Here is a 115,343-nt window from a genome sequence, read left to right on the forward strand (position 1 = left end):
AGGCGTTACTACAAAAAGAGCATTTCAAAAATTCCCCGAACTGCGAAATAAAGAATTTTGGGGAAAGCATTTGTGGTCTCCAAGTTACTACATAGGAACACAAGGTCAAGTATCTGCTGAAACGATCAAGAAATACATAGATGGTAACAACAATAGAGGGTGTAATTCATCCACCGTTTGAAAACGGTGGTATTCTTACTCTATCATGATAAATGTATAAATTCAAAGAAACTAAAAGTAAATAATATTTGGATTGAATAGAATACAAAACTAAAAGAACTTAAGAAACAATAAAATACAATTTCCGAAATGAATATATTATAGGTTGGCCAGTTGTACTAAAGTTTACTTGCTTAATCATAAAAAATAATTTTTGATAAGTGTTATATATGATGCAGTTGCAACTTTTAGATACACAATAAAAAGGTGGTTAATACATGCCTTGCTGGGAATATGATATAAAACCAATAAGAACTGATGACTGGAGTAAAACAAAAGACGAATTAAATGAAATGGGCAATGAAGGTTGGGAATTAATCAAGTTCTGTGGACCTCTGGACGGACAGGGAGCTTCTGATGCTTTCTTCAAAAGGCTTGTTGATGAAGCAAATATCTGAGTGATCTTCACTCTCCCATTTCATCCATATCTTTGCATATGCAAAATTTGCATAATGCAATTTCCACATCTTTTTGTTTGTTTTTCGCGGGACAATAATATTCATTATCATTTTTTGCAATTTTGCGACCTCCGGGGAATTCCATGTTTAAAGGATGGAGGGATTTACCCGCAACAAATATGAGATATATCGAAGTTAATTTGGCCAGATCTGCGAACAACCTGTTTTTTTCATTATCTTCTTCCTGCATTAAATCTATACGCTGAATTAGTTCCAGGCAATCTTCCCTGTCAAAAGTTGAGAGTTGAGGGGTTGCATTGTATCTTTTTATCTCCTCTATGGTTTCATAAAGATGCCTGAATAAATCCTCACCATATATCTGCCTGTATTTTGGAGGGAGGTTTTCAGTACTTTGCAACATCAGGGATCTTATTTTCATAAAATCTGAAGGAGTAAACCGGTTTGCCTTCTTCTTTAGATTGGTGATTAATTCTTGTTCATTGTCTAAATGGTCGCAGATCATACTTATTTCCAGCCACATTTTCCGGAACTACATATCCCCATTTTTTCGAAATATTGCTGATGATAATCTTCTGCAGGATAAAATTCAGAAACAGGCTCGATTTCTGTAACTATAGTCTTGAATTTGCCTGATTCCTGTAACTTATGAAAGCAACTCAGAGCAGTTTCCTTTTGTTTTTTGTCATGATAGAATATAGCAGAGCGATATTGTGTTCCAATATCCGACCCCTGCCGATTAGATGTTGTAGGATCATGAATATTCCAGAAAATCTTCAGCATTTCTTCATAACTTATAATTTGTGGATCATAAGTAATCTCAACAGCTTCAGCGTGGCCTGTACGCCCGGTACAAACTTCCTTATAAGAGGGATTGGGTGTACTCCCACCTGTGTACCCGACCCGTGTGCTAATAACGCCTTCAACTTCCCTAAATGCTGCCTCAACTCCCCAGAAGCATCCGGCAGCAAATGTCGCTTTTTCCATAGATTTCAAACTCATTTATAGTCCCCATAATCTCATTGGTTTTCTGCCAGATATAATTATTCAATCGTTCTAGGGAATGGTTTATATACTATGTTCGCATATGTTCGAACAATCTTTTTTTACTACAACGGGGAGGTAGAGAACATGAATGATCGCAAAAATGATGACAACAATAGAGATGAAAATAATTCTTTCGAAGACATCGAAGACCTTCTTCAGTATGTTTTTGAAAAGATGAGGGAAGCTAATGACAATAAGCCTTTCGTATATGGTTTTTCCATTGCTCATAACCCCATGAATAATGATCAATTCAATGAACAATCACCGCCAGCAGAGGAAACACCAGAGGATGTTTTTGTAAAAGACCAAAGTCCTATGGTTGAGACTTTTAAGACTGACGATGAAGTGTACGTAACAGTAGACGTTAAAGTTGACGAAGACCTTGTTTCAATTGCTTCACGCCACAATGAAGTGGACATTGCCATCCATTTCCCGGAGGCCGGCCGCACTGAGACACAACACGTAACTCTGCCTGCAAGTGTTGATCCAGATAGTGAGTCGATCAGTTGCAGCCATGGAGTAATGGATATCAGGTATAAACGAAAAGTGGCTTCCACTTTGAATTGATTTCTATTTTAACTTTATTTCTTCTGCTTTCATTGCCAATTTAAAAGACCTGCCTCGGGAGAAGTATGGATCGACGGGGAGTTAATTACTGCCCCCTCAACTGATATAAATAGCATTCGTGAGGAAGTAGGAATGGTATTCCAGCACTTTAATTTATTTCCTCATATGACAGTGCTGAAAAATGTCTCACTTTCTCCTATTATTGTGAGAGGGATGAATGAAGAGAAAGCAAATATCCGTGCGATGGAACTCCTCACGAAAGTTGGATTAAAGGACAAAGCAGATGCCTATCCAGCCTCCCTTTCAGGCGGCCAGAAACAGAGAGTTGCAATTGCAAGAGCTCTTGCCATGCATCCGAAAGTGATGCTATTTGATGAACCCACTTCTGCACTGGATCCTGAAATGGTAGGGGAAGTACTGGCTGTCATCCGGGAACTTGCAAGGGAAGGGATGACCATGGTTGTCGTCACACACGAAATGGGATTTGCAAGAGAGGTAGCTGACCGGGTCTTCTTCATGGACGACGGCCTGATAGTGGAAGAAGGCAGCCCTGAAGATCTTTTCACAAATACCCGCCATGAAAGGACAAAATCTTTCCTCAGTAAGGTTTTGTAACTTTTTTTTATTGGTTATTTAGTAAGATGCTTTGGGACAAAGTATCTTATAAGTAATCCATCCCATTAAGTACATTTTTTAAAATATATTTTTAGAAACAAACTTAGTTTATTATACTAAATAAAGTAGATAATAAGATATCTATATATTAAAATATAACAACAATTCACCATATAATAGATAAAATTACATATATACAAAAATATATACAATTATTATATTAGATGGAAATACTGTAAATACTAGAACCTGCAATTCTCACTTTGAAAACAGTATTTGCGATGCATTCTGAAAAGTGAGAGAATATACGGTTAGATAAATATTATAGTAGTATATTTATATATGCTTTATTGAGTCACCACTCCTATAAGTAGAGAATCGAAAAATACATAAAAAACATAGCGCATCCTCCACTTCCAATCCCACCTTGGAATAAAGAAGTGCAGAATGCAGACAAAAAATAGTAAATAATTAAATTATAAGGCTGTTTGAATATATAGTTTTATCACTCGCCACCTATATACACCCAACATGCAGAAAATGCACTATAAAGCATAGTCGCTTTTCCACAATACCCGACTAAGTGCACAAATCCCAAAATAGAACTATTCAAGTGTTCGATTCAAGAAAGATCCATCAGGCGTAAGCACACAAATTTAACAAATTCATATATGCTATGTGAATGGAGTTGGCTGCCTAATATTATACAGTGATTCAGTAAGCTCAGGTATTACATATACTATGTGAATATTGCAAGTACACTCTACTACCGCCCCATGTAGTGCGCAAAAAAATAGAAGAAACGCATATTTATCAAAAAACAATGTTCCATTCATATATTGTATGTAATATATCCGGAACTATCTATACAGCATTTAATATGCCAAACTCACTAAATCACAACTCACTTTACAAGACATACATAATGATAAAATTGATATTCACTCAAAAGAAAACATATTAAACATAGTAACTGAATTTGTAATAAATATATTGAGTGTACATAGTTCAAAATTCATGTATGTAACTGACAATTATTACTCGCGGAAGTGATATTTTGGTCATTTGAATATGTTACATAGTATAAAATTAAGTACATTTTAGTTACCAGACAGTCTTAGAATAATTTTAATGTAGATCAACCCAACATTCGCATAAATTTATCAACTAACTAAAAAGAAAAATGTTTTGTCAAGAACGAGTCAACAAAAAGTGAGATTTAAATCTCCAGAGAATAACCAAACAATTCATTGAATAGTGAATATTTTTTCCTTGCATTATAGAGATACTGGCGAACATATTTTTCACCTTTTGATTTTTGAATCATAGCTTCAATTTCCCTGGGCGAAAACACAGTTTCCAGTTTTACTGCTGCAATGTTCCCTATATCTGACATAGATTTCTTTTCAGTTAAATTGACACTGTTTTGTAAGGCATCATCGATAATTGACACCGGGTACTCTCCAACCCATTCCCATGCAGGATCAAAAAGAATTATCCTTAAAAGAGAACAATCCCCACAGCGACATACTACTGCCGTATAATCCTGAAAATTGTGATAAGTGAAGGAAAACAACGGACCTTCACATTCACTGCATACACCCATTTCATTTTCCTCTTCTTCAAAAGGAGGAATTAATCTATTATCATCTATGCACAATAGCTTATTTGGTAGTGAATAGCGCAAGGTTGATTTATCAAAAGATACTTTCATTATATTAGGCCTCTATTAAGGTTGCAGAAACAACATTACTTTACAAACATATAAATAGTTTGATTGTATATATATGAATTAATACATAGATAGGGGTAATTCTATGAAAGCTATTAGATCTAAAATAAAAAACCGTCTCAAAAAGTTCGTCGAACTTGACGTGAGCGGACTGCGTACCCATATACTATCTATTCTTCTCAACGTAAAACAGTTTACAGTTGATGATCTTCACGAAAAGATCAACAAGCAGTTCGACGCATCCAGAAGTGTAGTGGCCTCCATGGTTGGTTATATACATTCAAAGTTGGGTATTCTGAGATCCCATAAGGAGTCATATAAGACACCCACAACATACTCACTAAAAGAAGAGTATGTAGACTTGATACAGAATGCCATTACCGCGCGAGAAAAACCATCTACATGAATGAGTATTCATGGTAGCAATAAAGGATGCTCCACGTACATCCACCACCCTAATAATACGTTCTGATTCCGGATCCAGAATCACACATTCCAGAGATCCTTACTATAGCCTCATGCGCAGGCTTTTTCAGGAAGATGCTACCGCACGGCGTGGACAGCAGTTTCTGACTATAATTGAAGAGCGCCAAAAGAGTGGCAATGCGGTTAAAACAAGTGAATGGGAATCAATAATGAAAGAGCTGGACGTTGGCCGCGCATCTTTCTATGCCATGCGCAACAAATTACTTGGTGCGGGACTCATATCCAACAAGAATAAGGAATACCGTTTATCGAGCCAGTTCAGCAAAGATCTTATAGATATGGCCAACTGGTGGTCTACTGCTATATTAAATAAAGACCCGGATGAGATATAAATCCCGATAATTTTATATACTAAATATCCAATGTAGGATACGTTTTCGTAGCAGCCCGGTAGTGTAGTGGTCAATCATGTGGGACTCTGGATCCTGCAACCTCGGTTCGAATCCGTGCCGGGCTACTAAAATTTTTTACGCATTCCTAATATTCCAATTATACAATTCTCTTTATTTCTCAATTTTCAGATTTACGGGCAACCCACATAATTGGAAGAAGTGGTGGATATTCTTGGAAATACATTTGGACCGATGATATCGTCTGCATTCAGTAAAAAGAACATTATCATCTGTAATATGAATGGTTAAGAGAAAAGATCAGAGATATTCTGCTGAACATTTCGATTAACGTTAATCTTCTAAAATATCTGTAAATTTTGCCCTTCTGTTTCTCCAGTCAACGCATACAAAATCTCACATGGCATTCTCTGTAAACTAACCCTGTCATTGTACAGTTATTTGCCTGATATCCAGCGGCTTTCCTCTTACTGCTCTTTGAATCGTTGTTGCAAATCCTTTTGCAGCTACTTTAAAATACTCCCTTATCCCGATACACCACTCCTCCCCCTCTTCTTACAGATCAATCCTTGAATCATTTCCCATAATACGGTAGGTCAATTCCACGATGGTACGAAATGGTTACAGTCAATCAGTTTGTCACCTACAGTTATAAAGAGAGCCATATTCCTGTTTCAGAGTGAAATTACTGAAAGTACTCATATAAATAAATCTATCTTACTTCAATACAAATCTTAATGTTTAGTTTGAGTGAGAAAAAGAGTTAATTAGAAATTTCTTTCAGATACAAACTTATTAAAATGAATAATTAGCAAAATAAATATAAAAAACAGTAATAAGTTATTTATATTTTCAGCAATCAGTTTCTTTCATGGTGGAGGAAAATTGGTGCAGCATCTCTTCAGAAGATGTGTTTAATTTATTCAATAGTCATCCTGATGGTTTGAGTGAAGAAGAAGCAGAAGTAAGACTTGCAAGAGACGGTTACAATGAAGTAGCTACCAAGAAAGAGCACGGGAATATATACCGTTTCCTCAAACAATTTTCAAGCCCTTTGATATATTTGCTAATCGCTGCGGCAATTACCGTTTTTTTTCTGGATAAATACATAGATACCATTGTTATCCTGTTAGTAATTCTTGCAAATGCCATAATAGGGTTTATACAGGAAGGAAAAGCAAGGGATGCTCTTGCATCCTTAGCAAAGCTGCTTGTGCCTGAAGCAAGAGTCATGAGAAACAGAGTTAGTAAAATGATTCAGAGCAGGGAACTGGTTGTAGGTGATGTGGTACTGCTGGAATCAGGAGACAAAGTCCCAGCTGACATGAGAATGTTCTACACAAAGAACCTCCGAGCCGATGAATCTATACTTACGGGCGAGTCAATACCTGTGGAAAAAAAATCGGATGCAATCGATACAAAATGCGATTCTTTAAGTGACCAGAATAACGTATGCTTTGCAGGAACTTTGATAAATCAGGGACAAGGTAGGGGAATCGTAGTCGCCACTGGGAATAAGAGCCAAATTGGCCGCATATCTGAATTCATCAGGGAAAGTAAGGAAATTTCCACACCCCTTCTGCGTAAGCTGGAACATATGAGTGTCATACTGTCTGTGGCCATACTTATCATAGCCGCCCTGACATTCGTTTTTGGCCTGTTCAGAGGATTTGAAACTGTTGAAATTTTCATGGCTTCAGTAAGCCTTGCTGTAGCTGCAATACCTGAAGGGTTGCCGGCTGTTATTACCATATCCATGGCCATAGGAATTAACAGGATGGCATCAATGAATACCATCATCCGAACGATGCCTTCTGTCGAGACGCTTGGTAGTGCAACTGTGATCTGTACAGACAAAACTGGTACACTTACTAAAAATCAAATGACTGTAACCCAAATTTATTCTTCGGGTAAATTATATGAACTTACGGGTACGGGTTATGTTCCAGAAGGAGATTTCCTGCTGGATGGAACAAAAATTGATCCTTTGAAAAATAAAGCCCTTGTGGAAACACTAAGATCAGGGGTGCTGTGTAATGATGCTTCCTTCAAGGAAGTTGATAATATCGATGGTGACCCTACAGAAGGAGCACTGTTAATCTCGGGTATGAAGGCTGGAAATTTTTATCTATCCAGAAAGGACGTAATACCATTCGAGCCGGGAAAAAATATCATGGCAACCCTGCATGAGAAGGAGGATGGCTCAAAGATCGTTTACGTAAAAGGTTCTCCAGAAAAGATATTGAGTCTGTGTGAGTTGCAATTTAATGGTGAAGATGTAGAGCCATTAGATAAAAAAAGCATCAATCATGTTTCTGAACAAATGGCTTCAGGCGCTTTAAGGGTGCTTGGAATGGCATACAAGGAAATGCCTGAAGATATGGAAAATATAGAAACAGAAGATATAAAAGATCTTGTATTCACCGGTCTTCAGGGTATGATGGATCCCCCCAGAGAGGGAGTCGCCGAAGCAATCGAAAAGTGCAAAACTGCAGGCATCCGAGTAACGATGATCACAGGAGACCACCTAAAGACTGCTTATGCTATAGCCAGAAAAATAGGTATTGAAACAGAAGGACCCCTTTCTGGAAAAGATATCGAATCCATGTCAGATGAGCATCTAAAAGAAAAGCTCAAATCAGTTTCTGTTTTTGCACGGACATCCCCAGAGGATAAACTGAGAATTGTCAAAGTTCTTAAAAAGATGGGGGAGATTGTCGCAGTAACCGGGGACGGTATAAATGATGCTCCGGCCCTGAAGACTGCTGATATAGGTATCTCAATGGGTATTACTGGCACCGAAGCCGCTAAAGAGGCTTCCAATATGGTGTTGGCAGATGACAATTTCTCCTCCATTGTAGCTGCTATTGAAGAAGGCAGGGATGTCTATAGCAAGATACAGAAGATTCTTATTTGGACACTACCCACAAACGGAGGACAGGCCCTGTCCATAGTGTTTGCTGTGATTCTGGGAATTACACTGCCTTTGGTGCCTCTACAGATTCTGTGGCTTAACACTGTCACAGCTATCGGTCTGGGTGTTCCCATAACAATTGAGCCAAAAGAAAAAGGTCTCCTAAAAAAACCACCAAGACCACCAAAAGAACCAATACTAACTCAGCTAATTAAAAATAGAGTACTATTTGTCTCACTACTCATCGTTGCAGGAGCTTATTTCAACTTCTTTATGAAACTGGAAAACGGTGGAAACCTTGATGCTGCACGCACTGTTGCTTTGAACACCATAGTGTTCTTCCAGATATTCTACCTTTTCAACTCAAAGTCCATGTACCATTATGTTTTCAGGGACATATTTTCAAACAAGATAATGCTTTTGGGCATAGCTATTGTCATAGTACTACAGACAATGATCACTTACATATCCTCTATAAACCAAATATTCTCTACCGCCCCTATCCAGACAATGGATTGGCTTATGGTAATAGTTGTTTCCAGCTCGGTGTTCTTCCTAATAGAGATTGAGAAGTATCTTCGCAAAAGAGGATCTTTTTAATAATTACTTTTTGTAAAAAGTTAATAAAATGGTATATGACTGGATAATCTGTATTTACAAAAGTATTCAAAATGATGAAGTCAGTTGACAAAAGATAAGATTAGCCAAGTTAAGATAAAATATGACAAGAATACAGAATCTCTTGGACTGCAACTTGTAACCAATCTTGTTTCCCAGATAGACGGTACAATAGACCTGAACACGGATGAAGGTACGACTTTCACGATACACTTCTGACTACAGGAAAAATCATATCTGACCTGAAAAGTAATGATAGCAACCCCGGAAAAGGTTGCTGAAATGTTTTCACTTCCCAATACTTTTCTCGGTTTCCATCACCTTGAGATATATTTTGAGTATCGAATCCGGGTTCAGAGAAATGGAATCAATACCTTCTTGCACCAGAAACTCAGCAAAATCCGGGAAATCACTTGGCGCCTGACCACAGATCCCACTATGCTTATTGTTTCGTTTTGCACCTTTTATTGCCATAGATACAATCTTTTTTACGGCTTCATCCCTCTCATCAAAGGTTGAAGCCAGGATCTCTGAATCCCGATCAACACCCAGTGTGAGTTGTGTCAGATCATTGGACCCGATAGAAAAACCATCGAAGTATTTGCTGAATTCATCGATCAGGAGTGCATTACTGGGAATTTCACACATCACATATACCTGCAGGTCATTTTCACCCCTTTTCAGGCCGTGTTTGTCCATTTCTTCGATAACTTTGCGGGCTTCCTCTACACGTCTGCAGAAAGGAATCATCAGAATAAGGTTCGTAAGCCCCATTTCATCCCTAACCTTTTTCATAGCCCTGCATTCAAGGGCAAATCCTTCCCTGTACCTTTCGTCATAATAACGCGAAGCTCCCCGGAAACCAAGCATAGGATTACTTTCCTTTATCTCAAAATCTTCCCCACCCAACAGGGTTGCATATTCATTGGATTTGAAATCACTCATGCGCACAACTACAGGTTTTGGGTAAAATGCAGCTGTGATTGTCGCGACACCTTCAGCCAGCCTGTCCACAAAGTATTCACTTTTATCCGAATACCCCTGTGTCAATTTTTCAATCCGATCGACTGCATCTTGGTCTTTGACCTTTTCTGTATGAACCAGGGCCATCGGATGAATCCCAATATAGCTGTTTATGATAAACTCAAGCCGGGCCAGCCCGATTCCATCATTGGGTACCCGGGACAGTGCAAAAGCCTCTTCAGGATTTCCCAGATTCATCATTATTTCTGTTTGGGTCTTGCTAACATCTTCCAGCTCTGTGGTTTCCTTATGGAATGTAAGTTGGCCTTCATAGACCCTGCCTGTATCCCCTTCAGCGCAGCTTACAGTGATTTGCCTACCGGTTTCAAGGATTTCTGTACTGCCATCCGCCCCCACAACCGCGGGTATGTCAAGCTCACGACTGACAATAGCTGCATGACATGTCCTGCCTCCTTTGTTGGTAATAATAGCTGCCGCATTTTTCATCACAGGTTCCCAATCCGGAGTGGTCGTATCTGCCACCAGAATTTCCCCGCGTTTGAAGGAAGATAAACCAGAGACATCTTTGATAACATGCGCCTTTCCAGAAGATATCCTGTCTCCAACACTTCTGCCTGTGACAAGCACTTGCCTTTTTCATCCATGTAATAGGTTTCAAGCACATCCTTCCGTTTCTGGGATTGTACGGTCTCCGGCCTTGCCTGAACGATGAATATTTCCCCTGTCTCACCGTCCTTTGCCCACTCTATATCCATAGGCATTGTCTTATTCGATTTGCCAGAATAGTGTTTCTCAATCGTGACAGCATACCTGGCAAGCTGTAGTATCTCCTCATTGCTGATGCAGAAGTTTTTTCTGTCAATTTCGGGCACTTCCACATTACGCGTCAGTACCCTGGAATCACCGCGGCCGTAGATCATCTTAATCTCTTTGCTGCCAACCTTTTTGCGGATAATGGGCCTATAACCTTCCTTGAGGGTTGGTTTGAATACGTAGAACTCATCCGGATTTACCAGTCCCTGTACGATATTCTCACCTAAACCATATGAGCCGGTGATAAAGACAACATCCTCAAAGCCAGTTTCTGTATCGATGGTGAACATCACTCCGCTGGATGCAAGATCGGAACGCACCATTTTCATTATGCCAATCGACAGGCCCACATCGAAATGATCGAATTTGTTATTTATCCTGTAGGAAATGGCCCGGTCGGTGAACAACGAGGCAAAACAGCGGCTGCATGCATCATTCAGGGCGTGGTAGCCATGGATATTGAGATAAGTTTCCTGCTGGCCTGCAAAAGATGCATTCGGGAGGTCTTCAGCAGTGGCTGAACTGCGTACTGCAACATCGGTGTCGACACCATACTGTTCACACAGTTTGTCGTATGCAGTTTTAATTTCATTCCAGAGGTCATCAGGGATCGGTGCATCCAGGATTATGTGTCGTGCCTTTTTGCCGATGACAGCAAGGTTGCTGAGATTCTTCGTGTCCAATTCATCCAGAATCTTTCGTAAATCTCCCAGCACACCTGCTGAGTCCAGAACATGCCAGTAGGCCTCAGCAGTAATTGCAAAACCGTTTGGAATCCGAATATCCTTATCCGTAAGTTCCCTGTACATTTCACCCAGCGATGCATTTTTCCCTCCCACCAGGGACACATCATCAATCGTAATCTCTTCAAACCATCGTATGTATTTGTTATCGCTCATTGTAACCCCACTACTATTTTCAATTTGTTGGTTATATGATTCCGGAAAGTATTATGTGTTCCTGTGGGTTATAAAAATCCATAATTGAACAAACTGCGATACTTTTAATAACGATTAAGAACAAATGGATAAGGAAGTTATGAGGGTAAATTATCTGGGGCCGAGATTGTCGGAAAAGCCCATATTCAAGAAAATTATAACATATCCATTAAATACAGTGCACCACAGCATAACGTTTTACTTTCAGCCATTGCTTGAAATGTTTCGATTTCACCACTTTTCCGACAGTCTCTTAAACAATTCATTCTGTTTAAGCTTCCTATCCAGCCATAACAAATAATTTTTTAAACATCAGGATAGATGTAAGTGGTTAATAGCATCATCTAGCTGAAAATAGTCATTATGAATAATAAGCGGAGGATTACATGTTAGAAGTAAAGGACCTTACTGTTGAGGTTGGTGGAAAAGAGCTGCTAAAAAATGTCAACCTCAAAGTGGAAAAGGGTTATACAAATGTTATTCTGGGCCCTAACGGTGCAGGTAAATCTGCTCTTTTGATGACATTGATGGGTTTTAGTGGTTACAAGATAGTAAGTGGCCAGATACTATTCAAAGGTGAGGATATTACTCATATGTCTATTGATGAAAGGGCAACAAGAGGAATTGGGATTATGACCCAGCGCCCTCCGAATATGACAGGAGTAAAACTGAAAAATCTCGTGAAACTTATAGCAGGGGACAGAGATATGGAACACACAGCTGAGTCCCTTGATATGATGCGTTTTATGGAAAGAGATATTAATGTGGGATTTTCAGGTGGAGAAATCAAAAGGTCCGAATTATTACAACTTGCTGCCCAGAGACCATGTATCTATTTGTTTGATGAGCCGGAATCTGGTGTAGACCTTATGAGCATTGACATCATTGGAAACACAATAAATAATCTGGTTCATGGTGATACCTGTCCGGGTGACCGTAAAGGCCATGGCAAGTCCGCTTTAATAATTACACATACCGGCCAAATTCTGGATTACATAGAAGCAGATCGTGCTTATGTCCTTTGCAACGGAACAATAATGTGCGAGGGTAATCCAAGGGAGATGCTTCAGGAAATCAAAGAAAACGGTTATGAGGAGTGTATTACATGCAAACTGAAGAAAGCCTGAAAAAAAGGGCAGAAGCAGCACTACAAAAGGAAGCTGCATACGGAGAGAAATTCGATCTGGATGAGTATGCAATTGCTCCAAAGGAAACTAAATACACTGATAACCTGAAAGAACTCGATGAAAAATCACAGAGAACTCTGCTCAATGTAGGGGTTATTCCCAGCGGGGAAGGGAGAGGCGGCAGTCTGGTAATGGTTGATAATGCCATATCCCATTCCTCAGTTTCCGATAAAGAAATTGAATTGATGCCTCTTCACTTCGCAATGCAAAAACATGATTGGCTGAAAGATTATTCCTGGAATTTGGTGCCTGTGGATGCAGATAAATACACTGCGACCAGTTATCTGGAAAACGCCAATGGTTATTTTATAAGAGCTCCTAAAGGAGTGAAAACAAAATTACCCATCCAAACCTGTCTGCTAATGGGTTCAAAAGACGTCTCTCAGACAGTTCACAATATTGTAATAGTAGAAGAAAATGCCAGATTGGATGTGATTACCGGCTGCTCCACAGGTAGCGATGTGGACAAAGCTATGCATCTGGGCATTTCGGAAATGTATGTTAAGAAGGGTGGTACTCTAAACTTTACCATGATCCATAATTGGGCAGAGCAAATTGGTGTACGTCCCAGAACAGTAATTCATCTGGAAGAAGGTGCCACCTTCATTAACAATTATGTTACGCTCAAAGCAGTCAAATCCATTCAGAGTTATCCGACAGCGCACCTTACAGGCAAGGGAGCATTTGCCAGGTTTAATACCATTGCTGTGGGACATCCCGGTTCTGAATTGGATCTTGGTAGCCGTGTTATATTTGATGCACCCAACACAAAAGCAGAGCTTGTCTCCAGAACGATCACAACTGGTGGGACTGTTATTGCAAGAGGAGAAATGATAGGGAATGAAGTCCAGTCAAAGGGTCATTTAGAATGTCACGGACTTGTCCTGAACAATAAGGGAACACAGAGGGCAATCCCCATCCTTGAAGCAAACGTGGATGATATTGAACTGACACACGAAGCAGCAGTTGGCAGGATTGCAAGGGAACAGGTAGAATACCTTATGGCGCGTGGTCTTTCTGAAGAAGAGGCTGTAGGAATGATAGTGCGTGGTTTCCTTGATGTAGGTATATCCGGAATCCCGGATGAACTGCAGAAAGATATTGATGAAACAATCGCACAGATTGGCAAAAGTGCAATGTGATGCAATAAGCATCACATATTCACTCTTTTTAGATCAGTCACTTACCTTTTTTGCAGCTTCATCCAGTTCTTTTAGTTTTGTAGGAATAGGATTATCCTTCAGAAGTTTTGCCATATAAGCAAGATTGTTTACCATATACCTGACAGTCCTGTTTGTGTAGAGGTGTTTGTCTCCTCCTGCATCAATATAGCTTGGACCCGGACCTGCATCACCCACCCAGTAACAATCAGCATTCGGGGGAATTGTACAACCAAGGTGGGTCAAATTGAAAAGTGTATTTGCAGAAACATTGTGTGCTCCATCCTCATTGCCCGTCACAATAACTCCGGCTACCTTACCATAAAGTGGATATTGCCCGGTCTCGGGGTCAGCATCTGCATAAGATCCGTCCAATCTTTCAAGTACCATCTGTGCCACTGCAGATCTTACTCCAAACCATATGGGAGATCCAATGATGAGTATATCACAGGCTTTTATTTTTTCAAGAATCTCTGGCCACTCATCATCGCCTCCTTCATCCGAGGAAACCCCAAAAGCTATATTGTGGTCTACAATGCGTATTACCTCACTATCTACACCAATATCCTGAAACAGTTCAACTGCTTTATCTATAAGGGCTCTTGTATGCGATATTTCAGGTGATTTCTTCAGTGTACAGTTTAAAAAGAGCGCTTTCAATGACATAATAAATATGTTGGTCAGTTGTGACATATAACCTTTTCCTAAAATGAAATGAGTTACAAATGTAGCAAATTATAAATAATTCCTTCAGTAACTGATACAGCCCTTGTGGGCTTGGAGAGTTGATATTTGAAGGGCTGATCAGTTTCAACAATGAAAAAATATTTGCAGGAGCAATCCCGGCAATTTTGATTCCCCTCATTATAGATGTGGGATTCACAGCCCTTGAAAAACGCCTGATGCCATTTTAATATAAGAATACAGATTAAACTTCAAGCATCCGGTCAAGGGCTTCTTTTGCCTTTTCTCTTATACTTTCTTCTACAGTCACTTCATATTGCATTTTTTCCATTGAATCCAGCAAAATGGAAGGTGTAATCATTTTCATGTTGGCACATGAGGCAAAGGGAGACCCAAAATAGAACGTTTTATCGGGATGTTGCTCCTTGAGCCTGCAGAGAATACCATTTTCCGTCCCGATAATAAACTCGTTTACATCTGGTTTGCCCGCCCTTTCAATAATTCCCGAGGTACTGAGTACGGCATCTGCCATTTCAACAACTTCAGGCCTGCATTCCGGATGAGCCAGGAATTCAGCATCCGGATGCTCCTGTTTTGCCAGTATAATTTCTTCTGGCATTATCTGGTGATGAACCGGACAATAACCTTCCCAGGGGATTATTTGTTTTTCTGTGTGAAGGGAGACATAATGTGCCAGGTTCTTATCCGGCACAAATATCACTTTATCTTCTTCAAGGGAATTTACCACATTGACAGCATTTGAGGAAGTACAACATATATCGCTTTCTGCCTTTACAGCCGCTGAGGAATTAACATAACATACAACTGCAGCATCGGGGTTGTTTGTTTTTGCTTGTCTGAGGGATGGCACATCAACCATTGCTGCCATAGGACAATGAGCATCCTTTGCAGGCAGTAGTACCTGCTTATCCGGGGAAAGGATGGCTGCACTTTCCGCCATGAAATCCACTCCGCAAAAGACAATGACATCACAGTCATGTTCCACTGCCTGACGGCTCAGTCCAAGTGAATCACCCGTATAATCTGCCAGTTGCTGTATTTCACATCGCTGGTAATTATGGGCCAGAATAACAGCATTCATTTTTGTCTTCAGTTCTTCAATTTTAGCAATTATTTGATCCATATAAATCATCTTAATCTCTACTTCACGGCGTTAACTATATTTGTGAGGCAAATATATTAAATTGTTGGACGAAACCAAACAGGTGATATTTTATGGAAAAGATAGATATTAAAGTGAAAGGAATGGCATGTGGCCATTGCAAGATGGCAGTTGAGAAGGCTTTACAAAATATTTCCTCTGTATCCAGAGCTGAAGTCGACCTTGAAAAAGGTGAAGTTCACGTGGAATATGAACCTGATATAAATGTAGAAGAGCTGAAAAAAGCTGTAAGGGATGCGGGTTACGAGGCATAATACAACCATGACCGGGATTCTTTTACATGTAAGCGGTATGAGTTGCGGACACTGCACAAAAAGTGTCCGCGATGCCCTTGATAGCCTTGAAGGAGTGAAATCTGTAGAGGTGGACCTTGGAAGTGGTATTGCTAAGGTGGATTATGATCCTTCATCCACCAGTATTGAAACCATGAAGGAGACTATTAGTCAGGCCGGATATTCTGTCGAAGACCAGGAAGAGAATGCATGTGAAGGAACCTGTCCTGTAAACATTGAAGAAATATCAACCCGGGATACTGAAAGGAGCCTGACATTGAATATTTCAGGTATGTCCTGCACTGCCTGTGCCAAACGTATCGAAACAGGCCTTGCAAAAGTAGATGGAGTTAGGGAAGTCTCTGTTAATTTTGCATCGGAAAAAGCTTCTATAACATATGATGTTAATAAGCTGGAATTAAATGACATACGTGAGCGGATCGAGTCCCTGGGGTACGGAATTCGCAGTGATCGTCTGACTCTGGATATTACCGGGATGAGCTGCACCTCCTGTGTATCCAATGTAGAAAAAGCGCTTAAAAACCAACCCGGCGTATTTGAAGCAAATGTAAACCTGTCCCTGGAAAAAGCGGATGTAGTTTTCGATAGTTCCATAATCAATCTGGAAGGTCTTATCAAAGTCATAGAAAACGCAGGTTACGGCGCTTCAATACCGGATGATACACAAAATAATCTGAAAGATAAACGAGAACAGGAAAGAATTGAGCAACAAAAAAATGTTTTGATAGCTTTTGCTCTGACATTGCCCCTGACGCTTGGTGCCATGCAGGATTTGCTGAGGATTGACCCTTATGTGCCTGATATTCTTGCCAACAATATTGTTCAATTCACCCTGGCAACCCTCACTTTGGCTTTTCCCGGCAGACAGTTTTTCACCGGAGCCTTTCGGGGATTGCAGCACGGATCTGCCGATATGAACTTGCTGGTAGCCTCGGGTACCGGCGCCGCTTATATTGCAAGTACTGCAGCAGCCTTCCTGAATCTGGGTGCAGGATATGAACATACGTACTTCGATTCGGCTGCCATGCTTATTACATTCATCCTTTTCGGACGTTACCTGGAAGCCAAAAGCCGGGGTAAGACATCAGAAGCGATACGTAAACTCATGGGACTTAGAGCAAAAACTGCCCGGATAATCGTGGATGGGGAAGAAAAAGACATTCCTGTCGAAGAAGTAAAACCCGGAGACGTCATCGTTATAAAACCCGGGGAAAAGATACCGGTTGACGGTGAAGTCATAGAAGGGGATTCTGCTGTTGATGAATCTATGATCACGGGAGAAAGCATCCCTGTTGAAAAAAGCACAGGAGACACAGTAATCGGTGCAACGATAAATAAGACCGGCTCATTCAGGTTCAAAGCGACAAAGGTCGGTGCTGATACCGCCCTGTCACAGATCATAAAAATGGTAGAAAGAGCCCAGACGTCAAAGGCACCCATTCAGCGCCTTGCAGATATTGTAGCAGGATACTTTATTGCCATTGTGATGTCCATTGCATTGATAGCATTTTTCTTCTGGTTCTTCATAGGCTACGGAACATTTAATGTTGCTGAACTTACCGGTGTTGCCAGTCCTTTCCTCTTTGCCCTGCTGGCTGCCATCACTGTGCTTGTAATTTCATGTCCCTGTGCATTGGGGCTTGCCACACCGGTTGCCATAATTGTAGGTACCGGAATGGGCGCTGAAAATGGAATTCTCATACGTGACGGGGAAAGTCTGGAGACTACTCCAAAAATAGACACAATCGTGTTTGATAAAACCGGTACTCTGACAATCGGTAAACCCTTCCTTACAGATGTTGCAACAACAGGCAATTACGAAGAAAACTATCTGCTCCAGGCAGCAGCTTCGGTTGAAAAACTTTCCGAGCATCCACTGGCTGAAGCGGTTGTGGAAGGAGCTAGTTCCAGAAAACTCCAGCTAAAAAATATATCCGGTTTTGAATCATTATCCGGCAAAGGGGTTGCAGGAGAATGGGAGGACCATTCTGTAATTATCGGCACCAAACGTCTCATGGAAGAAAAAGCAATCGATGTGGGAGATGTGTCCCGCTATTCGAATAAGTTTGAAGATGAAGGAAAAACAGCAATAATGGTTGCCCTCGATGGTACAATTGCCGGTGTCCTGGCCGTTGCCGATGTATTGAAAGAGGAGGCACCATCAGTAATATCCCGACTGCAGAAAGAGGGGCTTGAAGTTGCCATGATAACAGGTGATAACAGCAAAACTGCACACGCAATTGCAAGGCAGGCAGGAATTGACACGGTCCTTGCAGAAGTGCTACCTGCAGATAAGGCTGCAGAAGTTGAAAAACTGCAAAGCCAGGGTAAAAGAGTAGGAATGGTTGGAGATGGCATCAATGATGCACCGGCCCTTACTCAGGCTGATGTTGGAATTGCTATGGGTGCCGGAGTGGATGTCGCCATTGAGTCTGCAGATATCGTCCTTATCAAGAATGATGTGAAGGATATTTTAAAGGCCCTGAATTTGAGTAAACTGACAATGAAAAAGATCAAACAAAACCTTTTCTGGGCATTTGGTTACAATACACTTGGTATACCAATTGCTGCAGGTGTGCTATTCCCTGTATTTGGACAAACACTAATAACACCGGCGATGGCGGCAGCATTCATGGCCCTGAGTTCGGTCTCTGTGATGACAAATTCCCTGTTAATGAAAAGGAAGAGAGTTGAGTAATTATGGATAAGAAAAAGCAGAATAAAAACAGAATCCTGGCTCTTGCAAGCTCCATAATTACAACAACATTTTTTGCGGGAGTTGCCATTTCAATCAATAATGGAAATCCGGACACATTTGCAGATGTTGATATTGTTGCAGGGTCGATTTTTGTATTTCTATTAAGTTTTATTCTCTTCCTGCTCATCTGGCCGATGCTGGTTGATGAATAATCCAGATTTAGTTTTTAGTTTGTTACATTTTGGATATGCAATAAGTGCTATTACTGTTACCTGTTAGCATGAATCACGCTTCCACAATTCACAAATATATTTAAATATTGTTGTTAAAAGGATTAAAACTCAAATCATGGATAAACATGACAGTTTAAAAGGTAGGCTCAAAATGCAGGAAAAAATAAAAGAAATTTCATCACGTGTCAAAGAATTGCGTGGGTTATCCGGTATAAGTGCAGAGGAAATAGCCTCCTCCCTTGATATCGCATTAGAAGAATATAATAAATACGAATCAGGGGAGCTTGACATCCCTGCTAGTATCCTCTTTGAAATTGCACGATTGCTCGAAGTTGATATGACGGTGCTACTTACCGGTGAAGATCCAAGGATGCATATTTTCACCATTACCCGTAAAGATGAAGGAGTAAGTGTAGAAAGAAGAAAACAGTACCAATACGAAGGACTGGCTCCAAATTTCATTCACAAAAAGGCAGAACCATTTGTAGTTACCGTTGAACCCCAATCCAACCAGGATTCCACCCCCAATTCCCATCCCGGACAGGAATTTGATTATGTACTTGAAGGGTCCCTGAAAGTTATCATCCATGATAATGAAATAATTCTCAACGAAGGTGACTCAATATACTTCGATTCAAATTACAATCATTCAATGCAGGCAGTCGGAGACAAAGCTGCAAAATTCCTTGCAATAATCTTCTAAATTCCAAAATAAACAAAACGGGTGCAAGAATGACCTCACTTATAAATAATTTCCTGGCAAAAACAGATTTTGAATCATACGATGACTTTTACACTAATTTCAAGATCAATATCCCTGAAAGCTTTAATTTCGTATATGATGTTGTTGATGTGTATGCTAAGGAACAGCCTGAAAAAAAGGCTCTTGTCTGGTGTAACGATGATGGTGAAGAAAAGATATTCACTTTTGCTGATCTGAAATATTACAGTGAAAAAGCTGCCAACCTTTTCGTTAAATATGGAATAAAAAAGGGTGATGTGGTAAAGCTTACCTTAAAGGGAAGATATGAATTCTGGATATGTATATTGGGATTGCACAGAATTGGTGCCATCGCTCTTCCCGGAACCCATATGTTAACAACCAGGGATCTCAAATACCGCATTGAAAGAGCAGACATACAAATGGTCGTCAGTGATGCTGATGAGGGACTTTTGGATTACATAGATGAGGCACACAAGGATTTCAAAGATGTGCTCAAGCACAAATTTGTAATTAACCACAATCGTCCCGGCTGGAGTAACTTTACAGAAGAACTGGAAAAATCACCCGCTGAATTTGTACGTCCAAAAGAAGAGGAAGCAACACAGAACAATGACATATCCCTGATGTATTTCTCATCCGGCACGACCGGTTTCCCGAAAATGGTACAACATGATTTTACATATCCCCTGGCCCACATACTCACAGCCGGCTACTGGCAGAATGTAATGGACAATGGTCTGCATCTTACAGTAGCAGATTCCGGCTGGGCAAAATGTGCCTGGGGCAAGCTCTACGGTCAATGGATTTGCGGCTCAGCTGTCTTTGCTTATGATTATGAACGATTCGATGCCAGGAATATGCTGGAAAAAGCCAGCTATTATGGTGTTACAACATTCTGTGCACCACCTACAGTATATCGCTTCCTGATAAAGGAAGATCTGAGCCAGTATGATTTTAGCAGTCTCAATTACTGTGTGGTTGCAGGAGAGCCGCTGAATCCCGAGGTGTATGAAAAATTCCTGGAATATACCGATCTCAAACTAATGGAAGGATTCGGCCAGACAGAAACTGTTGTAGCCATTGCAACCTATCCATGGCTGGAACCAAAACCCGGCTCTATGGGGAAGCCCTCACCCATCTATAATATCCAGTTGATGCGTCCTGACGGAAAACTTGCCGATGTTGGAGAAGAAGGAGAAATTGTAATCGATACATCAAAGGAAAGGCCCGCAGGTTTGTTTGCAGGTTATCGTGCAGATCCTGAAAAGACAGAGGCTGCATGGCATGACGGGTATTACCACACCGGTGACATGGCATGGAAAGATGAAGACGGATATATGTGGTTTGTAGGACGAGCAGATGACATCATCAAGAGCTCCGGCTACAAGATCGGACCATTTGAAGTTGAAAGTGCACTTATGCAGCATCCTGCAGTCCTGGAATGTGCAATCACTGCATCCCCCCATCCTGTACGTGGGCAGGTTGTAAAAGCCACCATTGTACTTACTAAAGACTATGAAGCAAGTGAGCAGCTCAAGAAAGAGTTGCAGGACCATGTAAAGAAGGTTACCGCACCCTACAAGTATCCGAGAATCGTGGAATTTGTACCCGAACTTCCCAAGACAATAAGTGGCAAGATTCGCCGGGTGGAAATCAGACAACACGATGACGAAAAGGGAGACAATTGATTTATATTTCTTTTTCCTTTTCTACTCTTCAGATCATAAGAAGGCATCAAGAGTTGATTTTATGAAGGAAGAAAAAGCAGAACCATATCCTCTAATCAATATTATTGAATGCAAAGGCTGTGCCAGATGCATTACTGCCTGTCCAAAAAACGTGCTGGAAATGAGTGATGAACTCAACAGAAGAGGTTACCATTATGCCCAGTACAAAGGAGAAGGTTGCACCGGCTGTGCTAATTGTTATTACACATGTCCGGAGCCTCTTGCAATAGAAATACATATCCCTGCTAAAAAGAGGTGTTAAGATATGGCTACACAACTTACAAAAGGTAATGATGCAGTGATAATAGGGGCACTCTACGGAGGATGTGACTGCTATTTTGGTTACCCCATAACCCCTGCAAGTGAAATTCTCCATGAAGCATCCCGGACATTTCCCCAGGTAGGGCGCAAATTCGTGCAGGCAGAATCAGAGGAAGCTGCAATAAATATGGTATTTGGAGCGGCTTCTGCTGGGCACAGGGTTATGACCGCATCCTCAGGCCCGGGAATCAGCCTTAAACAGGAGGGTGTATCCTATCTTGCAGGTGCACAGCTTCCCTGTGTAATCGTTGATATCATGAGAGCCGGACCCGGTCTGGGGAACATCGGCCCGGAACAGGGCGATTACAACCAAGTAGTAAAAGGTGGAGGACATGGAAATTATCGCAATATCGTGGTTGCACCCAATTCAGTCCAGGAAATGTGTGATTTGACCATCATGGCTTTTGAGCTGTCTACAAAATACCGCAATCCTGTAGTGGTATTGGCCGACGGTGTACTCGGGCAGATGGTCGAACCACTGAAATTCCCTGAAAAAGCAGTCAGACCGGAGATTGATACTTCCTGGGCTGTTTGTGGCAATAAGGAGACCTACCAGAACCTTGTAACTTCGATTTTCCTTGACTTTGGCGAATTGGAAGAATTCAATTATGAGCTGCAGGAAAAATACGAGACGATAAAGGAAAAGGAAGTTGATGTCGATGAATACATGATGGATGATGCCGAGATCGTCCTTGTATCCTATGGAATTAGCAGCCGGATCTGTCGTTCTGCTGTTGAACTTGCCCGCAAGGAAGGTATCAAGGCAGGGCTTTTCAGACCAATTACACTTTTCCCGTTCCCTGAAAAAGAACTGGCTGCACTTGCCGGAAAGGATGTCAGTTTCATTTCAGTGGAAATGAGTAATGGCCAACTTCTGGATGACATAAAACTGGCAACTGGCTGCAGGAAACCTGTGGAATTGGTGAACCGTATGGGTGGCAATCTCATTACAATGGACCAGGTACTGGGCAAAATAAAGGAAGTCGCAGGCAAGGAGGAATAAAAATGGAAGAAAAAGTTATAAAGAAACCGGATTCCCTCTACGATGAATTCACACGCAAGGGTGGAGCTGCTCCGAATGCCACTCATTACTGCCCGGGTTGTGGGCATGGCATCCTCCACAAACTTATTGCTGAAGCCATAGACGATCTTGAGATACAGAAACGCTCAGTTATGATCAGCCCTGTGGGATGTGCTGTTTTCGCCTATTACTATTTCAATTGTGGCAATCTCCAGGTAGCCCATGGCAGGGCACCTGCAGTAGGAACTGGCATATCCAGATCGGAAGGAGATGCAGTTGTTATTTCCTATCAGGGTGACGGTGACCTGGCCTCTATAGGCATGAACGAAACAATCCAGGCTGCCAACCGCGGGGAAAAGATGGCGGTTTTCTTCGTCAACAATACCGTATACGGAATGACCGGCGGACAGATGGCACCTACCACACTCATCGGCGAAAAAACAGTAACATGTCCCACAGGAAGGAATCCCCGATTTGCAGGATATCCCCTGCATATGTGCGAATTGCTCAATAACTTGGAGGGGCCTGTCTTTATTGAAAGAGTATCGGTGTCAGACATCCCCCATATCCGCAAGGCCAAAAAAGCAGTCAAAAGGGCTCTTAAGATCCAGAAGGAAGGCAGAGGTTATGCATTTGTGGAAGTACTTGCTGCCTGTCCGACAAACCTGAAACAAAATGCCGAGCAGAGTACTAAATTCATTAATGAAGAAATGGAGAAAGAATTCCCTCTGGGTAACCTCAGGGATCTGGCTGAAGAAAGGGAGCCCCTTCCATCTCCAGAAAGTGACTTTTCAAAGGAAAGTATCGATCATATTTACAAAATCGACGATTCCGCATCCCCTGATGCTTTGGAAGATCCTGAATTTACACGTGTACTTGCCAAAATTGCAGGGTTTGGAGGGCAGGGTGTACTCAGTATGGGCCTGATCCTGACCCGTGCAGGATGTCGTGCCAAACGATTCACTTCCTGGTATCCATCCTACGGTCCTGAGCAGAGAGGAGGTACATCCAACTGTTCAGTGGTTATTTCAGGAGAGGAAATCGGCTCCCCTATAGTGTATGAATCGGATATCCTGGTGGCCATGAACCTGCCGTCGCTGGAAAAATTTGCCTCTGATGTCAAACAGGGCGGAGTCATCCTTTATGATGCCACCATAGGTAACTTTGAGGCACCTGACGGTGTGAGGGCTATCAAGGTGCCCGCCACCCAGATTGCAAAGGAGGGTGGCTCTGAAAGGGCTGCCAATACTGCCATAATAGGTGTATTGATGCAGCTTGGGGTAACAGGTCTTGATGTTGAGGACTATATGGAAGCCATTGAGGAGACTTTTGCAGCAAAGCAGAAACTCATACCCCTCAATCAGCAGATATTGAAAGAAGGAGCCAAATGGGCTTCTGAGAACCTCTGATATTGCACATGGAAATTAGATCAGCCCTTCCACGACCCATTGATTTGGATTATCCGGACAACCGGATAATCATTTATCTTTCTACTGTGATATTTATTGCATCAATCTCATACCAGATTCTTTCTATATAATACAGAAAATCAAATGAGGGGGAATTGGTATCAATTATCCAATAAAAATAATCAGGAATATCCTCACATCCATTCTGGTATTTTTGGCAATAGGGGTTATGGTAACTGAATTTTTTGCAGATACGATTTATTTTTCTCTTTTTCTGGGAATACCTGCAGGTTTGGTTGCAGCAATCATAGTTCTGGTATACCTTCAAATAAAACATACCTGAGGAGAATAGAATTGGTCGAAATACGCTGGACAAAGGGGCTTGATGGTTTTGATGAAGTTTATCAGGTACGCAAAGAAGTATTCATCGGTGAACAGGATGTCCCTGAAGAACTTGAAATCGATGAGATTGATCCGATCGCCACACACATAACACTTTTTGAAAACAATATACCAGTTGCAACCGGCAGGCTTTTTGGAAAAAATGATAAATATTACATAGGCAGGGTATGTGTACTTTCCAATTCCAGAGGCGGGGGATTTGGGAGATTGGTAATGAAAGAATTGATCAATAAAGGAAAACATGAAGGCGCAATTGAGATTCACCTAAGTTCCCAGATCCAGGCTATGGATTTTTACAGAAAATCTGGCTTCTGCGAATATGGGGAAATCCATTATGATGCAGGAATTACCCATATGTGGATGCGCATGTGTGTGGCATAATAATCAAAATAACAACTAATAAATAATATTGGAAATATACAATGTGCCACATGAATTTTCGATTATTGTTTTTAATAGGTATTATCTTTTTATTGATTCCATTGGCGAGTGCGGGGCAAAATCCAGAGCATATGCAGAATCATAGTGACTGGATATTGCTCAGGAATTCCCATATAAATACAGATGAAGCAAGTTCTTCTCTCCAGACTCAATCAGTCACCTCTTTTGAAAAAGGATATTATATAGTTCAATTTAAGGGAATCATACAACCAGAATGGCAAGATGAAATCCAAAATGTCAGTGAAATTTATGGTTATATCCCTGAAAATGCTTATGTTCTCTATCTTAATGATACAAAAACCAGTCGCATAAAAGCACTTCCCTATTTCAAATGGATGGGTGAAGTAAAGCCTGAATATAAAATTGAACCCGGATTAAGGAATACAAAGGGAAATATCACGCTCAATATCAAATTTTACAGAACATATAACTCCCTAAATACAACGGATAAGATCAAAAAAATGGGAGAAATTGTACTATCCGATAATTCCAGATTTTTGCAAATAAATATTAATTCCTCACTCATTGATTCTATTGCTGCTTTAGAAAATGTTGAATGGATAGAAAAGAACCATAAACCTGTCCTATTAAACAATGTGGCCTCCAAAATAATGAATGTAACACCCATTCACCAAAACTATAGCCTGAACGGATCAGGACAGATAATAGGAATCGCAGACACCGGATTGGACACCGGGTATAACAATGAGTCAATGCATGATGATATAGAGGGACGTATCATCAATATCTCCTCGTGGGGAGATGAAAATGCCTCAGATACCCATGGTCATGGTACCCATGTTGCAGGTTCAGCACTGGGCAATGGTTCCCTGTCCGGAGGAAAATATAGCGGTACAGCCCCTGCAGCAAATTTGGTTTTTCAGGCATTTGGAGATGGAAACGGTGGCCTCCATCAAGACATAAGTCTATTTGAACTACTCAGTTTTGCCTATACCAAAGACGCAAGAATTCACAGTAACAGCTGGGGAAGTCCAGACAACTCCTATACGACTGACTCAGAAGTTGCAGATGAATTCATGTGGAACCATACAGACATGTTGATATTGTTTGCCGCTGGAAATGATGGTGAAAATGGAAACTACACTATAGGTTCGCCTGCCACTGCCAAAAATATTCTCGCAATTGGTGCCACGGAAAATCTGAGGCCTGAAAAAGGTCCAGGAGGGGATGATCCAGATGAAATAGCTTATTTCAGTAGCCGGGGACCCACAGCCGATGGAAGGATCAAGCCCGACCTTGTGGCCCCTGGAACCTGGATTATTTCCACCCGTTCAAGCGAAGCCGTCTATAAATCCATATTGGATGAAAATTATGCCTACATGGGTGGTACCAGCATGGCAACTCCTCTTGCTGCCGGCACAGCTGCCCTTGTCAGGCAATATTACAATGATACGGAAAATCTGTCCATAAACCCCTCTGCTGCATTGATCAAGGCAACCTTGATCAATGGCGCTGATGATCTTGGTTACAATCGAACAACACAGGGATGGGGACGGATCAATCTCACTGCGTCTCTTTTTCCACCAGCACCTGCTGAGGTGACATATTATGACAATATATCCCTGAATACCGGTGAAACATGGCAGACAGAACAATATGTCAGATCAAACCAGACACCCCTTAAGGCAACTCTTGTGTGGACAGATTATCCAGGCGCCATTGGTGCAGCTTCGGCACTTGTGAATAATCTCGATTTTACTATTATGACTCCCAATGGTACTGTCCTGTATGGAAATGGTGGTGAAGGAGCAGACCAAATCAACAATGTTGAACAAGTTCTGATAAAATCCCCTGAAAAAGGCACCTATAGGGTACGTGTCAATGGTACGAGTGTCAATCAAGGCCCTCAAGCATTTTCACTAGTTTTTTCCGCAATTATTGATAGTACAGCTCCGAAAAGTGTCAGCAACCTTAGTGAGACTGCAGATGGTATTACATGGATCAACTGGACCTGGACAAATCCGGATGATACTGATTTCAATCACACCATGATATATCTTGATGGTGAATTAAAGGAAAATATATCCAATGAATTCTACAATGCTACTGGCCTGTACCCAAGCACCACCTACGAAATCGCCACCCAAACGGTTGATGTGAATGGTAACATCAACACAACCTGGCAGAATGATACTGCAACCACAAATGAAGACACCATTTTTCCTGTGATTTACTCCGCATCCCTGAACAATTATACCCCGGCTATTGATGAAACGGTCACCTTGAATGTCAACGCCACTGATGCAGAGAGTGGCATAGAAAATGTCACCGCCTTTATGGACGGAATATCACCGTCAATACCCCTGGATTACAACACCACCTCCGGAAACTATACTGCTACCTTCAATGCTGAGTATGGCCAGCACAGTGTAAATATTTCTGTGACAGATAATGCCTCCAACACTCGCTGGGATAACAGTACTTCCTATGAAGGAAAAGATGTCACTCCCCCTGCTATCGCTTCGGTAATTCTGGATAATTACATCCTTGACATTGAAGAAGACATTGCCTTGAAAGTCAATGTCAGCGACAACATCGGTATAATGAATGTCACCGCTTACAACGGTTCAATATCTTCTCCTGTAGAACTTACATTGGATGCCAACAGCAACTATATCGGTACACTAATCGCAAAAGCAGATCTCAATACAGTAAATGTCTCAGCTACCGATACCTCCGGTAACACTGTTTGGTATAACGATACTTTTTATATTGCAGGAGATAATAAAACACCCGTTATCAGGAATGTAAGCATTGATGATACTACTCCTTTTGTTGGCGATCCTGTAATAATAAAGGTCAACACAAGTGATAACATTGGAATCCTGAATGTCAATGCCTACAACGGTTCGATGTCTTCTCCTATAGAACTTACATTGGATACAGACGGCAACTATACCGGCACACTAGTCGCAAATTCTGGAATCAATACCGTAAATATTTAGGCTGCTGATGCTTCTGGCAATACAGCCTGGAATAATTCTACCATCTACGTAGGTCAGGACAAGCCAGGTGATCCCAATAACGAAAAAGGAAGTAGTGGAGGAGGCGGAGGTTCTGCAACCGGTGGGGATTATGAAAACATAAAATTCAAGGATTTTTCCATAAGATCAGTCAAAGCCGAAATGCCCATCATATATAATTTCGAAGAAAAAGGAAATCCTGTTGGCCGTATTGAACTTATATCATCTAGAAATAACGGCCAGGTCAAATTAATCATCGAAATTCTGAAAAACACTTCCACACTAACAAACAAGCCACCAAGTGATACAGTATACATGAATCTCAATATTTGGGCAGGCAGTAGTGGATTTGAAAATCACGTCAGGAATTCTTCAGTAACTTTCAAGGTGGAAAAATATTGGATCACACAAGAGGATATCGACATAGAGAACATTCGTCTGGAAGTCTTTGAAGATGGTCAATGGATTGCACTGCCAACAGAATATATCGATCAGGTTGGTAATTATGTACATTTCAAAACTGCTACCGATAAATATCTCAATTCACCATTTGTAATTGCAGGAAGCAAAAAGATATTAAAATCAAATGCCAAAAATGAAAATGAGATTGCTGAATCTAATAACTTGAATACACAAAAAACAGACATAAATGAAAGCATCAATACTGTATCAGAAGAAGCAGAGAAGAATGCATTGGGTTCAGAAAAAATAATGGACAAAATGCTTCCTGCATGGATTCTGATAATAGCGTTTATTGTAAGAAGAAAATTGGTATAAAGGGTAGAACTCCTTCATTTATATAAGATCATATGTCTTTGCGACTATTCTGGTCATAGATCATACTCTCAACACGTTTGCGATCAGAGATATCGTAGAACAACACCAAAGTACCCAGTAGTTTACCTGCTTCATTACGAATGGGAGAACCAATTACATCTACAGGAATCTGGGTTTTGTTTTTAGTAACAAGCACTGTATGACTTCCAAGGCCGTAAAACATACCTTCCTTCATGACTTTCTGGATCGGGTCATCTGCCTTTTCACCAGGAACTTCATTCTCAACTACAAAAACTTCTGACAAAGGCAAACCAATTGCTTCATCCTGATCCCAACCGGTTAGAGCCTCTGCAAATGGGTTAATGAATTTGACCAGGCCTTCTTCATCTGTTGCAATTACTGCATCCCCGATACTATTGAGCACAGCAGTAAGCCATTTCTTACTTTCTTTGAGCCTGCGTTCCATTTCATATTTGTATAATGCAATTTCTATGTTGGTACGCAATTCGGACTCTTCAAATGGCTTGAGGATATAACCAAAAGGCTCCGTGAGTTTGGCCCTTCGCATTATATTGTCATCGGCATAAGCCGTAATATAGACTAAAGGAATATCATAATTGATTTTTATGAAATGGGCAGCTTCTACGCCATCCATCCCATCTTTGAGCATTATGTCCATGAGTATAAGATCCGGCAGGTCATCCTCACAGGATTTTAGTATGTCCAGTCCTTCACTACCACTGTAAGCAGGAATAATGTCATAATCATTCAAAAGATAAGCCGTAAGTAATTCGACATTATCAGGCTCATCATCGACTACAAGAATTTTTGTCCTTATCCCCTCATCTGTCATATTGACACCTGGTTATTATAGTTCCATCTGAACAGTATTTATCAAGTAAGATTTGAAAAACCTTTGGTATTTGATTATTGTATATACATAGTTAGAGAGGGTTATATATAATGATTACTGATTAAAATCAGCAGTCAGCCTATTACATTCATATCAGATACCCATATTGAAGGGGTAATAATACTACCAACCATCCGGACATCATCTCCGGCACCTTTCACATTCCTGAGCAACTCAAAAATATTGCCGGACACCATAAGTGACTTGATCGGTTTTTCTATCTGGCCATCCTTGATCACAAAAGCATTGCGGCCTTCCACTGAAAAATCCCCGGATATCGGGTTTGCAGTATGTGCACCGATTACATTTGTAACAAATACTCCCTCTTTAATCTCAGAAATTATGTCAGATGCTGGATGGTCAAAGACAACGTTGCGGGTGCCAACCCCTGGCGTGGAAGTATATGAGCCTCTGACAGCATTGCCGGTACTGGACCGTTCTTCCTTACCAGCAGTATAGGAGTCATAGATGTAAGACTTGAGTAAGCCATCTTTGATTATCCCGGTGGATTGTGAAGGAGTGCCCTCATCATCAGAAACCGAAGATGCAATACCTCCATTCAGGATACCGTCATCCGTTACTGTAAGACCTCGGGCTGCAATATCCGTGTTCAATTTTCCCGTTAGGCTGGATCTGCCTTTCTGTATATTATCCGCTTCTATTGAAGATAAGAATGAAGATTCCATTATGTCCGAAAAGGCAAAGGGATGAAATACGACATCCTTCTGTCCACTTTCCACAGAAACACCATTTTTGCAGGAATTGGCCAGGTTTGCGGCTTCTTTCCCGATCCCATAAAAATCAATATCCATATCCCGGGATATACGGAAATCGTATGCTGTAGATGGGATATCGGACGTTGTGATCACATCAATAAAACCCGATACTGCAGTGCCCTTTTCCTCAACTTCAACACCATTAGTGTTCATGATAAGCTGGTTGGAAATCATACGAGAAAAAGAACCTGAAGGAGCTATTATATCGCTAAACGAACAAACACCATCAATCATTTCCTTTGTCAGGGAGATGCAATCTTCAAGCTCAAGTTCATTGACTTTCTTACTGAAAATGCCATTTATTTCAGGATATTTACCATTGGAAGGCAGGTTTTTCCAATCTCCATCTGAATCGCGTATCTTGGCCATTGCAATCGCACTTTTCACAGTTTCCTCAAGCCGATTGAAAATGTTAGTACTTGCAAATCCCACTGCACCATCTTTAACAACCCTTACCCCCAATCCCTGGCTTTGTTGATTCCTGGCACTTTCAATAAGGTTGCGACGGACACTTGCAGAAGTCACTTGATTTGCTGAGAGGAAGACCTCAGCCTCATCTGCTCCATATTTATTGGCAAATTCAAGGACTTTGTTGCTAATATCGTAATTCTGCATTACTGGACACCTCCCACAAGGGCATCTGAAATAAGAAGATGGGGAGAGCCATCTGATACCGGAACTGCCTGACCGCTTTTTCCACATCTACCCGAATGCATTTTAAGATCATTTCCTACCAGTAAAACATTTTTCAGGATTTCCAGAGTATTACCAGACAGGGAGACATCACGCACAAGGTCTCCGATTTCCCCGTTTTCCACAATATAACCTTTTTCTGCATTGAACTGGAAGATTCCTTCACCTGTATTAACCTGTCCTCCACGGGTACCCGCAAGGTATATTCCGTCACCCAGTTCTTCCAGCATTTCATCAAGATTTGAATTTCCGTTGTCAACATATGTATTACTCATTCTGACAACAGGTGCAGAGTACCCCTGACTGCGACTGTTACCTGATGTACCACCAAGTTTACCTGCGGTTTCTCTGGAATGCAGATAGGAGTTCAATACTCCATCCTTAATAATATCTGTTTTATGAGATTGCATTCCTTCTGCATCAAAGGGATAGTAACCGAATTTATGAAGGGTAGGGTCATCTATGATATTGACAAGTGGTGAAGCGATTTCTTCACCGATTCTATCTGCCAGAATTGAACTTCCTTCCAGCACCAGATCGGCTTCTGAAGCATGCCCAACGGCTTCATGGGCAAATACCCCGGCAAGTTCCGGGTCAAGAATTACAGGACCTTTGCCTCCTTTTGCCTGACGGGCACCCAGCAAATCCACAGCTGTTTTTCCGGCAGATTGTGCCTTTTCCAGAATTCCAGGATCACGGAACATTTCATAACCACATACGTCAAAGTTGCTTTCTCTTCCTACCTGATAGGATGCACCGTCTGAAGCAATAGCTGAAATTGCAAATCCTACTCTGGTAAGTTCATATTCGCAATCCGCACCTTCAGAATTTGTATAATGAACCTTTAAGGTAGATTCAGAGTATGATGCGGATGTACTGCTGATTCCCTTGCATGAAGCATTATTGGAAAGGTCTTTTAACAACTCAACCTTTTCTTCAACCGGAACATCCCGGGGATTTTCCTTTATAGACGGCAAATTGTCGACATTGGGTTCACAGTAAGATGCAAGAGTAACTTTTTCTCCTGGACTGTGCTTATTCACATCAGAAGCCAACTCTCTAGCTGTTTTTATTGCAGCATCAATACCATCGACCCCTTCAGATGAAGTATAACCCCACGAACCGTCACAAAGGGCACGTACCCCACAACCATTTCCATAATTTGTGTTTATGTCCTCTATTTTCCCGTTGTCGAGAAGGATAGAAGTTGATTCACCCTCTACCCACCTCACATCATGAAATTCTGATTCTCTCATTTACTGGATTCCCTTTAAATATTGTTTAACCTGGCACGGATTCGGGAATTTCCAGATCAACTTTCATATCTGTCAACTCCTTGAGTTTTTCCCGGATTCCTTCCTTTTTGGTGCCCACAAGACTGTGCTCTATAACTTCGGATATTGTTTTGACAGGAATTATTTCAACCTGATCCTTGTAAGATTCTTCAATCAATACATCATCCTTATTGGTCCAGGGTATAATAATTTTTTTAATTCCACTCTGGGCTGCGGCTTCAATCTTGTAGGTTACACCACCCACCGGTAATACATCGCCCCTTACAGAAAGGGAACCTGTCATCGCAACACTCTGATCAATAGGTATACCTTCAAGTGCCGAAATTACGGCCGTTGCAATGGACACAGAAGCACTGTCTCCCTCAACTCCTTCATAGGTACCGACAAACTGGATGTGAATATCCCGATTCATTATATTCTTGCCTGTAACCTTTTTGATCACAGCTGACACATTGAGGACCGCTTCCTTGGCAATATCCTTGAGCATACCGGTGGCAATTACTTTACCTTCAGCATGTGATTGCGGAGGGGTTACTTCTGCCATTATAGGCAAGACTATTCCAGAATCTCCACCCATCACAGCAAGGCCATTGACCTTACCTACAGCAGAACCCTTCTTGGAAAACAACTGGTAATCTTTTCTCCTTTCCAGATAACTGTCAGCAAGCTGTTGTTCTATGGAGCGTGCCATTTTCTTGGCTGCAAGTACATGTTTTGCAGAGGTGATCTTTGTACCCTCAGCATGTGCAATATCCCCTGCTACTCTCACAAGACCTCCAAGATCACGCAATTTCAAAGTTAGATGGCCTTTTCTTCCGGCCCGCCTGCGAGCTTCCTGAATGACTTCATCAACTGCGGACTGATCAAAGTCGGGTATATGGCCGTCCCGCTTAACTTCCTGTGCCACGAACCGAACAAGATGCTTGCGGTTATTAGCATTGTCTTCCATGGAGTCACGCATGTAGAGCTCATATCCATAACCCTTTATACGTGACCTGAGTGCAGGATGCATTTTTTCCACAGCATCCAGGTTACCTGCAGCTACCATTATAAAGTCACATGGAACCGGTTCTGTTTTCACAAGGGCACCTGAACTGCGCTCTGACTGACCTGTAATCGGATATTCTTTCTCCTGGATTGCCGTAAGCAGGCTCTGCTGGGATTCGATCCTGAGAGTGTTGATCTCATCAATGAAGAGTACGCCTTTGTGGGACTTGTGAATATCCCCACTCTCTACCCTGTCATGAGACGGGGTTTCCAGTCCTCCTGACTGGAATGGGTCATGCCTGACATCCCCAAGGAGAGCGCCTGCATGGGTACCGGTGGCATCAATATAGGGAGCATTGTCCCGTTCATAGTTTGAAACCAGCATCTTTGGGATCATCATTTCTTCTTTTGGCATAAATTGCCTGCTAAGAATTAGCATCATTATAGCTGCAATGATACCCCAGAGAAGTTGACCCACATAAAAAGAATACATCACAATACCAAAAATAAGGAACATCATCAACATGTTCCTTGATTGGGATTTCTTTCTGGCCTCCATTTTATGAGCCATAACAATCTCCCTGCCCTTTCCGGCAGGAACGGTACGGATACGTGGATTGTTGTTGTCTTCAACATTGGGATATGCAAGGATATCCTGCAGTTCCTCCTTTGGAAGCAATTCAGCCATTGCCTTTGCAAGCATGGATTTACCGGTACCAGGAGTACCGATCATCATAACATGTCTCCTCTGACTTGCAGCTTTTCTGACAACCTCCACCGCATGATCCTGACCAATGATCTGGTCGATCAATAGTTTAGGCACTTCGATGGAACTGGTGGTGTCAAATGATTCTCCCAATTCCTCATCTTTAGAAGCCATTTCTTCCGTCATAGTTTACTCACGTTTAAATCAATATTGAACTACTCCACACTTACGCATGGAGATTCCTACGAGTTGTTATGTCATTCATTGGATGTATTTGGGATACATCAAATGTCGATAACCCTGTTTGTCGTAGATTATGAGCAAAATGCTCATAGCCTGTCCAAGTGGCATTTTGTGATAGGTAACGTATCATGATATTGATAGCACTGTTTCTATCTCTATCAATAACGTTACCACAATCACATGTCATATCACGTCTATATAATGGCATATTATGTTTACCTATACGTTCTGCTTTATAGGTGAGAAATTCGATGAAACGTGATAAATAACCGTTGTTTTGTGTAGAACGCTATAAATAATTTATCCTATTATATTATTACAGCACGGCTTTCATCCCCCACCTTACGGAGGGGGGACTTCTCGCCTGTTTAGTGAAATAAACTCATTCCTGATAAATATATTTAACCGTCCAACCTGTCCTTTTCGGGAAAAAATGCCTGACATATGTGACAATTATATTTATTCATTTCCAGACACATAACATAATTACAATAAACATAAAGTGCAGGGCTTTAGTTAAAGGGAAGAAACACTCTATATATAAAGACTTGTATATTAACCAGCGGTGTACCAATGGAAAGGCTATCTACAGGAATTCAGGGTCTTGACAAAAAGATTGGTGAGGGATATCCGGGGAAAAAAGGAATTCTTATCACCGGTGCTCCCGGATCAGGTAAAACTATTTTCGCAATGCACGCAATAAACCAGGCATGTGAAGATGGAAAAAAATCTGTGATAATGGCAACAGAAGAGACTGAAGAAGACATTATCGAACAGGCAAAGATGTTTGGTTTTGCTTTCAAGGAATATATAAAAAGTGGTTTACTTGAAGTTGTAAAAATACTGGAAATGAGAAGTCGGAGCGTAACTAAGGCTGCTGAAATGATAGATGGATTGAGTTTTAAACAGATTGACCTCATAAACATGTCTGAACTGATACCTTATGATGCCGAAGTAATAGTAATGGACAATATCGGAGTTTTCGCAGTTGGTTTAACACCACGTGAATTTCGTGACCAGTTTGACACATTGAATCTTTTACTTTCACAAAAGGATGTTACAACGCTTTTTGTGATGGATGAAGCTGCGCACCAAATGACCCATGAGGTTGCAGATTACTCGACTTTTGGAAACATCAAGTTATTGGTTAAGGAAAATCCCTACACAGGGAAAATGGAACGTTTTATTTTCATACCAAAGATGAGAAATACAGCCATTTCCCTTGACCCCGTTCCGTTTGATATTACATCAAAAGGCATAGACATAAAAGGCAAGAAAGACAATTGATAGCGCTTTTTGCTAAAAAGACTTATTAATCAAGTATCCCAACCAGGACACAGGAAATATGGAAAGCGAAATCACACCTAATATACTCATAGTGGATGACGAAACACAGAATCTGGATTTAATGGAAGCATACCTCTCCCACTTATACGAACTTACCCTGGCTGAAAGTGGAGAAGAATGCCTTCAAAAAGTGAAAGAAAAAGACATAGACCTTATTCTTCTGGACATTATGATGCCGGGAATGAGTGGCTATGATGTTGCTGAAACTTTAAAAGAATCGGAAACTACACGCCATATACCGATTATTATGGTAACTGCACTCTCTGAGAAAGAGGACCACATTAAAGGTATTGAAGTTGGTGCAGATGATTTTCTTACAAAACCTGTAAACCGGGTGGAACTTCTAACCCGTATTAAATCATTGTTGCGCATCAAAAGTCTCCATGATGAGCTGGTGGCTGAAAAAGAACATCTTAAAATGCAAAACCGCATTCGAAAAGTTTTGACCTCAATTATTCCCTCCCTACTTAGTAGTGTGCCACCTGAACAGAAGAAAATAATTATTCGTCAAATGGTTGATATGGTAGAAAATATTGTGCGTAATTCATGCACTGGTTCTGAGAGGGAAACTACAGATTCACAAGATGTGGCCCAAATTTGCTGTGGGGCCATGAATCAACTGGGGGCCAGTTATTTTGTGGACGGTGGCAGTGACAAAAATGGATGTTCAATCATAAAAGCACACAAGTGCCCCTGGGGAGAAGAAAGTAAAATAAACCCCATAATGTGCAACCTCACTGCCGGAGTTTTCTCAAAGATGGTTAACGGAGTCACCGACGGCGAAGTTATCGTAGATAAAACAATGGGAAATGGGGACGACTACTGTTGTTTTCATATTTGTATAGAAGAAGAATGAGAATTCATTCTCCTTTGAGTTTCAGGATACGGATTGCCATATGAGCAGCATTTGCACCGTTATCAATACCGACAGTTGCAACCGGTACACCCGGTGGCATCTGTGCTGTAGACAATAATGCATCCAGTCCCCCAAGCTTGGCACCCACAGGCACTCCGATAACAGGTTTGCCAGTCTTTGATGCTATCACGCCGGGAAGTGCGGCTGAAAGGCCGGCTATAGCAATGTAAACGAAAGCCTCATCATTACCTACATATTCATCCAGTTCATCGGGATTGCGATGGGCAGAAATTACCTGTACATCATAATTGTAATCTGTGTTGTCCAATACATTGGTTACACGATTCGAAATTGCCCTATCAGATTCAGATCCCATAACTATTGCAATATCTACCATTTTTATACCTCATTTTAGGGAAGATTACCTTCGCCGCTTAATTCATGTTGCCTTTCTATATTCATCTGTATAAGGAGATTGAAAATCTGTTTTACCAAAGTGGAATCTAAACCTTTTTCAGTAGCAATAGAAACAGCTCTATCTATTACCACATCATTTTGCGTGTCGTCATTGATAGGAAGATTGGCCTGGTGTTTGTACTTTAAGATATTATCTGCAAATTCAATTCTTTTTGCAATGAGTTCCACCAGTTCCCTATCAATATTCTCTATCTCCTGTCTTACATTTTCGATTGTCATAAAAACCAACAATTGCCCGGTTTAAATTGCTCCTTCATTATTGATCTTCGTCCTTATCACATTTCCGCCCGTAATACGCTTCCCCCAGGCCTTTGCAAGTTTGTCCAGATCGGAGCTATCCCCCATTGCCACATATGCAGGTCCGGTACCAGAAAGAGTGACACCTTCGATACCACTTTCAAGGGCTACCATCATTGGTTTGGTATCAAAACCCAAAGCACCACAATAAAGAAAACCATTTAATGTCATTGCTTTCTCAAATTCCCGGTGGATAACAAGGTCATAAGCCATGTCTATCCAGGGTCCAATTAATTTTGATCCTGTTACGTCAGTCTCCGAACTATATGCCTTTTGAGGAGGAACAAAAACAAGTACATCACTGTTTTTCTTGATGCGGTTGAAAAGAATGTTCTCTTTGTTATCAGTTACTACCACACCACCAAAGAAAGACGCACAGGCATCATCGAAAGCCCCTGTGATTGTCACTCCGGATTTTTTAGCTGCTTGGACACCTAATTTTACCATCTCCAGAGGCTCCATTGATTCTTTTATGGCATCCAGAGTAGCAATAATAACAGCATTAGCCGCAGCACTACTACTTTTTAGTCCGCTAGCATGAGGTATTTCACTTCTTGTTTGTACCGTGCCCTGCATTTTCAAATTAAACAGGTCAAGAGTTATACCAACTGCATTCTCGATCAGAGTGGTATCCATATCCCCATTTTCTTCAATGATGCCTTCTATAGGACCATCGCCCTGTGATAAGTCAACCCTGGCAAATGTCTTGATGTCCAATCCAAAAGCCGCACCTTTACAGGTAGAAATTGCATTGAGGATGGTACCTGCACCCAAAGCTTGCCCATATCCTGTTACAGTCATGAAAAATATCTCCTTCTATCAGAGTTGCTGTTCAAACATTTCTTTAAGTTTACTAATATCAGCAATAATTGTATCCCGCTCTAATTCAACGGGATTTTGTTCCCTGCTGTATTTATCCGCCAACTTGTCAATAAAATCGAGTTCAACATGAGCAGAAGTAAATTCCGGGCTGTATGAAGACAAATCTTCAAGGGGGATTACTGCAACACTTCCCTTTGTAGTCTTTGCCTCCAGTCCTTTAACTACAAGTGAATAATTGAATTCCAGGAAACCATATGTACGAGCAAGGTTTCTGGATGTATCCTGAACCTGTTGTGCCCTTTTTGCATTCATACGCCGATAGGCAGCAGTTGAATCTTTATATTCCAGAAAACAGACCCTGTTTTCCCTCCACCAGACTGCATCATATTCTGCAAGAGTGGATGAATTACGGGAAGCCAGAACATTGAACAATACACCATTTACATCCGAAATGTCCAGATTTTGTCGAAAATCATATTCAGATTCTACAATATCGGGCCGGGTACGCAGACTGTAAGGCTCTTGTTTTCTAAATTCCAGCATAGATGGAAATAAAGCTACCTTTTATTTAAAATTGATCAAGGGAAGAAAAAAGGAAAATTATATCCTTATATCCTTCTTCCCCATTTTGATGTCCCCGACACCCAGGAAAGTAAACCTTGTTTCCATTGGAATACCGACCCCATGCACCTGAACATCCTTGCGGTCAACATCTATAGTTATTTCACCTTCGTCCAGTTCGGCTTCATGCATGTACTCCATTACCAATCTATGACCGATCTCCCGGGCAGCCTGTACCGCTTCTTCATGGGATTTGAAAGTTTCATTTCCACCGGGATAGAATAATGATACAGAAGAAGGACGCAGATTATATTTGGATTCACCAAAATTCGGGCGAATCAGCACTTCGATACGTTTTATTCCCTTACCTGCAAGGGCTCCTACCGCATTACCAACCTCGGCATATTCAGGCAGAATTATTTCCGCGTCTACTAACTTTTGCATATCATTTACATAGGCCTGTACAGGACCTCCAAGCAGTACCACAGGAACATCCACATGGAATCCGCCATAATGATTGCCACGGACAACTTTATTAATCTGTGAATCCTCGAGATCATTAAAGACATAGGAAAGAAGGTTCTGTGCCATGTTCATTGCAACTTCATCTTTAACTTTACCGGCAATTTCATCAGCATTTAGATCTGCGAAGTATCCAAGTGCCTTTGCACCGACTCTGGAAGCTTCACTGTCCCATTCATCATATTCCCCAAGAACATGAAGAGCGTCAGTTGGAGTAAAACCTATGGCCTGTACCAGACGTTTCTGGATCAGGCTTGCCATGACCATAGGCGATGGCAATGCTTTACTGTCCCAGTAGATGTCATTCACTGTCAGGGGTACATCTTTGATGCGCGAAAGAAGGTCTTCCTCGCGCTCTGTAAGTTCAATGGGTTCCTGTTTGGTTCTGATGAAGAATTTTGTGGGCTGGATGTTTTCCCCTAGCTGGCTTTTCAGTATACTCTGCCCTTTCTTGAGTTTTGTAGTGATTTCCGGATATTTACTGGCAGCCACACAGAGAGGAACGACCCGGCGTGGGCCTATGAAAACATTATGATTCTTGACCCACACATGACTGTCTCCACCCATTGCAGAGGTTTCCATTCTGATGGCTTCCACCTTGGTTGGCCAACCCCCGACAGTTGCCCCTTCATCTGTTATTTCAGGGAGATTATCAATAACCATCGCTACATCGGTACTTGTACCACCGACATCAATGACCAGGCAATCTTTGCTTTTGGCAAGATATGAAGCACCAACAAGGCTTGCTGCAGGACCGGTAAATATTGATTCGATCGGGTGTTTGAGAGCTTCTTTCATACCCACTATGGAACCATCACATTTGAGCATCATAAGTTTTGCATCTATTCCCCTTCGATCTATCTCAGATGCAACTGTTTCCATAAACCGGGTCGATATGGGCAAAAGCTGGGCGTTTAGATAGGCTGTAACCCCTCTTTCATATGCTCCCAGGGACTGGGAAAGTTCATGGCCACAGATCACAGGCATACCGGTCATTTCATCTATAACTTCCCTTGCCTTCAATTCATGATCCGGGTTTCTTACACTAAAATAGGATGAAACTGCAAATGACGAGACCTTATCCTGAACTTCTCCTACAAATTCTTTTATAAGATCCATGTCAAGGGGATACTTTTCGTTCCCTCCGGAAGAATGACCGCCCTGTACAGATATTGAATATTTTATGGATGAATCGTTTGGAACCTCTTCCCCTATCATGATAAGAGCTACCGGATAACCTGTACCTTCCAGAATAGTGTTGGTTGCAAGAGTAGTAGAGACCGATACCAGAGATACTTTTTCCAGAAATGACTGATCCAGGCCGTCAAGTACTTCCTGAATTCCATCCAGCAAATCAGGATAGGTCGTACGAGCCTTTCCATGATCAATAATCTTCCCATCCGAATCCCGCAGGATTACGGCATCTGTATATGTTCCACCGGCATCTATACCAAGACTGTGTTTCATTTATGACCCTCTGACAATTTTGAAATGAAAAAATATTGTATTTGATTTGAGATTAAAAATTTTATATTACGTAAGCAACAATACCGTCAATCTGCACAACGATAAACCTTTCGTTTTGCTTTCAAGTAACAAAAGGTGGTTTTTCCTTTTAAGCATAATGAAATACTGAAAATGCACCTGTATTTCAGCGGTTGTGTGTACATTCAATAACCATCAATTTTTCAAAAAACGCCCGGGTTTCAGCTACCACATAGCCACTGAACCCCTCTCGCTCCATGATATCAAATACTTCCCCTTTACCTGTAAGGGAAGAAATGAATAACAGAATACTCCCACCAGGTTTGAGGTAGGCAGATACTTCAGCAAAAAAGGTTGCTATAGTATCCCTTCCCTCAACCCCTCCATCAAAAGCATAATTGAGCCAACCCTCTAATTTTTCGTCTTCAGAAGTAGGGAGGTAGGGTGGATTGAACAGTATGACATCAAAATATGCTTTTTTCCTGAGCCCTTCGAAAAGATTACTGCGGAAAACCTGTATGCCGTTCTTATAGGCGCATTCAAGAGCATCAGAGTTTATGTCACAACCTATAGGTTCTACATTCTTATTAGCGGCAACCACTGCAGAAACAAAACCACTTCCCACACCTATTTCCAGCACATTCATGCCATCACTGATACGGTCTATCGCAACATCTGCAAGCAAAAAAGAATCTTCTGCAGGTTCGTACACTTCTTTTTCAATGCTAACAAAAGCATTGCGATATGAAATGGGAGCCATTAGTTATCCCTTGCTTCATAGATAATATTGGATATGGTTGCAAAATCTTCAGGAAAAAGCTGCTCAGCACGTTTTCCCAGGAAATCTTCAGGAATTAAACGAAGAATAGCTTCCTGGTCTGCCAGGTGCGGATTGAATTTAGTAAGAGCATTTTTCATTTTCTTGCGCCTCTGGCCAAATGCAGCCTCAACAACCCTGAAAAAGAGTTGCTCATCCTTCACCTCAAAAGCCGGTGGCCGGGGTACCACTTCGACTACTGCGGACCAGACTTTTGGAGCGGGAGTAAAAGCAGAGGGAGAAATTTTGCGAAGGAGTCTCACATCAGCAAAATACTGTGTGTCTACTGAAAGCCGACCATAATTCTTTGAGCCCGGAACTTCTACCATTCTTCTGGCAAACTCGTACTGATACATTAAAATTCCTTTTTCAAAGCCATGGTTTAGAAGGCGGAAAGTTATGGGAGAAGAGATTGAATAAGGTAAATTTGCTACCACTTTATTGAAGGCAGGCAATTCAACTTTCATTGCATCCCCTTCAATTATATCAATATTGGATACTTCGTGGAACCTATCCTGCAACACTGCCACCAGACGAGGGTCTCGTTCAATCACAATAACCCTGCCCGCTCTGGAGACCAGACGCTCGGTCAGATTTCCGATCCCGCCACCTATCTCAAGAACGATATCATCCCCTTGCAGGTCTGCAGCTTCTGTTATTGAAGCAAGGATCGGTTCATTTACCAAAAAATGCTGGTCAAGGGAACCACCCCTGATCCCATATTTTCTAAGAATAGAGTATACCACACCTACACCCTTTATTCATTGTGGGGGCGGCGATGTGGCCTTGTGAAGAGTCTGTACTTGATGTTGTCATCTTTCAGTTCTTCCATGATACGATTGACAATAGCCTTTTGAGGCGTATGTACTCCACCCACACGTTCATGGAGTTCTTCAAGACTTTTGAATTCACCTTTTTTGCGTTCATCGATTATTGCCCACATGAGTTTTTTGCCAATACCGGGTAAAAGCTCTAGCATGTGCTGGCGAGTGGTTATGGGATGAGCTTCATTGAAGAACTTTACAAAACGTTCTTCATGATGTATTACCGATTGCTCCAGTACAAATGGAAGTTCAAGTTGTGCACCACTTGTAAGATCATTGTAATGAATCCGATGCTTGACATGATCAATTACTTCCCTGTCACCCTCTCCAATATAAACTCTGGACTGTATCTGAGGAGTAACTTTATCCTTGGGGACAAGTTCCATGAGTACGAATTTCGAATCACCCACTGCCTGGACTAAAGGTATTTTCTGGTATGTGGGACGCGGGTCATTAGGATTTCCATAAGGAAGATAATCCAGAACCCATGCGTACTCTTCTCTTTCAGTTTTTTTCCCCTTTGTATTCATTATATCCTCCACGGTGCACGTAAGACTATTGATATTATCTAAAAGAAAAAGTCGTATATGGAATATAAATTTATTCCATATAATCCATTACGAGTTCAAGGATGGTGTCAAGCTCTTCATCTGTGAGAGTATATCTCTCTTTGGCATAAAGCGTACGGAGTTCATCCCTAGAAAGTGGCATTGTGTCCACTATCCGAATTGCAATCTCCGGTTTCATTTTCTCCACTTCAAGCAATTTGTTGACAAACTCGCGTGCTTGTTCAGCACTTGTCCTTGAGAACATGTCTGCATGGTTTATGGCTTTGCGCAGCTCATATCCAAGCTCTTCTTCATTATTGACACGTTCTTCCAGAATCTGGTGGAGAATTGCCCTGACCTCGGGTAACGTAAGTAATTCTTCATCAAGAACTTTTTTAACTATCATTGGAAAGCACTCATCCTTTCTGCCTTAAGTAGACCTGCCTTTAAGGCAGGAATATTGCAACAGACTAAACTATCAGAGGCAAGGCAGATATAGCTATTTCTGCAAGCCTCCGAAATTTATATTTCTAACCAGAAATCAGTATTTCTGGGGTTTAAGGTGCTGTGGCAGGACGATGACCTGCTTGTTAGCATTTCCTTCACGTACCTCAAGGATATAGGCACGCCCGCGCTGAGAGAGTACCTTACCGGTTTTACCCTGATATCTGGGATTTGGCATTCCTTTCTGGACACTGGGATCAATATCGATATGAACTCTCTGTCCTTCACTGAAACTCTGGATGGCCCTGCTCACAGGAGAGAGGCCTCTTTCCCTGATTGACTTTTTAAGCTTGTATCTTGTACAGTATCTTTCACCATTTGATTTTGGCATAATGTTCCTCCGTTGATGATATATAAATTATAATCCGGTTAATTAGATCTTCACATCGACCACATCAAGTTCTTCAACCACTGCATCAATTCCAAGCAGACCGGCGAGGCTCGGGGTCGTGCGTCCCTCGTCACTGGATATAAGCTCTTTCACATAAAGCCCGCCTTCACAGTCAACCCTGATTATTGCATGATCCTGATGATATTCGAGGAGTTCTATCGAATGCACCTGACGTTTCCTTACAAGATCAGCCCTTCGATGCGACACCCTTTGCGGTGTGCGCTGTTCGATAAGATTACCCTTGAGGTCCTCAAGAGCAGACCTGATGGCGTCTTCCGTAACAGGGGCACTGAATGTAACTTTAAGCTTATAAACTTTATCCGCCGTAGAGTTCTTCAGAGTCTGAACTCTGGCCTTGTCCGCAAATTTGAGCCCTTCAACTTCAATTTTCCCGTCAGCTTTACTGTTTATCTGTTCTTCCAGATCTGAAAGATTGTAGTCACGCCTGCCCGGATTTAGAGCTTCAACTACAAAGGGGCGACCTGCACCAAGCATTAAGGCATCTATGTCTTCCCTTCCGGCACCATGGAATTTAGTATCATCACTGCCAAATGCTTCAATTACAGGTTCACTAACCAATTCATCCACGGATTCTGGATATTGTTTTCCTGTATTATCACAGCTCTGACATCCCCTGCCCTTGCATTTGCGGCAGGGCCATCGGGTCTGGGGTATCCCGCGCACAAGTTTGCGATAGCGACCTTCAACATAAACCGAGCGGATTTCCAGTATGATATTTTCTTCTGCTATGTCAAGCATAACAACAACATCGGGCATTTTGAGGTTTACTTCCTTACCGCTGCGGGCTGCCAGGCGCTTTCCGATCTCCCTGTTAAGTTCGGTTTTCAACTGCTCGGCATAATCTGCTCCGCATTCAGCCCAGAGGATCTCTTCATTCTCAGCCAGCAGTCCACTAACCTTTGTACCCACAACAAAAGTGGAATACTCGATTCCTTCAAGAGCCTTTATAGCTCTGTCCACCCATTCATCCAGATTGTCAAAAAGCCCAATGCATACCCAGCATTCCTCTTCTTCGCAGGAAGCATTCAGTGACTTACATGCGTAGGAGTTGGAAGGGGCGAGTTTTTCAAGTAAATCCTTATAGCCTTCTTCTTTCATCAGGCGTGCAGCTTCTAAAGAGAGGGATAATTTGATAGCCTGTCCTCTTTCAGCATTTGTCAGGCCAGTAAGCAAGCGGGCAAATTGCCTGCCCATACAATTGTCGCATATTGGGCCTTCCTCAATGATTCGTGCTGCTGTTTGCATTATGGTCATGTATTCACTTCCAATAGCAAAAAGGTTAATATTCTTTTTCCCTGCGGTCAAGTTCGTTGTGCAAAATTGTAATGCAATGATCTGAATGGAGGGATATCGGGCCTATATTAAGTTTTATTGCACCGGCTTTTTCTATCTCTGCCTCTTCTTCTTCAGTAACACCGTTGTGATCACCCAGAATAAAGACCATATCCCCCCCAGGCAGTTTTTCTTCCCGGATTTCCTTGCCGTCTTCAAGCAGATAATACAGGGAGCAACCCTGCTGCTTGAATTCGGAAAGGAGAGTGGACAGGTTTGCATCACGCACAGTGACACCGGGAGTAGAGCGGATCTCAAAGTCAGAGGAATCCTTATCGAGGGCTTTTTTGATAAGGGAACCGCTGCTTCGTTCATCCGGATTCAGGTAACGTACGGTCTCACCGTCGAATTTGATAACCCTGCCGGGGTCGGGTTCTCCGAGAAGCAAGAGGTGGATCTGTACGTCCCGGCGCAGGTCATGGGAGAGAAAAAGGGCTGAATTTACGCACCTGCACAGTATATCCATCCTGCCGGCAGAACCAGGCAGGTCATTCAGGGAAAAATCATCGGCTGTATGGGCCTTATGGGCAATAATGAGAAAGTGTTTCATGATATGTTATCCTTTCAATTTCTGATGCCGATAAAATGTTCAGTACTATTTAAAGTTGATTATGCGTACTGTTAATTCAGCAAGTTTATAAATTTAAAGGAAGATTGAATTATTGTAAATCCTACAGGAGTCACACAGATGGCAGACGAAATTGATTATGATATCATTGGGAATGACATGCAGCTTGTGGAGATCGAACTCGACCCTTCCGAAAGTGTGAGGGCAGAGGCCGGAGCCATGATGTATATGGGCCAGGACATCAAAATGCAAACATCAACAGGCGGCGGACTTTTCAAGGGACTCAAGAGAATGGTTACCGGTGAGAGTTTCTTTATCACTTCCTTTACCAATGACGGAGACGGTAAGGAAAGGGTCGCATTTGGTGCACCATACCCGGGCAAAATTATTCCTATAGACCTTTCAGAAGTAGGTGGAAGTTTCCTGTGCCAGAAAGATGCTTTCCTGTGTGCGGCCAACGGTATAGAGGTGGGTATTGCATTTTCCAAGAGGATAGGTGCAGGCCTGTTCGGGGGAGAAGGTTTCATTCTCCAAAGACTGGAAGGGGACGGCCTGGCTTTTGTGCATGCCGGTGGAACAATAATCAAAAAAGAACTGGATGCAGGAGAGACCATGCGTGTGGATACCGGCTGTCTTGTGGCTTTTTCTGAATCTGTGAACTATGACATAAAGTTTGTAGGGGGCTTTAAGAATGCCTTGTTCGGGGGAGAAGGAGTGGTCCTTGCTACAGTATCAGGCCCCGGTACGGTGTACCTGCAGAGCCTGCCATTCTCCAGACTGGCTGACAGGATTGCGGCTGCCACAGGCCTTGGTTCCCAGAGTAACAGGGGCGAAGGCGGCGGCTTGAGCGGCATCCTCGGCGGCGATAAGAACTTCTAAGGAGCATAAAATGATGCGTATACTTGCAATGTCCGATGCACACGGGAATTTTACACGCATCCCTGCCATACTTGAGAGGGCAGGGGATGTGGATTTGATACTGGTTGCAGGAGATATTACCAACTTCGGGCCGGATGAGCAGGCCCTGGAGATGATGGGAATGTTTGACAAACCAACCCTGGCCATTCCGGGCAACTGCGACCTGCAAAGTATTTGCAGCATTCTGGATGAGTCAAAGGCCATAAATCTCCATGAGCGTTTGTGGACCATGGGGAATGTGGCTTTCATAGGGATGGGCGGATCCAACCCCACACCCTTCAAAACTCCCTACGAAATTGAGGAGGAGGAAATTGCAGCAACCCTGGACAAACTGGCTGCTGAAGGAAGACAGAAGGGCGATTACCTGGTGCTGCTGTCCCATTCACCCCCTTACTGCACGCTGGATCGCATCGAAGCCGGCAATGTGGGTTGTAAGGCTGTAGCCGATATGCTGGGCAAGGTGGACCTGATAGTCTGTGGCCATATCCATGAGGATAAGGGAGTCATGGAAGTGGCAGGTACAACTGTCGTGAATACCGGTATGGCTTCGGAGGCTTCTGCTGCGCTTATCGAACTGGATGAGAAGTCGGGCAAACTGGATATCGAGATGCTGCAGGTCTGATCTCAGGGATCGATTTCCAGCAGGTCCGAGGCGATATACACCTCACCTTTGAATCGGCTGCGCAGGTATTCCAGTGATTCCTGTTCATGGCCCTGCATTTGCGGGTAGAGATGGGTCAGGTAGAGTTTGCCTGCATCAAGTTTTTCTATATAGGGGCCCAGCATGTCCGGTGTGGTGTGGCAGTCGACGTCAAAACCCGGAGGAAACGAACATTCGTGAATGAGAACATCGGCCCCCTGTGCCAGTTCCATGAGGGAGTCACAGGGTTCGGTGTCCCCGGCATATACCATTATTTTCCCTCCATCTTCGAGCCTGTAACCCAGGGAGGGTACACTGTGCACTCCTGCAGCACAGCTGAGCCGGCAGTCACTACCTTCAAGTGCGATTTGCCGGCCGGGTTTGAGTTCGGTGACGGAGAGGTCAAACCTGCCCTGTAGATAGGGATACAGCCCGATCAGGCCGTCCAGCCAGTCCCGGGTGCCCGGGGGCCCGTAGATGACACAATCGCTTTTCTCGCACAACCAGCGGCTCTTGAGCAGGGGCAGGACATCGGCCACATGATCCAGGTGCAGGTGGGTCAGGATGATTGCATCAACATCCCGGGGATCACGCCCGCTCTCAAAGAGGCGCTGCAGCACCCCGGCCCCGCAGTCAAAAAGTAATAAACCGCCGTTCTCAGTCTCAACTGCAATCCCGGACTGCACCCTGCCGGGCCGAGGGATTGCCACACCGCTACCAAGGAATTGTATTTTCATGCTTACCATAATAAGGTTTAAGTAACTTAACTCTAATTATGGATTCCGAATGGCTTTATAAAGCCCATTCATCCAACCAACCGGCAAAGGCTAATTCTACACATCTTCCTGCGAGGGTTGCCCAGCCCGGTCAAAGGCGCCGGACTTAAGATCCGGTTTCGAAGGAATTCGAGGGTTCGAATCCCTCCCCTCGCATCGCTTTTTTGGGTTATAGGTAGGTTGGAAAAATGCAACCTTCTAATAAAAGGGAGGTTCGATTTTTAAAATAATTATATGTTTCTAATTTTTAAAGATATTTTTGGAAGTGTTTTTGGGTTTAATGAAAAATGAGTGTTTACAAAAATATTCAATACTCAGATTTAATCCCTTTTATAAAATGTTAATATACGTTGGTATTATTCCTATATTCTATTATTTACCTTTTAAACATATAACAATATTTTTATAACATTATTTCTGATTCAACAAGGGGTGGTTTCTCAAAATGTCATTCATAATAGATTACATAAATAATAAAAAAACCCTAAATGATTCGGAAAAAGAAATTATTAAAAATATGTTAAATAATACTTCAATAAATGCTAGTGATAATGAATTAATTGAGTTGTTTGATAAATTAATAGAAAGGTCTCTTAGAGGGAAATTATGAGTCGCAGAATATCTACAATAGAAGTTAATAATTTCAGGCCTTACAGAAATGTAAATATCGATTTTTCATTATCAGATAATAATCCAGACTTAAACATAATATTAGGAAATAATCGATTTGGTAAATCGAATATCTTAAAAAGTCTGCTTTGGTGCTTATATGGTGAATTGCCTAATTACGATATACTTAATGATAATATCAAAAATATTCGCCATCGTGATGAAAATGTGTTTGTCAATATTAGTCTCGAAAATTCTGCCAAAGGTTACTTGAAAAGGGATTTAACGGGCCTTACATATATTAAGAAAGACAACATATCTAAGAAATTTGTTCCTTGTGAGTATCCTAAAATAGAAGTTGAAAAGATATTGCCTAATTCTATAAAAGAATTGTTTTTATTTAAAGGAGAAGATCTAGATGATTTTTTTGGTGAACAAAATAAATATTATCTAAAAGATACAATAGAATCTTCTTCTAAAATAAGTGATTTGGTTAAAATTAAAAAATTACTTGCTGATATAGAAACTAAATATCGGAAGCAAATTGCGAAAAACAACAAAACTGACGATAAATTAAGTAAGATTGGTAAGGACATAGAAGAATTTAATAAATTAGATAAGCAGCTCGATCAAGATATAGAGAAAAATACAAAGCTTATTGAAGCATATAAATCGAAAGTTGAAGATATCAACTCTAAATTGTTACATACTGATGAAAAACACATAAATAGCTTGCTTCAACAGGAAAAGAGTATTCAAAATCAGCAAAAAATAATTGAAAGTGGGATTGAAGAACAAAAAAAGGAAATTGTGAAGTATTTTTTGACTGAATTATCCAATGGATTTATTAAGTCGGCTATTAATGATTTGAAGAATGAATTGTCTTCGATGGAAGATAAAGGAATGTTCCCTCCACCAGTAAATCCACAAACAATAGAGAAAATAAAAGAGAAGAAGAGATGTATTTGTGGCTGTGAATTAAACTATCAAATGGAAGAAATATTAGATGAATTATACAAAGATGTGAATACAAATAAAGTAGATGATTTGTATAAATTAAATCTTCAACTGTATTTTAATGAAGACAAATACATAAATAAATATAAACAATTTAAAAATTTGTTTGACCAAAAAGTTGCATTGGAAAATGAATTAACAGACACCATGAATAACTATGAGAATATTTCTCAAGAACTTATGGACATAAAAGCTAATGATGTCCCTAAATTACAAGCTGAAAAAAGGGCATATAGGGATGAAATTGGTAAACTTGAAGCTTCTAACAAGCAGAAAGAGATGGATTTACATTCCTGTAGACAGAGAATTCTTGTTTTAGAAAACGAATTCAAAAAGCTCTCTTCAAAAACAGGATATTCAAATGTTCTTAATAGTAAACTAAAATATGCAGGTGAGTTGAAAGAGACGTGTGGTGAACTATATGATGAAATGTTAGATGATGTTCGCCAAGATCTAGTGACAAAGACGAAAGCAAATTTCAAAAATTTGTTTTGGGAAAATTACAAATATATAGATTATGACATACAAATTGATTCACACTTCAGAATAAAGGCAATAACTCCTGAAGGTGTGGATATGATTAAATTTTTGTCAACTGGAGAAACAAAGGTCTTAGCACTTTCTTTTATTACTTCACTTTCTGATTATTATGGATTTGATTTTCCGTTAATCATTGATGCACCATTTTCAGATTTACAAAAAGAGGTTGTTAATGATGTATTTGATGTTATTCTAGAAATATCTCATGAAAGGCAAGTAATAATATTTACAATTCCAGAAGAGAATATAATGGATAAAATAGTAAAACAATCTAATGTAGTTTATAAATTGCAGAAAGATAACGTGGACAATACGATCATGGAGAGAGTGAAATGATACAATTAGAAGATCCTCCTCGTGACATTAAAATCGAACAATCTACAAAAGATAAATATAAATTTTTATCTGGTATATTTAATAATGTAGATATGAAAACATTATTTGTTTTTAATATGAAAATTGGTTTTTATTTTGGAATACAAAAAAAAATACAAAAAGCAAATCATATAGGTCAATTGAGTACACTAAATGAAAGTGATATCGTAGACATGATTACAATTGCGTATTCTGTGAATAAAAATATGAGTGAAATATTTGATGGACAAACAGTTGTCCATACTTGTCAAGAGTTAGCCAATGGTGGTACAGAATATTTGTATAATTTATTTACAGAAAATAATAAAGATAATTTATACATAATTGAAGATATAGCTGATGAACTCGTGGAGACTTTATCTAAATAAATCTGTATATAGATACTCTAAATCGTAATATTTGATTATTGTTTTTAATTTTGAATCGTTAAAAACTGATAGTGGATTATTTGAATATTTTACAAATTCAAAACACCGATTTATTTCTTTTAGAGCAATTTTTTTCTCCATATCATATAATGTAGGATTAATTTGATTGCCAAATGGTGGAATCACGATGAAGTCATAAATATTTGCCTTTTTATCTTTCTCTTGTGATTTTCTCAAAACTCGCCCTCTTCTTTGTACATATTCTCTTGGATTCATTGAACTTGAAAGAATTATAGCATTTTTTGCTTTGGGAATATCAATTCCTTCATCTAAAACTTTCATGGAAATAATAATATTTATATCACCTCGTTCAAAGCTATCAATAATAGAGGATCTTTCGGAAGATGGTTCATTTCCTGTTATCTGTGAGTATGTTGTTGAAATTTCATCTAATTTTTTCTTTATTTCACCAAGTTGGTATTTATCTAAGCAAAAAATAAAAGTATATTCCAAATTTTCTTCGCGGAGAAGCCTATCAATAAGTGATTTAAAATTCATCAACTTATTTTTTGATTTTTTAATAATTTTTGCACGTTTATTAAGCAATGATTGCATAATATCTTCTTTATTGTCAGTATCCACAAAAGATGTAGTACTTATTTTTTTTGTAAGATTTGTATATTCATTAAATTCTTGGTGGTTCATTTCTACTACTTGCAGGTAATAATTATAGGGACAAAGCACTTCATCTTTTATAGCACATCCTATATCATAAGTATATTGTTCTTTTCCAAAAAAAGAAAAAAGTAATTCATTTGTTTCTTCATCATACATCCTTTCAGGGGTAGCACTAAGTCCCAATCTATAATTTGCCATGCTCATAAATTTTTTATCTTCAACTGTAACAATGCGACTTTTTGAACCTAATGAATGCATCTCATCCGCAATAAAAAATAAATTATCAACATTATAGCCACTGAATCTTTCTATTATTTTTTCAAGTTTATTATATGTAGATATTATAATCAATTTGTTTAAACGATTTTTACTATAATCGTGTAATGAACTACTAAGTAAAAAATCCCAATTATATTTATCCATTAGAAGTATTTTATCAAAATATACGAAATTATTTATTTTTTCATACCATTGATTGCATATTTCATTTGTAGGAGCTACTATAAAAGTAATCATTTTTTTCTCGATATTAATTAGCTTAATAATTGCTGCAATTCCAAGTATTGTTTTGCCTGTACCTGTTGCCATCTCGGCAATAAGTTGGAAATTATTTATCTCCCATTGATCAATTGCTTTTTTTTGGTAAGGCCTCAAAGAAATAGTTTTTTTAGCTAATTTCGAGATACAAGGACTGTAATTCTTATTAAGTGTTTCTAAGTTTATTTCAGAAACATCATTTGGCGCTTTTTCAATTATTTTATTCTTAATAGCTAACGGTAAGGGCATAACTTCAATACTTTCTGAAAAACCATTCCATATTCGCTCAAAATGAATCAAATCTTGCTTAAAATATACTCTTTCATAATTATTCCAGTTTCTAAAAACTTTAAATTCTTCTATGTTGCCAATCCATCCTTTTCCGGTTTCATTAATAGAGCCACTAAACGAGATTTTGTTGGAATCCTTATCTGACATTATACCGATTTTTTGATGAAATAAGCTTTTGAATTCAGATATAGTATTTTGTTTTGGTATTGCAATCTTTATTTCAATCAAATTTTTGTATAGTAGCCATCCGAATATTTTATATATTTCTTTTGAAAATAAATTTTCTATTGACTCTTCATGCAAAAGAGAATTTATTTCATCAACAACTACACTTGGATCTCTATAGATATCTTCAGCTACTATTACATCTTGTTGGTTGGACAACAACCCAGTTATCAATTTCATTTTTCCTTGGTTGCGTATAAATTCAGCCATACCTTTAGCAGATACCGCAAGGGCCATTGAAGAAAAATATCCTGTTATTCTACTATATTCAATAGAATTGCTTAAACAAGGTATGTAAAAGTCATTTAAAACATCATCATCTTCAGATGAATAAGCTGGTTTTAGATATAGGTCTTTTAGGGAAGACATACTATATGTTATGAAGAGGATTCATTTATAAATTTCTCTATGAAGCAAAAAATATAATATCTGTTTCTTATGAGATACTCAAAAAGATTAATATAGAGAAATTAATTAGTAATGCACAATGAAAGTTATGGAAAGCAACCTTATTAATAAAGTATATAATATAGATGCACGGTACCTTTTTAAGGTTGTGCAGGAAAAAATTATTGATGTAACAATAACTTCCCCTCCCTATTTTGATTTGAAAGATTATGGAGTAGATGAGCAAATTGGAAAAGGACAATCATATACAGATTATCTCAATGATTTAAATCGCATATTTACTCATGTATATAATATTACAAAAGATACAGGAAGTTTATGGGTTGTATTAGATACATTCAAAAAGAATGGAGAAGTATGCCCTTTACCATTCCATTTCGCTGAAGAGATGAGAAAGATAGGTTGGTTGTTTCAGGATATAATAATTTGGGACAAAGTCAAAACAGTACCATGGAGCCAAAAGGGGCAGACTAAAAAAAGATATGAATACATTTTGTTATTCTCTAAATCAAAAGAATATAAATATCATTTGAATCGGGGGCGTGAACATCGACCTGAAAATTTGAAAGAATGGTGGATAAAATATCCTGAAAGATACAACCCTAGAGGTAAAGCACCTGAAGAAATATGGGATTTTCCAATTCCTAATCAAGGATCTTGGAGCAACGGTTGTATAAACCATTTCTGTCCTTTCCCCTTAGAAATGATTGAGAGAATGTTAGAATTGACATCAGATGAAGGGGATGTTATACTTGATCCTTTTGCAGGTTCAGGGTCTGTGTTAATACAGTCAAATTTAATGAAGAGAAATTATATAGGATTTGAATTAAATAAAAGTTATGTAAATAAATTAAACCAAAATATGAATATCATAATGGATCAAATGTACAATAATTTAAATGGTAACAATAAAGAGGTGAATAATAAATTTAATTTTTATGAGACAATCATTAAGTTGAGAATTCTAAAGTATGCTAGGATAATGGCAAAAAAAATTGATATAAATTTTCCTAGGATGGTGGATTGTATATATGTGACTCAATCAACAAAAAAACCTATTGAAAACAATATTTATTCTCATGCTAACTATACAATTTATCTCTCCAGTAATAAAAAACAAACTTCTATAGATGATCTCAAAAGTTATGTGCACGATATCACAAATAGGAAACCATTATCGAAATTTGGAATTAGTCCATCTATAAAATTCTCATTTGAAAGACCAAGCACTCAATTAAACAAAAAAGTAAAAATATATGAATATACAAAACTTAATACACATATGTATAAAAAAATGTATGATTATCAAGATAGTGACCATCTTTTAATTTTAAGCCCTATAAAAATGTATATTAATGAAAAAAAATATATTGATTCTATCCGATAAAATAATACTATGAATGTTAATTATAGTTAGTAATTAGGTTTATCGAATTGCTTAGTAATTGAATTTCCTTCGTTTCATTCATCAGTGTCCACCTTTCTAACAAGTTGCTCCCATTGATTGAGCCTCTCCTGTACATGTTTATTCAAACTAAACGGTTTATCAACTCTGGCTCTACGCTTCAAATCATGTAGAGTACCCTTTGAGAACCCCAATTTTTTCCACTCAACATAGGAAATATCAAGAATCAACTGCCTGATTTCCATGTTGTCCTGTCTTTCAATTTCATAGACAGGAGACATGAAATCAACGGTTTTGCGTTTACCAACAAGGTATTGAGCCAGTTCTCTTGTCTTCAGGAGCTATATAGCACTCCATGTATGCTGTTTATTCCTGTATTGAGCACGTTTATTCAACCATCGATTAACTTCCTCAGTAACCTTTCTGGCCCCTGTAAGTTTAAGCCTTAGCGCATAGGTTTCTGTCCGTATCAACAGAACGACTGACAGGCACAGGCAACAGGTCACTGCGACAGTTGTGATGCAGTGGTGGTCTCATTCTGCTTGCTTCAACCGAATCTGCATCAAAAACCGTGCCATGCAGGGCCCTGCACTGTGGTGAGGTACGGTCATCGATCTCTGCAAAGAATTCGACCTGTACTCACGCATGAAAACCACCTCATGCATGCGCATAAACCACTTCTGAAAAAATCCTGCTTTTCAATTCATCCCTTACAGCACGTTTCGAGATGATATCTACCTTTGACCCGAACTCGTCTTCAAGAAAAATTCCAAGAGCTGCGAGATCAAAAATATCCGCCCCTTTCTCAAACTCAACAAGGAAGTCAATATCGCTGCCGGTTTTGTATTCATTCCTCACCACCGACCCAAAAAGGCCTATTTCCTTAACCTTATAGTTCTTTTTCAATTCCGCAAGCATCTCATCCAGTCTTCCCAGAATAATATCCTTTTTGATCATATTAATTCCCTTATGAGATCTCTGATACACATTTTGGAGGGTCTTTTTATATTATTGCTTTGGTTGGCGTTGTCTGGCCACTCCCATGAATTCATTGATTTCAGAATGAACCTAGAGATCCTCATATGAATCATCAATGAAACAGAAATTGAATTTTTAGTGCAAGCCAACACATGGAATACACCCCCTTTTATAAGATTATGCTTCAATAAAAAAATAGAGGATAGTTACTCTACAAAATCCAAAATAGGAGAATTAATATGAAAATAACTGTTTTCAATGGTAGTCCCAGAGAAAGAAAAAGCAATACCCATCGAATTATTGATCCTTTGTTGGAGGGGGCCAGGCAAGCGGGTGCTCAGACAGAAGAGATATTCCTGGCAGAGCATAATATCAATCATTGTTGTGGTTGTTTTAGTTGCTGGACTAAAACTCCCGGAAAATGCGTAATCAATGACGACATGTCCGAGCTCATAGATCTTTTTTTTGAATCGGATCATGTAGGAATGGCCACTCCTGTCTATGGATTGTTTATGACCTCAATACTAAAGAAATTCAACGAAAGACTGCTGCCTACCGCAACTCCACATATTCACAAAAATGAAGATGGAAGCTGTTATCATGAAGAAAGAATGCACTATCCCCGTTTTTTTATGATTGCCAATTCAGGATTTCCCGGAGAACACAATTTTGACTTATTCAAGGCATATATGGCGTCTCAGAATCCCGTACTGGAAGTCTACCGAAATAGTGGAGGAATATTAGAAGACTGTCCAGACGAAAGTGTCAAAAAAAGAATCAACGAATTTTATGATGCACTGCGAGAGGCCGGAAAAGAAATGGTCAACGAAGGTCAGGATTCAGAAGATATAATTAAAAGTATTCATGCCGAACTAATCAGTGATGACGAGTTTATGGCAGGTGCTAATCAGTACTGGGATGAAGAAATAGCAAAAGGTGAATCATAAACAAATAGGAAGTAATATTTGCCTCAAAACGCAACACATGAAGAGTGCATTCAATTGAGGCATTCAATTTCGCTAAAACAACTCACATCAGATATCGCAATCAATCCAGACCGGCATCTGCTTTGAAAGCCTTTAGTTTGAGACTCATAACAGGGTAGCCTGAGTACTGATTCTCACCAATCTCTTTGTCTTGATCCATTATCCGGACCTGGAATCCAGCATCTTTTATTATTCCCAGGTAGTCATCTTTGAGCAATGCACCCCCTATACAGGCACATATAAGATCTTCATCATTCCTTTGCTCGGGGGTCAGGTCATTCAGAAGAACAATATCTGAAACATACATCCTCCCATCATTTTTGAGAACACGGTATGCTTCCCTGAATACTTTGGATTTGTTAGGTGCAAGATTGATTACACAGTTGCTTATAATGACATCAATAGAACCCGTATCAACAGGTAAAAACTCGATATCCCCCTGCCTGAACTCGACATTATCGAATTCATACTTTTCAGCATTCTTTCTTGCTTTTGCAACCATATCTTCTGTCATATCCACACCAATGACTTTCCCGGTCTTGCCCACCTTCCTTGCAGCGATAAAAGTATCAAATCCTCCTCCGGAGCCAAGGTCAAGAACGATATCGCCTTCTTTTACCTCACCGAATGCCGTGGGATTTCCACATCCAAGCCCCAGATTCGCTGCAGAGAATGATTGTGTGTCTTCAGATGAATAGCCAATGGATGTTGATATCTCTTCCTTTGTGAGGTCCCCGCAACATTCACAACCCTGTACAACATCCAATGCAATTTTTCCGTATGTATCCTTTACAACTTTTTTCGTGGAATCTGCATCTGCTGTATTGTCAGAGCAACATCCACAACCCTGTACAACATCCAATGCAATTTTTCCGTATGTATCCTTTACAACTTTTTTCGTGGAATCCGCATCTGCTGTATTGTCAGAGCAACATGAATCAAATTTTTCAATTCCGCAATTTTCAAGTTTATCTTTCATATTATCATCCATTATGCTGTAAATTACGTATCTACCCTCTTTTTCATACTTCAGGAGACCCGCTTCACAAAGTATCCTGAGATGCCGGGATACAGTGGTTTGATCCTTGCCCGTAATTGCCGCAAAATCACATGCACAGTGATCATGTTTTAACAGGCATCCTATTATTGCAAGACGCGTTTGGTCCCCCAATGCTTTGAAGAATTTAGCTTTTTCGTGAAGCATTCGTTGTATATATGTGCATTTATGCATATATTTCTTTTGCAAGCAGTTTTTGGAAAAACGAGGCACAAAGAGGAAAGCAAATACAATAAATACTTTATGATTTTTTTATGGCTTGGTAGTTATTATTTAATTTATTGTGATGGGTAAGTCCAAAAGACAATTTTGGCATGGTAAACCGATTTGGGTGGTAAGTGGGCGACACATGTCTTTTCTATCTGCGTACAGATACCTTACCCATCACTATACTATAATAGATGTTTTTATATGGGATATAATGAAAAGAACGAATGGTTCTGAATTTTGTTATCCCTCTTCAGTCTTAACAATCAGCAGAGTATTATTATCTTCGAGTTCACTTGTCCTGCTTGCAAGTGAATCGAGTTCATGTCTGACCGCTGCCAGCTTCATAATTAAAGGTGCGTTTTTACAATCTACCTATAACTTCCACACTGAACTTCAGGATCATACTTCTCAAAATTCAGCTTTTATCTTCCTTAAGACAAATGTACCAGTCAGAACATTTCAATTCCTTATCTTCCATGCGCTTTTTTGCATCGTCATAGGAAAGAGGAGTCGGTATTATGACGTCATCACCGGGATTCCAGTTAACAGGAGTATCTACTTTTTCCGAATCTGTTTTCTGGATTGCCTGCAGGATACGTTTTATTTCATCAAGGTTTCTGCCATTGGAAAGTGGATAAAAGGCCATATAACGGATGCGTGACTCGGGGTCTATTATGAATATTTCCCTCACCGGTTGGGAGTTCATGATTTCATTATCAGCAGTTGCCTTATTTGGCTGAATGTCCTGGATATAGCGCATATATCTTTTGTTCTCAGAAGGCTGGAGCATCCCATATTTTTTTACTATTGTCAACCCCAGATCTTCTATTATGGGAAATTCTACATCTATGCCCGAGATGCCTGGTAGTCATACATTCATTTTGTTCCACAATAACAAATCAACGTATATTATCCAGATATTACCTTAACCCAAAGCATGAAATTTTAAAGCTGGTTTAACATTTCAAAACAAAGAGTATATATGTAATACGCAACTACATTCGTATTAATCAAGCCTGCTTAATAATGGGGTGGTATGAGCGGGCTGGGGAGTGGGGGTACTAAAAAAGGTAATTACCCGCTCATCTATTAAGAATGGTTTTTTGCTGTATATACATGTTTTGCTCAGATTTCTAACCTTAATGATGATTAAAAGCATCTAGCTAAAGCATTGTACATAAATACATACAAAAATATCATAAAAACAGTAATAATATCGCATACAAATCAGAACGAATTTATAATTAAATGGCATTAAACTATTATTTTAGACAAATGTAATATTGTTATTAATGACTGCACCTATAAATTCTTAAAAGGAACATCGAAATGTCTGAAGAAAATAAACGCAGGACAGCATTCATAATAGCTATAATAGTAGGGATACTTGATATCTTTGTACTTTATCTCGGGACAATCAGGCCGGCCCATATCGGCTGGGCGGTAGCCAGTTGTACACCTACCATCAGCCACCTTCAGGGAGAAGGTACTATGTGTAAAAAAGGGCCCGGGTTTTTGTAAAGCAGATAGACAAGTGGCAAAATCGTAATAACTGCAATGAGGCTATATGCCGGCATATACAGCATTTCTGCCGGGAACCCAGAACTCTCACTAGTCGGCGTTTGAATGGCAGGCTGGCCAAAAAACTGTGAATGGCTGCAAATGCCACAAGACAAAAAAAGGATAATAGTAGATGAAACCAATTCCAGCACTCTCCTTTTTTGTTTGAATGAACCTTATTTATTATTTTTATCTAACAGTAACCTGTAGTATCTTTGTATAAACCAACCATCTAAATGTCACGAGAAATATTGTGGTTGTTTTCTGAATGCAATGATTTCATGAAACCGCTACTATTTATTTCCGCATGTACTAATACATGGCAAAAATATATTGATTTAGCCTTAGTTCATAACAAAATTTCAATCCCTGATTCAAATGCTAGGTTGTAAGTAAAAATGATTGCAGAATGAAATATTTAAAATATATAACGCAAGAAAAACAGTCACATTAAAAGAGAAAGAAATGATTTATTCACCAGTAAAATGGTGAATAATCAAATCATTCAATACAGCAATTATTTATCGCCTTTTCTAAGGCTTTTCATTTTTTCAAGTTCTCCCTCAAGTTCCCGAATTTTCATTTCATCGATGGAATCCGCATAATCCGCCAGTTCCTTATCGGCTGTCTGAAGCGTGTTGTGCAGCCTTTCCACTACATTCTTCTCCAGATTCAACCTCTGTTTCCTGGTCTCGCTAACAAGGTCCTCGACAAGTACCTTCCCTTCTTCCTTGCTGATGGCACCTTCCTTAACCCTTGTATTTACAAATTCCCTTATTCGCTCTTCGGACATAGCTGCCAATCCTGCACCAATCAATGCAGTTGCGCCTAAAAGACCCATCTTCTTTATCTTTTCCATGTATAATACCCCACTACTGATCAGATAGGATTCACAATCGGCATGAATTAAAGTCAACCAGTAAGTCAATCAACTATATTTGAAGCCAGGGAAAACCTTCCATCTGTTTTTATAATAACAATGGGTGACCGAATGCCGATTCAGAAATTCACAACTCCCCGATTTGTGTTTCCCATCCAGATAATAATAGGTACAACTAAACATATATTTGTTGGGCCTCAAAGAAGAGGCTACAGATTAATTTTATAAGTATTTATTATGTTTGTCTCAGGAAGAAGATTCTTCCTGATTATTGAATACCTGATTACCCAGTTCAGTTACATCGTAGGTATCCGTTTCAGGATTGTATTTTAACAAACCATCCTTTGCCATTTTATCTAACATAGATTTCATTATATCGTCTGTCATTATTTTGACCTTTTACTCATTTCTAAATAATATTCATAAACCCCGCCTAGGGACCATAGACATTAAGGCAAAATTAATACATGTTGTCAGAGTATATTTAATATAGTATCTCAGGGGTGGCTAAATGAACGGAATAGGGTACTATGGTTATGGATACCATTATGTAGTAGGTTTCTTTGTATTTGTCCTGATTATAATAAGTATCGGTTTATTGATTAAATGGTACCTCGGGAAAAATAATAAAAATACAGAAATAAGTTTGTAATTGCCTAAAATATAAATTGTGATAATAAGTGGTGAAACAATGGACAAAGGTTTTTCAAAAGATTTGAACGAATTGATGCAATTTCCCACAGAGGGAATCTTCAGTACAGTACTGGCAAAATCAGACAACTACAATTACACACTGATGTGTCTTGCAGGTGGGACGGATATTGATGAACATACATCTACAAAAACAGGTGTGGTTCAGGTCCTGAAAGGAAAGGGTGTCTTCCGTTTATTTGGAAATGAAATCGAAATGAAAGAGGGTACATTCATTTTCATGCCTGCAAACGCGCCTCATTCCCTTCAAGCCCGGGAAGATCTCGCAGTACTTCTGTGTCTGACCAAGTAAACCAATTACATGATAAAAAATTATGATTTGACCTGCCATTCATAAGAATAAAAGGGAGTCGGGGATGTATGAAGATAATAATCATAAATGGTTTTCCGGGAAGCGGGAAAACTACCACAATAAAGGAAATTGCAAAAAGTCTTGCAGAGGAGGGTAAAAAAGTTGTTATAATATTTACCGAGGAAGGAGAAGTCAGTTATAGTGATATCAAAAACACAAATATAATCACAAAAGAAGTGATAAATGCCTGCGTTCCCTGCAGCCTCAGGTTCAATCTGGAAAGTACCTTGAAAACTGCAACCAGTGGATCAAATCCTGATTTTGTGATTATCGAACTTCTATCAAGTGCATCCTCCTCCCAGATAAAGGCAAGCCTTGAACCGATGAATATTCCGGATATGTCTTTTGCTCCTGTTGTAAACATTGTAGATCCTAAAACTTTCATCACTGATATTGGTAAATTGCCCAAATTTGTTATCGACAGGATTAAAGAGGCCAATATTATCTGTTTGAACAAAACAGAATCTGCAAAAGATGAAAAAATCAGAGATGTAAAAGAGTTTCTCCATAATGCCAATCCTGATTCAACCATACTGGGAATTTCTGCACATAAGCCGAATGAAAAATTTAAATCGTTACTGGATCAATTACTAAATAACGATGGAAGAATGCGGGATATGAAATCGTGAAATGAATTTATTATGATTACAGGGAAGGGGGATAGCACCGGTATCTGAAAACGGTTAAATAATTGAATTGGTTAACAGGTAACAATGAAGTTCACAAAATCAATTGTTGCTACTTTCTTCCTTTCTGCAATACTACTTACCAGTGGATGTGCAGATGACACAAATCGTTCAATAGTCCAATCAGGTGTTGTAGAAATAGAAGGGGAAAATATCAAGGAAACCGTCCAGTATGACGAGGAAAACATCGATCTGTACATAAATGGTGACTCCATCAACGTTGTGGTGGAATGGGGTACCCGGGTTGATAATGTCACTATTACCGGCAACAATATAGAAGTTCTATTCAAAGATGGATCGAGTATTGAGGAAATTTACCTGAGTGGGTCAGGTATAACCGTTATGGTTCCAAAAGCCCAGTATCCGGTTGTACACAAGGAGGGAAATGATGTGGGAGTGATATATTATTGATTCAATTTCCCAATTCAAGACAGAAGTGCAAATAATCTTTTTATAAGCACTTTTGTCTCTTTACATTAGGCCCCTCACAGGTATCCTGCACAACAAATCCCTTTTGCACAATTTTATCCCTTAAAGCATCTGCTGTTTCCCAATCCCTGTCATTTCGGGCCTGCTCACGGATCTTTACAAGCTCCATGATCTCTTCTGGCACTTCCTCTCCTTCTTGTGCAAAAAGGCCAAAGGTATCTGCAAACTTCCTGTAGAGGGAAAGAAGGTTTTCAAGTACATCCTTATTTCTGCCGGCTTCAAGGTACTGGTTGGAAATACGGGATAGTTCATGATAAACTGCAATTGCTTTCGGGATGTTCATATCATCTTCCAGAGCATTCCTGAAGTCATCTTCAAGATTGCCAGGCAGACCTATCATTTCCTGATCAGTAGGATATTCATTATCATCTGCACTCTTTATAGCGAACTCCAGATTTTCCAGTGTTTCCCTGAGCTTGAAATAGCTATTTTGTGCATTCCGGGCAAAGGAGTCGGAAAAATCCAGTTTCTTCCTGTAATGCACGGACATAAACATAAAGCGCACAACTTCCCCACCATATTTGTCAACCAGTTCGGGGAGAGTGAAAACATTGCCCTTTGACTTACTCATTTTCTCGCCGTCAACTATCAGGTGTTCCCCGTGTATCCAGTACCTCACAAAGGGTTTTCCTGTAGCCCCTTCGGACTGGGCAATTTCATTTTCATGATGGGGAAATATCAGGTCCACTCCACCTGTATGAATATCAAGGGAAGGTCCAAAATGATTCATTGACATTACCGAGCATTCCGTATGCCATCCGGGCCTGATCTTACCCCAGGGACTTTCATAGTAAATACCCCTTTCAATCTCTTCCTGTGTGGATGCTTTCAGCAAAACAAAATCACGGGGATTATCCTTGTCGTATTCATCGACATCAACCGATGCTCCCATCTTAATTGAATTGAAATCCAGTTTTGAAAGCTTACCATACTCCGGGAAAGCCGAAATCCTGTAATACACCGAGCCCTCTTTTTCATAGGCAAGCCCTTTTTCCATCAGCATTTGTGCCAGCTCTATCATTCCATCCACATTTTCAGTGGCCCGGGGATAAGCAGAGGCTATTTTTATGTTTAGCATATCAAGTCCGCAGAAAAATTCTTCCGTATATTTTTCTGTAAATTCTTTCAGGGATATGCCCGCTTTCTTTGAATCCCGGATCGTCTTATCGTCGATATCCGTTATGTTCATTACAAGATTCACAGAATAGCCCAAATACTCCAGGATACGTACCAGATTATCGGTCATCAAAAAGGTTCGATAATTGCCTATATGCGGAATATTGTACACCGTCGGACCACAGGCATATATTGTAACTTCATCCTCTTTTAAAGGCTTGAAAACTTCCTTTTTCCTTGTTAAAGTATTATACAATCGTAACATTCAAACAACCACCTGTTACACTAATTTACGCCTTTCTATTTTAATCAATACATTTTACTTTCAACTAGTTAATGGCTGCACCAGCACTACCCATAAATCTTGCTCTTTCAATACAGAAAATTTGACCTTCAGGAATCTGTTCACAATATCCATATTTGTTCTGGCATGACTGGTTACAGATGTTGTTTTAAAGCGCGATTGACCATTGGCCAGTGCCATATAGGGGATCACTTGATCACACATAAATTCATCAACTGTTGCACCTGTATCAATGCACCGTGAAAGATTTTCTGCAGCATCAATTCCTACGTCCTCAGCCCTGACACCACGCTTCCCGAGACTATCCATCCCGACAACGGAATTTTCAAAAACAGCCCAGAGGATTACTCCTGACCCGGTGGAATAAGAGGGCGAATATTGGGCATCAATATTTATTGGTACATCATATCTCTGCACAAGATAATCCTGTATAGAATCAACTTCCCTTACAGATACATCTGCCCTTTCGAGGTCCGATGATGAATGGGCAATTCCTTTTATCTCCAGCAGTTTTCCTCTTTCATAAAGATCAATAGCTTTAATGCCATATTTCGGTGGTGCTACCTTGACCAAGACCTGAGCTCCTCCACGAGGATAGTAACCCTCCCTGAGAATCCGGATAGTCACATTAAAACCCATCCTTGAAAGAAATGGACAGAGCACATGCTGTATATAAGCAAGAGGGGGACTCCATTTCCCAGAGGTGGCACCTCCATGAATAGAGACCTGCATTGCTTGGTCTGCCAGGGTCATCGGAATCAGAAGGGCCTGCAGGACAAGGCCGATTGAACCTGCTGTAGGAATTTCTATTTTTATGTGATCGGATATTATTGGACCCGGCATGAACTCAATTTCCGTTGAGTTTACCGAAACTCCCCTCACTTCTGCATTACACAACTGTGCAACCGCCATAATTGCGGCCACATGCTGGGCTCGCAGACCCGGAACTTTTCTTTGTGCACGAATATTGATTATTTTCACAGGTATCCCGGTGACTGCAGAAAGAGCCACAGATGTTCTTATTATCTGTCCACCCCCTTCTCCAGTGGAACCATCTACTAAAATACGATCAGACATAGAAATTAATCATACTTCTTTACTTAATATTTTACCTGAACGCTCCTATAATTATCTTCAGGATTTTCCTATAAATATCCACTACAGGCTGTTAGAAACAACCTACTCCTTCTATTCCCTTTGCCTGCTTTGTCCTCAACTCTCCCCTTATATTTTCATAGTATCTGGTGGTGACGGCAGGAACTAAGGGGCTTTCTTCTTCCAGGACTTTGCAGGATAATAATACAAAATATACAGAAAAACACAGGAGAAATGAGAGCAAGGATTTCAATCCATTACTCTCATCGTACCACCACTCCATATCAGCCAAACCCCCGTTTCAGGCTGAATACAAGGTGAGAGTCATGCTGCTAAACTCCCCCTTACCAAAATTGGTTGATAGATTTCTATATATAATAAATGGATAGAAATAGATGGAGTGCCTTAAAAAACATGTGCTATTAAAATTTTTAAACCAATATAATCCAGAGAAATTACAGTATACCATAACCCAATCTGGAAAATTCTACAAGTAGCACTATAAGTACGAAATTACCCACAAAAAGAGGTGGAATCAATTTTTTCACCGGGAATCCACCAAATGCAAGGCCTATCGCTAAAATGTCGCTGGGCAGAGGAGTCAAAGAATATAAAAATATAAGAAGAATAATCAGTTTATCATTGATTTGTTCCATTTTTACAGCCAGATTGATTACTTTTGTTTCATATTTTCCCGGTACACATTGTTTCCCTTTCCTGCCCATGTAATAGAATAGCAAGTCACCCAGAGTGAGACCCAGACTTGCAATCAGCCCCAACCAGACTGGATTTACTTCAGACAAAGCTATTGTTATAAGAACAGTATAAAATGTAGTGGAAGTAAATGTGGAAACTCCGCCAATTAAAGACAACAGGAAAATAGCCAGATACGTATTGCTAATACCCAAAGTTGATACTATCAATTTTGGAGGATAGTAATGAAGAAAAATTGACCACGTAATAATAAAAAGAGCTATTAAAACAAAAATAATAATATTATTATGTCGACTGGATGTGTTATTCATCCGCTTTTTGCATAACCCTATCAGATAAGCTGAATAATCTGCTCTTTTTCCTGTCTTTTTTGTCGACATTGGTCCCTGCGAAATATTAGGTAACAATTAAAATTTGATTTCAGAAATTAAAAATACAATATAGAATATACAATTATTTAATGCCTGTGTAGCTTACCCTTCAGGCCACTGCAATCCAAAAATTTGTTATATGCTTCTGTTGTGACACAAAAGTAGGCAGGAACACGAAAGCCATTTTCAAGAAGCATGTGCAAAGAATAAGCTTTGCCTCCGATAATAGCCATATGCTCTTGCCGGATTCCTTTCATAGGAATTACAAGATTTGTCATAGCATATCGATCTCCACAACATTCTGGACACTTGTAGCCACAATATATTTTTCGCCTTGGAATTTCATCAGTGCAGATGAAGGGTTCTTAAGGAAACTGATAAGATAGGGATGTTTGGTCAGATAAAGATTGACCATTTCAGGGTCTTTTTCTATTTCTTCCACCTTTCCCATTGCATTCACAACAGTGGCTTCCTTAAAGTCAGATACCGTATTGGATCGATTATCGATCAGTAAGGACGCTTCCCGGGAAGAACTCAAATTTGAATATTTCCTCGTAAATTTCGGTGTAACAAAAAGAAGATACTTGAAATTTTCACTGCAGCAAATGCCACAAGATTGGTATAGGGCTGGCCATCATTCTGTGTAGCCAACACTCCAAGTAATTGGCCTGTAAGCAGGTGAGACATTGTTTTTTCAGGATCAGATACTTCCATTAGAAACTCCTCATTAAACCCTAAAATAAGATTAATCTGTGAGTATTTATGCATTATCGGTAAGAAATGTGTTGCCAATTACAATCATAGGGGGAAGGTTTTTAGTCTAATGTATTGAAAATGATTTATAGGGTAATTGGTGCTTTTAAAAAATAGAGGAGAGTACAGGAATGAAAATAGTCAAATGCAGGGACCTGGGTTTCAAATGTAATTTCATGGCCACAGGCACCAAACAAGAAGAAGTGGAAAAAAAGATGCTTGACCACATCAAGCAAGTCCATGGAGAAGAACTGGAAAAGATGTCTGAAGACGAGATGAAGGAGATAAAGTACCGGATATCAACCCTCACCGGACGAGGGTGTGGATGTGGTGCACTATAAAGTGTATTCTTTGAATTAATCAATCCGTATTACAGTATTTACATTCAAAACTAGCAGGAGCAATCAAAATGACAGATGATCCCCTCAATACTATAAAAAAAGCAGATCCAGACCTGTTTGGTTTAATCGTGCAAAGCGGTGAATTGACATTTTCCGAAGAAGGCATACCCCTACAGTACAAATTCCTGATTGCAATGGCACTTGATGCATCAAAAGGAGCTGAGAACGGAGTCAGAAACCTTGCAACACAGGCAATCAATGCCGGAGCGACAAAAGAGGAAGTGATGCAGGCAGTAAGAATAGCCAACTATATTTCAGGAATAGGAAGCGTATATACTGCTGCAAATGCATTGAAGGATATTGTCTGAAACCCGCAGGCAACATCCTTCAGTATACCTTTTGGTCAATTACAGGGTTTTCAAATATTCAATCAGGTCATTGAGATCCTTTTCTGACATGTCCCATCGCGGCATCGTATAATCCAGCCTCTCTCCTGAAGGCTCAATTCCTTGTTTAATAGCCGTCTTGATGGTTTCATCAGTATAAATGGGATGAACTTCATGTTCATCTTCATGATGTGCCTCAGCAGTCAAGGCTTCATAGGTAATATCAGGAGGCACTGCAGTACCCATCATTATCGGCACACCACCTTTTCCGTCAACACCGTGGCAACTTACACAGCTACCACCATGTACGCTTAACCAGTGAGGACCACCCTGAAATGGTATTCTTTGCCCGTTTTCATTAAAACCCGTATAATATATCATTTCACCGTTACTATCAAATTCGTTGATAATGTCAGAATTCGATGGCGATGACGGAGACGTTTCCAAATCACCCGGATACATATTTCCCGATTGTTGCCCTCCGTATTGCTGGTAGGAGGGTGGAGTATAAAGGAGATTCATCATTCCAACAAAAATTAATACAACTCCAACAAACAATAGTAATATCAACATATTCCTTGACAAATTTAGTCCTCCTTCTGTCTATTATTCCTTAAATTAACCTGTTGTATATTGTTGCAAATAAATAACCGAAAATGAAAGAGATGGTCGCAGCTTCCAGCATGCCTGCAATGATACCCGTGACATTAAGTGAAAAAAACATGTGCCACCGGGACATCATCTCAACAGCTCCGGTGTATATACCTAAATTTCCCGATATACCAAGTAAAAGCATTAACAGTGCAGCAAGGGCTGCAAGCGCAAGCCCAAAAACAAGTGGTTTTATTTCCTGCATAATTATTTCCCGTCTAATTCCCATCATAATTACTTCGTTGGACGTTAAATATTAAACGGACAAGGAGCGTGTGATCTAAAAAAGCAAACGAAATATAAAACCTACAAGCAGTAAATACTTATACTTTGTAGAAAAATATATATTAGTAGAAATAAGAATGAAGATAGTGAACATACTTATTTTCAGGGAAGGGGGACAATGACAGATGCGGGAAATATCAACAACTTGTTGTTGCTAAAAAAGATTGTATATGATATGGGGAAATACAATTATAATTTTGAAAAAGCAGTATTATCCATTCTTGAAAATATTCTGATTTTTGATGACATCGATGCAGCCGGAATATATACTGTAAATAATGAAAACGAAAACCTGGAACTAGTGACTTATTCCGGAAGCGTTTCAAGTGAATTTGTTTCCTTTGTCAGGACTATTGGAAAAGACTTCCCTCTTCGGAAAAAATTGAATTGGGGAGTGAATACGTATTTAAACTACAGGGATTCGAAATGGCAGCCGCAATTCACATCCGAGGGATTGAAGGCTGTTGGGAACCTGCCAATTTTAAATGACGATAAACTAATCGCATCATTAATCGTTGTTTCAAAAAAGTGTCCTCATATAACAGAACAGACCAGGGAATTCATGGATTTTATTGCCACCCATATTGGAGACCTGATTACTGAAAATTGGCAAAAAGAAGAACTTAACAAAATGACTTGCTGTTTTGAAGAATCAAGAAAGGACCTTCTGGTGAAAAACCAGGCAATCGAATCCAGCATAAATGGAATTGCCATAGCAGATCTGGATGGAAATATTACCTATGTTAACAATGCATGCATGCAAATGTGGGGATATAACGATAAGCAAGAAATTATTGGCAACCATGTTGGAAAGTTCTGGGCAGAAGAAACCATTTTAAGCTGCCTGCAAAACATACCGGAAAACAAGGGCTCTATTTAGGAAAAAAGCGCAATTAGAAAGGACGGTACCACATTCCCCGTACAGGTATCCAGAACGGTAATCAGTAATGAAAAAGGCAAGCCTGTTTCTTATATGGGTTCATTTATTGACATAACTGAAAAGAAGAAAATAGAAGAAGAACTCATTGAAGCAAAATTTGTAGCCGAATCGGCAAACAGGGCTAAAAGTGAATTTCTTGCAACAATGAGCCATGAGCTGAGAACTCCCCTGAATTCAATCATAGGTTTTTCCCAGGTCATGAAAACTGAAAAAGCAGGAAGACTTAATGATAAACAGGATCACTATCTTAACAATATATTTCGTAGTAGTAAACATCTCCTCCAAATAATAAATTCGATACTCGACCTTTCAAGAATCGAATCCAAATTTGTAGAACTAAAATATACAAATGTAGATATCAACGCAGTTTTTGATGAACTTCTTGAAATACTGTATCCATTTGCGGATGAAAAATCTATAGCAATACACATCGAAAATAAAAGTGATACGAAACTTCTTACAGTGGATGAACAAAAATTTAAGCAAATGCTATATAATTTACTCAACAATAGCATAAAGTTCACAAATCCGGGAGGATATGTTGAAGTTGTTGTCAATGAAAACAGCGGTTGGCTGCACATATCCATAAAGGACAATGGCAGGGGGATACCTAAAGATAAAATTAAAGCAATTTTCCTGCCATTCCATCAGTTAGATCAATATGAAACCAGATCTTATGGCGGAACCGGTCTGGGACTTGCCCTTGTTAAAAAATATGTAGAAATGCATGGTGGACAAATCGATGTGGAAAGTGAAGTTGGAAAAGGGAGTACTTTCCATCTGGCTATACCTGTAAAAAATCATGGCGTGAGATAATGATACGGAATTTCAGGGGAAAGGAGCCTGCGCTGCATGACAGTGTATTTGTTGCAGACTCTGCGGAAGTTATAGGAAATGTCAGGGTTGACAGGGACTCAAGTATCTGGTTTAATGCCACAATACGTGCGGATGTGAATGAAATAAATATAGGAAAAGGGACCAGTATCCAGGATAATGTGGTGATCCACAATGACACGTCCCGAATGGTCAAGATTGGTGATTATGTCAGTATTGGGCACGGAGCGGTGTTACATAGTTGTAAAATCGGAAATAATGTGCTGATAGGTATGAATTCAACTATACTTGAAGGTGCGGAAATAGGCGATAATTCAATTGTTGGTGCCAATGCACTGGTAGCACCCGGAAAAAGGTTCGGGCCTGCAAATGTAATTACAGGAATTCCGGGAAGGATTAGAAGGGAAGCAAACGATAAAGACATAAGGATGATTGAAGAAAATGCTGCAGTTTATATCGAACTTATGAAGGAATACAAAGAACAATGATACCTCCAAAGAAGAGATATCAACACCTTGGAGTGCAATTTTGCCAGGCAAGGGTAACTTTGTATCATAAATGAACATAGTCGTAGGACATCTGCATTAATTTCCTGATTGTTTCTTCATTATCTACAAGATCCTTTTTTACCAACCGGATTCTCTGAAGCCCACGCCTACGGCTGTAATCCATAAGGTCTAAGCCTGATTCAAGAAGCTCGTTTTGGATATCTTCTGAGTCTTCAAGTTTTAATCGCATAACCAGGTAACTTTTCCTTGCTTTAAAACTTACAAAATTGTCTGCCGAACCATCTTTTGCCAAACCAATATAGTATTTGTTGTATTTGAGTTCAAAGGTTGGATCAATCTCTTTGATTAAGCGAAGTAAACTATCTGCCAGTTCCACTGTTTCTTTAGATCCTTTATTTTCCCAATAATATCTATCTACAACTTCAGTTACTTCTTCATCTTCATCGATAAGGCCAAGCTCAAATTCATCCAGTATCTTTGTGAAAGTCAGAGCAAGGCCGGCAGTATTTTCCACTTCATAAGCATTCATCTGGATGGCAATGATAGGTATGTTTCCGTTAAAGAGCTGGATTACATTAAAAAAGCGACTTGTAATATCTTCAGCTATAATCACAGCACAATGATCATATTGTGGATATTTCTTTCTTTCATTGTCCCAATACTCGATAGTCCTCATTATGTGAGATTCATCTGTTTTACCTAATTGAATTTCAACTTCATATCTTTTTAAAGAATCAGGTCCTGAAGCAATAGATCAAGCCTGCCAGCACCTCGATGATTGCGTTCTATATCTTTTAGAATCAAATCTCCAAGGCCCAGCATTGAAGGATCGGAAGATATTTGCTCCTGTATCCATTTTTCATTTATACGAGGAATTCGTTTCAATGATACTTTTTTAAGGTTTATTAACCGCACACCGACCACACCCCAATACATTACTATAGCATAGATATGTGGAAGTCAAGATATAAAAATTATTTTTACCAAAATTCTGAACATGTCCAACAAAAACAGCATAAAATCATTAAACTTTTAATTAACAAACATATTATAGATATTGAGAGCATTGGGTAAAATACTGTAATGCTGCTCCATAACTGCTTTCAGGAACCACTCTCAAATCTACATGACCGCCGTTTTGCAGTATTATTGTACTGCGTGTCTTACCCCGGGATTCAACCTCGTCCATATCTTCAAAATTAACAAAGGCATCCATGACTTCTTCAGGATCCAAAGCAACAACCAGTATATCAATATCCCCGATCGTTTCCTTCATCCGCCGCAGAGATCCAGCGTAATCTATTTTTTTTAGGGTAGCGTTTTCTTCCATATAGGATATAATTTCTTCAGCCAAATCCATTGCTTTTGGCAAAAGCATGCGTTCATGGCTTTTTTCGTATTGGGAAATTGCTTTATCCAGATTTTCTTCAGTCTTTTTCCCGGCCTGTAAGTGGATTTAGCCTTTACTGACTTAATAATTATGCCTTCCATTCCCTTCTCTACACAAGAATCGAAAAAACGCTGTATCCGGGAGAAATCTGCACTCACAACCCGACCTGCAAGTTTTACTTTTTCTGTTTCTACGAGATTTTCTTCCAAAACTTGTCTTCTTTCAGGATAAGACCTGTTCATCAGGGAATTACCATCGAGATATATAACATCAAAGAAAAAAACGGTAACAGGTATTTTTTCCACATATTCCTTGACATGATACTTTCGCCTGCGCTGCATAAGCTCCTGAAAAGGAAGGAACTCCCCTTGCCTATAAGCAACTAGTTCTCCATCTAAGACAATTTTTTCAGCTTTTACACTTTCACGAACAGCCTCGATGACATCAGGAAACTGTGCAGAAATATCAGTTAGCCGCCTTGAGAATGCCTTTATATTATTCCCGTCCACATGTATCTGAACCCTTTCTCCATCATATTTTTCCTCTGCTGCCATGGTTGCGGAGAATTTCTCATTCAGCTCCTCCATAGTATCTACCCTGCTGGCTAGCATCATCTGGACAGGCCTGCCAATTTTAATGGAAAACTTTCCCAACGAACTCATCCCGTGCTTTGCCAGAGACTCGCCAAGCTGACCGATATCAGTACATATATTGTATGTATCTTCCACTTTGACTGTATTATTCCGGCTACCTGTAAAGGCCAGAGCCAGAGATTCCAGAAGAAATTTCTCACCAAAACCCAGCCTCAGATTTCCCTGTGCAATACGCATAATATATCTGGATTCCAAAGGCCTGGCCTGTGACAGGACTTCTGCGAGTAGATTTATCTTTCTTTTTTGACTGCCCTTTCCCGAAACGTCCCTTATCTGCACAAAATGCTGAAAGACATACTTGAGTGTAAGTGAACTTCGCTGTCTATCATTAAGATCAGAAGCCACATCCCCCAGATCTCCTTGATTCTCAAATGCTATCTCTACTTTTTCCTTATCCACATCATAGGCCTGGGAGATTGCCTTTATACCATATTTATCTCCAATTCCCAAATCAATTTTTTCAAAACGGGGACCGATTGTACCCAGTGCTAGATATGCAGTTATTTTCACCTCTGCAGGGTCAATGTTTTGAAAATGCTCTGCCAGCAGTTCAATTATTTTCTTATGAGATGTAGAATTATCTAATTTTTCATAAAGTTCCACCAGTTTCCGAAATGACTCCATGGCCCCCCACCTTAAAAGATCCTGTATAAATTTGTGTTTACTAACAGAAATAGCTTTAGATGGCCCATATAGGCGATACTTTTAACAACCATCAAAAAAGAAGAATGTACGGAAGGTATGGGGGCTGATTTGTAGCTGTGGTGAAAGAATTTGTTTCATTCTGGTTTAACCGCAGGTATAAGAAATCAGAATATCCTGTCAACATGCCTTCATTTAATAGGAGTGGGTAAAATGAATGGAAGTGCACCTAAATTTTTGTCAGCAAGTACAATCGAAAAAGACAAAGTAGAAGATTTAAACGGTGAAGACATTGGCCATATAAAAGAACTGATGATTGACCTGGACTTCGGTACGGTTGCCTATGCAGCCCTTTCCTTCAAAGACAAGTTATTTGCAGTTCCCTGGGAAGCGTTGTCTCTGAAAGAAGGCGAGCACAGGTTTGTATTTCATCACGACAGATCTCTGCTTGAAGAGTCAGAAGGATTCAATAAAGATAATTGGCCTTTGTCCAATGAGCGCAAATGGCTGACGGATGTCTATGCAAAATATGGATTTACTCCTTACTGGGAGAAATAATCTCCCAGTTAAGTTTTATATTGGATCGTGTTTTTCATACTACACTTTTTTCCTACCAGACATCAATGTACCATAATAAGTGCAATACTGTAATTTTCTTACACACAAAACACAAAAACAGCTTAGGCCCTGACTTTTAGAAGAATATTAACTGAATGATTAGTAGATATTTAGAGTAAAATATGAAGTAGTGGGAACATCGCTGCTATAATGTTCCCACTTTTGTACCACCACTCCTTTCAACCGTTCCTTATCAACGGTTGGCTTGACTTATAGGAGAGTTTTTTTCGTAACCCCCCATCCACTCTCTTAATTATAGGATGTTGTCCCTAAATTAAATAAATTACGGGTAACTTTTATCAGTATGTTATTGGACAGTTGATAATTATTCCATATCTACAATTTTCTAATATCAAAACATGTAAAGGAAAGTTGCAGGTCAAGCAAAAAGTACTCTTATGACCTGCAACCGAAGGAAATTCAATTAGTCTGTGATTAAATATTCAAGAAACCAATTTCCTGCGATCTTTGCTACCTCTTCCAGTGCTCCTTGTTCTTCAAAAAGATGGGTGGCACCTGGGATGATCTGGAGTTCTTTCTTGCAGTTTAACATTTTTAATGCCTCACGATTCATGTCTATAACCTGATAATCTTTCCCTCCAACTATCAGAAGGGTAGGCGCTTTTACACCCGGAAGGGCCTGTTCTGCCAGATCAGGTCTGCCTCCCCTGGAAACCACAGCACCAATTTTATCTGAACGTTTACTGGCTGCACTAAGGGCAGCTGCAGCACCTGTACTGGCTCCAAAATAACCGATATTCAAATTTTTGGTAGCCGGGTTTTGGAGGACCCAATCAGTGGTTCCTATAAGACGTTCAGAAAGAAGATCTATATCAAATCTCAAGTGTGCGGTGACATTGTCGATTTCTTCTTCCTTTGGAGTTAATAGATCAAAGAGAAGAGTACCCATTTTATTCTGCCGCAGCGTTTTTGCAACGGTTTTGTTACGTATACTATGTCGACTACTTCCACTGCCATGAGCAAATATAACTAATCCCTCAGCACCTTCAGGGACTTCCAAATCACCCTCAAGGATAATAGAATCCATCTGGATACGTACAGTTTCCTGAATTTCAGTAACAACCATATTTAGTCCTCCCCTTGCTTTTGTAATGACATACTTTTTTCCAGCATGTCACAGACTTCCTCATCGCTTACCTGCCTGAAGTCCTCATACCAGGCACCTACACCATAGAAAGGTTCCGGAGTGGCACCACAGATTATATTGTCAACTTCCTTTTCAAAAACCCTGCATGTATCTAAGGAGGCAACCGGGACAGCAATTACTATATTTGATGGGTTTTTGGAACGCAATGCTTTAATTGCAGCTAGCATAGTGGCACCCGTAGCCAAACCATCATCTATCAGAATCACAGTACGATCCTTTATTTCCGGACGTTTGCGATCTCCCCGGTATAGCCGTTCTCTTCTATGTAGCTCTCTACGTTCATCAGCCGCAACTTTGGCAATCATTCTGTCTGAGATACCAAAATACCTGATTATATCTTGATTCAGTACACGGACATCCTCGGAATCGATAGCTCCCATTGCCAGTTCTTCATTCCCGGGAACACCCAGTTTCCGAATCAGAAAAATGTCCATAGGTATTTTCAGTTGTTTTGAAATTTCATATGCAACCGGCACTCCACCCCTGGGAAGAGCAAGCAAAATAACGTCCTTCCTGTTTGCATACTCACTTAATTCGCCAGCCAGTTTGAGCCCGGCATCCACCCTATTTTTGTATATCTGCATAATCTACCCTCAACTCCCATATATGGGTGGGTTTAGCATCTATTTAGGAATTTTCCGTCATATAGAGAACCTGCAATAATTACAACTGCAAACGTGTTGAAATTAGAATCGGAACATATGATTAGCCGAAATTATTATTAATGATTCTCATTGACACACTCCATATTTATGGAATGGAAAATAATAATTTTTTGGCCTTATGTTTGCAATGTAGTTTATGATAAAATAAGGGAGCAATACAATCAATTCAAGCAACTAGCATTTTTATTTATATCTAAACTGCACACTTCAGATAACAGTAGAACAAATATCCATTATTAACATATAATAGCAATTAACTTAAAGTTTAATATTAATCCAACTTGAACTGATAAAGAACAACAATAACAAGAGATATATTGTTATTTTACTAAATTGTTCATGAATAATATTGTTCATAATTAATAAATCCGGATTTTTTTATATAGATGCGAATCCTAGTGTATCATATAGGAAGTATCTGTGGAAAATCATGAGCCAAAAAAGCAAAATCTCCGGAAAGGGCACATTTAAAAGCCACCCAGCATGTTATCTTACAGCAAATGCAGGAATATTGTCAGTAGCATCCATATTCTTCTGGCACATATTTACAAATACAGGTGCAAAAATGGTTCAGACCCTGGGATCTGCTGGTATCATAATTGAGCCGGCCATGTTCGGTGAAATGTTCCAGTATCCGATATACGCAGCAATAGGACTCTGTGCATGGGCAATGATAATAATTGCACTGGCATCCACCCCAATAATATTCAATAGTCGGTTTTTCTCATACAGGAAAAATATTCCTGCCATTCATCCCGGGAATTAAACCAATCCCGGCAATAAATATTTCTCTATTTAATTTCAGTATTAGTTGTACTGATTTATCCATTCAGGAAAACACTTATTCGCCCTGATTTTTCAGTAAACCTACCCTAGATTTATGCCGTGCAAACTGCGGGCATAAGAATCCATTCAATTTTATAATCTTAAAGCAATAATAGAAATCGAAATTAATTTTCTAAAAATTATTCACCAATCGGAATTGTGAAAGTAAAAGTACTACCCTTACCAACTTCACTGTCCAGCCAGATATCCCCACCATGCATTTCTACGTATTTTTTAACAAGGGCAAGGCCCAGACCGGTTCCACCATAGGTTCTGGTGCTTGATGAATCTGCCTGGCGGAATGGATCAAATATTTCTTCATGCTTTTCTTTTGGAATGCCAGTACCATTATCTGAAACAGATACATGGATTTGGTCATCGATAACTTTTAAGTTGACCTTGACTTCACCCTTTTGCGGTGTGAATTTTATTGCATTGCTCAGCAGATTATACATGATCTCTTTGAACTTCATCCTATCTGCGTTTATTTCTAAATTTTCAGGTTCAAGAGTATGTTCCAGGTTAATAGATTTCTTTTCTGCCATCGGCTGCACCAGTACAATAGTATCCTCGATCGTATCTGGAACATTGAGGACTTCAGGCATATAATCCATATTTCCAGATTCCAGTTTTGAAATATCAAGGATATTATTGATCAGCTCCAGAAGATGGTTTCCTCCTTTGAGAACATTAAATATGTATTTGGATTGCCTTTCATTAAGATCCCCAAATTTTTCATCTGAAAGTACCTGTGAAAAACCGATAATTGAATTAAGAGGGGTGCGGAGTTCGTGGCTCATGTTTGCGAGGAATTCTGATTTGGTCTTGCTTGCTTCTTCAGCAAGGACCTTCGATTGGATAAGAGCCTTTTCAACTTTTTTTCTCTCGGTTATATCGATGGTATTGCCATAGACCTGCAACCTACCATTATGATTGAATACCTTTCCAGAGGAATAAAACCATGCATCTGTTCCGTCTGCTTTTTTTACTTCATATTCCCGAGATATCGTTTCGCCGGGACGGGCAATTGCCTGTGTGAAGGCATCCATTACACCATCCATATATTGGGGTTTGATGTAACTGAAATATTTGTCCCACTGGTTATTAATCGTATTTGGAGGAAGAGCCAATAATTTATCTACAGCTTCGGAAATATATGTATTTATAAAGTTACCATTTTTATCGATGTCAGATTTCCAGATAACATTGGGGACATTTGCATTGATCAACTCAATCTGATTCAATTTGTCTTTAATTTCCTCTTCCATTTTTTTGCGCTCTGTGACATCCCTTGCACTGCAAAGAGCTGCATATTCCCCTTTGTAATTAATAGAAGTCATCGCGAACTCTACATACAAAGTATCCCCACTTTTTGTAAATACTTTAACCTCATATGTAGAAGGGACATCTTTACCCGATGCTCTTCTTAGTGCGTAGTTTTGCAATCTTTCCCTATCATCCGGGTGAATGAGATCCCAGTCACTCATTTCGTATAATTCATCTTTTGTATATCCAACGAGCTTACAGACAGTATCATTCACAAAAAGCAGCTTGTTATCTTTTTGAATAAATATAGCATCGTGACTATTTTCAGTTACAGCCCGATAAAGAGCCTCCCTCTCCTGAAGCTTCTTTTCTGATTTGATCAACGTTTCTTTGTCACTTTTGCTTTTAAGCAAATGGGTAATGTTTTGGCCAACCAGCTTCAACAGGTCCCTGTCAGTATCGGTCCATATTCGATACTCATGCACAGCATCAAAACCCAGGAAACCAATAAGCTGGCCTTCCTGAATCATAGGTACAGTGATAAGGGATCGAATGTTTTGTGATTCAAAATGTTCACGTTCTAGTTGTGCCTGTTGGGGCAGGGATGCAACATCATGTACGTAAAATATCTCACGGTTGAGTATATATTCAGCAAGCCACGGCAATTCTTCACTCAGCTGAATATCCTGAAGGTTGTCTAACTGTGGCTCAATACCCTCATTGCACCATTCGTGGGGTGTTTGCCATACGCTCATATCCTCCCCTGAAGAGGAACACATAAGCACGGTCAGCCCCGGTGAAAGCCCCAATAGAACCCAGAGCACGCTCGATCCCCGTATCAACTTCATCCACACTCAATGTCACAAAATCCGACGATATCTCACTAATGAGGTGTTCAAAATCAGCCTTTTTGCGCAGTTCTTTTTCAGCACGTTCACTTTTCAGGCCCTGACCGATTACAGTAGATACCACCTGAAGCATGGAGACGTCCTCTTCATTCCATTTTCCCGTACCTATTACATTATCCATCCCGATAAAGCCCGATATTTTCCCATCAACATATACAGGTAATACTATGAGAGATTTGATGTGCTGCATTTCAAGGATTTCACGTTCTGCAGAAGCTTCAATTGGTAATGAAGAAACATCGGTGATATGGATGTATTCACCTTTCCTGAGTCTCTGCATCCACCAGGGAAACATATCAACAGGCAATTCCTGAAGGTGCTCTTTCTGGGGATCTACGCCTTCCATACACCATTCGTGTGTATTGTCCATCACCTTTCCATGATCATGGAACAAAAACAGGTACGCTCTGCTGGCACCACACAAATTTCCAATTTTTCCAAGGGACTTCACGATTGCACTATCAATATTATCCGGTGCTATGAATAAAGATGATACTGACGAAATTGTATCTTCGATAGCAAACTTTCTTTGAGATACAATTTCAGATTCTTTTATTCCCGTTATATCTATATGCTGCAGAAGAACACTTATCGGATAGGTCTTTGAAAGCGGCGTGGCTTTCAATAAAAACCAGCGTTTTTCATCGGGACTGTGGCATGGATATTCAACTTTAAATGCATCTATTTTCCCGCTTATTACATCCCTTATTCCTTCTGCTGCAACAGAAACCCCGTTTGAATCCTCACCTTTTGCTTCATCGCATACCTTCAGGTAATTTGTACCTTCATTGTATTCTTCAGGATTCGGATAATTATTCGCAGAGAACTGTTTCCAGCTTTTATTTGCGTAAGAAATAATTCCATTCGCAGATAGGATTGCGACATTGTCTTCCCATAAATCAAAAACATCAGTTGTGAATCTTTTTTCACTATAATTTTTCTGGAAAGACATACAGAAATCCTCTGTTAAGAAATTGAGTGGATACTTTTTAATAAGTATATACAATGACTCTTATAATAATTTAATTGACCTTTAATCTGTTCAGGTTGTATAATAAATTACAAGAATGAAATCTGCTCAGTTCAATCGAATATACATTAAGAAAAAAAGTTAAAATCTACCTGTGTAAAATATTGATATACTTAATTTAATTTTCGTGGATTTGCCATTAAAACGGTAAACATCTTCATTCCTGAATAAAAAATAGATTTTAAAAGCCGAGCAATCATGCCAGGGAATTGCTCTTATCTGCTATTTCATCGTTTAGAGGATCAAGTTCATCATGATATGATTCTATGTAATTAGAAACCTCTTCAGCTTCTGGATACCTGGCAATATGATATATAGCATCCCCTTCATGAACCAGGGGCAGATTTGTCTTTCCGATTACAATCCCACAAAATGAACTCATAACTTTTGTCTCAACCTCACCCAGAGGGTCACCTACATAAGCCAGTAAATCTCCTTTTCTGACCAATGTTCCCAGAGGAGAAATCGAACGCAATATTCCGCTTGTAGGAGATCTGATCCATTGGGTCGATTTAGATATCACAGTCTCATAACCTTTCTTTTTTCTGGCCTTTGTCCTCATACCTAAATGATGCATAACTCCAAGTATACCCCTGACACCTGCCCGAATTGCGACCTCATCAAAACGAAGTGCCTCACCTGCTTCATATAATAAAAATGGTATATTTTTCTCACGAGCAGCTTCACGCAATGACCCATCACGCAGTTCAGTATTAATTATGACCGGTACGCCAAACGCACGGGCTAAAGCTTCTGTTTCTGTATCATCTACCAGGCACGCACGTATCTGGGGTAAATTATCCCGGGCAACAGCTCCTGTATGAAGATCAATTATATGGCTGCAATGTTCTACTATTTCTTCCATCAGGATATTTGCCAATCGGGATGCCATTGAACCTTTCTTAGAACCCGGAAAAGAGCGGTTCAGATCTCGCCTATCCGGTAAATAACGAGACTGGGAGACAAAACCAAAAACATTTACAATTGGTATAGTAATAAGAGTGCCTTTGAGGTTATTGATCGTTTTATGTGCAAGGACACGACGAATAATTTCTACACCGTTAATCTCATCCCCGTGAATAGCAGCACAGACGAGTAGACAGGGCCCGGGTTTGCGTCCATGTATAATATGAACTGGCATTGAAGCCGATGTATGAGTATAAAAGCTGGGAATCGGTAATTCAATGGATTTTCTTGTTCCCGGTTGAACCGTATTCCCTGCGATTGTTATTGGTGGTTGCATCGATTAACCTTTTCCTCTGGTTCGTGTCTTACCAAATTTACTGTTTTTCTCAATATAATCAATTATCATACCTGCAATATCTTTGCCAGTACTGGATTCTATACCTTCCAAACCGGGACTGGAGTTTACTTCCATCACCACAGGTCCATGATTGGAACGTAAAAGATCAACACCTGCAACATTAAGCCCCATTATTTTTGCAGCACGCACAGCAGTTGACCGTTCTTCAGGTGTGATTCTGATAGTAGTTGCTGTTCCTCCTCTGTGAATGTTTGAACGGAATTCATCTTTGGGACCTTGTCTTTTCATGGATGCCACAACTTTACCCCCAACAACAAAACAGCGTATGTCGGCACCCTTGGATTCCTTTATGTATTCCTGGACCAGGATATTTGCATTTACACCCATAAATCCTTCAATAATACTTTCTGCAGCTTTTTGTGTTTCTGCAAGCACTACACCTATACCCTGTGTACCTTCAAGAATCTTAACAACAAGTGGAGCGCCACCAACCATTTTTACCATGTCTTTTACATCATCGGGTTTGCTTGCATACACAGTCACAGGCAAACCTATACCCCTGCGGGAGAGTAACTGTAAAGAGCGTAGTTTGTCCCTGGAACGGGTAAGTGCAACTGATTCATTCAAAGGAAAAACACCCATCATCTCAAATTGTCGCAAAACTGCAGCACCATAGAATGTAACAGATGCACCTATACGGGGAATTACCGCATCAAAATCGTTCAATTCCTCGCCTTTATAGTGAATGGAAGGTTTGTGAGAAGTAATATTCATGTAAGCACGCAATACATCTATAACCTGAATTGTATGCCCATTCTCTTCTGCTGCTTCAATTAATCGACGAGTTGAGTAAAGTTTCTTATTCCTTGACAATAAAGCAATTTTCATTCGTTTACCTCGGGTCTTATCCCATATAGTTCGTATAATGTTTTTTTATCCAGTTTCCCACACATAAATGATGCAGTCGGATTTACCATTGCTCTTTTCTTAAGTGCATTACGCCCCAGTAACATCTTGAAACGCATAGTATCCCGGCCAGTAAGCGTTAGTTCAATGGGGTACATATAATTTTCAAAAACAACAGGTGTTTCGATGACATAACGCATCTCCCTATGACCACCAGAATCGGTCACCTGACGTCTATCCTTAAGTGGAACTTTGCATTCAATATAGAAATTTAAGTTTTTTTGAATGGGATGAACCAGAAATCGAACCATATCAATATTATTCTCTCTGTAAAGCTCGATATCAAACGCATGCAATGCAGATGTTCTGGCGCCTGTATCTACTTTCGCTTTTATGGCATACAGTCCTAATTCGGGTAGTGCAACCCATTCTCTCCATCCAAGCATCAAGCCCTGTTCTTTTTTAGTCATAAGACATCTTCACTGTGAACTTTTTTGACATATCATTCTAGGTAAAAATAACCTATTCCTTAACAAAGTGGTGTTTACACAAATGACACATCTATTTTCATAATTTTAAGAAGCAAATCCAACTTAGAGTATATATATGTTTTTATAAGATTTTTATTGATTTCAAAATATACTTACTATAACATGGTGTCTAAATTATGCTTTATCCACAGAAATATTCATGAATAATATTGTTCATAATTAATAAATCCGGATTTTTTTATATAGATGCGAATCCTGATGTGTGCTATACTAAGTACCTATGGAAAATCATGATTCGAAAAAACAAACTCTCCAAAACGGGCATTTTTAGAAGCCATCCAGCATTTTATCTTACATCAAAAACGGGAATATTGTCAGCAGCATCTATATTCTTCTGGCAAATGTTCACACACACAGGTATCAAAATGATTCATACCCTGGAAGATGTGGGTCTCATAATAGATTTGACTACGTTCGGGGAACTGTTCCAGTATCCAGTATATGCAGCAATCGGATTCTGCACATGGGCATTGATAATAATTGCACTGGCAGCCACACCTATAATTCTTAACAGTCGGCTTTTCTCATACAGGAAAAACATTCCTGCCATTCATCCCGGAAATTAAGTCAATCTCCGGGAAAATTTTGAAAATCAGACTTTTTGATAAAACTTTTCAATATAACCTTCTTTTGCATGATAAAAATCACTTTCCGTGAATTCTGAACATAGATAATTTCTCGTCCTATTTCCTGCTTTGTGAAGAATAATTGCTATAATAAATTGAGTGTTAACTAAATCCAACCAAAGTTTCCACTAACTTCACGAGGAGACCTATAGAATTTAAGTTAATTTAACCGGTATTCAAATACCAAACTACAAAATAGAAATAAAATAGGGATTTGGGTATTTCCCAAATCGTTTTTTTCAAAATCAGAAGATTTAAACTACTTCACCGAATGCGAATTTACGCATTACTTTGGTGACTTTAACAGTGACTTCATCGCCGACTTCTGTGTTTGGAACAAAGATGACAAAGCCGCTAACTCTTGCAATGCCGTCTCCTTCTCTTGCGATATCTTCGATGGTCACTTCATAACTTTCGCCAGCTTCTACTGGTGCACTTGAATCCATATTGTTAAACAAATATTACACGTCCTTTCTAATGAGGCTTAAAACAGATAATTAACTAGTTGGAAAACATAGGAAAATAGTAAAAACGTATAAACCTAATATTTATCTCAGTAGCCTTGATCTCTTAAAAGCAAACATACTACGATGTTATGGTATATATACTTTTTGAATAGGAATGGGAGAAAAATAAACCTCCCTGCAAGAGGATTATTTCTTATCTTCCGCTAACAATATTTTCACAAGTGCAGCTGCGATATCCACTGAAGCATAATCTTCCTCCAGTAAATTTTCGACCCAGTGCTCATATTTGCCAATATGCCCATCATCGATTATCTTCTTGACGTTTTGTGACAGCTTTTCCGCCCTGATATCTTCAACATCACTCTGGGAAGGAACATTTTTCCTTATAATCTTTGCCTTTGTGTGTTTCTGTATATTTTTGATCTTACGGGTGTCCTTACCGGAAGCAAAGGTTATTGCAATTCCTTCTTTGCCTGCCCTACCGGTTCTGCCTATCCTGTGGACATATGATTCTTCATCTTGGGGAATGTCATAGTTGAAAACAGCCTCGATGTTCTCCACATCGATACCACGGGCAGCAACATCAGTTGCAACGAGTGTCTCAATTTCTCCTTTCCTGAAATTAGACATGACACGTTCCCTTTGCGCTTGCCTCATATCACCATGCAGTCCATCTACAAGATAACCTCGTGCCTTGAGAGTTTCAACCTGCTTATCGACGTTTTTCTTGGTATTACAGAAAACAAGAGAGGACTTGAAATTGTAAATATCTATCAAACGGCACAAAATTTCGGTCTTTGCATTGTTTTTGACTTCGAAATAGAATTGTTCAATCTGGGGGACCGTTAGTTTCTTATGAACCGTCTTTACCATCTGGGGATTTTGCAGGTATTTCTTTGTGAGTTTAATAATTGGCTTGGGCATCGTGGCAGAAAATAGAACTGTTTGTTTCTGGCCGGGCACGCGACTGAGAATAAATTCAATGTCCTCCCTGAAACCCATATCAAGCATTTCATCAGCTTCATCAAGCACCAGCATTTTCACACCATCAAACTTCAGTGTCTTTCTCTGGATATGGTCCATAACTCGCCCGGGAGTACCAATTACAATGTGTACCCCTCTTCTCAAGGCCTTAATCTGCCTGTCTATTGGTTGACCACCGTAAACAGGTAACATTTTGGTATTCTGGTACTTGGCAAGGTTGCTCATCTCCTCAGCAACCTGATTTGCCAGCTCCCTGGTTGGACAGAGGACCAATACCTGAACCTTCTTACTCTTGACATCCAGCATTTCAAGAGCAGGTATACCGAAGGCAGCAGTTTTACCGGTACCGGTCTGCGCCTGTCCTATTACATCCTTACCTTCCATAAGATAGGGGATAGATTGAGATTGAATAGGGGTGGGTTCCTCAAAACCCATATCTTCAACTGCACGTTCAATATTTTTCGATAAATTCAAATCTTTAAAAGTTAATGATTCCATGGTAAAATTCCTTTTATATTCTGCTATCACAGTATCCTGAAAAATTGCCTGACACAGAATAGGTGCCTGTATAGGCATCTTTGGGGATAATGATGATCAATTAGATGTACTTGTTCTAAATGTTTCTTTAAACAAAAAGAGGCATGGTCCATAACAACGGCAAGTATATAAAGGTTGTCGGTAAGCAAGGCAATCCCATAAATTGGTTTTACTAAAAACTGGATATATTTAGTGGTATTTTACAACGAGCCTATACTGAAAGCAAAAAATAGGAAAGTATATCGAAGAAAAATAATCAAATATCCGCAGACTCACTTTGTTTACTGCCTGTTTCCTGTTCTTCCACCACGTCCCTCTGCTGTGCCACTGCTTCGGCGTGTGCAACCGCTCCGCGAAGCCCTTTACGTCTTCTGTCCAGGGAACGCAAAGATTCTCCTCTGCCGTATAGAAGAAGTACATCATTAACTTCAATACGCGTGGACGCTACAGGGGCTCCAATGTATTTACCGCCGGGTTTCTGGATACCAAGAATAAGTACTCCCTCATCCACAAGGTTCAACTCATTTAGGACTTTACCGGCTAGCCAATCTTCAGAGCCAACTTCCAGTTCTGAAACCTGATAATCCCCACCCAGGTAAATCAGGCTTGCAGAATCCGATGTCTGGATATCGGTCCATCTGGTAAGAGAAAAAGTGATAACACGGCTGAGGAATCTATCAGTGTTTTTGCTACGGGTAAGGATTAAAATTGTTAGCATACCAAGTGTAATGACAATGACATAACTTAGCAATGTATCAGAAGCAGGATTCAGAAAGACAAGGACTACAGAAGCCATCAGGGTTATTATTCCTGCATTCCCCACAAGCATAAGCAACATCAGTATCCTGCGCCTTACAGGATGATTCATCATTTTTTCGGATTCCGTGGTTGTAAAACCCGCACCTGTAAGTGCAGATCTTGCCTGGAAACGTGAGACTTCGCGGGAAAGACCGGTTAGGGTTAACGCAATAGTGGCTATACGATTGATAAAAAGAGATAAAATAATTACCACAAAAACCGTAACAAATGCCGCTATCATTTAGAAGTCTTCTCCTTGTGTCCTATTGGACCTGAAGCCATTTATTATTTTCTGAGTAAAATGAACCATAAAGTGGAAGGAAAGGAATAGGAGAGGAGGAAAATAAGGCAATTCAGTGAATTGCCCTTTAATAATCAGCCGATGAGGTTGGCATAAGCGATCAACCTGTACAGAGAAAACAATCCAAATGCCAGAATAACCATCATGAAAACCATTTCATTAATGGTAATGCTACGGTTTGCTTGTCTGGTAAGATCACTTTTCTCCTGTATAGATTCATTTTGGTAAATTTCCATTTACTAACCCCCGTTTATCTATTAGTCACATATATTGTGATGTTTAATCGTTATAAATATCTATAATGATTTACCATTGATAAACTTTATGCCTATTATAAACCACACCCAAAATTTGCCGACATCCGCAAGTAAATAATGTGAAAAACTCGCATCTATGCCATTTTCATATAATCTAATTCTTCTGTACTCCAGCATAGACGATACATTATGTACAAGCCTCATCAATTCGACAAAGGCTTCAGAAAAGACAGCAGCAAGCAAATCTTTGTGTCGAGTATGTATATGCAGCATAAATAAAAACAGTTCTTCATGAAAAAATGTGGAAAATCTCGGATCAATGATGCACATTGCCATTACGGAACAAATTCAATCTTTATGACAATGGCGCTAAGGCCTACCACCAGAATAAGTAATAACATACAGAGGCTGCAGGAGAACATGGATAAGAACAATGTTGAAAACTGTGTTCTTTTTGCACAACCAGAACCATCAAACACTTTCGGACATTTCTGGAAAGGTCTTTTCTACCATCTCAAAAACAAATCTCCAGACCCTGATGAACCATACTCTGGTTGGAAGATAGATTACACCAGAGCAAACGATGAAATATGGGCAATTGATGATGACCGGGTCGCTTTTATACCGTTTATAGCTGCAAATGATAGTGCCGAAAATATTGCAAAATATGAAGATGAATACGAAAAACCTCCTGCAGGGATAAAGTATTATGGAATCTATGGAAATATGCCTGGTGATTCAATCCTGAGTTATATGAATGAAAACTACATGAACCTCCTTTTACACATCCCTATGGCGTGTAATAAAGATCCTTATAAATTGCTGGATAAAGTGGAACAATATACGGATATTAATTTTCAGCTTGCACATCTGGGAGATGGTATCCCTGAAATTATAAATGCACTCAATGATCTTGATAATCTCTATCTGGATACTGCAATGTCAAACCACGAAGCATACAGATACATGTATAAAAATCATGACACGACTACTGAGGATATAATAACCAGCCAGCCAGAAGGAAAAGTCCTTTTTGGTTCAGATGAACCCTGGGGAAACCTGCAGGAACAACTCCAGAACATAGTTAAACTACAGGAAGACGGAACCTTTTCGACAAAGGATGTTGACAGGGTACTGTACAAAAATGCAGCACATTTATGGGATTTCTGAACTGCAAGATAATTTAAAATAATAATACAGCCCAAACTATTATTATAGTTTGATTTGTGTATTATTCTTTTAAGGAGGATAAAGATGGCAAAAAAGATGTGTTCCTGGAAATACAAAGGAATTTAAAAAACTTATTAAGAATCCTTCGTATTACTGCAATAAATATGGCCGTGTTGCAAAGGATGACGAGAATCTCTGCAAAGCCAAAAAACTATAAAATGGCTTTGAAGAGGTAGTTTTAATCTCTCGCATTATTAAAACCAACCTTATAGGCAATTGCCTCCATAAGAGTTTACTTTTTGACTTGTCTGTGCCGTTTTCTACTACAAAAAATTCTCCAAACTGCGAGATATCAGATGTCCAGATTGTCGATCCTTTCCTTTATGCTTGCGGAAGATTCTTTTAGTACCTGTTTCTGTTCTTCAGTCAGTTCCAGCTCTATTATACCTTCAACACCCCCACAACCAATTTTTGCAGGTACACCGAAATATATTCCTTTCTGGCCATATTCCCCCTCCAGATAAGCAGAAACAGGTAAGATTCTCTTTTCATCTCTCAGAATTGATTCAACCATCTGGACTATGGCAGCAGAGGGTGCATAAAAGGCGCTACCCTGTTTGAGAAGAGCAACTATTTCAGCACCACCATGGATTGTACGTTCTACAAGCCCTGCAATGACATCTTCTCCAAGCAATTCTGGCAGAGGCGTCCCGAATACTGAAGAATGCTGGGGAAGGGGAAGCATCTGGTCCCCATGACCACCTATCACCATTGCTTCAACATCTCTTTTGGAGCAGGCAAGTTCATCGGCAATAAAACTGGCAAAACGTCCTGTATCAAGTATTCCACTCATTCCAAATACACGATTTGATTCAAAACCAGTGACTTCCAGGGCCACATAAGTCATTACATCAAGAGGATTGGTAACAGCAATAACAATACAATGAGGTGCATATTCTCTGACATTCTCACAAACATCTTTCATGATCTTAGTATTGATATTTATCAGATCAGCCCGGCTCATTCCGGGTTTTCTTGCAGCCCCGGCAGTTATGATAACAATATCTGAATCAACAATGTCCGCATAGTCATTACTGCCTTTGATTTTGGTATCATATCCTACTATAGCTCCTGCCTGCATAAGGTCCAGGGCTTTTCCCTGAGGTAAACCTTCAACTATATCCACAAGGACAATGTTACCGAATTCCATTTCGGCAAGTCTCTGCACAGTAGTTGCACCAACATTCCCTGCTCCTATTACTGAGATTTTAACCATGGCAAAAGCACCTTTGATGTGATTGTTTTAAGAGGAAATCAAATTAGATTTTTTTATAATTAAAACTATTCTTTTGCGATTAATATTGCTGTTTCGTATTAAAGGTATTTTTGAAAACATTGGTTTAAAATATACAGAAAATATAACTGGAGATGATATACAGAATGTGAATTAACCAAAAACGGTGAAAAATGTGCAAGCTATCCTGATTTTCACGATAACTATAGTATTAATAACAATTCTTCTCTGGAAGATTAGATTACCCCCTTTCCTTGTCCTGACAGGTGCAGCCCTTTTTTATGGTATTTTCAGCGGGATGCAGCAAAATGCAATCGCAATGGCTACACAGGGCGCAGGCAGGGTTTTTGCACTCCTAGCAATTCCTATTTTTTCAGGGTCATTGATTGCCCTGGTAATAAGACAGGAAAATTTTGCTCAGCGGATTGTGCCGGATATGCAAAAAATATCCTCACGACCCACCCTTACATCAGCGATTGCAGGTTACCTGTTATCCATACCCCTCATGTGCTGCCTGACAGCTTATGTGGTAATGATACCCCTTGTTGAAAACCTGAAAGTAAACTCCGAGATCAGGAAGAAATGTTATTATGCAACCGCGGTCGCAAGTACACTTTCTTTTGTCCTTCTGTATCCGCTTCCTGTCATATACAGTATTACAAGAAATCTTAATTTTAATGTTGATGCTGGTTTCAACCTGGCTGCAATCACCATATCCATAATTCTCTTTATTTTTGGATACCTGCTTATTTCAAAAAGAGGCAGCCACAAAGACACATGGAAAGAAAGAGAATTGTCAGCAAAGGAGTCACCTATTGGATGGATTCCATTAATACTGCCCATTTTTTTCCTGACAATTGGCTATTTTTTGCCGGGAGCTTCCCTGCTGGCAGATGTCAATCTTGCCATTATTCTTGCAGCCAGTTTCTCCCTGTTACTGGTAAAAAAAGAAAATCTGGATACCGTTTTTGAGAAAGGCAGCCGCAATGCAGGTATTATATTACTTGACCTATGCGGTGCGGGGGCACTTGGAGGAGTAATTGCTGCTAGTTCATTTGCAGAAAATACCTATAATCTTATCGGACACCTAGTACCTGCTCTTTTCATCCCGTTTATTTTCGCCGCGATAATCCAGACTGCACAGGGATCCAGGGCTGTCACCGCAATAATAACATCATCCATACTCGCCTACAGCCCCTATGTTTCAGAGGTGGCAACCATTCCCCTGATATTAATGATATCAGCTGGCACCATGGTGTTTTCCTACGTTACAGATCCATTTTTCTGGCTGATCCAGAGAACCACGGGAGATGATGTGAAAACCGTAGTATCGAATTATACCATTCCACTTGCCATACTGGGAATATTACTCTTCACTTCAGTCTTACTGATTGATTATTTCCTGTTCTGAAGTGACAACAATTATTAACCAGTAAAAAAGACCACAGATTATGGATAAACAGATAATCAAGATAATTAAAGGTGACATCACAGAACAGGAAGTTGATGCCATTGTTAATGCAGCCAATAATTCCCTGCTGGGCGGAGGAGGGGTTGATGGAGCAATACACAAAGCTGCAGGACCTAAACTGCTGGAAGAGTGCAGGACACTGAACGGTTGTGCAACAGGTGAAGCGAAAATCACGCAAGGCTATGACCTGCCGGCAAAATGGGTCATACACACAGTGGGACCTGTCTGGCACGGCGGAAACAATGACGAGGACAAAATGCTGACAAGATGTTACAGGAATTGTCTTGAATTGGCAGCAGAAAAAGGAATCAAAACTATCGCTTTCCCTTCAATAAGTACCGGAGTCTACCATTTTCCTATACAGTGGGCAGCTGAGATCGCCATAGATGAAGTTATCAGTTTTCTGAACGACAGGCCTGTTTTTGACAGGATAGTATTTGTATGTTTTAACGATGAAACTTTCAGTAGCTTCAATCGGGTACTTGATGAAAGAGTACCATAAACAAAGCAGGAGATAGAGAAATGATCGGAATAATGGCTGATTATCTCTTAATGTAATAGTGATAATGTAATACTGTATTATCCATTGAACCATTAAGTTTAAAGTATTATCTATCATATACCTTAACATAAAGGATAAGTTGTAATTATGCCAAGACTTCAAGAATCAAAAAATAGGTTAAGCCTGACAGTACCCAAGTCTATTGCAGATTTGAAAGGATGGAAGAAGGGACAGAAGTTAAAGTTTGTAGAAAGGAATGGATACGTTTGTCTTATTGAAGATGAATAATAGGAATATTCAAATAAAATAAGTGTAAGATAATGGTATAGGAATGTGTGATACACGCCCGTCTTACATTTTTCATACTGTGACACATATTGCACATAAAAGAGGAGGAAGAATAGTGGCAAAGCCTATTGAGTTAGGATTACGGTTAGAAGGTGAGGATGCTAAAGAATTCTGGGAAAACGAAAAAAAACCCGCAACTACACAACAAAAGGAGTTAGTGAAAAACGCCAGAAAAATGTATAAGAGAATTAGGTTCTGATACATGCCTAAAATCGATCCCTATTCCCTTATCGTTTATCCTTTATCTAAAAAACACGATGTTTCTTTTTTTAATTCAACTGAAGAAGAGTTGAACGATTTTTTTAAAAACGATGCAAAAAACAATCAAGAACAATTAGTAAGTAGAACTTACGTTTGTTATTATGAAAAACACTTGGTGGGGTATTTTACATTAACAACCGATGTATTAGAAGTTAAAGCAATTAAAAGAGAAGATATGTGTGATGATTTCGCACATGACCCTTACCCCGCTGTTAAACTTGCACGGTTGGCCGTCGATCAAAATTATGAAAGAATGGGAGTGGGTCAACTTAGTTGGATTGCTAGCTGTAAGAAATAGTATTTTTATAAAGCAGGGGTTATATGTTTGTTAAATATTAAACCAATTTTTATAAATTCTGTTAAAACGTTCCTTAGGATATTAGAAAAATGTAATGTCCAGTAGTCCTTTGAAAGCAACGTTTTGTCTTTCATATCTACTTGCTATTTTCCTGTATCCCATTTTCAATCATGCAATGAATCGTTCTATTGTCCCACTTCTCCTTTATGACTCATATTCAAGTCTTGTAGATCTTCCCCTCTTAGTATATCTCCGATTCCTGATATTTATTAATAGAAATGTTATTTTATATCGCTCTGTGTCTCTGATATTTCCTGATGTTTATCTCATCATAAGAAGAATCTGCAAGTACTTCTAACTGTCTGGTTCTTGGTCTTTTTTCAGTTTGATCTTTATATTTCCATGAACTCAACAAAGTGATTTCTGTAATGTTCTTTTCCCGAGGCTATTTGGATTGTCAAAGTAAAGCCTTTACAACTTATACAAACATGTATCTTTATTCCATTCCTTTTTTTGTGGCCGTTGTATTCGGAATTTTACCTTTTTTGTTTCAATAAAACTGCTATCAAAATACAATATCCATAGAGAATTTACCCTTCTGGTAAGCTGAATCCCGAAGGGATTCCATTATCTTATTGCTATATTCCTCTGACATCTTTCAAGCCTTCTCCATGCATTTACATGGGAGCCGTAAATAGATGGCATATCCTCTCACCTACAACCTGTAATCAGAACAAAGAGAATTCCATTGATGACATTAAGGTCGTTAGATCTCTTTTCTTCCAGTTATTGGCTGCTGTGGCAAAAACGGTTTGATGTATTTCCATTGTTCATCAGAGAGTTCTATGAACTCCATATATTTCTCTCATATAATTATTGTACTAGGTAGTATCTATACTTTTGAAATGAGCTCAATATTTAAATTTTTGAAATAAGCTCAAAAATAGTATGCATTACCCTGTATAGGTATGCAGGGTAATGACATAATTAAATAACTAATTTAATATTTTTTCCCAAGTATAGGAGAACCTATAGGTATATGGAAATCGGTTGCTTTTCCTAGATGATGTGCCATCATCCATAATCCCCATAAGGTAAGCACTATAAACAAATAACCACCTATAGTAGTTAATCTTGCTGATAAAGCACCTGTTGTGAGATGCCCTAAACCAGCAGTAATTAATGTCACACCACCGATCGGACCAATCAAAAATTCAACCCAAGGTGCCCTCAGGAGAGGTATCACCCATATTAAAAGGAAAACTCCTAATAACACATTGAAAGATCCTAGCATTGTACTGATTCCATCAGTAACACCTATCCCATGTAAAAATACCATCAAACCAGGTGCGATCATAAATAACGTTCCAAATGTAGCAAATAGATTGCCGGCTGGTACATTTCCTTTTTTAAATAAGATTATACCAGTTGTAAATTGAGCTAGGCCTCCTGTAACTCCCACTGCCACTAACAAGGGTACTTCGGAAGTAGGAATCTTGCCCAACATTATTAAAGAGAACATTAATGTAATACTTGCTAAGCCGGCAAATCCCAATGGTGCAGGATCTGCCCAGGTTGAATCATTTGCCATTTCTATGCCCCCTTTTAACATTAACATCCTTATTTTCGAAATATTCATCCCTTGCTTCTGCCATTGCTTTTAAATTTTCAAGTGGCGTTTTTGGTGCTACCCCACAACCAGCATTTAGCAAATCGATACCATTATTTAGGCTTTCAGTAGCCTCTTTTTTTACTTCTTCAGGTGTTCCACTGAATAATGTTTGAGATGATGAAACATTACCAATTACCAAAGTGTTATTTTCATGTGCAATTTCCACTGCAGTTTTAGTATCTTTAACCTTTTCTTCAATACTTATGCAGGTAAATCCACATTCTACCATATGTGGTATTACTAAATCGGTTTTTCCACAAATATGCAGAGCACTATATCCGTTTAGATTTTTGGCAATCTTAGATAACCTCGGTTTCAAAAGAGCTTCAAAGTCTTCAGGAGACACTAAATCGGGTGATGCTACAGGATCTGCGAAAACAAAGGCATCTGCACCATGGTCAAAGCAAGCGTTTGCAACTTCCAGACATGCATCTGCACTTATATCCATTATCATTTCAACTCTATCACGGTCGGTACGTATCCACCTCATGAATGAATTAACATTGGAGAGATTGGATGCGAGAGTTGTAGGACCTTCACAACCTGCAATAACTGCTACTTCGTCTCCAACTTCCTCTTTCAGGATTTCAATTGCTTTCAAAAGAACTGGGATTCTTCCTTTTTCAAGCAAATTCTTTGGTAAACTTAGACTGTCCATTGATTCACTAAATGGATGGGTTTTTATTGATGGTTGACTGGCCTTATTTCCTGGGTCAATCTCACAACCCATCACTTCCGAAACTATAGCAATGTCATAAGGTACCCTTACAGCGTCAAATTCAGCATCATTATGTGCTGATTTTGCAAGATCAGCCATTGTTTTAGCATCGCTATCTGCTTTTGGTCTTTCAGCACCAGATACGTCCATAAAGTCTACTACACCTGCAGATGTCCATCCTCCAACAGGTGCTTTATCCACTGCTTTACCTTTCAAAGTAAATAAAATCCTTTCTTTAGAAGTCATTTCTTTCATATATGTATCCTCCTGTTGAATACGTCCATTTTATTTAATGTTGGATGCGAGCCAACTTGCAGCTTTACTTGCATCAGGCTGTGTCGAATCAGCACCAATTTTGTTTGCAAATTTTTCAGTAACCGGCGCACCACCAACAATGACTTTTACTGAATCTCTCAAGTCCTTTTCATGGAGGATGTCGATAACTGTCTCCATGCCACTCATAGTGGTTGTCATTAAAGAACTTATAGAGATGGCCTTTGCACCATATTCTTTTGCTGTTTCAACAAAATCTTCAGGTGAAACATCGGCGCCAAGATCAATTACATTGAAATCTGATATAGATACCATTGTTTTAACCAAACTTTTACCAATATCATGAATATCTCCTTCAATAACGCCCAAAACAACTGTATCAGACTGATTTGTGTCTTCTACTTTTAGATAAGGATTTAATACATCCATTCCTGCATACATAGCATCGGTTCCCAGGAGAAGGTCCGGAACATAAGCTTCTCCATTATCATATTTGTTGCCGAGTATAGACATCCCTTTTGACAAACCATTTACGATGGCTTCATAAGGGTCTATACCTTCTCCTAATGCTTCATTTGCAATATCAGGTGCAGTGTATTTATCACCCTTAACAACCACGTCAATTAATTTTTCTAGCATGTAATTTTTGTTCACACTATTCCTCCTTTAATATTACTACCTTATTTAATGATGAGTGAGATAATTCAAACTGCATCTCATCACCTAGTTTTATATTCATTAAAATATAATATATAGTATAACCGTGAATTGATTTTATAATAACATAGATTTATTTTAACTGGGTTCATATATTAACTGGGTTCACATAATCAAAGAGGTTAATATCCCGGGTTTGACAGTATCCACTCCTTGCTAAAGAAATCGTCTCCTCTTCCAACCTAAAAATTTCACTTTTTTGTCAGGAAAACCCATTTGACAGTCTTAACTATTTCACGTTAATTTCTACGATTTCATCCCTTTTTGCCTTAAAATCAGTGTATTTATGGCATCAAAATTAGCGTAAATGTACCTTTTTGCCTTATTTTTCATGTAATCCACGGTAACTGTCAAATTCAATAAGCTATTTTTAATGAATTTTGTAGATTTGGACTTGAGTTCATCGTACTCGTATCGCATCAGCGATATGAACAATTGCGCAATGAACCCAAGAATCACAGCTCCATAAACGCTAGCATCCGTCCACACTCGCAATGGTTTGATCTCAATTTCATTCTTCAGTGAGTTGATGGTTTTCTCAATTGAATCCATCTTTCTGTATTTAGAAAGAGCCTGTTTTAGTGTCAAATTCCTGCTTAATTAAAGGCAGAAAAATCCTTCTCTGCCTGTAATCACCTTTCTAGCTCTGGAATCAAGTTGTTCCTTCTGCAATTACCCTGTACAGATTTCGTTCACTGAATTCAGGAAGAGTAAAAATACCAAGGACTTCCTCACGATTGATTCATTCGTGAGCTTTACTTATGCTGAAATTATCCGTCAGTTTTAACTTACAAGGGCTTTGAGCAGGTTGTTGATGTCAATCCCATTCTTTTTGTGTTTACCAAAAACTGAAGCAATATCGAGGATTTCGTAAAGTTGGTTTACAGCCAAGACGTTTCCGATGGGAAAGCACATATTCTTGTTAGGAATAATCTCATACGTCCTTAGTTTTTGTTGCATTTTTACCGAATACAGCAAAGCTAAGAACACTATTATTACTTTTGACTGTCAAAGTCGGATAGAATACCTAATCTACAAATTAGATATCTTTTATGGAAAGTAGTTAATAGTAACCTGATATATTATATGTCTTTGTATGTGATTGGTTTTGAGTTATTAAGATAATATTTAAATAAATCCTCTCCCCATGCTATAGCACTATTGTCATAACTTATCAAAGTGATGCGATTAAACCGGTGGTTTTTATCGAAGAGCCATAGCGATACAAATATGTCCGAAACTGCTACCGTTATAGGTTCAATATCCCTTTCAATTGTCCTTAAGTATAAGTTAGTATTATTATATGAAAAAAAATTATCGAGGTCTATTTTGCAATCTTTCATTGATCTTTCAAGTACAGGTTTTGTTATAATATAGGAAATATCAGTACTTTTATCTGCAGCTTCACAGAGAACAGAAATGGTCTGTGGATTAAAAGAAGAACTGGCCATCATGAGGTATTTCGATTCAAGTGATTTTTCTATAAAATGAGGGTGATGTTCGAATAAATGATGTCTGTCTGGTTCTATTAAATAGCAATGACCTAGTTCTCCAACCCTTTTTAGCATGTGTTCTGGTATTTCGCTAAGGTCTCGACTTTCCCAATAATCATGATTTTCCTCGAATACTTTTGCAATGTCTAATAATTTTTGCATTTTTTCAACGATCAAATAGCCCATATCAGATAGTTTATAATTGTGATGGTCTTGAATTATCAAATCCCAATCTAATAATTTTTTTATTTGAGGTGTTAATCCACTTGAATCATAACCAAGTATATCTTTTATTTCATCAATATCTTCAGTTCCATTATTATAAAGTAAAAGGAGTACATCTTTTCTTTTATCTGACATTAGTATAGTTTCAATCAGAGACGTTTTCATTTTGAAATCCCCAGATCGTTAATGAAATATTACACCATTCAAAAAAATTCATTTTGCGATCCCTCTACAGAAAATATTTTGCTAGTCTCTTTTAAAAAGTATAACTTTACTTATTACCTTTTCGGAATATACCTTATAACTATATATTAGAGATTGTCGGAAATGTCCACATTCAAGAAAATTATAACATATCCATTAAATACAGTGCAACACGGCATAGCGTTTTACTTTCAGTCATTGCTTGAAATGTTTCGATTTCACCACTTTTCCGACAGTCTCCCGGTAACCCAAGTTTGACAGTTTATCCTCTTTTCTAAAGAGAATGTCTTCTCTTTTGTTCAATTTTTTACTTTTTTGCCAGGAAATTCGATTTGACAGTCTCAATAAATTCACTTAAATCGTCATGAATTGCCAATTTTGACCTTAAAAACAGAGTATTCACCGCATCAAAATTGGCATAAATGTAGTTTTTTGTCTTCCTCTTCCATGAATCCACGGTAACTGTCAAAGTCGGGTTAAATCCCTGTTTACTCTGTTCATTTCGAAAAGTTCAAGTATGTTACTTGCTAACACTCCCCAGTATAAAAGAGGTGTAAAAATGTTAGGCATAGAGGACCCCTACATATGGAGTGCATATGTTCTGTGCATAATAAGTGCCATCGCCTGCATGGCATACGGAATTGCAAAATGGAATGAAGAGGAGGAAGAGGATTGCCTGTAAACCCGGTAGTTCTCGGCGTAATCGTTCTGGTCTATCTGATGATAGTCTTCTATTGCGGATGGATTGCCTATAAACGCACAAAAGAAGTTGACGATTACATGCTTGCAGGAAGGAGTGTGCACCCCTATATTCTGGCCCTGTCCTACGGAGCGGCATTTATCAGTACATCCGCAATCGTTGGTTTCGGGGGAGTTTCCGCAACATTAGGCATGGGAACACTGTGGCTCGTCTTCATGAATATTGTGGTTGGGATCTTTGTAGCCTTTGTCCTTTTCGGATCACGCACACGACGTATAGGTGTGAACCTGGGAGCTGTCACATTCCCCGAACTGCTGGGCAAACGTTTCAATTCGAAATTCATACAGGGTTTTTCAGGTGCTTTGATCGGTGTATTCATGCCCCTTTATGCAGGGATCGTACTCATCGGAGGAGCCCGTTTCATGGAAACCTCCCTGGGAGTCAATTATGACGTGGCCGTATTTATCCTCACTATTATTGTTGCAGCCTATGTGATCACAGGAGGTTTGCTGGCAGTCATGTACACAGACGCCATGCAGGGAACCCTGATGCTTGGGGGCATGACTGTACTGCTCATATTAACCTATGTTAACCTCGGTGGAATCACGGAAGCCCACCAGGCTCTCACCGACATGTCGTCCATGGTGCCGGCAGGTTTAGCGGCAGGCGGACATACTGGATGGACATCAATGCCTGCGTTTGGCACACCTATATGGTGGACAATGGTATCTACAATTATACTCGGCGTGGGAATCGGCGTACTGGCACAGCCCCAGCTGGCCGTGCGATTCATGACAGTAGATAGCAAGAAATCCCTCAACAGAGCAGTATTTGCCGGCGGGCCTTTTATCCTCATGATGGCAGGAGTTGCCTATATCGTGGGTGCCCTTTCCAATGTGTATTTCCTCGATACGCAAGGCCAGATTGCATTGGATGTGGCAGGAGGTAATATGGACCGCATCATCCCGGAGTACATAAACAGTGCCACACCTGATCTTTTCGTTGCAATTTTCATGGTAACCCTGCTGGCAGCTGCTATGTCAACTCTCAGTTCCCAATATCACACAATGGGAACTGCTATTGGTCATGATTTTTATAAAGAATTCCTCAAGGGCGGTAAATCCGGAAAGACCATATCAGTAACCAGACTGGGAATCGCTGTTACAATCATACTGAGTGTTATCCTTGCCTACATGCTGCCGATCAGCATTATTGCCCGTGGTACAGCTATTTTCTTCGGCCTGTGCGCGGCTGCCTTCCTGCCCGCCTATGCAGGAGCACTGTTCTGGCCGCGTATGACCAGGGAAGGAGCAATTGCAAGTCTTCTCGCAGGAACATTCAGCAGCCTTTTCTGGCTGACCTTTGTCCATGCAAAAGAAGCCGCTCCTCTGGGAATATCACAGGCCATTTTTGGAACGGAAACCCTGCTCACAGGCACCTGGACGGTTGTGGATCCAATCCTTGTCGCCACACCAATTGCAGCCATTACCGCCGTGGTAGTAAGCCTTGCTACCAAGCCAATGCCAGAAGAACACCTCGACAAATGTTACAGGGGATGCATCAAAAGATAAGGCCAAAAGGCGCAATCTTAAAATCCCTTCCGTTTTCTCTTTTATACAGGTGATTTAACCTGCCAACCCTAACAATAATAGCCTGCAGAATGTTCGAAGATGAGATAGCATATCTCATGGAAAAGGACAATTCAGTAGATAATGTGATCATAATCGAAAATGATGAATCTTATGGTATCAGGGACAAACTCAGCAAAGCAGGAGTGGACGTTGAAACAAAAACCATGGTGAATTTGCTGAATAATCCATTGCCTGATAATCATTTCAATATAGTTATCCAGATACTTGAATTTGCCCTGCATGCAATCCCAAAAAAACTCAAGGACGAGGTATACACAAATACCAAGAGATTGACACCCATATCTGACGGTATATTGCTTTTTTACGGGTTGTGTGGCAATGTACTCTCAGACATAGAAGAAGATTTTGCCGACCATTCCTGTCCGGTGGGAATACTAAGAGAAAACAACGGGGAAACTATCGATGATTGTATAGGTGCCGTGCTTGGAGGCAGACAGGAATATCTCGACACTCTCAAGAGTTTCAAAGGGGAAGGGGCTTTTTTCCTGACACCCATGTGGGCAGCCAACTGGAGAGATATGCTCGTCTGTTCAGGTTTTGGCAAAGATAAAAACGACATTGAAACATCGAGATATGTCTTTAATGAAGTTGGTTACAAACACGTTGCAAAGGTTGACACAGGAATTAATTACGAAGAGGATTTCCACCAAAAGGTCGATGAGTTCGCTGATTTGTTTGACTTTGATGTATTGTATGTGCCGGCAAACCTGAATACTTTAAAGCAGTGCTACAATAATTTTAAAAAAGAATTATATTGAACCAAAAGTATCCGGGCTTTTTCCCGCTTTGTCCGAAAAATGAGTACTTTTCGGTCAATGGTATGATTTTTAGGACAAAAACAGTATTATTCGGTCATGTCTCAAAATGGACAGCCACAGAGGTGTTTTGTAAATCCGATTCAAAATCAAAACTTTTTATTCCACAACTATTGTCACGTTATTAGATTGAATCTTTCCTAGCCAATAAGGATCTGAAATCCGTTCACCCGTGGACGTGTGGTATTCAGCACTAAGAATGTATTTTCCTTTCTTCAAAGACCAACATTTTGAGATAAATGTATCATTTATGGACCTACCTGGAGCGAGTTCTACAATATCATTGTTTGTCAATGGTTCTCTGGAGTAAACACCACACTCATATGGTACGTAGTGGTCATGTTCTAGTGACATAAAAGCAATGTTATAAGATATTTGTTCATGCATTTTCCAAACATTAATTGTATTATTTCCATCATTTGTTAATGTCAAGTAAATTATGAAGTTCTCTCCCTCTTCCACTTTAGTTTTTTCTGGTACTACTGTAAAATTTAACTCACCTGTTTGATATTCAGAACGATAAATAACATGAATCCCGTCTCCCCCATATACTTGTTTGGTAGGGTGGATGTGATAGACGTTTTTATCAATACTGATTTTTCCATTAATCGTATCCATAGTTACTAGAAACCAAGCGTTACTGTTTGTTGCACCAACAACTTTTCCTTCAAATATAGATACTCTTGGTGGATCTGATACATAGATTGTGGGTCCATTATCTACAACCATCTTTTTAGACCCTTCTGGAATGGGTACTTCATGGATTTCGATTTCAATCTCCTCATCCAATAATTTCAGATTGACTAATCCATTTGCAGCAGTTTTTTTAAAATTTTCAGGTTTTACGGTCACAGTTTCATAATTACTTTGCAACCAATAGAGACTTCTAACTGAACTAATATCATAATCGACTTTTTCGAAAATCTGATTTTCACTTAGGACTTCAGTAGGAATTGTAAAATTCTCATTTGGAACTGATTTTTCGTTTGATTTGGTAGAATAATCTCCAGATATACATCCTGCAGTTACTAAAGCTACAATAAGCAATAAGATAACACCAAATATCCCAATACCTTTCAAATTAAATACCCCATTTGAACACTACCATAATACTATAAAAAGAATTTCATGTAACACTTATTTTTTACTCTATGTTTGTATGATAATTAAGAAAATCCATTTTTGGGGAGATTATAGTCCAAGAATATAGATGTAAAAGGGAATGGCTATGAAAAGTCTAAACACATTATTCGTTCAGAAATATGAATTTCTAGTCAAAATCACTATTTTTCGGTCAAAGCGGCTTTTTCCATAAAGTTATTAAAGGTAATTCCTATTCATTAGCGGACAATAAATCAGGTGATTAATTGACACGCATACTTGCAACAGGAACCTTTGATATACTACACCCGGGTCATCTCTACTATCTGGACCAGGCCCGGAAGTATGGCAGTGAATTATATGTCCTTGTTGCGCGGGACTCAACAATTGAACATAAACCCAAACCCATAGTTCCTGAAAAGCAACGGCTTGAAATGGTTAAAGCTTTAAAGGTTGTGGACCATGCCCTTCTGGGAAGCGAAGAAGATATGTTCAAACCCCTCGAAGAAGTACAACCGGATATCATTGTACTGGGGCACGACCAGGTATTCGATGAAAAAGAACTTGAAGACAAACTCCAAAAAAGAGGATTCAATACAAGGGTAGTACGCCTCGGAAAACCCCATCAATGCCCCCTTTGCAGCAGTGGTGGAATTATAAAAAGAATTCTGGAAAGGAAAAGAACAGAATTATAAAAGGCAATTCTCAATCCTTTCAAGAGCTTCTCTTATCCTTTCCTGTGAAATGGCGTATGAAAGCCTCACGAAATTGTTACCACTTGGGCCAAAAGCCGAACCTGGAGTCGCAGCAACGTGAGCATCTGAAAGCAATTTCTCAGCGATTTCTTCACCATTGCCGTACTCGCTTACATCCGCAAATGTATAGAATGCACCCTTTGGACGGCTACAATGTATACCTATATCATTCAATCCATCTACAAGGACATCACGGCGTTTCCTGAATTCGGCTACCATGTCCTCAACAGGTTGCTGGTCACCTTCCAGTGCCTCAATGGCACCATATTGAGCAAACGTTGTTGCACTGCTGACAGAATGGGACTGGATCTTCTGGAAATCATGGATGAACTTTTCATGAGCAGCGACATAGCCGAGTCTCCAGCCGGTCATAGCATAGGATTTGGAAAAGCCATTTACAGTTATGGTACGGTCCTGCATCCCTTCCATAGCACCGATGCTGAGGTGTTTTTCATCATAAAGTATCTTCTCATAGATCTCATCAGAGAGAACCAGCAGATTATGATCAATAGCAAGGTCGGCGATTTCCTTTAATTTGTCCTTGCCAAAAACACCACCTGTAGGATTGCAGGGGGAATTGACAACTATCAGACGAGTTTTATCTGTAATGTGATCGCCAATATCATAAGGAAGAAAACCATTTTCCGGATCTGTAGGCACCCATTTAGGGTTTGCTCCTGCAAATTTAATGCATGGTTCATAGGAAACCCAGGCAGGATCGAACAGGATAGCCTCATCGCCATCATCAAGTACAGACATCATAATTTCAAAGATTGCCTGTTTGGCTCCCGGTGTAACCATCACATTGGATGCATCCAAATCCAAATTGTTCTCTGTTTGTAGTTTTTTGGCTATAGCTTCGCGCAGCGGTTTGATACCCGGAGATGGCGAATAATGGGTTTCTCCGCTATAAAGCGCCTTGCATGCAGCATCACTGATGTGTTTGGGCGTGTCAAAATCAGGCTCACCCAGACTGAAACTAATTACATCAATGCCATCATGCTTGAGCTTATTTGCTATATTGGCTATACGGATAGTTGGGGATTCAGCCACTCGGGCCAATCTTGAAGATGCCATTAATAGCCCCTATGAGTTTATTTAGAGACGTCTGATAAGTTTTACCGCAGCCTCTACAGCCCTCTTGGCATAATCGACCCTCTGGTGAGCCTCCATACGACTCATACCGGGACCTGCAATGCCCAGAGTTACAGGCTTGTTGTATTCCAGAGAAAGGTCGGTAATCTTTCTTGAAGCATGCTGGACCACGATCTCATCGTGACCGGTTGCACCTTCTATCACCGAACCAATGGTTACAACTGCATCGATATCATCCTTTTCACAAAGTTTCTTGATTGCAAGCGGCATATCGTAAACACCCGGCACAAGAACGGTGTCTGTCACTTCCGCACCCAGGAACTTCGCATGTTCTATACCAAGCAATTCCATCTGGTAGGTCAAATCCCTGTTAAATTCCGCTACCACAAATCCCAGTCTAATTGTCATTATATTGTTCTCCAATGCAGATTTTGCTTCCTAATCATACTTATAAATTATAAAATCAAACTCTCATCCACGCAGGCTTCCTACATCCTCAAAACCCTGCCTCTGACCTGTACCTGCCTGTTTTACAAGTTTCTCAGGCTTAAAGAGAAGATCCACGACATTACGAGCATGCTCACGGGCCCGGTTCTCCATGAGAAAAGCAAGCTCCTTCTCATCCTTGCCTTCATCCTCATGAACAAAAACCTCAATAATATGCGTATTTGTCATGAGCTGGGCCTGGATGATACCCGTGGAAGCCTCATGGGCACAAACTTTATCTTTATCCGCAGCACCCGGCATTCCCAGAGCCATGACTATTTCACAGCCCTGCTCCTCGATAAGCTTTTTAGAAGCCACCGGCAGGTCCTTTATACCCGGAACTGTGATCCGAATTATACGGGCTGAAACATGCTGCTTGATCTCATCCACAGCAGCACTACCCATATCAAAACGTGCAAACGTCGTGTCTACAATACCTATGGTTTTCATAATATCTCATTTACACAATACTTCAATTGCAGCTTCTGTTGCAGGCCCCAGTTCTGAAACCACTCCCCTTTTCTTGAATACTACCTCAATTTGCTGGAGAGTACTGAGAATATCCCGGTAACTTACATTGGCCATACTTCCAATACGGAAAATCTTGCCCTTAAGATGGGCCTGTCCGCCTGCAATTGTAATCCCGGATTTCATCATTTCCTTCTTCAGGACTTCACTGTCCATACCCGCCGGGGCCTTCATTGCCGACACAGTGTTGGAATATGCACTGTATTCATTGAGCTGCGGGAACATCTCGATACCCATTGCATCCATCGCCGCACGCACAGCAGCTGCACCCTTATGGTGCCTTGCTATCCTGGCATCCATTCCCTCTTCTTCAATTATATGAAGGGATTCCTGCAGGGCGTAGAATAGGGGGATCGCAGGTGTGTAAGGAGTTTGTGTTTTTTCCTTGTCAGCACTCTTTTTGCAGGCTTTGAGATCAAGATAATAGGGAAGGTTTTCTTTTTCCATTGCGTCAAATGCAGCTTCACTTACAGAAAGCATTGAAAGGCCTGGTGGTGCACCAATACATTTCTGGGAACCAACCACTGCTACATCAACTCCCCAATCATCAACAAATACATTATCTCCGCCCAGGGAGGTAACACCGTCCATTATAAACAGGGCCCCATATTTCTTTGCCAGTTTGCCAACCTGTTTTGCAGGATTCAGGATACCTGCTGATGTTTCGTTGTGAACCATGGTAACGGCTTTTGCTCCTTCCTGAAGTTGTGCTTCAAGCATATCCAGGTCCACTGGAGAACCCCATTCAAATTCCAGGGGAACGACAGAACCGTATCTGGAAGCAAGATCTTTGAAACGCTCCCCGAATTTACCATTCTCAATGGAGATTATCCTGTCATCTTTATCTGCGATACAACCCACAGCAGCTTCCATAGAAGCAGTGCCTGAACCACTTAACACAAAAATGTCATTTTCTGTCTTGAAAACGTCAGCAAGAATTCGGCGACAGTCATCGTATATTTCAGAAAATTGTGCTCCACGATGATTGACCATCGGTTTGGACATTGCCCTGAGAACCCTGGGTGGTACTGGCACCGGGCCCGGCATCATTAATAAATTATCTTCAAGGTCCATAGACTTTCCTCTAATAGCTTTTTTAACTAATCCACACCTAATGTAGCGCTAATATTTAACTGTAGTTAAACAGTCAGAATAAACAATATTAACCGTGTAGCAACTTAATTATGTCGTGCTTGGTGATAAATCCGATAGCAACTCCTTTTTCAAGCACAAGGACTGCAGGATAGCGTTCCAGCAGTGTAGATACAATACCAATATCAGCCTCGGGGGAAACTGCCGGAAAAGATTCACCCATCATGTCCCCTACTTTCATTTTAGATATCATGGCGGCCTTGTTCTCAGCCATTGACTTGACAAACATGTCCTCTGAAATACTGCCTACAGGCACACCGTTATCGATCACAGGGACCTGAGAATAACCATGCTCCTGCATTATACTGGCTGCATGATCCACCGACTCATCGGAAGATACAAAAACCACAAGGGTATGCATGATGTTCCTGACACATATCTTTTCTTTTTCAGATTGGTCAAAAGCATCAAATATTTTTCTCAATGTAGATAACCTCGGATCAACATCACCCGCCTCTATCCTTGCTATAAGGGGCTGGCTGACACCGGCTCTTTTTGCCAGGCCGCTCTGTGTAAGTCCTAGCTCTATCCTTTGCTGCTTTATGGATTGGGCAGTTGGCAGTATCATTTAGTACTATTGATGTGAATTTTATTATTTAAGCAATTGCTTATTTATTGCATATAGAAAAAGAAAAGACCTCCTACGTATGCAATATAAGTGGCTAAGATAATAGCTCCCTCCCAGCGTGCAAGCTTGCGACCTGTCAATCCAAAAAATACGATCATTCCCATAATTAACAACATTGCAGGAAAATCATAGTATAGGGATTGGTCCTGTATCGGAAGTTCATTGATAAGGGAAGAAGCACCCAATATAAGTGTTATGTCCATCGTATTTGCCCCAAGTATGTTACCAACGGCCAGGTCATTATGTCCCTTACGAGTAGCTGAAATAGCAGTTATCAGTTCAGGAAGAGATGTCCCAAATGCTACAAGGGTCAATCCGATTATCATCTCGGGAACACCAAGCCACATAGCAATGTCAGTACCGGAATCAATCAGGATACGACTGCCACCCACCACAAGAGCAGCACCAAGAACAAAAAAAACCACATCTTTTGAAATAGAATCGGATACTTCGCCAAGTTCTTCATTAACTTCTTCATTTGTCCCAAAGAGCAGCGATTGAAGTCTGTAATTGTAATAGAGAAAAGCAACAAAAACTATCAGTAAAAGTATACCATCAACAGGTGTGAGCATGCCATCAATGGATACTACAACCAGCAGCAAAGCCGATACAATCATAAATGCACCCCTTTTCAAAAAAGAGGAATCCTCTACAGGAATCGAGCGTAAGACTATTACTCCTCCGAGGATCAGGCCAGCATTGCATATAGCAGAACCTACAGCGTTACCAACTGTCAGACCTGTATGGCCCAGATAGGCAGCATATGCAGAAACAGCAAATTCCGGTGCAGTCGTTGCGAAACTAACAATAGTCGCTCCTATAATCATTTTAGGAATGCCACTTTTTTGGGATATAGAAACCGCAGACTCGGTAAACCAGTCAGCACCCTTTGTAATAAGGATCAGACCTACTATAAAAAGAGGTAAAGTATATTGCTGCATTTTTGGGATCAGCGCAATCTGGTTAATAGAGAATATAAAACTTACCCGATTAAAATTTTTCAGTCACCTGCAGTAATAACAAGAACCGGGCCGATATCGGCAGCAATCAACCATCTTGTGAGACTTCCAAATGGGTCGCTACGCAATGATTCTGTCCCCATTACAGTAAGATCAACCTTGTTATCTTTTGCAATATTGATTATTTCACGACCTGGGTTTCTGCCTCTAACAACCCGGGTATGGACTTCTATGCCATATAGTTCAGCTTGCTTTGCCGCATACTCCAGATTGGCTTCTATACTTTTTATAATCAAATTGACAAGTTTTTCATGAAACTCATCCGGGAATGATTTCAAGTTGCTTGGATCCTCAACATAAATTATGATAATACACCCATTTTCCACAGATGCGATATGCAATGCGTTATCAATTACCTTTTTGGAAAGTTTCGTTTCATCAATTGGCACCAGAATATTACGATAAGTTATGTCCTTCATTTTACCACCATCCATCTTATGTAAGTCCAAAAGCGGTCACAACAATTACAACAAGTATACCAAGTCCAACCATTCTGACAGAATGTAGTATCAGGTTTTGCCGGGCTATTTTGCCGGAAAATATTCCAAGAGCAGCCAAAACGATTATACTGAATCCAACTGAGACCTCCAGTGCATAATTTTCCAGAAATACAAACGGCAATATCGGCACAAGAGAACCAATGAGACTGGAACCGCCATGGGCCAGAGTATCATACAGTATTTTGTTGCGTGTTTCTTTTTCAAGACTTGTAGATCCAAGATTGCGCAAGAGGGGTTTTTCAAGATCAGCAAGATGGCCGTACTCTACCGCACTTTCTGCAAGGTAAGAACCAAGCCCATTGGTCATCGCAAGAGCAATCGCGCCCCCCAGAGCAGCATTTGTTATGAGATCAGGGTTAGAAGAGACATTCGAAGCACCAATGACAACACCAAGGACTGCCAGTATTCCATCAATACTGCCAAGGATAATATATCTACTCTGATCGGATTTTGGTTTCATTTAAGACACTCAATATTTTATGAGCACGTATCAGGACATAGGTATATGATCACAAAAAATATAACAATTTTGCATACAGGGTTTGATTATTCTTCATCCTGACAAAGCACAAGAATCAGAAAAATTCAAAGCCTCAGAAGAGGATTTATTTCCAGACAAAGCCTCTTCTATCATATTGCGCAGCTGTGAGTCATCAAAGGGTTTCATTATAGTTCCCACTGGTTTCAGTTCATGGACACGCTTCAAAATGGCTTTGTCAGATATACCGGTAAGGAAAATAAAATGAGGAGCCAATTTCTGTTTGATTACTTTGGCAGCTTCAATTCCGTCTATATTGCCTTTGAGAACAATATCCATTAAAATCAAATCAGGTTTCAAATGTGATGCCATATTTATAGCAGTTTGCCCATCTGCCACAATTCCACAAACAGTATAACCCATCTCTTCCAGTTTGAGTTTTATGCCCAGTGCAACGATCATTTCATCCTCAACTACCAATATGCCCCCGGATTTCATGATTATTCCTCTGTTTACTGATTTATAGAAAAAATATATGAAGTAAATTTTTAAATAGCCATTTGTTTTTGTTGCAATAAAATAAAAAAAAGTACCGGCAAGACCGGTATCTTAATTCCAAATATAGATTATCAAACTTTCCAGCTGCATTTTTTGCCTGGTTTTTGTTTTGAGGACATAACTTCCACTTCCATGGAAGATTCCCAGAGGCCATGGACATTACAACTTTCAATTGCTTTAAAATCTGTAATCACAGAAGTCAGACCACAATCTCCACATACATTTACACCCCTTATATGACAGACCTCAAATTCTTTTGCACCAATTAGCTCCTCATGAGGAGTCACATTAAATGTGGCCTCTGCTTTTTCTGCAGATGACCCCAGATCCACTCTGCCTATCTTCTGCTCTGCAAGATAGAGGTCTATCCATTCAATGTAGTGGTCCTCTTCCATTACATGTGGTTCAATTCCTACAGAAACCGTTACTTCATAGGTACCCCCTGCAGTCATCATTGAAGGCCCTTCGATTACCGGTACATGTTTCTTTTCAGTCTCCGTTGGATTATTTTCGTCTTTTATACGGTTGATATTATCAGTCATCGTATCACCTACCCATAATTAAAAAATAAGTTGCCAGCACTGCTGACAACTTCAGAACCTGTAATTCTTAACCGAGTGGAAAAGCACCACTGCAAAGAACACCAGAATTACAGCAACCAGGCTGAAATAAGACACCGGGTCCCAGATAAATTTCATGCCTCCTGATTCTCCCCATCCCACAAGGACGGTACCCTGCAGGATAACGGGCAATACAACACAGATACCTGCCACAATGAAGATAAACAAGATGTCAAATATCTGCATGAAGAGACTTCTTTCCTTTCCCCTGCTAGTAACTGCCATACTTACTCCTCCTTAGTTATAATACCTGAATGTGTACATATGTTCCTTGATAGAACTATATACCCTTAGACATGCAGCAGTTCCGATACCCAATACCAACAGCAAGAACAAGACATAAAACGGAAACATACCCGAAAGTTCAGGTGTGCTGTTCCATACAGTGGTAATTATGGTATAGAAGATGAACGATTCTGAGAAGAACAAAATACCCATCAAAGCCACCACAACAAGAGCATCCTGCCGCAGCTTGCTCATATACCTTACAGTATCAACATTTTCCTCTGTTTGTTTAATTTCCAAGGTCAACACCTCCTTATGTCCTCACAGGGTCGGGCCATCCCATCTCTTCGCCCCAGTCATGGCTAACTTCCAGACTGCGGTATCTCCAATTGAAATAGAAATACGCAATCGCATAGAACAACAGTCCGAATATCAGATTATACCTGTATCCCCATTGCAGGGTTGACATAATCACAAGTGCCAGGAATATTGTGAAGTATGCAAGCCAGGGTTGCAACGGACCAACGAACGGACGCACTTTGTTGCTGTGTTGCGGGAACATCTTCCTGAAACGAATCAGGGAAAATGGAATCATCACATAGCAAACAAGTCCGGACGTTATCGAGAATGTGATAACCTGATCCAGAAAACCACTGAATGCAAATGCAATCGCAATTGGCATCGTGAATATAACAGCCCTGTAAGGTGTGTTATATTTTGGATGTACAGCAGAGAACCATGGTGTCAGGAATTGGTCCCTTGATAGGGCATACCATGATCTGGACGAGTCACAGATAGTACCGTTGGCACTTGCAAGACATGTAAAGAGAGTACCTATTGCAAGAAATACTACAAGCAACTGTATACCGCTGTTAGTGGCTGCCTCATAAAGTGGATAGACAGATACACCAAGCTGGTCTGTGGGTATAAGGCCAGAACATACATACAGTGTCATACCGGCTGCAAGCAAAAGAGTGATCATCCCTGCCTGTTGACCCAGCGGCACTGCCCTGGAAGGATGCTTACATTCTTCAGCACTCATGGCCGCACCTTCTATACCCAGATAGAACCAGGGACCAAATTGTAAGGCAGCAAAGATGCCTATAAAGCCGTTTGGAATAGCACCGGATATTAAGTTACCCGGGTTCCATACGCCTCCAAAACCTGTAACACTCATGGCAAAGAATACAAGAATTGCAATGAATGCTGTAAATGTCAGTGCAAAATTAAGATTAAGCGCCGCTACAATACCTCTGTAATTCATAAATGTCAAGAAAGTAATCACTAAAAGTGTAACCGGGAATACCTGTATCTCCGGGAATACTGATTCTCCAATTGATGCCACAACAATGGAATCTGCGGCTTCCAGAGCGATGTATTCCATATAAACAGCAAGTCCCACCAGTGCCGCTGCACCTGGACCTACAAATAATCTTGCCCAGTCATAAGGTCCTCCGGCAAGTCTGGTAGATGCACCAAGTTCACTTGCACATAGAGAAACCATCAGATACATTGTACCGGCAACAAGTAATGCCAAAAGGGAACCCAATATACCACCTTTGGCAACTGTAAAGTTCCATCCCATATATTCACCCACCAGCACAATCCCGACACCAAGTGCCCATACATGATAAGGTCTTAGTGTCTGCACAAGACTGGCAGATTCATCAAGAGGATCATTAGTTATTTCATCGGTCATTCAATATTCCCCCATTATTTTTTCGCTACCTTCATTGCATCAAGCAACATCCAGCCGATCATGGCGAAACATACCAGGTAAATGACACCGTTAATTATAGTCCAAGTACCCATTTGGATGCCTCCTATTTTTTTATATCTCTACGAAAAAAAAGAGCCATAAAATGGCTCTTTCACACTCAGAATACCAGACCGAAGTCTTCGAGTTTCTTCTTTGCCCCGTCGTATACCTTGACGTACTCGTCAGTTGGTGTAACGGTTGCAACATCATAGCATTCCTGGAATGTCTTGCCTGCAGGTGCATTGGCATAGTCATTCTCGTAGCTTGCTACGAGTTTATCCAGAATCTGGTTGACAGTATTGATATCCATACCAGCGGTTGCACGTGCGACTTCTCCCATCATACGGGCTTCCATACCGGTTGTCTTGTCAGTGATTACACCCTTGGCAGCTGCAACACCGGACAGGATCTCACGGCCTGATGCGGTATCTGTCATGGACTGAGCTGCAGCCTCAAGCAGGCACATCTCGGTGCATGGACCGGCACATGGATAGTACTGGTTACCGGACATAAGGTCTGTGAACTCGGAAATGGTGGCACATGCCCAACCTGCGATCATAAGGGTCTCACGAGTGTTGGTGGATCCCCAGCGGATGTGCACAGGACCGTCAAGATGCCAGCTGGCACTGCTCATGACCATGGAGTTGAGGTGAGTTGCAACATCGACGATGGTTGTTTCCTCAACACCGCCGGCGTAACCACCAAAGATTGGCATCTGTTCATCCATGATGATGTCACTGTTACCCTTGTAGTGGGCAATGACAGCGATTGCGTCAAGATCAATCTTGAGTTCGTTCAACTGGGAGACTTCGTGGCTGTCGTTGGAGTTCATACCACCGACACAGTCTGCACCGATGTTACCCTGTGCGGACAGGGAGGATTCAGGGCCCTAAACTGCCATACCCGGACGACCTGCCATGGAAGCGGCGGTCCTGATCTGGCGGGTTTCGGATTTTGATGCAAGAACCTCGTAGGGACTGCCAGGGATCGGGGATTTACCACGGGCAGAGGTCATTACACCGTTGACGATTGTGTCACATTCTTTCTCAAGAGCGTAACTCATATGCACAGGCATGAAGACATCTTCAGAAATTGGGGAACCGGTTGGACCACCCTGGACAATTGGTTTCCTCTTGTCGCCTACTTCACGTTTTTTCATGTAAACTGCGTCACGACCGGTACCAAGCTGGAATTGCCTTTGCGGATTGTTGATTGCATCCCAGATCTCGTCCTCGGTGTATTTGACGATACGATGAGTGTCGGTACACCAGATACCACACTCAAGAAGCATCTCGAAACCGGCTTTGAACAGCCTTTCCATCTGGTCCTTGTCGGTTGGAACGAATTCCTTGCCAAAGTCAAGGTTGTATTTCTGCTTCAGTTCCATTGCCTTCACTGGGATGGTCATTAAATCCCAGTCGTCCTGGGTGCATTTCTCACCGGTCTGGGCACGGTCATAAAAATCATAGCAAGTTACGGATTTGTTAAATGTCATAAATTATCCTCCAGATTTTATTTCATTAAGTCAAGAGCTACATTTGCTGCTTCTGCTGCATTTTCTGCTGTTGCGTCAGCACCGAGTTCCTTAATCCAGGAATCTGTGACCGGAGCGCCACCGAACATTACTTTTACAGAGTCACGCAGTCCTTCTTCTTCAAGCAGACGCATGACGTCTTTCTGGCCGAGCATGGAAGTGGTCATCAGGGCAGAGCCGGAGAGCAGAAGTTTCTCGCCTTTGTGGGCTGCTACTTCTTCGATGACCTTGTCGTTGGGTACGTCAACACCCATGTCGATAACGGTGAAACCGTTTGCACCGAGCATGGTTGCAACAAGCCTGTGACCTATATCATGAATGTCGCCTTCCTGGACGAACTTGATACAGGTTCCGACAGATACAGTGGATTCATCCTCTGCAAGGATTGGATCAAGAATTTCCATGGCGGCTTTCATGGCCTTGGCAGACATCATGATCTGGGGAAGGTAGACTTCGGCGGCTTCGAATTTGTCACCGATGATCTTCATACCGACAGACAGACCATCGTTGATGATCTCGAAAGGAGTTAAACCTGCATCCAGGGCTTCCTGGACAAGGGGGCCAGCACCATTGATGTCCTGGTTGACAATCGCATCTCTGAGTTTATCATACATTTCCTGTTTTCCCATTAAATCACCTATTTCTAACTGTACAGCAGCTGTCATATCATAGGCTGCTGCTACAATGAACTTAAAAAGCAAATTTATATAACCTATCGGGCTACGGTTTTTCAACCTACATAAAAATAGTAAACACTTCAATAATTCAAAAAGCGATTCAAAATGACAGATGTAAACAAAGCGATCATGGCATTGAAATCGACAACGTTTTTTGAAAACTAAGTTACAACCATTTCACTATAAAAGTAGAATTTTAACCAACATTTCTAATATGGAATTTCAGTAAAATTAAGTATAATTTGAGATTGGGAATTACACCATAAATAAGCAATCATTCATCCATAAAACCGAAACGAATATGTATCGTTCTAACTGTATCATTTGTACTTGTTAGATTTACAATAAAGTAATCTAAAAGTATATGGTTAATTCGTGAAAATATCTACTGGTGATAATGTGATTAGTGTTAATGAAAAGGGACTTGCAATAATTGATGAAATGCTGGACTGGGAAGATGAGATCAATGTCGAATCCAAACAGCTCGAAAATGGCGCTACAATAATTGATTGTGGAATCAATGCCCAGGGTGGCTATGACGCAGGTATGTATCTTTCACGCCTCTGTCTTGCCGATCTTGCCGAGATTACTTACACTAAATTCAACCTTGATGGACTCCCGGTACCTGCAATTCAGGTCGTAACCGATCATCCCACAGTCGCTTGCATGGGTTCCCAGTATGCGGGCTGGAGAATTTCCGTTGGCAAGTATTTTGGAATGGGTTCAGGTCCTGCACGTGCCCTTGGACTCAAGCCAAAGGAACTTTATCAGGAAATCGATTACAAGGATGATGCCGAAGCTGCTGTACTTGTAATGGAATCCAGCAAACTGCCGGATGAGGAAGTAGTAGAATATATCGCCAAACACTGCAGTGTTGATCCGGAAAATGTCTATATTGCAGTGGCACCTACTGCATCCATTGCAGGTTCTGTCCAGATCTCTGCCCGTATTGTGGAGACAGGTATCCACAAAATGGAATCCGTAGGATTCGATATCAACACAATTAAGAGTGGTTTCGGTGTGGCACCAATAGCACCTATTGTTGGTGACGATACAAAATGCATGGGTTCAACCAATGACTGCGTAATCTACTGTGGGGAAACCTACTACACAGTAGACTACGGACAGGATGATCTTGAGGAATATGTCAAAAAGACACCATCCACAACGTCCAAAGACTTTGGAAAACCTTTCTATACAACATTCAAGGAAGCAGAATTCGACTTCTTCAAAGTAGATGCAGGCATGTTCGCCCCGGCAAGAATTACCGTCAACGATGTTGCATCTAAAAAATCATACACCGCAGGACGTATCAATCCCGGTATCCTGCTCGAATCCTTTGGAATCAAGGAGGCATAATCCTCCTTTTAATTTTGGTGATCTAAGTGGAAATACTTGAAAAATCTGAAGGAATCGGCGCATTGCTTAAGAATTTTGCATCTCTGGCTAAAGAATCGGAAAAAATCATTTTTATTGGAACTCCCGGGTTTTGTACACCTTTTGCAGAAATTGCCGCTTATTCCCTGCGTAAAAGTTCCAGGCAAATGGGATTTGTAGCCAATACTGATATCGAAAAAGCAAAACAACTAATCCCCACGGATATGGGGATGCAACTCGGTGATACAATTGATTATTA

At 40.1% G+C, this 115,343-nt stretch carries 125 protein-coding genes, 2 tRNA genes and 6 pseudogenes (1 of these 133 running past the window's edge); 56 read left to right on the top strand and 77 right to left on the bottom strand.

Translation table 11 applies throughout. The features are described from left to right. Both EFE42_RS08020 and EFE42_RS08025 read left to right on the top strand, forming a co-directional pair. A partial coding sequence (locus EFE42_RS08020; protein ID WP_199724112.1) for a transposase occupies positions 1–181 on the top strand: 181 nt, incomplete at its 5' end. A 256-nt stretch (positions 182–437) separates the two neighbouring features. Then, positions 438–617, top strand: coding sequence for a hypothetical protein (locus tag EFE42_RS08025; RefSeq protein WP_072361001.1), 180 nt, complete (start codon positions 438–440; stop codon positions 615–617). Between the two features lie 7 nt (positions 618–624). On the opposite strand, the gene EFE42_RS08030 is transcribed toward EFE42_RS08025, so the two are convergent. Continuing rightward, positions 625–1,158, bottom strand: coding sequence for a DUF2115 domain-containing protein (locus EFE42_RS08030; protein ID WP_123136762.1), 534 nt, complete (start codon positions 1,156–1,158; stop codon positions 625–627). Then, the gene (msrA, locus tag EFE42_RS08035; RefSeq protein ID WP_233564782.1) at positions 1,143–1,637 is read right to left on the bottom strand and encodes a peptide-methionine (S)-S-oxide reductase MsrA; all 495 of its coding nucleotides are present in this window, start codon (positions 1,635–1,637) and stop codon (positions 1,143–1,145) included. Before msrA ends, EFE42_RS08030 begins: the two co-directional genes overlap by 16 nt. A 129-nt stretch (positions 1,638–1,766) precedes the next feature. On the opposite strand from msrA, the gene EFE42_RS08040 reads away from it, so the two are divergent. Further along, positions 1,767–2,249, top strand: a complete 483-nt coding sequence (locus tag EFE42_RS08040; RefSeq protein ID WP_123136763.1) for an Hsp20/alpha crystallin family protein — start codon at positions 1,767–1,769, stop codon at positions 2,247–2,249. Positions 2,250–2,297: 48 nt separating this feature from the next. Continuing rightward, positions 2,298–2,864: pseudogene (locus EFE42_RS08045) on the top strand (amino acid ABC transporter ATP-binding protein); the annotation flags it as partial. Positions 2,865–4,083: 1,219 nt separating this feature from the next. Here the strand turns inward: EFE42_RS08045 and EFE42_RS08050 are convergent. Further along, positions 4,084–4,578, bottom strand: a complete 495-nt coding sequence (locus EFE42_RS08050) for a hypothetical protein (RefSeq protein WP_123136765.1) — start codon at positions 4,576–4,578, stop codon at positions 4,084–4,086. A gap of 103 nt (positions 4,579–4,681) precedes the next feature. Between EFE42_RS08050 and EFE42_RS08055 the strand changes: the two genes are divergently transcribed. From EFE42_RS08055 to EFE42_RS10525, 5 genes are all read left to right on the top strand, one after another. Beyond that, the gene (locus EFE42_RS08055) at positions 4,682–5,002 is read left to right on the top strand and encodes a DUF2551 domain-containing protein (protein ID WP_072361016.1); all 321 of its coding nucleotides are present in this window, start codon (positions 4,682–4,684) and stop codon (positions 5,000–5,002) included. A 10-nt stretch (positions 5,003–5,012) separates the two neighbouring features. Beyond that, on the top strand, positions 5,013–5,414 hold the full coding sequence (locus tag EFE42_RS08060; RefSeq protein ID WP_123136766.1) for a hypothetical protein: 402 nt from the start codon (positions 5,013–5,015) through the stop codon (positions 5,412–5,414). A gap of 52 nt (positions 5,415–5,466) precedes the next feature. Continuing rightward, a tRNA-Gln gene (locus tag EFE42_RS08065) sits at positions 5,467–5,539 on the top strand. Between the two features lie 764 nt (positions 5,540–6,303). Next, positions 6,304–8,946: an HAD-IC family P-type ATPase gene (locus tag EFE42_RS08070; RefSeq protein WP_123136767.1), complete on the top strand. Its 2,643-nt coding sequence runs from the start codon at positions 6,304–6,306 to the stop codon at positions 8,944–8,946. 84 nt (positions 8,947–9,030) lie between these two features. After that, positions 9,031–9,183 carry a hypothetical protein gene (locus EFE42_RS10525; RefSeq protein ID WP_158599210.1) on the top strand — a complete coding sequence of 51 codons (153 nt, stop codon included), beginning with the start codon at positions 9,031–9,033 and terminating at the stop codon, positions 9,181–9,183. 69 nt (positions 9,184–9,252) lie between these two features. Here the strand turns inward: EFE42_RS10525 and ppsA are convergent. Continuing rightward, a pseudogene (gene ppsA / locus EFE42_RS08075) lies at positions 9,253–11,660 on the bottom strand (phosphoenolpyruvate synthase). Positions 11,661–12,085: 425 nt separating this feature from the next. Between ppsA and EFE42_RS08080 the strand changes: the two are divergent. Further along, positions 12,086–12,826: an ABC transporter ATP-binding protein gene (locus tag EFE42_RS08080; RefSeq protein WP_123136768.1), complete on the top strand. Its 741-nt coding sequence runs from the start codon at positions 12,086–12,088 to the stop codon at positions 12,824–12,826. Continuing rightward, positions 12,805–14,028 carry a SufD family Fe-S cluster assembly protein gene (locus tag EFE42_RS08085; protein WP_123136769.1) on the top strand — a complete coding sequence of 408 codons (1,224 nt, stop codon included), beginning with the start codon at positions 12,805–12,807 and terminating at the stop codon, positions 14,026–14,028. Before EFE42_RS08080 ends, EFE42_RS08085 begins: the two co-directional genes overlap by 22 nt. A 33-nt stretch (positions 14,029–14,061) precedes the next feature. On the opposite strand, the gene EFE42_RS08090 is transcribed toward EFE42_RS08085, so the two are convergent. Beyond that, positions 14,062–14,712 carry a flavodoxin family protein gene (locus tag EFE42_RS08090; protein ID WP_123136886.1) on the bottom strand — a complete coding sequence of 217 codons (651 nt, stop codon included), beginning with the start codon at positions 14,710–14,712 and terminating at the stop codon, positions 14,062–14,064. A 119-nt stretch (positions 14,713–14,831) separates the two neighbouring features. Here EFE42_RS08090 and EFE42_RS10900 point away from each other — a divergent pair, with 119 nt between their 5' ends. Further along, a complete protein-coding gene (locus EFE42_RS10900; protein WP_255419075.1) occupies positions 14,832–14,960 on the top strand; it encodes a hypothetical protein in 129 nt (42 codons plus the stop codon). Positions 14,961–14,974: 14 nt separating this feature from the next. Here the strand turns inward: EFE42_RS10900 and nadA are convergent, their stop codons facing one another. Next, complete coding sequence (gene nadA / locus EFE42_RS08100) at positions 14,975–15,880, bottom strand: quinolinate synthase NadA (protein WP_370448684.1); 906 nt, start codon at positions 15,878–15,880, stop codon at positions 14,975–14,977. 86 nt (positions 15,881–15,966) lie between these two features. Between nadA and EFE42_RS08105 the strand changes: the two genes are divergently transcribed. The 11 genes from EFE42_RS08105 to EFE42_RS08155 all read left to right on the top strand — a co-directional run bounded on the left by EFE42_RS08105 (position 15,967) and on the right by EFE42_RS08155 (position 28,943). Beyond that, a complete protein-coding gene (locus EFE42_RS08105; RefSeq protein WP_123136771.1) occupies positions 15,967–16,167 on the top strand; it encodes a heavy-metal-associated domain-containing protein in 201 nt (66 codons plus the stop codon). Beyond that, positions 16,148–18,904 (top strand): heavy metal translocating P-type ATPase, encoded by a 2,757-nt coding sequence (locus EFE42_RS08110; RefSeq protein WP_233564783.1) that lies wholly within the window; start codon positions 16,148–16,150, stop codon positions 18,902–18,904. The genes EFE42_RS08105 and EFE42_RS08110 overlap by 20 nt, the downstream gene beginning before the upstream one ends. A gap of 2 nt (positions 18,905–18,906) precedes the next feature. Beyond that, positions 18,907–19,116 carry a hypothetical protein gene (locus EFE42_RS08115; protein ID WP_123136773.1) on the top strand — a complete coding sequence of 70 codons (210 nt, stop codon included), beginning with the start codon at positions 18,907–18,909 and terminating at the stop codon, positions 19,114–19,116. 172 nt (positions 19,117–19,288) lie between these two features. Further along, on the top strand, positions 19,289–19,840 hold the full coding sequence (locus EFE42_RS08120) for a helix-turn-helix domain-containing protein (RefSeq protein WP_123136887.1): 552 nt from the start codon (positions 19,289–19,291) through the stop codon (positions 19,838–19,840). Between the two features lie 29 nt (positions 19,841–19,869). After that, the gene (locus EFE42_RS08125; protein ID WP_123136774.1) at positions 19,870–21,549 is read left to right on the top strand and encodes an AMP-binding protein; all 1,680 of its coding nucleotides are present in this window, start codon (positions 19,870–19,872) and stop codon (positions 21,547–21,549) included. A 61-nt stretch (positions 21,550–21,610) separates the two neighbouring features. Then, complete coding sequence (locus tag EFE42_RS08130) at positions 21,611–21,850, top strand: ferredoxin family protein (protein ID WP_123136888.1); 240 nt, start codon at positions 21,611–21,613, stop codon at positions 21,848–21,850. Positions 21,851–21,853: 3 nt separating this feature from the next. Continuing rightward, the gene (locus EFE42_RS08135; protein WP_123136775.1) at positions 21,854–22,912 is read left to right on the top strand and encodes a 3-methyl-2-oxobutanoate dehydrogenase subunit VorB; all 1,059 of its coding nucleotides are present in this window, start codon (positions 21,854–21,856) and stop codon (positions 22,910–22,912) included. Between the two features lie 2 nt (positions 22,913–22,914). Then, positions 22,915–24,339, top strand: a complete 1,425-nt coding sequence (locus EFE42_RS08140) for a 2-oxoacid:acceptor oxidoreductase family protein (protein WP_123136776.1) — start codon at positions 22,915–22,917, stop codon at positions 24,337–24,339. A gap of 354 nt (positions 24,340–24,693) precedes the next feature. Next, the gene (locus EFE42_RS08145; protein WP_158599211.1) at positions 24,694–25,122 is read left to right on the top strand and encodes a GNAT family N-acetyltransferase; all 429 of its coding nucleotides are present in this window, start codon (positions 24,694–24,696) and stop codon (positions 25,120–25,122) included. 131 nt (positions 25,123–25,253) lie between these two features. Beyond that, on the top strand, positions 25,254–28,148 hold the full coding sequence (locus EFE42_RS08150; RefSeq protein ID WP_158599212.1) for a S8 family serine peptidase: 2,895 nt from the start codon (positions 25,254–25,256) through the stop codon (positions 28,146–28,148). 138 nt (positions 28,149–28,286) lie between these two features. After that, positions 28,287–28,943, top strand: a complete 657-nt coding sequence (locus EFE42_RS08155; protein ID WP_255419076.1) for a PGF-pre-PGF domain-containing protein — start codon at positions 28,287–28,289, stop codon at positions 28,941–28,943. A 28-nt stretch (positions 28,944–28,971) separates the two neighbouring features. Here EFE42_RS08155 and EFE42_RS08160 read toward each other — a convergent pair whose 3' ends face one another. The 4 genes from EFE42_RS08160 to lonB all read right to left on the bottom strand — a co-directional run bounded on the left by EFE42_RS08160 (position 28,972) and on the right by lonB (position 34,499). Continuing rightward, positions 28,972–29,796 carry a response regulator gene (locus tag EFE42_RS08160; RefSeq protein WP_123136780.1) on the bottom strand — a complete coding sequence of 275 codons (825 nt, stop codon included), beginning with the start codon at positions 29,794–29,796 and terminating at the stop codon, positions 28,972–28,974. Positions 29,797–29,930: 134 nt separating this feature from the next. Next, entirely contained in the window at positions 29,931–31,247 is a 1,317-nt protein-coding gene (locus EFE42_RS08165) for a TldD/PmbA family protein (protein ID WP_123136781.1), read from the bottom strand. Next, positions 31,247–32,581: a TldD/PmbA family protein gene (locus EFE42_RS08170; protein ID WP_123136782.1), complete on the bottom strand. Its 1,335-nt coding sequence runs from the start codon at positions 32,579–32,581 to the stop codon at positions 31,247–31,249. The genes EFE42_RS08165 and EFE42_RS08170 overlap by 1 nt, the downstream gene beginning before the upstream one ends. A gap of 25 nt (positions 32,582–32,606) precedes the next feature. Beyond that, entirely contained in the window at positions 32,607–34,499 is a 1,893-nt protein-coding gene (gene lonB, locus EFE42_RS08175) for an ATP-dependent protease LonB (RefSeq protein ID WP_233564785.1), read from the bottom strand. Positions 34,500–35,129: 630 nt separating this feature from the next. Here lonB and EFE42_RS08185 point away from each other — a divergent pair. Beyond that, complete coding sequence (locus EFE42_RS08185; RefSeq protein WP_123136783.1) at positions 35,130–35,843, top strand: ATPase domain-containing protein; 714 nt, start codon at positions 35,130–35,132, stop codon at positions 35,841–35,843. Between the two features lie 58 nt (positions 35,844–35,901). Next, the gene (locus tag EFE42_RS08190; RefSeq protein WP_123136784.1) at positions 35,902–36,759 is read left to right on the top strand and encodes a methanogen output domain 1-containing protein; all 858 of its coding nucleotides are present in this window, start codon (positions 35,902–35,904) and stop codon (positions 36,757–36,759) included. A 4-nt stretch (positions 36,760–36,763) separates the two neighbouring features. On the opposite strand, the gene EFE42_RS08195 is transcribed toward EFE42_RS08190, so the two are convergent. From EFE42_RS08195 to trmY, 12 genes are all read right to left on the bottom strand, one after another. Further along, positions 36,764–37,156: an AIR carboxylase family protein gene (locus EFE42_RS08195; protein WP_123136785.1), complete on the bottom strand. Its 393-nt coding sequence runs from the start codon at positions 37,154–37,156 to the stop codon at positions 36,764–36,766. Positions 37,157–37,170: 14 nt separating this feature from the next. Next, positions 37,171–37,455, bottom strand: a complete 285-nt coding sequence (locus EFE42_RS08200; RefSeq protein ID WP_123136786.1) for a chorismate mutase — start codon at positions 37,453–37,455, stop codon at positions 37,171–37,173. 21 nt (positions 37,456–37,476) lie between these two features. Next, positions 37,477–38,334, bottom strand: a complete 858-nt coding sequence (locus EFE42_RS08205; protein ID WP_123136787.1) for a shikimate kinase — start codon at positions 38,332–38,334, stop codon at positions 37,477–37,479. An 18-nt stretch (positions 38,335–38,352) separates the two neighbouring features. Further along, complete coding sequence (locus EFE42_RS08210; protein WP_123136788.1) at positions 38,353–38,898, bottom strand: hypothetical protein; 546 nt, start codon at positions 38,896–38,898, stop codon at positions 38,353–38,355. Between the two features lie 57 nt (positions 38,899–38,955). Next, the gene (locus EFE42_RS08215; RefSeq protein ID WP_123136789.1) at positions 38,956–40,905 is read right to left on the bottom strand and encodes a hydantoinase/oxoprolinase family protein; all 1,950 of its coding nucleotides are present in this window, start codon (positions 40,903–40,905) and stop codon (positions 38,956–38,958) included. 184 nt (positions 40,906–41,089) lie between these two features. Next, positions 41,090–41,683, bottom strand: coding sequence for a HemK2/MTQ2 family protein methyltransferase (locus EFE42_RS08220; protein WP_123136790.1), 594 nt, complete (start codon positions 41,681–41,683; stop codon positions 41,090–41,092). Further along, positions 41,683–42,486 carry a 16S rRNA (adenine(1518)-N(6)/adenine(1519)-N(6))-dimethyltransferase RsmA gene (rsmA, locus tag EFE42_RS08225; protein ID WP_123136791.1) on the bottom strand — a complete coding sequence of 268 codons (804 nt, stop codon included), beginning with the start codon at positions 42,484–42,486 and terminating at the stop codon, positions 41,683–41,685. The genes EFE42_RS08220 and rsmA overlap by 1 nt, the downstream gene beginning before the upstream one ends. An 11-nt stretch (positions 42,487–42,497) precedes the next feature. Beyond that, positions 42,498–43,094, bottom strand: a complete 597-nt coding sequence (locus EFE42_RS08230) for a DUF655 domain-containing protein (RefSeq protein ID WP_123136792.1) — start codon at positions 43,092–43,094, stop codon at positions 42,498–42,500. Between the two features lie 70 nt (positions 43,095–43,164). Beyond that, positions 43,165–43,518 (bottom strand): RNA polymerase Rpb4 family protein, encoded by a 354-nt coding sequence (locus tag EFE42_RS08235; RefSeq protein WP_123136793.1) that lies wholly within the window; start codon positions 43,516–43,518, stop codon positions 43,165–43,167. 135 nt (positions 43,519–43,653) lie between these two features. Next, entirely contained in the window at positions 43,654–43,947 is a 294-nt protein-coding gene (locus tag EFE42_RS08240; protein ID WP_072561922.1) for a 50S ribosomal protein L21e, read from the bottom strand. Positions 43,948–43,989: 42 nt separating this feature from the next. Beyond that, positions 43,990–45,282 (bottom strand): tRNA pseudouridine(54/55) synthase Pus10, encoded by a 1,293-nt coding sequence (locus EFE42_RS08245; RefSeq protein WP_123136890.1) that lies wholly within the window; start codon positions 45,280–45,282, stop codon positions 43,990–43,992. Between the two features lie 25 nt (positions 45,283–45,307). Next, on the bottom strand, positions 45,308–45,910 hold the full coding sequence (trmY, locus tag EFE42_RS08250; protein ID WP_123136794.1) for a tRNA (pseudouridine(54)-N(1))-methyltransferase TrmY: 603 nt from the start codon (positions 45,908–45,910) through the stop codon (positions 45,308–45,310). Positions 45,911–46,048: 138 nt separating this feature from the next. Between trmY and EFE42_RS08255 the strand changes: the two genes are divergently transcribed. Further along, positions 46,049–46,807 (top strand): TIGR00266 family protein, encoded by a 759-nt coding sequence (locus tag EFE42_RS08255; protein ID WP_123136795.1) that lies wholly within the window; start codon positions 46,049–46,051, stop codon positions 46,805–46,807. 10 nt (positions 46,808–46,817) lie between these two features. Next, a complete protein-coding gene (locus tag EFE42_RS08260) occupies positions 46,818–47,468 on the top strand; it encodes a metallophosphoesterase (protein ID WP_199724113.1) in 651 nt (216 codons plus the stop codon). Between the two features lie 2 nt (positions 47,469–47,470). Here EFE42_RS08260 and EFE42_RS08265 read toward each other — a convergent pair whose 3' ends face one another. Next, the gene (locus tag EFE42_RS08265) at positions 47,471–48,223 is read right to left on the bottom strand and encodes an MBL fold metallo-hydrolase (protein ID WP_233564786.1); all 753 of its coding nucleotides are present in this window, start codon (positions 48,221–48,223) and stop codon (positions 47,471–47,473) included. A 110-nt stretch (positions 48,224–48,333) separates the two neighbouring features. On the opposite strand from EFE42_RS08265, the gene EFE42_RS08270 reads away from it, so the two are divergent. The 4 genes from EFE42_RS08270 to EFE42_RS08280 all read left to right on the top strand — a co-directional run bounded on the left by EFE42_RS08270 (position 48,334) and on the right by EFE42_RS08280 (position 51,171). After that, positions 48,334–48,418: transfer RNA gene (locus EFE42_RS08270), tRNA-Leu, on the top strand. 289 nt (positions 48,419–48,707) lie between these two features. Beyond that, positions 48,708–48,872 carry a hypothetical protein gene (locus tag EFE42_RS10530; protein ID WP_158599213.1) on the top strand — a complete coding sequence of 55 codons (165 nt, stop codon included), beginning with the start codon at positions 48,708–48,710 and terminating at the stop codon, positions 48,870–48,872. Then, on the top strand, positions 48,869–50,764 hold the full coding sequence (locus EFE42_RS08275; RefSeq protein WP_123136797.1) for an ATP-binding protein: 1,896 nt from the start codon (positions 48,869–48,871) through the stop codon (positions 50,762–50,764). The genes EFE42_RS10530 and EFE42_RS08275 overlap by 4 nt, the downstream gene beginning before the upstream one ends. Then, positions 50,761–51,171 carry a hypothetical protein gene (locus EFE42_RS08280; protein WP_123136798.1) on the top strand — a complete coding sequence of 137 codons (411 nt, stop codon included), beginning with the start codon at positions 50,761–50,763 and terminating at the stop codon, positions 51,169–51,171. The genes EFE42_RS08275 and EFE42_RS08280 overlap by 4 nt, the downstream gene beginning before the upstream one ends. On the opposite strand, the gene EFE42_RS08285 is transcribed toward EFE42_RS08280, so the two are convergent. Further along, positions 51,160–53,271 carry a DEAD/DEAH box helicase family protein gene (locus EFE42_RS08285; protein WP_123136799.1) on the bottom strand — a complete coding sequence of 704 codons (2,112 nt, stop codon included), beginning with the start codon at positions 53,269–53,271 and terminating at the stop codon, positions 51,160–51,162. The two genes, EFE42_RS08280 and EFE42_RS08285, sit on opposite strands and share 12 nt — an antisense overlap. A gap of 118 nt (positions 53,272–53,389) precedes the next feature. Here EFE42_RS08285 and EFE42_RS08290 point away from each other — a divergent pair, with 118 nt between their 5' ends. Then, the gene (locus EFE42_RS08290) at positions 53,390–54,697 is read left to right on the top strand and encodes a site-specific DNA-methyltransferase (protein ID WP_123136800.1); all 1,308 of its coding nucleotides are present in this window, start codon (positions 53,390–53,392) and stop codon (positions 54,695–54,697) included. 74 nt (positions 54,698–54,771) lie between these two features. Here the strand turns inward: EFE42_RS08290 and EFE42_RS10790 are convergent, their stop codons facing one another. From EFE42_RS10790 to EFE42_RS08305, 3 genes and pseudogenes are all read right to left on the bottom strand, one after another. Further along, the gene (locus EFE42_RS10790) at positions 54,772–54,996 is read right to left on the bottom strand and encodes a hypothetical protein (protein WP_233564787.1); all 225 of its coding nucleotides are present in this window, start codon (positions 54,994–54,996) and stop codon (positions 54,772–54,774) included. A gap of 157 nt (positions 54,997–55,153) precedes the next feature. Beyond that, a pseudogene (locus EFE42_RS11025) lies at positions 55,154–55,336 on the bottom strand (minor capsid protein); the annotation flags it as partial. Between the two features lie 36 nt (positions 55,337–55,372). Next, positions 55,373–55,672 carry a nucleotidyltransferase family protein gene (locus EFE42_RS08305; protein ID WP_123136802.1) on the bottom strand — a complete coding sequence of 100 codons (300 nt, stop codon included), beginning with the start codon at positions 55,670–55,672 and terminating at the stop codon, positions 55,373–55,375. A gap of 260 nt (positions 55,673–55,932) precedes the next feature. Between EFE42_RS08305 and EFE42_RS08310 the strand changes: the two genes are divergently transcribed. Next, entirely contained in the window at positions 55,933–56,640 is a 708-nt protein-coding gene (locus EFE42_RS08310; RefSeq protein ID WP_123136803.1) for a flavodoxin family protein, read from the top strand. A gap of 100 nt (positions 56,641–56,740) precedes the next feature. Here EFE42_RS08310 and arsM read toward each other — a convergent pair whose 3' ends face one another. Both arsM and EFE42_RS08320 read right to left on the bottom strand, forming a co-directional pair. After that, entirely contained in the window at positions 56,741–57,883 is a 1,143-nt protein-coding gene (gene arsM / locus EFE42_RS10795; protein WP_305021963.1) for an arsenite methyltransferase, read from the bottom strand. Between the two features lie 478 nt (positions 57,884–58,361). Continuing rightward, positions 58,362–58,760, bottom strand: a complete 399-nt coding sequence (locus EFE42_RS08320; protein ID WP_233564788.1) for a hypothetical protein — start codon at positions 58,758–58,760, stop codon at positions 58,362–58,364. A gap of 515 nt (positions 58,761–59,275) precedes the next feature. On the opposite strand from EFE42_RS08320, the gene EFE42_RS10535 reads away from it, so the two are divergent. Beyond that, a complete protein-coding gene (locus tag EFE42_RS10535; RefSeq protein ID WP_158599214.1) occupies positions 59,276–59,467 on the top strand; it encodes a hypothetical protein in 192 nt (63 codons plus the stop codon). Positions 59,468–60,023: 556 nt separating this feature from the next. Here EFE42_RS10535 and EFE42_RS08330 read toward each other — a convergent pair. Continuing rightward, a complete protein-coding gene (locus EFE42_RS08330) occupies positions 60,024–60,365 on the bottom strand; it encodes a hypothetical protein (RefSeq protein WP_123136805.1) in 342 nt (113 codons plus the stop codon). Between the two features lie 267 nt (positions 60,366–60,632). Then, entirely contained in the window at positions 60,633–60,773 is a 141-nt protein-coding gene (locus tag EFE42_RS10540) for a hypothetical protein (RefSeq protein ID WP_013037521.1), read from the bottom strand. 304 nt (positions 60,774–61,077) lie between these two features. Here EFE42_RS10540 and EFE42_RS08335 point away from each other — a divergent pair, with 304 nt between their 5' ends. The 3 genes from EFE42_RS08335 (at position 61,078) to EFE42_RS08345 (ending at position 62,546) form a co-directional block, all read left to right on the top strand. After that, the gene (locus EFE42_RS08335) at positions 61,078–61,389 is read left to right on the top strand and encodes a cupin domain-containing protein (RefSeq protein WP_123136806.1); all 312 of its coding nucleotides are present in this window, start codon (positions 61,078–61,080) and stop codon (positions 61,387–61,389) included. Between the two features lie 68 nt (positions 61,390–61,457). After that, positions 61,458–62,078 (top strand): GTP-binding protein, encoded by a 621-nt coding sequence (locus EFE42_RS08340; RefSeq protein ID WP_123136807.1) that lies wholly within the window; start codon positions 61,458–61,460, stop codon positions 62,076–62,078. 84 nt (positions 62,079–62,162) lie between these two features. Further along, positions 62,163–62,546, top strand: a complete 384-nt coding sequence (locus EFE42_RS08345; RefSeq protein WP_123136808.1) for a hypothetical protein — start codon at positions 62,163–62,165, stop codon at positions 62,544–62,546. A gap of 40 nt (positions 62,547–62,586) precedes the next feature. Here the strand turns inward: EFE42_RS08345 and cysS are convergent, their stop codons facing one another. From cysS to EFE42_RS10810, 7 genes are all read right to left on the bottom strand, one after another. After that, complete coding sequence (cysS, locus tag EFE42_RS08350; RefSeq protein ID WP_123136809.1) at positions 62,587–64,005, bottom strand: cysteine--tRNA ligase; 1,419 nt, start codon at positions 64,003–64,005, stop codon at positions 62,587–62,589. A 60-nt stretch (positions 64,006–64,065) separates the two neighbouring features. Beyond that, on the bottom strand, positions 64,066–65,121 hold the full coding sequence (gene rtcA, locus EFE42_RS08355; protein WP_123136810.1) for an RNA 3'-terminal phosphate cyclase: 1,056 nt from the start codon (positions 65,119–65,121) through the stop codon (positions 64,066–64,068). Between the two features lie 91 nt (positions 65,122–65,212). Continuing rightward, a complete protein-coding gene (locus tag EFE42_RS08360; RefSeq protein WP_148039268.1) occupies positions 65,213–65,431 on the bottom strand; it encodes a hypothetical protein in 219 nt (72 codons plus the stop codon). Positions 65,432–65,594: 163 nt separating this feature from the next. Continuing rightward, the gene (locus EFE42_RS08365) at positions 65,595–66,047 is read right to left on the bottom strand and encodes a VTT domain-containing protein (RefSeq protein ID WP_233564789.1); all 453 of its coding nucleotides are present in this window, start codon (positions 66,045–66,047) and stop codon (positions 65,595–65,597) included. Between the two features lie 263 nt (positions 66,048–66,310). Next, entirely contained in the window at positions 66,311–66,502 is a 192-nt protein-coding gene (locus tag EFE42_RS08370; protein ID WP_123136813.1) for a PEP/pyruvate-binding domain-containing protein, read from the bottom strand. Further along, positions 66,499–66,762, bottom strand: coding sequence for a CREG family protein (locus EFE42_RS10805; protein WP_233564790.1), 264 nt, complete (start codon positions 66,760–66,762; stop codon positions 66,499–66,501). Before EFE42_RS10805 ends, EFE42_RS08370 begins: the two co-directional genes overlap by 4 nt. Beyond that, positions 66,759–66,938 carry a hypothetical protein gene (locus EFE42_RS10810; protein ID WP_233564791.1) on the bottom strand — a complete coding sequence of 60 codons (180 nt, stop codon included), beginning with the start codon at positions 66,936–66,938 and terminating at the stop codon, positions 66,759–66,761. Before EFE42_RS10810 ends, EFE42_RS10805 begins: the two co-directional genes overlap by 4 nt. Positions 66,939–67,108: 170 nt before the next feature. Between EFE42_RS10810 and EFE42_RS08380 the strand changes: the two genes are divergently transcribed. Further along, positions 67,109–67,318 (top strand): DUF1059 domain-containing protein, encoded by a 210-nt coding sequence (locus EFE42_RS08380; protein WP_123136814.1) that lies wholly within the window; start codon positions 67,109–67,111, stop codon positions 67,316–67,318. Between the two features lie 68 nt (positions 67,319–67,386). Next, a complete protein-coding gene (locus EFE42_RS08385; RefSeq protein WP_123136815.1) occupies positions 67,387–67,686 on the top strand; it encodes a carboxymuconolactone decarboxylase family protein in 300 nt (99 codons plus the stop codon). 39 nt (positions 67,687–67,725) lie between these two features. Here EFE42_RS08385 and EFE42_RS08390 read toward each other — a convergent pair whose 3' ends face one another. Then, complete coding sequence (locus EFE42_RS08390) at positions 67,726–68,289, bottom strand: cytochrome c (RefSeq protein ID WP_370448682.1); 564 nt, start codon at positions 68,287–68,289, stop codon at positions 67,726–67,728. A 28-nt stretch (positions 68,290–68,317) separates the two neighbouring features. Continuing rightward, a complete protein-coding gene (locus EFE42_RS08395) occupies positions 68,318–68,560 on the bottom strand; it encodes a hypothetical protein (protein ID WP_233564792.1) in 243 nt (80 codons plus the stop codon). A 255-nt stretch (positions 68,561–68,815) separates the two neighbouring features. On the opposite strand from EFE42_RS08395, the pseudogene EFE42_RS11030 reads away from it, so the two are divergent. From EFE42_RS11030 to EFE42_RS08410, 3 genes and pseudogenes are all read left to right on the top strand, one after another. After that, positions 68,816–69,892 (top strand): annotated as a pseudogene (locus EFE42_RS11030) (histidine kinase dimerization/phospho-acceptor domain-containing protein); the annotation flags it as partial. A 3-nt stretch (positions 69,893–69,895) separates the two neighbouring features. After that, positions 69,896–70,396 carry a sensor histidine kinase gene (locus EFE42_RS10910; protein ID WP_370448685.1) on the top strand — a complete coding sequence of 167 codons (501 nt, stop codon included), beginning with the start codon at positions 69,896–69,898 and terminating at the stop codon, positions 70,394–70,396. Then, positions 70,396–70,902, top strand: a complete 507-nt coding sequence (locus EFE42_RS08410; protein WP_123136818.1) for a gamma carbonic anhydrase family protein — start codon at positions 70,396–70,398, stop codon at positions 70,900–70,902. Before EFE42_RS10910 ends, EFE42_RS08410 begins: the two co-directional genes overlap by 1 nt. Positions 70,903–70,966: 64 nt before the next feature. On the opposite strand, the gene EFE42_RS08415 is transcribed toward EFE42_RS08410, so the two are convergent. From EFE42_RS08415 to EFE42_RS08425, 4 genes are all read right to left on the bottom strand, one after another. Continuing rightward, the gene (locus tag EFE42_RS08415; protein WP_199724114.1) at positions 70,967–71,599 is read right to left on the bottom strand and encodes a DUF5655 domain-containing protein; all 633 of its coding nucleotides are present in this window, start codon (positions 71,597–71,599) and stop codon (positions 70,967–70,969) included. Between the two features lie 50 nt (positions 71,600–71,649). Further along, entirely contained in the window at positions 71,650–71,808 is a 159-nt protein-coding gene (locus tag EFE42_RS10650; protein WP_199724115.1) for a hypothetical protein, read from the bottom strand. Positions 71,809–71,971: 163 nt separating this feature from the next. Continuing rightward, a complete protein-coding gene (locus EFE42_RS10655) occupies positions 71,972–72,199 on the bottom strand; it encodes a hypothetical protein (RefSeq protein WP_199724116.1) in 228 nt (75 codons plus the stop codon). 32 nt (positions 72,200–72,231) lie between these two features. Continuing rightward, the gene (locus EFE42_RS08425; protein WP_233564793.1) at positions 72,232–73,590 is read right to left on the bottom strand and encodes an ATP-dependent DNA ligase; all 1,359 of its coding nucleotides are present in this window, start codon (positions 73,588–73,590) and stop codon (positions 72,232–72,234) included. Positions 73,591–73,821: 231 nt separating this feature from the next. Here EFE42_RS08425 and EFE42_RS08430 point away from each other — a divergent pair, with 231 nt between their 5' ends. Further along, entirely contained in the window at positions 73,822–74,166 is a 345-nt protein-coding gene (locus EFE42_RS08430) for a PRC-barrel domain-containing protein (RefSeq protein ID WP_123136819.1), read from the top strand. A gap of 484 nt (positions 74,167–74,650) precedes the next feature. Here the strand turns inward: EFE42_RS08430 and EFE42_RS08435 are convergent, their stop codons facing one another. Continuing rightward, positions 74,651–75,313: a dienelactone hydrolase family protein gene (locus tag EFE42_RS08435; protein ID WP_123136820.1), complete on the bottom strand. Its 663-nt coding sequence runs from the start codon at positions 75,311–75,313 to the stop codon at positions 74,651–74,653. 2 nt (positions 75,314–75,315) lie between these two features. Continuing rightward, positions 75,316–75,978 (bottom strand): phosphoribosyltransferase, encoded by a 663-nt coding sequence (locus EFE42_RS08440; protein ID WP_199724117.1) that lies wholly within the window; start codon positions 75,976–75,978, stop codon positions 75,316–75,318. Between the two features lie 430 nt (positions 75,979–76,408). Between EFE42_RS08440 and EFE42_RS08445 the strand changes: the two genes are divergently transcribed. Next, positions 76,409–76,825, top strand: coding sequence for a hypothetical protein (locus EFE42_RS08445; protein ID WP_148039269.1), 417 nt, complete (start codon positions 76,409–76,411; stop codon positions 76,823–76,825). Between the two features lie 199 nt (positions 76,826–77,024). Here the strand turns inward: EFE42_RS08445 and EFE42_RS08450 are convergent, their stop codons facing one another. The 5 genes from EFE42_RS08450 to EFE42_RS08470 all read right to left on the bottom strand — a co-directional run bounded on the left by EFE42_RS08450 (position 77,025) and on the right by EFE42_RS08470 (position 82,728). Continuing rightward, positions 77,025–78,905: a PAS domain S-box protein gene (locus EFE42_RS08450; protein ID WP_158599215.1), complete on the bottom strand. Its 1,881-nt coding sequence runs from the start codon at positions 78,903–78,905 to the stop codon at positions 77,025–77,027. Next, positions 78,868–80,010 (bottom strand): GAF domain-containing protein, encoded by a 1,143-nt coding sequence (locus EFE42_RS08455; RefSeq protein ID WP_123136824.1) that lies wholly within the window; start codon positions 80,008–80,010, stop codon positions 78,868–78,870. The genes EFE42_RS08450 and EFE42_RS08455 overlap by 38 nt, the downstream gene beginning before the upstream one ends. A 274-nt stretch (positions 80,011–80,284) precedes the next feature. Next, on the bottom strand, positions 80,285–81,229 hold the full coding sequence (locus EFE42_RS08460) for a succinylglutamate desuccinylase/aspartoacylase family protein (RefSeq protein WP_233564794.1): 945 nt from the start codon (positions 81,227–81,229) through the stop codon (positions 80,285–80,287). A gap of 105 nt (positions 81,230–81,334) precedes the next feature. Beyond that, positions 81,335–82,240 (bottom strand): 30S ribosomal protein S6--L-glutamate ligase, encoded by a 906-nt coding sequence (gene rimK, locus EFE42_RS08465; protein ID WP_123136826.1) that lies wholly within the window; start codon positions 82,238–82,240, stop codon positions 81,335–81,337. Then, positions 82,237–82,728 (bottom strand): RimK/LysX family protein, encoded by a 492-nt coding sequence (locus tag EFE42_RS08470; protein ID WP_123136827.1) that lies wholly within the window; start codon positions 82,726–82,728, stop codon positions 82,237–82,239. The genes rimK and EFE42_RS08470 overlap by 4 nt, the downstream gene beginning before the upstream one ends. Before the next feature lie 422 nt (positions 82,729–83,150). Between EFE42_RS08470 and EFE42_RS08475 the strand changes: the two genes are divergently transcribed. Continuing rightward, positions 83,151–83,375 (top strand): hypothetical protein, encoded by a 225-nt coding sequence (locus tag EFE42_RS08475; protein ID WP_148039270.1) that lies wholly within the window; start codon positions 83,151–83,153, stop codon positions 83,373–83,375. 314 nt (positions 83,376–83,689) lie between these two features. Here the strand turns inward: EFE42_RS08475 and EFE42_RS08480 are convergent, their stop codons facing one another. The 4 genes from EFE42_RS08480 to EFE42_RS10545 all read right to left on the bottom strand — a co-directional run bounded on the left by EFE42_RS08480 (position 83,690) and on the right by EFE42_RS10545 (position 86,758). After that, entirely contained in the window at positions 83,690–83,881 is a 192-nt protein-coding gene (locus tag EFE42_RS08480) for a TRAM domain-containing protein (protein ID WP_013037550.1), read from the bottom strand. 207 nt (positions 83,882–84,088) lie between these two features. Next, positions 84,089–85,384: a DEAD/DEAH box helicase gene (locus tag EFE42_RS08485; RefSeq protein WP_123136894.1), complete on the bottom strand. Its 1,296-nt coding sequence runs from the start codon at positions 85,382–85,384 to the stop codon at positions 84,089–84,091. 295 nt (positions 85,385–85,679) lie between these two features. Continuing rightward, complete coding sequence (locus EFE42_RS08490) at positions 85,680–86,462, bottom strand: TrkA C-terminal domain-containing protein (RefSeq protein WP_123136829.1); 783 nt, start codon at positions 86,460–86,462, stop codon at positions 85,680–85,682. Between the two features lie 134 nt (positions 86,463–86,596). Then, entirely contained in the window at positions 86,597–86,758 is a 162-nt protein-coding gene (locus EFE42_RS10545) for a hypothetical protein (RefSeq protein ID WP_158599216.1), read from the bottom strand. Positions 86,759–87,199: 441 nt separating this feature from the next. On the opposite strand from EFE42_RS10545, the gene EFE42_RS08500 reads away from it, so the two are divergent. Continuing rightward, the gene (locus EFE42_RS08500; protein ID WP_158599217.1) at positions 87,200–87,949 is read left to right on the top strand and encodes an amidohydrolase family protein; all 750 of its coding nucleotides are present in this window, start codon (positions 87,200–87,202) and stop codon (positions 87,947–87,949) included. Positions 87,950–88,301: 352 nt separating this feature from the next. Here EFE42_RS08500 and mdh read toward each other — a convergent pair whose 3' ends face one another. Then, entirely contained in the window at positions 88,302–89,225 is a 924-nt protein-coding gene (mdh, locus tag EFE42_RS08505; RefSeq protein ID WP_123136832.1) for a malate dehydrogenase, read from the bottom strand. Between the two features lie 184 nt (positions 89,226–89,409). On the opposite strand from mdh, the gene EFE42_RS08510 reads away from it, so the two are divergent. The 4 genes from EFE42_RS08510 (at position 89,410) to EFE42_RS08520 (ending at position 92,123) form a co-directional block, all read left to right on the top strand. Continuing rightward, on the top strand, positions 89,410–90,654 hold the full coding sequence (locus EFE42_RS08510) for a GntP family permease (RefSeq protein WP_123136833.1): 1,245 nt from the start codon (positions 89,410–89,412) through the stop codon (positions 90,652–90,654). 40 nt (positions 90,655–90,694) lie between these two features. Continuing rightward, entirely contained in the window at positions 90,695–91,216 is a 522-nt protein-coding gene (locus tag EFE42_RS08515; RefSeq protein ID WP_123136834.1) for an O-acetyl-ADP-ribose deacetylase, read from the top strand. Between the two features lie 403 nt (positions 91,217–91,619). Further along, positions 91,620–91,763: a hypothetical protein gene (locus tag EFE42_RS10550; RefSeq protein WP_158599218.1), complete on the top strand. Its 144-nt coding sequence runs from the start codon at positions 91,620–91,622 to the stop codon at positions 91,761–91,763. Between the two features lie 3 nt (positions 91,764–91,766). Beyond that, on the top strand, positions 91,767–92,123 hold the full coding sequence (locus EFE42_RS08520) for a hypothetical protein (RefSeq protein WP_123136835.1): 357 nt from the start codon (positions 91,767–91,769) through the stop codon (positions 92,121–92,123). 1,000 nt (positions 92,124–93,123) lie between these two features. Here EFE42_RS08520 and EFE42_RS08530 read toward each other — a convergent pair. The 5 genes and pseudogenes from EFE42_RS08530 to EFE42_RS08550 all read right to left on the bottom strand — a co-directional run bounded on the left by EFE42_RS08530 (position 93,124) and on the right by EFE42_RS08550 (position 97,386). Then, positions 93,124–93,714: a GPR1/FUN34/YaaH family transporter gene (locus EFE42_RS08530; protein WP_158599219.1), complete on the bottom strand. Its 591-nt coding sequence runs from the start codon at positions 93,712–93,714 to the stop codon at positions 93,124–93,126. Further along, positions 93,704–94,768 carry a methylcobamide:CoM methyltransferase MtaA gene (gene mtaA / locus EFE42_RS08535; RefSeq protein WP_123136837.1) on the bottom strand — a complete coding sequence of 355 codons (1,065 nt, stop codon included), beginning with the start codon at positions 94,766–94,768 and terminating at the stop codon, positions 93,704–93,706. Before mtaA ends, EFE42_RS08530 begins: the two co-directional genes overlap by 11 nt. Before the next feature lie 30 nt (positions 94,769–94,798). Beyond that, a complete protein-coding gene (locus tag EFE42_RS08540) occupies positions 94,799–95,440 on the bottom strand; it encodes a corrinoid protein (protein ID WP_123136838.1) in 642 nt (213 codons plus the stop codon). Positions 95,441–95,749: 309 nt separating this feature from the next. Beyond that, a pseudogene (locus EFE42_RS11035) lies at positions 95,750–96,136 on the bottom strand (IS1634 family transposase); the annotation flags it as partial. Between the two features lie 449 nt (positions 96,137–96,585). Continuing rightward, on the bottom strand, positions 96,586–97,386 hold the full coding sequence (locus EFE42_RS08550) for a winged helix-turn-helix domain-containing protein (RefSeq protein ID WP_123136839.1): 801 nt from the start codon (positions 97,384–97,386) through the stop codon (positions 96,586–96,588). Positions 97,387–97,984: 598 nt separating this feature from the next. Here EFE42_RS08550 and EFE42_RS10915 point away from each other — a divergent pair. From EFE42_RS10915 to EFE42_RS08560, 3 genes are all read left to right on the top strand, one after another. Continuing rightward, complete coding sequence (locus EFE42_RS10915) at positions 97,985–98,107, top strand: symporter small accessory protein (protein WP_013037568.1); 123 nt, start codon at positions 97,985–97,987, stop codon at positions 98,105–98,107. 38 nt (positions 98,108–98,145) lie between these two features. After that, the gene (locus tag EFE42_RS08555; protein ID WP_370448686.1) at positions 98,146–99,696 is read left to right on the top strand and encodes a sodium:solute symporter; all 1,551 of its coding nucleotides are present in this window, start codon (positions 98,146–98,148) and stop codon (positions 99,694–99,696) included. Between the two features lie 89 nt (positions 99,697–99,785). Then, positions 99,786–100,535 carry a DUF1638 domain-containing protein gene (locus tag EFE42_RS08560; RefSeq protein WP_123136841.1) on the top strand — a complete coding sequence of 250 codons (750 nt, stop codon included), beginning with the start codon at positions 99,786–99,788 and terminating at the stop codon, positions 100,533–100,535. A gap of 156 nt (positions 100,536–100,691) precedes the next feature. On the opposite strand, the gene EFE42_RS08565 is transcribed toward EFE42_RS08560, so the two are convergent. Next, the gene (locus tag EFE42_RS08565) at positions 100,692–101,672 is read right to left on the bottom strand and encodes a hypothetical protein (RefSeq protein WP_123136842.1); all 981 of its coding nucleotides are present in this window, start codon (positions 101,670–101,672) and stop codon (positions 100,692–100,694) included. 287 nt (positions 101,673–101,959) lie between these two features. Here EFE42_RS08565 and EFE42_RS08570 point away from each other — a divergent pair, with 287 nt between their 5' ends. Then, positions 101,960–102,388: an adenylyltransferase/cytidyltransferase family protein gene (locus tag EFE42_RS08570; RefSeq protein WP_123136843.1), complete on the top strand. Its 429-nt coding sequence runs from the start codon at positions 101,960–101,962 to the stop codon at positions 102,386–102,388. Here the strand turns inward: EFE42_RS08570 and EFE42_RS08575 are convergent. From EFE42_RS08575 to EFE42_RS08645, 15 genes and pseudogenes are all read right to left on the bottom strand, one after another. Beyond that, positions 102,383–103,525: a pyridoxal phosphate-dependent aminotransferase gene (locus EFE42_RS08575; protein WP_123136844.1), complete on the bottom strand. Its 1,143-nt coding sequence runs from the start codon at positions 103,523–103,525 to the stop codon at positions 102,383–102,385. The genes EFE42_RS08570 and EFE42_RS08575 overlap by 6 nt on opposite strands. A gap of 21 nt (positions 103,526–103,546) precedes the next feature. Beyond that, positions 103,547–103,951 carry a 6,7-dimethyl-8-ribityllumazine synthase gene (ribH, locus tag EFE42_RS08580; RefSeq protein ID WP_096711280.1) on the bottom strand — a complete coding sequence of 135 codons (405 nt, stop codon included), beginning with the start codon at positions 103,949–103,951 and terminating at the stop codon, positions 103,547–103,549. Positions 103,952–104,014: 63 nt separating this feature from the next. Beyond that, a complete protein-coding gene (gene ribC / locus EFE42_RS08585) occupies positions 104,015–104,479 on the bottom strand; it encodes a riboflavin synthase (RefSeq protein WP_123136845.1) in 465 nt (154 codons plus the stop codon). A 6-nt stretch (positions 104,480–104,485) separates the two neighbouring features. Further along, positions 104,486–105,631 (bottom strand): alanine--glyoxylate aminotransferase family protein, encoded by a 1,146-nt coding sequence (locus EFE42_RS08590; RefSeq protein ID WP_123136846.1) that lies wholly within the window; start codon positions 105,629–105,631, stop codon positions 104,486–104,488. A gap of 88 nt (positions 105,632–105,719) precedes the next feature. Continuing rightward, on the bottom strand, positions 105,720–106,277 hold the full coding sequence (locus tag EFE42_RS08595; protein WP_123136847.1) for a CBS domain-containing protein: 558 nt from the start codon (positions 106,275–106,277) through the stop codon (positions 105,720–105,722). A gap of 44 nt (positions 106,278–106,321) precedes the next feature. Beyond that, positions 106,322–107,278: a calcium/sodium antiporter gene (locus EFE42_RS08600; protein ID WP_123136848.1), complete on the bottom strand. Its 957-nt coding sequence runs from the start codon at positions 107,276–107,278 to the stop codon at positions 106,322–106,324. Between the two features lie 59 nt (positions 107,279–107,337). Further along, complete coding sequence (locus tag EFE42_RS08605) at positions 107,338–107,775, bottom strand: universal stress protein (RefSeq protein ID WP_158599220.1); 438 nt, start codon at positions 107,773–107,775, stop codon at positions 107,338–107,340. Positions 107,776–107,791: 16 nt separating this feature from the next. Further along, complete coding sequence (locus EFE42_RS08610; RefSeq protein WP_123136850.1) at positions 107,792–108,316, bottom strand: VIT1/CCC1 transporter family protein; 525 nt, start codon at positions 108,314–108,316, stop codon at positions 107,792–107,794. 93 nt (positions 108,317–108,409) lie between these two features. Then, positions 108,410–108,832 carry a response regulator gene (locus EFE42_RS08615; protein WP_123136851.1) on the bottom strand — a complete coding sequence of 141 codons (423 nt, stop codon included), beginning with the start codon at positions 108,830–108,832 and terminating at the stop codon, positions 108,410–108,412. Positions 108,833–108,963: 131 nt separating this feature from the next. Then, the gene (locus EFE42_RS08620; RefSeq protein ID WP_123136852.1) at positions 108,964–109,434 is read right to left on the bottom strand and encodes a class II SORL domain-containing protein; all 471 of its coding nucleotides are present in this window, start codon (positions 109,432–109,434) and stop codon (positions 108,964–108,966) included. A gap of 51 nt (positions 109,435–109,485) precedes the next feature. Further along, complete coding sequence (locus EFE42_RS08625; protein WP_123136853.1) at positions 109,486–109,737, bottom strand: AcrB/AcrD/AcrF family protein; 252 nt, start codon at positions 109,735–109,737, stop codon at positions 109,486–109,488. Between the two features lie 12 nt (positions 109,738–109,749). Further along, positions 109,750–110,037, bottom strand: coding sequence for a monomethylamine transporter (locus EFE42_RS08630; RefSeq protein WP_123136854.1), 288 nt, complete (start codon positions 110,035–110,037; stop codon positions 109,750–109,752). A gap of 13 nt (positions 110,038–110,050) precedes the next feature. Further along, on the bottom strand, positions 110,051–111,436 hold the full coding sequence (locus EFE42_RS08635) for an APC family permease (RefSeq protein WP_123136855.1): 1,386 nt from the start codon (positions 111,434–111,436) through the stop codon (positions 110,051–110,053). A 178-nt stretch (positions 111,437–111,614) separates the two neighbouring features. Then, positions 111,615–112,991: pseudogene (locus tag EFE42_RS08640) on the bottom strand (monomethylamine:corrinoid methyltransferase). A gap of 17 nt (positions 112,992–113,008) precedes the next feature. Next, the gene (locus tag EFE42_RS08645; protein WP_123136870.1) at positions 113,009–113,659 is read right to left on the bottom strand and encodes a methyltransferase cognate corrinoid protein; all 651 of its coding nucleotides are present in this window, start codon (positions 113,657–113,659) and stop codon (positions 113,009–113,011) included. Positions 113,660–114,106: 447 nt separating this feature from the next. Here EFE42_RS08645 and mch point away from each other — a divergent pair, with 447 nt between their 5' ends. Beyond that, the gene (gene mch / locus EFE42_RS08650; protein WP_123136895.1) at positions 114,107–115,066 is read left to right on the top strand and encodes a methenyltetrahydromethanopterin cyclohydrolase; all 960 of its coding nucleotides are present in this window, start codon (positions 114,107–114,109) and stop codon (positions 115,064–115,066) included. A 26-nt stretch (positions 115,067–115,092) separates the two neighbouring features. Beyond that, positions 115,093–115,343, top strand: the 5' portion of a protein-coding gene (locus EFE42_RS08655; RefSeq protein WP_123136856.1) for a DUF2124 domain-containing protein. It continues 223 nt past the right edge of the window; the window shows 251 of its 474 coding nt (coding positions 1–251); the start codon lies at positions 115,093–115,095; its stop codon lies beyond the right edge, outside the window.

The organism is Methanohalophilus sp. RSK, assembly GCF_003722075.1.
Taxonomy (GTDB): Archaea; Halobacteriota; Methanosarcinia; order Methanosarcinales; family Methanosarcinaceae; genus Methanohalophilus.

What these genes read in the sequence shown, in the direction of transcription:
- EFE42_RS08260 (WP_199724113.1), top strand. Translation starts at nt 46,818, where the DNA reads ATGATGCGTATACTTGCAATGTCCGATGCACACGGGAATTTTACACGC.
- EFE42_RS08305 (WP_123136802.1), bottom strand. Translation starts at nt 55,672, where the DNA reads ATGATCAAAAAGGATATTATTCTGGGAAGACTGGATGAGATGCTTGCG.
- EFE42_RS08150 (WP_158599212.1), top strand. Translation starts at nt 25,254, where the DNA reads ATGCAGAATCATAGTGACTGGATATTGCTCAGGAATTCCCATATAAAT.
- EFE42_RS08165 (WP_123136781.1), bottom strand. Translation starts at nt 31,247, where the DNA reads ATGCAGAATTACGATATTAGCAACAAAGTCCTTGAATTTGCCAATAAA.
- EFE42_RS08060 (WP_123136766.1), top strand. Translation starts at nt 5,013, where the DNA reads ATGGTAGCAATAAAGGATGCTCCACGTACATCCACCACCCTAATAATA.
- EFE42_RS10655 (WP_199724116.1), bottom strand. Translation starts at nt 72,199, where the DNA reads ATGAAGGAAACGATCGGGGATATTGATATACTGGTTGTTGCTTTGGAT.
- EFE42_RS08380 (WP_123136814.1), top strand. Translation starts at nt 67,109, where the DNA reads ATGAAAATAGTCAAATGCAGGGACCTGGGTTTCAAATGTAATTTCATG.
- EFE42_RS08395 (WP_233564792.1), bottom strand. Translation starts at nt 68,560, where the DNA reads ATGCAGGAAATAAAACCACTTGTTTTTGGGCTTGCGCTTGCAGCCCTT.
- EFE42_RS08030 (WP_123136762.1), bottom strand. Translation starts at nt 1,158, where the DNA reads ATGTGGCTGGAAATAAGTATGATCTGCGACCATTTAGACAATGAACAA.
- EFE42_RS08130 (WP_123136888.1), top strand. Translation starts at nt 21,611, where the DNA reads ATGAAGGAAGAAAAAGCAGAACCATATCCTCTAATCAATATTATTGAA.
- EFE42_RS08475 (WP_148039270.1), top strand. Translation starts at nt 83,151, where the DNA reads ATGTTCACACACACAGGTATCAAAATGATTCATACCCTGGAAGATGTG.
- EFE42_RS10810 (WP_233564791.1), bottom strand. Translation starts at nt 66,938, where the DNA reads ATGGAAGTATCTGATCCTGAAAAAACAATGTCTCACCTGCTTACAGGC.
- EFE42_RS08170 (WP_123136782.1), bottom strand. Translation starts at nt 32,581, where the DNA reads ATGAGAGAATCAGAATTTCATGATGTGAGGTGGGTAGAGGGTGAATCA.
- EFE42_RS08340 (WP_123136807.1), top strand. Translation starts at nt 61,458, where the DNA reads ATGAAGATAATAATCATAAATGGTTTTCCGGGAAGCGGGAAAACTACC.
- EFE42_RS08195 (WP_123136785.1), bottom strand. Translation starts at nt 37,156, where the DNA reads ATGGTAGATATTGCAATAGTTATGGGATCTGAATCTGATAGGGCAATT.
- EFE42_RS08255 (WP_123136795.1), top strand. Translation starts at nt 46,049, where the DNA reads ATGGCAGACGAAATTGATTATGATATCATTGGGAATGACATGCAGCTT.
- EFE42_RS10790 (WP_233564787.1), bottom strand. Translation starts at nt 54,996, where the DNA reads ATGTCTCCTGTCTATGAAATTGAAAGACAGGACAACATGGAAATCAGG.
- ribC (WP_123136845.1), bottom strand. Translation starts at nt 104,479, where the DNA reads ATGAAAACCATAGGTATTGTAGACACGACGTTTGCACGTTTTGATATG.
- EFE42_RS08240 (WP_072561922.1), bottom strand. Translation starts at nt 43,947, where the DNA reads ATGCCAAAATCAAATGGTGAAAGATACTGTACAAGATACAAGCTTAAA.
- EFE42_RS08500 (WP_158599217.1), top strand. Translation starts at nt 87,200, where the DNA reads ATGGATAAGAACAATGTTGAAAACTGTGTTCTTTTTGCACAACCAGAA.
- EFE42_RS08645 (WP_123136870.1), bottom strand. Translation starts at nt 113,659, where the DNA reads ATGGGAAAACAGGAAATGTATGATAAACTCAGAGATGCGATTGTCAAC.
- EFE42_RS08370 (WP_123136813.1), bottom strand. Translation starts at nt 66,502, where the DNA reads ATGACAAATCTTGTAATTCCTATGAAAGGAATCCGGCAAGAGCATATG.
- EFE42_RS08415 (WP_199724114.1), bottom strand. Translation starts at nt 71,599, where the DNA reads ATGAGGACTATCGAGTATTGGGACAATGAAAGAAAGAAATATCCACAA.
- EFE42_RS08050 (WP_123136765.1), bottom strand. Translation starts at nt 4,578, where the DNA reads ATGAAAGTATCTTTTGATAAATCAACCTTGCGCTATTCACTACCAAAT.
- lonB (WP_233564785.1), bottom strand. Translation starts at nt 34,499, where the DNA reads ATGACGGAAGAAATGGCTTCTAAAGATGAGGAATTGGGAGAATCATTT.
- msrA (WP_233564782.1), bottom strand. Translation starts at nt 1,637, where the DNA reads ATGAGTTTGAAATCTATGGAAAAAGCGACATTTGCTGCCGGATGCTTC.
- EFE42_RS08625 (WP_123136853.1), bottom strand. Translation starts at nt 109,737, where the DNA reads ATGGCAGTTACTAGCAGGGGAAAGGAAAGAAGTCTCTTCATGCAGATA.
- EFE42_RS10530 (WP_158599213.1), top strand. Translation starts at nt 48,708, where the DNA reads ATGTCATTCATAATAGATTACATAAATAATAAAAAAACCCTAAATGAT.
- EFE42_RS08600 (WP_123136848.1), bottom strand. Translation starts at nt 107,278, where the DNA reads ATGCAGCAATATACTTTACCTCTTTTTATAGTAGGTCTGATCCTTATT.
- EFE42_RS08025 (WP_072361001.1), top strand. Translation starts at nt 438, where the DNA reads ATGCCTTGCTGGGAATATGATATAAAACCAATAAGAACTGATGACTGG.
- EFE42_RS08335 (WP_123136806.1), top strand. Translation starts at nt 61,078, where the DNA reads ATGGACAAAGGTTTTTCAAAAGATTTGAACGAATTGATGCAATTTCCC.
- EFE42_RS08085 (WP_123136769.1), top strand. Translation starts at nt 12,805, where the DNA reads ATGCAAACTGAAGAAAGCCTGAAAAAAAGGGCAGAAGCAGCACTACAA.
- EFE42_RS08215 (WP_123136789.1), bottom strand. Translation starts at nt 40,905, where the DNA reads ATGAAACACAGTCTTGGTATAGATGCCGGTGGAACATATACAGATGCC.
- EFE42_RS08220 (WP_123136790.1), bottom strand. Translation starts at nt 41,683, where the DNA reads ATGGCTCCCATTTCATATCGCAATGCTTTTGTTAGCATTGAAAAAGAA.
- EFE42_RS10545 (WP_158599216.1), bottom strand. Translation starts at nt 86,758, where the DNA reads ATGGAAATTTACCAAAATGAATCTATACAGGAGAAAAGTGATCTTACC.
- EFE42_RS08410 (WP_123136818.1), top strand. Translation starts at nt 70,396, where the DNA reads ATGATACGGAATTTCAGGGGAAAGGAGCCTGCGCTGCATGACAGTGTA.
- EFE42_RS08550 (WP_123136839.1), bottom strand. Translation starts at nt 97,386, where the DNA reads ATGAAAACGTCTCTGATTGAAACTATACTAATGTCAGATAAAAGAAAA.
- EFE42_RS08620 (WP_123136852.1), bottom strand. Translation starts at nt 109,434, where the DNA reads ATGACTGATAATATCAACCGTATAAAAGACGAAAATAATCCAACGGAG.
- EFE42_RS08105 (WP_123136771.1), top strand. Translation starts at nt 15,967, where the DNA reads ATGGAAAAGATAGATATTAAAGTGAAAGGAATGGCATGTGGCCATTGC.
- EFE42_RS08245 (WP_123136890.1), bottom strand. Translation starts at nt 45,282, where the DNA reads ATGACCATAATGCAAACAGCAGCACGAATCATTGAGGAAGGCCCAATA.
- EFE42_RS08385 (WP_123136815.1), top strand. Translation starts at nt 67,387, where the DNA reads ATGACAGATGATCCCCTCAATACTATAAAAAAAGCAGATCCAGACCTG.
- ribH (WP_096711280.1), bottom strand. Translation starts at nt 103,951, where the DNA reads ATGACAATTAGACTGGGATTTGTGGTAGCGGAATTTAACAGGGATTTG.
- EFE42_RS08230 (WP_123136792.1), bottom strand. Translation starts at nt 43,094, where the DNA reads ATGAATACAAAGGGGAAAAAAACTGAAAGAGAAGAGTACGCATGGGTT.
- EFE42_RS08635 (WP_123136855.1), bottom strand. Translation starts at nt 111,436, where the DNA reads ATGACCGATGAAATAACTAATGATCCTCTTGATGAATCTGCCAGTCTT.
- EFE42_RS08615 (WP_123136851.1), bottom strand. Translation starts at nt 108,832, where the DNA reads ATGAAATCCGGGGGCATATTGGTAGTTGAGGATGAAATGATCGTTGCA.
- EFE42_RS08425 (WP_233564793.1), bottom strand. Translation starts at nt 73,590, where the DNA reads ATGGAGTCATTTCGGAAACTGGTGGAACTTTATGAAAAATTAGATAAT.
- EFE42_RS08080 (WP_123136768.1), top strand. Translation starts at nt 12,086, where the DNA reads ATGTTAGAAGTAAAGGACCTTACTGTTGAGGTTGGTGGAAAAGAGCTG.
- EFE42_RS08110 (WP_233564783.1), top strand. Translation starts at nt 16,148, where the DNA reads ATGCGGGTTACGAGGCATAATACAACCATGACCGGGATTCTTTTACAT.
- EFE42_RS08530 (WP_158599219.1), bottom strand. Translation starts at nt 93,714, where the DNA reads ATGGCAAATGATTCAACCTGGGCAGATCCTGCACCATTGGGATTTGCC.
- EFE42_RS08520 (WP_123136835.1), top strand. Translation starts at nt 91,767, where the DNA reads ATGCCTAAAATCGATCCCTATTCCCTTATCGTTTATCCTTTATCTAAA.
- EFE42_RS08470 (WP_123136827.1), bottom strand. Translation starts at nt 82,728, where the DNA reads ATGACTAAAAAAGAACAGGGCTTGATGCTTGGATGGAGAGAATGGGTT.
- EFE42_RS08140 (WP_123136776.1), top strand. Translation starts at nt 22,915, where the DNA reads ATGGAAGAAAAAGTTATAAAGAAACCGGATTCCCTCTACGATGAATTC.
- EFE42_RS08235 (WP_123136793.1), bottom strand. Translation starts at nt 43,518, where the DNA reads ATGATAGTTAAAAAAGTTCTTGATGAAGAATTACTTACGTTACCCGAG.
- trmY (WP_123136794.1), bottom strand. Translation starts at nt 45,910, where the DNA reads ATGAAACACTTTCTCATTATTGCCCATAAGGCCCATACAGCCGATGAT.
- EFE42_RS08285 (WP_123136799.1), bottom strand. Translation starts at nt 53,271, where the DNA reads ATGTCTTCCCTAAAAGACCTATATCTAAAACCAGCTTATTCATCTGAA.
- EFE42_RS08210 (WP_123136788.1), bottom strand. Translation starts at nt 38,898, where the DNA reads ATGCTGGAATTTAGAAAACAAGAGCCTTACAGTCTGCGTACCCGGCCC.
- EFE42_RS08450 (WP_158599215.1), bottom strand. Translation starts at nt 78,905, where the DNA reads ATGAGCGTATGGCAAACACCCCACGAATGGTGCAATGAGGGTATTGAG.
- rtcA (WP_123136810.1), bottom strand. Translation starts at nt 65,121, where the DNA reads ATGTCTGATCGTATTTTAGTAGATGGTTCCACTGGAGAAGGGGGTGGA.
- EFE42_RS08595 (WP_123136847.1), bottom strand. Translation starts at nt 106,277, where the DNA reads ATGATACTGCCAACTGCCCAATCCATAAAGCAGCAAAGGATAGAGCTA.
- EFE42_RS08290 (WP_123136800.1), top strand. Translation starts at nt 53,390, where the DNA reads ATGAAAGTTATGGAAAGCAACCTTATTAATAAAGTATATAATATAGAT.
- EFE42_RS08330 (WP_123136805.1), bottom strand. Translation starts at nt 60,365, where the DNA reads ATGGAAAAGATAAAGAAGATGGGTCTTTTAGGCGCAACTGCATTGATT.
- arsM (WP_305021963.1), bottom strand. Translation starts at nt 57,883, where the DNA reads ATGCTTCACGAAAAAGCTAAATTCTTCAAAGCATTGGGGGACCAAACG.
- EFE42_RS08275 (WP_123136797.1), top strand. Translation starts at nt 48,869, where the DNA reads ATGAGTCGCAGAATATCTACAATAGAAGTTAATAATTTCAGGCCTTAC.
- EFE42_RS08135 (WP_123136775.1), top strand. Translation starts at nt 21,854, where the DNA reads ATGGCTACACAACTTACAAAAGGTAATGATGCAGTGATAATAGGGGCA.
- EFE42_RS10535 (WP_158599214.1), top strand. Translation starts at nt 59,276, where the DNA reads ATGTCTGAAGAAAATAAACGCAGGACAGCATTCATAATAGCTATAATA.
- EFE42_RS08205 (WP_123136787.1), bottom strand. Translation starts at nt 38,334, where the DNA reads ATGACTGTAACAGGATATGGGCAAGCTTTGGGTGCAGGTACCATCCTC.
- EFE42_RS08430 (WP_123136819.1), top strand. Translation starts at nt 73,822, where the DNA reads ATGAATGGAAGTGCACCTAAATTTTTGTCAGCAAGTACAATCGAAAAA.
- EFE42_RS08265 (WP_233564786.1), bottom strand. Translation starts at nt 48,223, where the DNA reads ATGAAAATACAATTCCTTGGTAGCGGTGTGGCAATCCCTCGGCCCGGC.
- EFE42_RS08560 (WP_123136841.1), top strand. Translation starts at nt 99,786, where the DNA reads ATGTTCGAAGATGAGATAGCATATCTCATGGAAAAGGACAATTCAGTA.
- EFE42_RS08455 (WP_123136824.1), bottom strand. Translation starts at nt 80,010, where the DNA reads ATGTCTTTCCAGAAAAATTATAGTGAAAAAAGATTCACAACTGATGTT.
- EFE42_RS08055 (WP_072361016.1), top strand. Translation starts at nt 4,682, where the DNA reads ATGAAAGCTATTAGATCTAAAATAAAAAACCGTCTCAAAAAGTTCGTC.
- EFE42_RS08490 (WP_123136829.1), bottom strand. Translation starts at nt 86,462, where the DNA reads ATGATAGCGGCATTTGTTACGGTTTTTGTGGTAATTATTTTATCTCTT.
- EFE42_RS08610 (WP_123136850.1), bottom strand. Translation starts at nt 108,316, where the DNA reads ATGAAACCAAAATCCGATCAGAGTAGATATATTATCCTTGGCAGTATT.
- EFE42_RS08435 (WP_123136820.1), bottom strand. Translation starts at nt 75,313, where the DNA reads ATGGTTGTTACTGAAATTCAGGAAACTGTACGTATCCAGATGGATTCT.
- EFE42_RS08515 (WP_123136834.1), top strand. Translation starts at nt 90,695, where the DNA reads ATGGATAAACAGATAATCAAGATAATTAAAGGTGACATCACAGAACAG.
- EFE42_RS08575 (WP_123136844.1), bottom strand. Translation starts at nt 103,525, where the DNA reads ATGGCATCTTCAAGATTGGCCCGAGTGGCTGAATCCCCAACTATCCGT.
- EFE42_RS08480 (WP_013037550.1), bottom strand. Translation starts at nt 83,881, where the DNA reads ATGGATTCAAGTGCACCAGTAGAAGCTGGCGAAAGTTATGAAGTGACC.
- EFE42_RS08555 (WP_370448686.1), top strand. Translation starts at nt 98,146, where the DNA reads ATGATAGTCTTCTATTGCGGATGGATTGCCTATAAACGCACAAAAGAA.
- rimK (WP_123136826.1), bottom strand. Translation starts at nt 82,240, where the DNA reads ATGAAAATTGCTTTATTGTCAAGGAATAAGAAACTTTACTCAACTCGT.
- mdh (WP_123136832.1), bottom strand. Translation starts at nt 89,225, where the DNA reads ATGGTTAAAATCTCAGTAATAGGAGCAGGGAATGTTGGTGCAACTACT.
- EFE42_RS08310 (WP_123136803.1), top strand. Translation starts at nt 55,933, where the DNA reads ATGAAAATAACTGTTTTCAATGGTAGTCCCAGAGAAAGAAAAAGCAAT.
- EFE42_RS08120 (WP_123136887.1), top strand. Translation starts at nt 19,289, where the DNA reads ATGCAGGAAAAAATAAAAGAAATTTCATCACGTGTCAAAGAATTGCGT.
- EFE42_RS08160 (WP_123136780.1), bottom strand. Translation starts at nt 29,796, where the DNA reads ATGACAGATGAGGGGATAAGGACAAAAATTCTTGTAGTCGATGATGAG.
- EFE42_RS08605 (WP_158599220.1), bottom strand. Translation starts at nt 107,775, where the DNA reads ATGAAGGACATAACTTATCGTAATATTCTGGTGCCAATTGATGAAACG.
- EFE42_RS08040 (WP_123136763.1), top strand. Translation starts at nt 1,767, where the DNA reads ATGAATGATCGCAAAAATGATGACAACAATAGAGATGAAAATAATTCT.
- EFE42_RS08485 (WP_123136894.1), bottom strand. Translation starts at nt 85,384, where the DNA reads ATGGAATCATTAACTTTTAAAGATTTGAATTTATCGAAAAATATTGAA.
- EFE42_RS10540 (WP_013037521.1), bottom strand. Translation starts at nt 60,773, where the DNA reads ATGACAGACGATATAATGAAATCTATGTTAGATAAAATGGCAAAGGAT.
- EFE42_RS08345 (WP_123136808.1), top strand. Translation starts at nt 62,163, where the DNA reads ATGAAGTTCACAAAATCAATTGTTGCTACTTTCTTCCTTTCTGCAATA.
- EFE42_RS08125 (WP_123136774.1), top strand. Translation starts at nt 19,870, where the DNA reads ATGACCTCACTTATAAATAATTTCCTGGCAAAAACAGATTTTGAATCA.
- EFE42_RS08090 (WP_123136886.1), bottom strand. Translation starts at nt 14,712, where the DNA reads ATGTCATTGAAAGCGCTCTTTTTAAACTGTACACTGAAGAAATCACCT.
- EFE42_RS08460 (WP_233564794.1), bottom strand. Translation starts at nt 81,229, where the DNA reads ATGCCAGTTCATATTATACATGGACGCAAACCCGGGCCCTGTCTACTC.
- EFE42_RS08070 (WP_123136767.1), top strand. Translation starts at nt 6,304, where the DNA reads ATGGTGGAGGAAAATTGGTGCAGCATCTCTTCAGAAGATGTGTTTAAT.
- EFE42_RS08115 (WP_123136773.1), top strand. Translation starts at nt 18,907, where the DNA reads ATGGATAAGAAAAAGCAGAATAAAAACAGAATCCTGGCTCTTGCAAGC.
- EFE42_RS08440 (WP_199724117.1), bottom strand. Translation starts at nt 75,978, where the DNA reads ATGCAGATATACAAAAATAGGGTGGATGCCGGGCTCAAACTGGCTGGC.
- EFE42_RS08190 (WP_123136784.1), top strand. Translation starts at nt 35,902, where the DNA reads ATGGAAAGCGAAATCACACCTAATATACTCATAGTGGATGACGAAACA.
- EFE42_RS08185 (WP_123136783.1), top strand. Translation starts at nt 35,130, where the DNA reads ATGGAAAGGCTATCTACAGGAATTCAGGGTCTTGACAAAAAGATTGGT.
- EFE42_RS08200 (WP_123136786.1), bottom strand. Translation starts at nt 37,455, where the DNA reads ATGACAATCGAAAATGTAAGACAGGAGATAGAGAATATTGATAGGGAA.
- mtaA (WP_123136837.1), bottom strand. Translation starts at nt 94,768, where the DNA reads ATGAAAGAAATGACTTCTAAAGAAAGGATTTTATTTACTTTGAAAGGT.
- EFE42_RS08280 (WP_123136798.1), top strand. Translation starts at nt 50,761, where the DNA reads ATGATACAATTAGAAGATCCTCCTCGTGACATTAAAATCGAACAATCT.
- EFE42_RS10915 (WP_013037568.1), top strand. Translation starts at nt 97,985, where the DNA reads ATGTTAGGCATAGAGGACCCCTACATATGGAGTGCATATGTTCTGTGC.
- EFE42_RS08590 (WP_123136846.1), bottom strand. Translation starts at nt 105,631, where the DNA reads ATGGACCTTGAAGATAATTTATTAATGATGCCGGGCCCGGTGCCAGTA.
- cysS (WP_123136809.1), bottom strand. Translation starts at nt 64,005, where the DNA reads ATGTTACGATTGTATAATACTTTAACAAGGAAAAAGGAAGTTTTCAAG.